The 115,343-nt window shown below is 41.5% G+C and carries 105 protein-coding genes and 1 riboswitch (2 of these 106 only partly in view); of the genes, 40 read left to right on the top strand and 65 right to left on the bottom strand.

The window, feature by feature from the left end:
• Nucleotides 1–335 carry the 3' end of a hypothetical protein gene (locus IEY40_RS08540; RefSeq protein WP_188955161.1) on the top strand. It extends 1,009 nt beyond the left edge of the window, so only the last 335 of its 1,344 coding nucleotides appear in the window; its start codon lies beyond the left edge, outside the window; it ends in the stop codon at nucleotides 333–335.
• Between the two features lie 112 nt (nucleotides 336–447).
• On the opposite strand, the gene IEY40_RS08535 is transcribed toward IEY40_RS08540, so the two are convergent.
• On the bottom strand, nucleotides 448–1,317 hold the full coding sequence (locus IEY40_RS08535; protein WP_188955159.1) for a diguanylate cyclase domain-containing protein: 870 nt from the start codon (nucleotides 1,315–1,317) through the stop codon (nucleotides 448–450).
• A gap of 659 nt (nucleotides 1,318–1,976) precedes the next feature.
• Here IEY40_RS08535 and hisG point away from each other — a divergent pair.
• From hisG to hisIE, 8 genes are all read left to right on the top strand, one after another.
• Nucleotides 1,977–2,876, top strand: coding sequence for an ATP phosphoribosyltransferase (gene hisG / locus IEY40_RS08530; RefSeq protein WP_188955157.1), 900 nt, complete (start codon nucleotides 1,977–1,979; stop codon nucleotides 2,874–2,876).
• Between the two features lie 5 nt (nucleotides 2,877–2,881).
• The gene (gene hisD / locus IEY40_RS08525; protein WP_188955156.1) at nucleotides 2,882–4,174 is read left to right on the top strand and encodes a histidinol dehydrogenase; all 1,293 of its coding nucleotides are present in this window, start codon (nucleotides 2,882–2,884) and stop codon (nucleotides 4,172–4,174) included.
• Between the two features lie 27 nt (nucleotides 4,175–4,201).
• Entirely contained in the window at nucleotides 4,202–5,263 is a 1,062-nt protein-coding gene (gene hisC / locus IEY40_RS08520; protein WP_188955155.1) for a histidinol-phosphate transaminase, read from the top strand.
• A 61-nt stretch (nucleotides 5,264–5,324) separates the two neighbouring features.
• Entirely contained in the window at nucleotides 5,325–6,392 is a 1,068-nt protein-coding gene (hisB, locus tag IEY40_RS08515) for a bifunctional histidinol-phosphatase/imidazoleglycerol-phosphate dehydratase HisB (RefSeq protein ID WP_188955154.1), read from the top strand.
• A gap of 9 nt (nucleotides 6,393–6,401) precedes the next feature.
• Nucleotides 6,402–7,046 carry an imidazole glycerol phosphate synthase subunit HisH gene (gene hisH, locus IEY40_RS08510; RefSeq protein ID WP_188955151.1) on the top strand — a complete coding sequence of 215 codons (645 nt, stop codon included), beginning with the start codon at nucleotides 6,402–6,404 and terminating at the stop codon, nucleotides 7,044–7,046.
• On the top strand, nucleotides 7,043–7,780 hold the full coding sequence (hisA, locus tag IEY40_RS08505) for a 1-(5-phosphoribosyl)-5-[(5-phosphoribosylamino)methylideneamino]imidazole-4-carboxamide isomerase (protein WP_188955149.1): 738 nt from the start codon (nucleotides 7,043–7,045) through the stop codon (nucleotides 7,778–7,780). Before hisH ends, hisA begins: the two co-directional genes overlap by 4 nt.
• On the top strand, nucleotides 7,762–8,535 hold the full coding sequence (gene hisF, locus IEY40_RS08500) for an imidazole glycerol phosphate synthase subunit HisF (protein ID WP_188955147.1): 774 nt from the start codon (nucleotides 7,762–7,764) through the stop codon (nucleotides 8,533–8,535). The genes hisA and hisF overlap by 19 nt, the downstream gene beginning before the upstream one ends.
• Nucleotides 8,536–8,559: 24 nt before the next feature.
• Nucleotides 8,560–9,183 carry a bifunctional phosphoribosyl-AMP cyclohydrolase/phosphoribosyl-ATP diphosphatase HisIE gene (gene hisIE, locus IEY40_RS08495; protein WP_188955145.1) on the top strand — a complete coding sequence of 208 codons (624 nt, stop codon included), beginning with the start codon at nucleotides 8,560–8,562 and terminating at the stop codon, nucleotides 9,181–9,183.
• A 76-nt stretch (nucleotides 9,184–9,259) separates the two neighbouring features.
• On the opposite strand, the gene IEY40_RS08490 is transcribed toward hisIE, so the two are convergent.
• From IEY40_RS08490 to IEY40_RS08430, 13 genes are all read right to left on the bottom strand, one after another.
• Entirely contained in the window at nucleotides 9,260–10,132 is an 873-nt protein-coding gene (locus tag IEY40_RS08490) for a mechanosensitive ion channel family protein (RefSeq protein ID WP_188955143.1), read from the bottom strand.
• A 77-nt stretch (nucleotides 10,133–10,209) separates the two neighbouring features.
• Nucleotides 10,210–11,145, bottom strand: a complete 936-nt coding sequence (lpxM, locus tag IEY40_RS08485; protein ID WP_188955141.1) for a lauroyl-Kdo(2)-lipid IV(A) myristoyltransferase — start codon at nucleotides 11,143–11,145, stop codon at nucleotides 10,210–10,212.
• A gap of 170 nt (nucleotides 11,146–11,315) precedes the next feature.
• The gene (gene ihfA, locus IEY40_RS08480) at nucleotides 11,316–11,615 is read right to left on the bottom strand and encodes an integration host factor subunit alpha (RefSeq protein ID WP_011637176.1); all 300 of its coding nucleotides are present in this window, start codon (nucleotides 11,613–11,615) and stop codon (nucleotides 11,316–11,318) included.
• 3 nt (nucleotides 11,616–11,618) lie between these two features.
• Nucleotides 11,619–14,006 carry a phenylalanine--tRNA ligase subunit beta gene (gene pheT, locus IEY40_RS08475; RefSeq protein WP_188955139.1) on the bottom strand — a complete coding sequence of 796 codons (2,388 nt, stop codon included), beginning with the start codon at nucleotides 14,004–14,006 and terminating at the stop codon, nucleotides 11,619–11,621.
• Nucleotides 14,007–14,020: 14 nt separating this feature from the next.
• Nucleotides 14,021–15,004, bottom strand: coding sequence for a phenylalanine--tRNA ligase subunit alpha (gene pheS / locus IEY40_RS08470; protein WP_188955137.1), 984 nt, complete (start codon nucleotides 15,002–15,004; stop codon nucleotides 14,021–14,023).
• Nucleotides 15,005–15,629: 625 nt separating this feature from the next.
• On the bottom strand, nucleotides 15,630–16,523 hold the full coding sequence (locus IEY40_RS08465; RefSeq protein ID WP_188955135.1) for a putative ATP-dependent zinc protease: 894 nt from the start codon (nucleotides 16,521–16,523) through the stop codon (nucleotides 15,630–15,632).
• Nucleotides 16,524–16,572: 49 nt separating this feature from the next.
• Entirely contained in the window at nucleotides 16,573–16,923 is a 351-nt protein-coding gene (locus IEY40_RS08460) for a DUF3802 family protein (protein ID WP_188955133.1), read from the bottom strand.
• 81 nt (nucleotides 16,924–17,004) lie between these two features.
• Entirely contained in the window at nucleotides 17,005–17,580 is a 576-nt protein-coding gene (locus IEY40_RS08455; protein ID WP_188955131.1) for a YceI family protein, read from the bottom strand.
• Between the two features lie 87 nt (nucleotides 17,581–17,667).
• On the bottom strand, nucleotides 17,668–18,123 hold the full coding sequence (locus tag IEY40_RS08450) for a YaiI/YqxD family protein (protein ID WP_188955129.1): 456 nt from the start codon (nucleotides 18,121–18,123) through the stop codon (nucleotides 17,668–17,670).
• A 29-nt stretch (nucleotides 18,124–18,152) separates the two neighbouring features.
• A complete protein-coding gene (pdxH, locus tag IEY40_RS08445; RefSeq protein WP_188955127.1) occupies nucleotides 18,153–18,791 on the bottom strand; it encodes a pyridoxamine 5'-phosphate oxidase in 639 nt (212 codons plus the stop codon).
• Nucleotides 18,792–18,966: 175 nt separating this feature from the next.
• Nucleotides 18,967–19,896: an adenosylmethionine decarboxylase gene (locus IEY40_RS08440; RefSeq protein WP_188955125.1), complete on the bottom strand. Its 930-nt coding sequence runs from the start codon at nucleotides 19,894–19,896 to the stop codon at nucleotides 18,967–18,969.
• A gap of 104 nt (nucleotides 19,897–20,000) precedes the next feature.
• Nucleotides 20,001–21,911, bottom strand: a complete 1,911-nt coding sequence (gene speA / locus IEY40_RS08435) for a biosynthetic arginine decarboxylase (protein WP_188955123.1) — start codon at nucleotides 21,909–21,911, stop codon at nucleotides 20,001–20,003.
• Nucleotides 21,912–22,101: 190 nt separating this feature from the next.
• Nucleotides 22,102–22,338 carry a hypothetical protein gene (locus tag IEY40_RS08430; RefSeq protein WP_188955121.1) on the bottom strand — a complete coding sequence of 79 codons (237 nt, stop codon included), beginning with the start codon at nucleotides 22,336–22,338 and terminating at the stop codon, nucleotides 22,102–22,104.
• Nucleotides 22,339–22,509: 171 nt separating this feature from the next.
• Between IEY40_RS08430 and IEY40_RS08425 the strand changes: the two genes are divergently transcribed.
• From IEY40_RS08425 to IEY40_RS08410, 4 genes are all read left to right on the top strand, one after another.
• Complete coding sequence (locus IEY40_RS08425; RefSeq protein WP_188955119.1) at nucleotides 22,510–23,343, top strand: CvfB family protein; 834 nt, start codon at nucleotides 22,510–22,512, stop codon at nucleotides 23,341–23,343.
• 259 nt (nucleotides 23,344–23,602) lie between these two features.
• The gene (locus tag IEY40_RS08420; protein WP_188955118.1) at nucleotides 23,603–24,256 is read left to right on the top strand and encodes a YceH family protein; all 654 of its coding nucleotides are present in this window, start codon (nucleotides 23,603–23,605) and stop codon (nucleotides 24,254–24,256) included.
• 52 nt (nucleotides 24,257–24,308) lie between these two features.
• Nucleotides 24,309–25,142 (top strand): ABC transporter permease, encoded by an 834-nt coding sequence (locus tag IEY40_RS08415; protein WP_188955116.1) that lies wholly within the window; start codon nucleotides 24,309–24,311, stop codon nucleotides 25,140–25,142.
• Nucleotides 25,139–26,038 carry an ABC transporter ATP-binding protein gene (locus IEY40_RS08410; RefSeq protein ID WP_188955114.1) on the top strand — a complete coding sequence of 300 codons (900 nt, stop codon included), beginning with the start codon at nucleotides 25,139–25,141 and terminating at the stop codon, nucleotides 26,036–26,038. The genes IEY40_RS08415 and IEY40_RS08410 overlap by 4 nt, the downstream gene beginning before the upstream one ends.
• A 787-nt stretch (nucleotides 26,039–26,825) precedes the next feature.
• Here the strand turns inward: IEY40_RS08410 and IEY40_RS08405 are convergent.
• From IEY40_RS08405 to IEY40_RS08395, 3 genes are all read right to left on the bottom strand, one after another.
• Nucleotides 26,826–27,032, bottom strand: coding sequence for a cold-shock protein (locus IEY40_RS08405; RefSeq protein ID WP_011637160.1), 207 nt, complete (start codon nucleotides 27,030–27,032; stop codon nucleotides 26,826–26,828).
• Nucleotides 27,033–27,274: 242 nt separating this feature from the next.
• Complete coding sequence (rlmA, locus tag IEY40_RS08400) at nucleotides 27,275–28,108, bottom strand: 23S rRNA (guanine(745)-N(1))-methyltransferase (protein ID WP_188955112.1); 834 nt, start codon at nucleotides 28,106–28,108, stop codon at nucleotides 27,275–27,277.
• A gap of 23 nt (nucleotides 28,109–28,131) precedes the next feature.
• Complete coding sequence (locus IEY40_RS08395; RefSeq protein WP_188955110.1) at nucleotides 28,132–28,938, bottom strand: hypothetical protein; 807 nt, start codon at nucleotides 28,936–28,938, stop codon at nucleotides 28,132–28,134.
• Between the two features lie 172 nt (nucleotides 28,939–29,110).
• On the opposite strand from IEY40_RS08395, the gene sbcB reads away from it, so the two are divergent.
• From sbcB to IEY40_RS08370, 5 genes are all read left to right on the top strand, one after another.
• A complete protein-coding gene (gene sbcB, locus IEY40_RS08390; protein WP_188955109.1) occupies nucleotides 29,111–30,526 on the top strand; it encodes an exodeoxyribonuclease I in 1,416 nt (471 codons plus the stop codon).
• A 46-nt stretch (nucleotides 30,527–30,572) separates the two neighbouring features.
• A complete protein-coding gene (gene cdd, locus IEY40_RS08385) occupies nucleotides 30,573–31,469 on the top strand; it encodes a cytidine deaminase (protein ID WP_188955107.1) in 897 nt (298 codons plus the stop codon).
• A 207-nt stretch (nucleotides 31,470–31,676) separates the two neighbouring features.
• The gene (locus IEY40_RS08380; RefSeq protein WP_438811086.1) at nucleotides 31,677–34,760 is read left to right on the top strand and encodes an intermembrane phospholipid transport YdbH family protein; all 3,084 of its coding nucleotides are present in this window, start codon (nucleotides 31,677–31,679) and stop codon (nucleotides 34,758–34,760) included.
• Nucleotides 34,761–34,791: 31 nt separating this feature from the next.
• Nucleotides 34,792–34,992 (top strand): YnbE family lipoprotein, encoded by a 201-nt coding sequence (locus IEY40_RS08375; RefSeq protein WP_188955103.1) that lies wholly within the window; start codon nucleotides 34,792–34,794, stop codon nucleotides 34,990–34,992.
• Nucleotides 34,993–35,004: 12 nt separating this feature from the next.
• On the top strand, nucleotides 35,005–35,337 hold the full coding sequence (locus IEY40_RS08370) for a YdbL family probable chaperone protein (protein ID WP_188955102.1): 333 nt from the start codon (nucleotides 35,005–35,007) through the stop codon (nucleotides 35,335–35,337).
• 74 nt (nucleotides 35,338–35,411) lie between these two features.
• Here the strand turns inward: IEY40_RS08370 and IEY40_RS08365 are convergent, their stop codons facing one another.
• The 4 genes from IEY40_RS08365 to IEY40_RS08350 all read right to left on the bottom strand — a co-directional run bounded on the left by IEY40_RS08365 (nucleotide 35,412) and on the right by IEY40_RS08350 (nucleotide 40,867).
• Nucleotides 35,412–35,816, bottom strand: coding sequence for a hypothetical protein (locus IEY40_RS08365; RefSeq protein ID WP_188955101.1), 405 nt, complete (start codon nucleotides 35,814–35,816; stop codon nucleotides 35,412–35,414).
• Between the two features lie 360 nt (nucleotides 35,817–36,176).
• Entirely contained in the window at nucleotides 36,177–36,800 is a 624-nt protein-coding gene (locus IEY40_RS08360; RefSeq protein ID WP_188955100.1) for a 2OG-Fe(II) oxygenase, read from the bottom strand.
• A 205-nt stretch (nucleotides 36,801–37,005) separates the two neighbouring features.
• On the bottom strand, nucleotides 37,006–38,742 hold the full coding sequence (locus IEY40_RS08355; RefSeq protein ID WP_188955354.1) for a SulP family inorganic anion transporter: 1,737 nt from the start codon (nucleotides 38,740–38,742) through the stop codon (nucleotides 37,006–37,008).
• Nucleotides 38,743–38,929: 187 nt separating this feature from the next.
• Complete coding sequence (locus IEY40_RS08350) at nucleotides 38,930–40,867, bottom strand: choice-of-anchor I family protein (RefSeq protein ID WP_229777053.1); 1,938 nt, start codon at nucleotides 40,865–40,867, stop codon at nucleotides 38,930–38,932.
• 287 nt (nucleotides 40,868–41,154) lie between these two features.
• On the opposite strand from IEY40_RS08350, the gene IEY40_RS08345 reads away from it, so the two are divergent.
• The 4 genes from IEY40_RS08345 (at nucleotide 41,155) to IEY40_RS08330 (ending at nucleotide 45,354) form a co-directional block, all read left to right on the top strand.
• Nucleotides 41,155–42,318, top strand: a complete 1,164-nt coding sequence (locus IEY40_RS08345; protein ID WP_188955350.1) for a multidrug effflux MFS transporter — start codon at nucleotides 41,155–41,157, stop codon at nucleotides 42,316–42,318.
• A 408-nt stretch (nucleotides 42,319–42,726) separates the two neighbouring features.
• A complete protein-coding gene (locus IEY40_RS08340; RefSeq protein WP_188955098.1) occupies nucleotides 42,727–44,445 on the top strand; it encodes an acetolactate synthase 3 large subunit in 1,719 nt (572 codons plus the stop codon).
• The gene (gene ilvN / locus IEY40_RS08335) at nucleotides 44,445–44,939 is read left to right on the top strand and encodes an acetolactate synthase small subunit (RefSeq protein WP_188955095.1); all 495 of its coding nucleotides are present in this window, start codon (nucleotides 44,445–44,447) and stop codon (nucleotides 44,937–44,939) included. The genes IEY40_RS08340 and ilvN overlap by 1 nt, the downstream gene beginning before the upstream one ends.
• 142 nt (nucleotides 44,940–45,081) lie before the next feature.
• The gene (locus tag IEY40_RS08330; protein ID WP_188955093.1) at nucleotides 45,082–45,354 is read left to right on the top strand and encodes a LysR substrate-binding domain-containing protein; all 273 of its coding nucleotides are present in this window, start codon (nucleotides 45,082–45,084) and stop codon (nucleotides 45,352–45,354) included.
• Nucleotides 45,355–45,414: 60 nt separating this feature from the next.
• On the opposite strand, the gene IEY40_RS08325 is transcribed toward IEY40_RS08330, so the two are convergent.
• The 3 genes from IEY40_RS08325 to pdsO all read right to left on the bottom strand — a co-directional run bounded on the left by IEY40_RS08325 (nucleotide 45,415) and on the right by pdsO (nucleotide 49,038).
• On the bottom strand, nucleotides 45,415–46,023 hold the full coding sequence (locus tag IEY40_RS08325; RefSeq protein ID WP_229777052.1) for a class GN sortase: 609 nt from the start codon (nucleotides 46,021–46,023) through the stop codon (nucleotides 45,415–45,417).
• An 11-nt stretch (nucleotides 46,024–46,034) separates the two neighbouring features.
• Complete coding sequence (locus IEY40_RS08320) at nucleotides 46,035–48,194, bottom strand: marine proteobacterial sortase target protein (RefSeq protein ID WP_188955091.1); 2,160 nt, start codon at nucleotides 48,192–48,194, stop codon at nucleotides 46,035–46,037.
• Nucleotides 48,195–48,276: 82 nt separating this feature from the next.
• On the bottom strand, nucleotides 48,277–49,038 hold the full coding sequence (gene pdsO / locus IEY40_RS08315) for a sortase-associated OmpA-like protein PdsO (protein WP_188955089.1): 762 nt from the start codon (nucleotides 49,036–49,038) through the stop codon (nucleotides 48,277–48,279).
• A 238-nt stretch (nucleotides 49,039–49,276) separates the two neighbouring features.
• Between pdsO and pdsR the strand changes: the two genes are divergently transcribed.
• The 5 genes from pdsR (at nucleotide 49,277) to IEY40_RS08290 (ending at nucleotide 54,798) form a co-directional block, all read left to right on the top strand.
• Complete coding sequence (gene pdsR, locus IEY40_RS08310; RefSeq protein ID WP_188955087.1) at nucleotides 49,277–49,966, top strand: proteobacterial dedicated sortase system response regulator; 690 nt, start codon at nucleotides 49,277–49,279, stop codon at nucleotides 49,964–49,966.
• A gap of 3 nt (nucleotides 49,967–49,969) precedes the next feature.
• The gene (gene pdsS / locus IEY40_RS08305) at nucleotides 49,970–52,141 is read left to right on the top strand and encodes a proteobacterial dedicated sortase system histidine kinase (protein WP_188955085.1); all 2,172 of its coding nucleotides are present in this window, start codon (nucleotides 49,970–49,972) and stop codon (nucleotides 52,139–52,141) included.
• Nucleotides 52,142–52,292: 151 nt separating this feature from the next.
• Entirely contained in the window at nucleotides 52,293–53,489 is a 1,197-nt protein-coding gene (locus tag IEY40_RS08300) for a cystathionine beta-lyase (RefSeq protein WP_188955083.1), read from the top strand.
• 107 nt (nucleotides 53,490–53,596) lie between these two features.
• On the top strand, nucleotides 53,597–54,328 hold the full coding sequence (locus IEY40_RS08295) for an SIMPL domain-containing protein (protein WP_188955081.1): 732 nt from the start codon (nucleotides 53,597–53,599) through the stop codon (nucleotides 54,326–54,328).
• A gap of 44 nt (nucleotides 54,329–54,372) precedes the next feature.
• A complete protein-coding gene (locus IEY40_RS08290; protein WP_188955079.1) occupies nucleotides 54,373–54,798 on the top strand; it encodes a hypothetical protein in 426 nt (141 codons plus the stop codon).
• A 58-nt stretch (nucleotides 54,799–54,856) separates the two neighbouring features.
• On the opposite strand, the gene IEY40_RS08285 is transcribed toward IEY40_RS08290, so the two are convergent.
• Nucleotides 54,857–55,339, bottom strand: coding sequence for a CreA family protein (locus tag IEY40_RS08285; RefSeq protein ID WP_188955347.1), 483 nt, complete (start codon nucleotides 55,337–55,339; stop codon nucleotides 54,857–54,859).
• 44 nt (nucleotides 55,340–55,383) lie between these two features.
• Complete coding sequence (gene yegD / locus IEY40_RS08280; RefSeq protein ID WP_188955077.1) at nucleotides 55,384–56,790, bottom strand: molecular chaperone; 1,407 nt, start codon at nucleotides 56,788–56,790, stop codon at nucleotides 55,384–55,386.
• A gap of 228 nt (nucleotides 56,791–57,018) precedes the next feature.
• On the opposite strand from yegD, the gene ppk1 reads away from it, so the two are divergent.
• Nucleotides 57,019–59,169 (top strand): polyphosphate kinase 1, encoded by a 2,151-nt coding sequence (gene ppk1 / locus IEY40_RS08275; RefSeq protein WP_188955076.1) that lies wholly within the window; start codon nucleotides 57,019–57,021, stop codon nucleotides 59,167–59,169.
• A gap of 6 nt (nucleotides 59,170–59,175) precedes the next feature.
• On the top strand, nucleotides 59,176–60,663 hold the full coding sequence (locus IEY40_RS08270; protein ID WP_229777051.1) for a Ppx/GppA phosphatase family protein: 1,488 nt from the start codon (nucleotides 59,176–59,178) through the stop codon (nucleotides 60,661–60,663).
• A gap of 47 nt (nucleotides 60,664–60,710) precedes the next feature.
• On the opposite strand, the gene trhO is transcribed toward IEY40_RS08270, so the two are convergent.
• Nucleotides 60,711–61,727: an oxygen-dependent tRNA uridine(34) hydroxylase TrhO gene (trhO, locus tag IEY40_RS08265; protein WP_188955073.1), complete on the bottom strand. Its 1,017-nt coding sequence runs from the start codon at nucleotides 61,725–61,727 to the stop codon at nucleotides 60,711–60,713.
• 220 nt (nucleotides 61,728–61,947) lie between these two features.
• Here trhO and IEY40_RS08260 point away from each other — a divergent pair, with 220 nt between their 5' ends.
• Together IEY40_RS08260 and IEY40_RS08255 are read left to right on the top strand one after the other, a co-directional pair.
• A complete protein-coding gene (locus IEY40_RS08260; RefSeq protein ID WP_188955071.1) occupies nucleotides 61,948–62,637 on the top strand; it encodes a glutathione S-transferase in 690 nt (229 codons plus the stop codon).
• A gap of 215 nt (nucleotides 62,638–62,852) precedes the next feature.
• Entirely contained in the window at nucleotides 62,853–63,053 is a 201-nt protein-coding gene (locus IEY40_RS08255) for a hypothetical protein (protein ID WP_188955069.1), read from the top strand.
• Between the two features lie 230 nt (nucleotides 63,054–63,283).
• Here IEY40_RS08255 and IEY40_RS08250 read toward each other — a convergent pair whose 3' ends face one another.
• Entirely contained in the window at nucleotides 63,284–64,192 is a 909-nt protein-coding gene (locus IEY40_RS08250; RefSeq protein ID WP_188955067.1) for a LysR family transcriptional regulator, read from the bottom strand.
• Nucleotides 64,193–64,428: 236 nt separating this feature from the next.
• Between IEY40_RS08250 and IEY40_RS08245 the strand changes: the two genes are divergently transcribed.
• The 3 genes from IEY40_RS08245 (at nucleotide 64,429) to IEY40_RS20180 (ending at nucleotide 69,476) form a co-directional block, all read left to right on the top strand.
• A complete protein-coding gene (locus IEY40_RS08245; protein WP_188955065.1) occupies nucleotides 64,429–65,106 on the top strand; it encodes a glutathione S-transferase family protein in 678 nt (225 codons plus the stop codon).
• 139 nt (nucleotides 65,107–65,245) lie between these two features.
• A complete protein-coding gene (locus IEY40_RS08240) occupies nucleotides 65,246–66,373 on the top strand; it encodes a zinc-binding dehydrogenase (RefSeq protein ID WP_188955064.1) in 1,128 nt (375 codons plus the stop codon).
• Nucleotides 66,374–67,148: 775 nt separating this feature from the next.
• Nucleotides 67,149–69,476, top strand: coding sequence for an Lcl domain-containing protein (locus IEY40_RS20180; RefSeq protein WP_229777050.1), 2,328 nt, complete (start codon nucleotides 67,149–67,151; stop codon nucleotides 69,474–69,476).
• A 691-nt stretch (nucleotides 69,477–70,167) separates the two neighbouring features.
• Here IEY40_RS20180 and IEY40_RS08225 read toward each other — a convergent pair.
• The 11 genes from IEY40_RS08225 to hinT all read right to left on the bottom strand — a co-directional run bounded on the left by IEY40_RS08225 (nucleotide 70,168) and on the right by hinT (nucleotide 78,723).
• Nucleotides 70,168–70,716 carry an NAD(P)H nitroreductase gene (locus IEY40_RS08225; RefSeq protein ID WP_188955062.1) on the bottom strand — a complete coding sequence of 183 codons (549 nt, stop codon included), beginning with the start codon at nucleotides 70,714–70,716 and terminating at the stop codon, nucleotides 70,168–70,170.
• A 100-nt stretch (nucleotides 70,717–70,816) separates the two neighbouring features.
• Nucleotides 70,817–71,410 carry an HvfX family Cu-binding RiPP maturation protein gene (locus IEY40_RS08220; protein ID WP_188955060.1) on the bottom strand — a complete coding sequence of 198 codons (594 nt, stop codon included), beginning with the start codon at nucleotides 71,408–71,410 and terminating at the stop codon, nucleotides 70,817–70,819.
• Between the two features lie 92 nt (nucleotides 71,411–71,502).
• Nucleotides 71,503–72,348, bottom strand: a complete 846-nt coding sequence (locus IEY40_RS08215; protein WP_188955058.1) for a DUF6279 family lipoprotein — start codon at nucleotides 72,346–72,348, stop codon at nucleotides 71,503–71,505.
• A 41-nt stretch (nucleotides 72,349–72,389) separates the two neighbouring features.
• A complete protein-coding gene (locus IEY40_RS08210) occupies nucleotides 72,390–73,415 on the bottom strand; it encodes a phosphotransferase (protein ID WP_188955057.1) in 1,026 nt (341 codons plus the stop codon).
• Nucleotides 73,416–73,451: 36 nt separating this feature from the next.
• A complete protein-coding gene (gene pnuC, locus IEY40_RS08205; RefSeq protein WP_188955056.1) occupies nucleotides 73,452–74,129 on the bottom strand; it encodes a nicotinamide riboside transporter PnuC in 678 nt (225 codons plus the stop codon).
• A 5-nt stretch (nucleotides 74,130–74,134) separates the two neighbouring features.
• Complete coding sequence (locus IEY40_RS08200; protein WP_188955055.1) at nucleotides 74,135–74,395, bottom strand: YkoF family thiamine/hydroxymethylpyrimidine-binding protein; 261 nt, start codon at nucleotides 74,393–74,395, stop codon at nucleotides 74,135–74,137.
• A gap of 49 nt (nucleotides 74,396–74,444) precedes the next feature.
• Nucleotides 74,445–76,646, bottom strand: coding sequence for a TonB-dependent receptor (locus tag IEY40_RS08195; RefSeq protein WP_188955054.1), 2,202 nt, complete (start codon nucleotides 76,644–76,646; stop codon nucleotides 74,445–74,447).
• Between the two features lie 57 nt (nucleotides 76,647–76,703).
• A riboswitch (TPP riboswitch) is annotated at nucleotides 76,704–76,810 on the bottom strand.
• A 157-nt stretch (nucleotides 76,811–76,967) separates the two neighbouring features.
• Nucleotides 76,968–77,360 (bottom strand): YcfL family putative periplasmic lipoprotein, encoded by a 393-nt coding sequence (locus IEY40_RS08190; protein ID WP_188955052.1) that lies wholly within the window; start codon nucleotides 77,358–77,360, stop codon nucleotides 76,968–76,970.
• 37 nt (nucleotides 77,361–77,397) lie between these two features.
• A complete protein-coding gene (locus IEY40_RS08185) occupies nucleotides 77,398–77,865 on the bottom strand; it encodes a PaaI family thioesterase (RefSeq protein WP_188955050.1) in 468 nt (155 codons plus the stop codon).
• Nucleotides 77,858–78,370, bottom strand: a complete 513-nt coding sequence (locus tag IEY40_RS08180) for a PaaI family thioesterase (RefSeq protein ID WP_188955048.1) — start codon at nucleotides 78,368–78,370, stop codon at nucleotides 77,858–77,860. The genes IEY40_RS08185 and IEY40_RS08180 overlap by 8 nt, the downstream gene beginning before the upstream one ends.
• Nucleotides 78,370–78,723: a purine nucleoside phosphoramidase gene (hinT, locus tag IEY40_RS08175; RefSeq protein WP_160056248.1), complete on the bottom strand. Its 354-nt coding sequence runs from the start codon at nucleotides 78,721–78,723 to the stop codon at nucleotides 78,370–78,372. The genes IEY40_RS08180 and hinT overlap by 1 nt, the downstream gene beginning before the upstream one ends.
• 202 nt (nucleotides 78,724–78,925) lie before the next feature.
• On the opposite strand from hinT, the gene IEY40_RS08170 reads away from it, so the two are divergent.
• Entirely contained in the window at nucleotides 78,926–80,683 is a 1,758-nt protein-coding gene (locus tag IEY40_RS08170; RefSeq protein WP_188955046.1) for a M61 family metallopeptidase, read from the top strand.
• Nucleotides 80,684–80,804: 121 nt separating this feature from the next.
• On the opposite strand, the gene IEY40_RS08165 is transcribed toward IEY40_RS08170, so the two are convergent.
• The 20 genes from IEY40_RS08165 to yceD form a co-directional block, all read right to left on the bottom strand.
• Nucleotides 80,805–81,437 carry a LuxR C-terminal-related transcriptional regulator gene (locus tag IEY40_RS08165; RefSeq protein WP_188955044.1) on the bottom strand — a complete coding sequence of 211 codons (633 nt, stop codon included), beginning with the start codon at nucleotides 81,435–81,437 and terminating at the stop codon, nucleotides 80,805–80,807.
• Nucleotides 81,438–81,674: 237 nt separating this feature from the next.
• Nucleotides 81,675–83,462, bottom strand: coding sequence for a bifunctional protein-serine/threonine kinase/phosphatase (locus IEY40_RS08160; RefSeq protein ID WP_188955042.1), 1,788 nt, complete (start codon nucleotides 83,460–83,462; stop codon nucleotides 81,675–81,677).
• A 41-nt stretch (nucleotides 83,463–83,503) separates the two neighbouring features.
• Nucleotides 83,504–84,970: a NarK family nitrate/nitrite MFS transporter gene (locus tag IEY40_RS08155; protein WP_188955040.1), complete on the bottom strand. Its 1,467-nt coding sequence runs from the start codon at nucleotides 84,968–84,970 to the stop codon at nucleotides 83,504–83,506.
• An 11-nt stretch (nucleotides 84,971–84,981) separates the two neighbouring features.
• The gene (nirD, locus tag IEY40_RS08150) at nucleotides 84,982–85,308 is read right to left on the bottom strand and encodes a nitrite reductase small subunit NirD (RefSeq protein WP_188955038.1); all 327 of its coding nucleotides are present in this window, start codon (nucleotides 85,306–85,308) and stop codon (nucleotides 84,982–84,984) included.
• Entirely contained in the window at nucleotides 85,305–87,920 is a 2,616-nt protein-coding gene (gene nirB, locus IEY40_RS08145) for a nitrite reductase large subunit NirB (protein WP_188955036.1), read from the bottom strand. The genes nirD and nirB overlap by 4 nt, the downstream gene beginning before the upstream one ends.
• Nucleotides 87,921–88,229: 309 nt before the next feature.
• Nucleotides 88,230–88,835: an ANTAR domain-containing response regulator gene (locus IEY40_RS08140; protein ID WP_188955034.1), complete on the bottom strand. Its 606-nt coding sequence runs from the start codon at nucleotides 88,833–88,835 to the stop codon at nucleotides 88,230–88,232.
• On the bottom strand, nucleotides 88,823–89,998 hold the full coding sequence (locus IEY40_RS08135; protein WP_188955032.1) for a glycosyl transferase: 1,176 nt from the start codon (nucleotides 89,996–89,998) through the stop codon (nucleotides 88,823–88,825). The genes IEY40_RS08140 and IEY40_RS08135 overlap by 13 nt, the downstream gene beginning before the upstream one ends.
• The gene (gene cobA / locus IEY40_RS08130; RefSeq protein ID WP_188955030.1) at nucleotides 89,991–90,863 is read right to left on the bottom strand and encodes a uroporphyrinogen-III C-methyltransferase; all 873 of its coding nucleotides are present in this window, start codon (nucleotides 90,861–90,863) and stop codon (nucleotides 89,991–89,993) included. The genes IEY40_RS08135 and cobA overlap by 8 nt, the downstream gene beginning before the upstream one ends.
• Nucleotides 90,863–93,631, bottom strand: a complete 2,769-nt coding sequence (locus tag IEY40_RS08125; RefSeq protein ID WP_188955028.1) for a nitrate reductase — start codon at nucleotides 93,629–93,631, stop codon at nucleotides 90,863–90,865. Before IEY40_RS08125 ends, cobA begins: the two co-directional genes overlap by 1 nt.
• Nucleotides 93,632–93,921: 290 nt before the next feature.
• Nucleotides 93,922–94,257 carry a tetraheme c-type cytochrome CctA gene (gene cctA / locus IEY40_RS08120; RefSeq protein ID WP_188955026.1) on the bottom strand — a complete coding sequence of 112 codons (336 nt, stop codon included), beginning with the start codon at nucleotides 94,255–94,257 and terminating at the stop codon, nucleotides 93,922–93,924.
• A gap of 360 nt (nucleotides 94,258–94,617) precedes the next feature.
• Nucleotides 94,618–95,493 (bottom strand): NAD(P)-dependent oxidoreductase, encoded by an 876-nt coding sequence (locus IEY40_RS08115; protein WP_188955024.1) that lies wholly within the window; start codon nucleotides 95,491–95,493, stop codon nucleotides 94,618–94,620.
• 13 nt (nucleotides 95,494–95,506) lie between these two features.
• Nucleotides 95,507–95,995, bottom strand: coding sequence for an acyl-CoA thioesterase (locus IEY40_RS08110; protein WP_188955022.1), 489 nt, complete (start codon nucleotides 95,993–95,995; stop codon nucleotides 95,507–95,509).
• A 90-nt stretch (nucleotides 95,996–96,085) separates the two neighbouring features.
• The gene (gene fabF, locus IEY40_RS08105) at nucleotides 96,086–97,327 is read right to left on the bottom strand and encodes a beta-ketoacyl-ACP synthase II (RefSeq protein WP_160056274.1); all 1,242 of its coding nucleotides are present in this window, start codon (nucleotides 97,325–97,327) and stop codon (nucleotides 96,086–96,088) included.
• A 162-nt stretch (nucleotides 97,328–97,489) separates the two neighbouring features.
• Complete coding sequence (gene acpP / locus IEY40_RS08100) at nucleotides 97,490–97,723, bottom strand: acyl carrier protein (RefSeq protein WP_011496723.1); 234 nt, start codon at nucleotides 97,721–97,723, stop codon at nucleotides 97,490–97,492.
• Nucleotides 97,724–97,886: 163 nt separating this feature from the next.
• A complete protein-coding gene (gene fabG, locus IEY40_RS08095) occupies nucleotides 97,887–98,633 on the bottom strand; it encodes a 3-oxoacyl-ACP reductase FabG (RefSeq protein ID WP_188955019.1) in 747 nt (248 codons plus the stop codon).
• Between the two features lie 10 nt (nucleotides 98,634–98,643).
• Nucleotides 98,644–99,570 carry an ACP S-malonyltransferase gene (gene fabD / locus IEY40_RS08090; RefSeq protein WP_188955017.1) on the bottom strand — a complete coding sequence of 309 codons (927 nt, stop codon included), beginning with the start codon at nucleotides 99,568–99,570 and terminating at the stop codon, nucleotides 98,644–98,646.
• Between the two features lie 47 nt (nucleotides 99,571–99,617).
• Entirely contained in the window at nucleotides 99,618–100,577 is a 960-nt protein-coding gene (locus IEY40_RS08085; RefSeq protein ID WP_188955015.1) for a beta-ketoacyl-ACP synthase III, read from the bottom strand.
• A gap of 8 nt (nucleotides 100,578–100,585) precedes the next feature.
• The gene (gene plsX / locus IEY40_RS08080; RefSeq protein ID WP_188955013.1) at nucleotides 100,586–101,614 is read right to left on the bottom strand and encodes a phosphate acyltransferase PlsX; all 1,029 of its coding nucleotides are present in this window, start codon (nucleotides 101,612–101,614) and stop codon (nucleotides 100,586–100,588) included.
• Nucleotides 101,615–101,629: 15 nt separating this feature from the next.
• Nucleotides 101,630–101,800, bottom strand: coding sequence for a 50S ribosomal protein L32 (rpmF, locus tag IEY40_RS08075; RefSeq protein WP_011636967.1), 171 nt, complete (start codon nucleotides 101,798–101,800; stop codon nucleotides 101,630–101,632).
• Between the two features lie 17 nt (nucleotides 101,801–101,817).
• The gene (gene yceD / locus IEY40_RS08070; RefSeq protein ID WP_188955011.1) at nucleotides 101,818–102,342 is read right to left on the bottom strand and encodes a 23S rRNA accumulation protein YceD; all 525 of its coding nucleotides are present in this window, start codon (nucleotides 102,340–102,342) and stop codon (nucleotides 101,818–101,820) included.
• Nucleotides 102,343–102,591: 249 nt separating this feature from the next.
• Between yceD and IEY40_RS08065 the strand changes: the two genes are divergently transcribed.
• A complete protein-coding gene (locus IEY40_RS08065) occupies nucleotides 102,592–103,191 on the top strand; it encodes a Maf family protein (protein ID WP_188955009.1) in 600 nt (199 codons plus the stop codon).
• 63 nt (nucleotides 103,192–103,254) lie between these two features.
• Here the strand turns inward: IEY40_RS08065 and IEY40_RS08060 are convergent, their stop codons facing one another.
• Together IEY40_RS08060 and rluC are read right to left on the bottom strand one after the other, a co-directional pair.
• Nucleotides 103,255–103,902, bottom strand: coding sequence for an HAD-IA family hydrolase (locus tag IEY40_RS08060; protein WP_268244197.1), 648 nt, complete (start codon nucleotides 103,900–103,902; stop codon nucleotides 103,255–103,257).
• A 43-nt stretch (nucleotides 103,903–103,945) separates the two neighbouring features.
• Nucleotides 103,946–104,902 (bottom strand): 23S rRNA pseudouridine(955/2504/2580) synthase RluC, encoded by a 957-nt coding sequence (gene rluC, locus IEY40_RS08055; RefSeq protein ID WP_188955007.1) that lies wholly within the window; start codon nucleotides 104,900–104,902, stop codon nucleotides 103,946–103,948.
• A gap of 890 nt (nucleotides 104,903–105,792) precedes the next feature.
• Here rluC and rne point away from each other — a divergent pair.
• Nucleotides 105,793–109,176: a ribonuclease E gene (gene rne, locus IEY40_RS08050; RefSeq protein WP_188955005.1), complete on the top strand. Its 3,384-nt coding sequence runs from the start codon at nucleotides 105,793–105,795 to the stop codon at nucleotides 109,174–109,176.
• A gap of 377 nt (nucleotides 109,177–109,553) precedes the next feature.
• Here the strand turns inward: rne and IEY40_RS08045 are convergent, their stop codons facing one another.
• Entirely contained in the window at nucleotides 109,554–110,471 is a 918-nt protein-coding gene (locus IEY40_RS08045; protein WP_188955003.1) for a bifunctional methionine sulfoxide reductase B/A protein, read from the bottom strand.
• 157 nt (nucleotides 110,472–110,628) lie between these two features.
• On the opposite strand from IEY40_RS08045, the gene IEY40_RS08040 reads away from it, so the two are divergent.
• Entirely contained in the window at nucleotides 110,629–111,468 is an 840-nt protein-coding gene (locus IEY40_RS08040; protein ID WP_188955001.1) for an isopenicillin N synthase family dioxygenase, read from the top strand.
• A gap of 178 nt (nucleotides 111,469–111,646) precedes the next feature.
• The gene (gene ylqF, locus IEY40_RS08035; protein WP_188954999.1) at nucleotides 111,647–112,588 is read left to right on the top strand and encodes a ribosome biogenesis GTPase YlqF; all 942 of its coding nucleotides are present in this window, start codon (nucleotides 111,647–111,649) and stop codon (nucleotides 112,586–112,588) included.
• 60 nt (nucleotides 112,589–112,648) lie between these two features.
• Here the strand turns inward: ylqF and IEY40_RS08030 are convergent, their stop codons facing one another.
• A complete protein-coding gene (locus IEY40_RS08030; protein ID WP_229777049.1) occupies nucleotides 112,649–113,143 on the bottom strand; it encodes a low molecular weight protein-tyrosine-phosphatase in 495 nt (164 codons plus the stop codon).
• 142 nt (nucleotides 113,144–113,285) lie between these two features.
• Nucleotides 113,286–114,134: a DNA ligase gene (locus tag IEY40_RS08025; RefSeq protein WP_188954997.1), complete on the bottom strand. Its 849-nt coding sequence runs from the start codon at nucleotides 114,132–114,134 to the stop codon at nucleotides 113,286–113,288.
• Nucleotides 114,135–114,316: 182 nt separating this feature from the next.
• Between IEY40_RS08025 and IEY40_RS08020 the strand changes: the two genes are divergently transcribed.
• Nucleotides 114,317–114,685 carry a diacylglycerol kinase gene (locus tag IEY40_RS08020; RefSeq protein WP_188954995.1) on the top strand — a complete coding sequence of 123 codons (369 nt, stop codon included), beginning with the start codon at nucleotides 114,317–114,319 and terminating at the stop codon, nucleotides 114,683–114,685.
• 79 nt (nucleotides 114,686–114,764) lie between these two features.
• On the opposite strand, the gene hdfR is transcribed toward IEY40_RS08020, so the two are convergent.
• A protein-coding gene (gene hdfR, locus IEY40_RS08015) for an HTH-type transcriptional regulator HdfR (protein WP_188954993.1) crosses the window boundary here: on the bottom strand, nucleotides 114,765–115,343 show its 3' portion. Its footprint extends 294 nt past the window's final position; only the last 579 of its 873 coding nucleotides appear in the window; the start codon falls outside the window, past its right edge; the stop codon is at nucleotides 114,765–114,767.

The following is a 115,343-nucleotide window of genomic DNA, read 5'->3' as shown; positions in this document are numbered from 1 at the left end:
ATGCCAGTTATGCCCTTGCCGAACATTCTGAATCGAACTTTTTACAGGTGGTAGAGTTGCTGTCAGATGACAATAAAGACATTGCCTACCGTCAACGGGCAAATCAACTCAGCCAAACCGATCCTCAACAAGCATTTAATATTGCAGAAAGAATTAGTAACGCATCTGCACGTGAAGAGTCAATTGTCAGCACTGTGAATGTTTGGAGTGGTTTTGATAAGCGCGCAGCGTTGAGTGCCATTGATAACTCAACACAATTAACAGCCAGTCAAAAAGTCGATATTAGCAATCAGATACAGTTGCAACTCACCTCATCGAATATCATTTATCCCTAACCTGATGGGTATGTTTGCGTCCTTGAACTTGACTTCTAGTTACAGTAAGTCAAGTTCAGACGACAGACCTTAAGAAACGGCAAAGCACTCTTTTGCGGTCGTTCATGATGGGTTAATGGATTTCAACGCGATTACCACCAGCGTTTTTGGCTTTATACATAGCTTGGTCGGCATGTTTCAATAATTGTTGCTCATCATCGCCATCATCGGGATAACGCGCCACACCAATACTAGGGGATAACTGCAGGTTATGATGATCGAGTTGATAAGGACGTTCAAGTTCCGCACGAATCGTTTCTGCAATCAACAGCACATCAGCAAACATATCTATACCATTAAGAACAACAACAAACTCATCACCACCAAACCTGCCAACGGTATCAGACCTGCGCACACAGGCACCTAAGCGTTGTGCAATACTCTCAAGCAGTTTATCGCCAATAAGATGCCCATAATTGTCATTCACATGTTTAAAACCATCAATATCAATGAACAACACAGAAAGGTGACTGCCCTCGCGCTGCGCTAGAGCGAGAGACGTTTGTAAACGTCCAAAAAATAACGCTCTATTAGGAAGCCCGGTCAATGGATCATGCCCAGCAATATAATGAAGTTGCTGCTCCATCAGCTTACGCTCAGTAATATCATGAGCAATGGCAATTCGAAATTGATGATCTTCAGACCAACGCGCAGACCACAATACATGGATAATACTGCCGTCTTTGCGGATCCAACGATTTTCAAATCTAGGCAGAAGATTACCATTGAGTAACCCAGCCACAACATTAAGAGTCACCTCGCCGTCGTCTGGGTAAACATGATCAATCATAGGTTTACCTATGACTTCTTCAGGGGCATAACCAAAAATATCTTCGAACGCAGCACTCACAAATACAAAGTCACCGTTTTTGTCGACGACACAAACGGCATCCATCATAAGATCCATAACATCTTTAAGTGCGACTAAATCAAAGGTCTTCATACACATACACCCCGAGTAACACATTATATTATGAAAGATTAATACACTAAGCTTACAAGTAGTACGAGCTAAGCTCAATCTCTGACTTAAAATCATTTCCCACATACTGCTTGAATAAAAATAAAACAGTTTAGGCTTATCAGTTAACAGTGTAGTTGCTCTACTTTATTAATCTAGAAGCAAGATGGGCTTAATATTTAAACACCATTAATATAAGTGAATTGGATATTTTTTATGCTTCAATAACATCTCAATTCGCGACAACAGGTAACAACGCATAACATATGCAAAAAATGTCGTCATAAAATGACATTAATGTTTTATCCGCTATTGCAAACAAACATAAATACGGTTAAGTTAACTGCAAGTCGATTTACACGACATTTTATGAGTGAATAAATCCTCATTTAAACTGACTAGATAAAACAGAATTAAGAGAATAACTATGAACATCCAAGTGACTACAATCCATCATCATCACCATATGCGGTAGCCTTCGGATGCTTACTGCCGAAGGACGTTATCCTTCTGGTGGTGAACATATTTTCACATAAACCCCTGGAAGGAATTTCAGGGGTTTTTTGTTTTCTACAGTATTATTTTTATTTAAGTTTTTTAATTTACAATATTTTATATTTAACACATTAAGGAAGTATCACATGGGCCAATCTAAACGTTTACGCATCGCCATTCAGAAATCAGGCCGTTTATCAAAAGAGTCTCAGCAGCTACTTAAAAGCTGTGGTGTGAAGTTCAACGTCAACGAACAACGTCTTATTGCTCACGCAGACAACATGCCAATTGATCTATTACGCGTTCGTGATGATGATATTCCAGGCTTAGTAATGGACGGCGTTGTTGACCTAGGCATTATTGGCGAAAACGTACTGGAAGAAGAACAAATTGAACGCCAGCTAGCAGGCAAACCTGCTGAGTGTACTAAATTACGTGAATTAGATTTTGGTTCATGTCGCTTATCACTTGCTGTGCCTAATGAATTCAAATATAAAGATGCAAACTCGCTTGAAGGCCTTCGTATTGCGACGTCTTATCCAAATCTTTTGCGTCGTTTTATGCAAGAAAAAGGCATTACTTATAGCGACTGTATGTTAAAAGGTTCTGTAGAAGTTGCTCCTCGTGCAGGTTTATCTGATGGCATTTGTGATTTAGTCTCAACAGGCGCCACTCTTGAGGCAAACGGCTTATATGAAACTGAAGTCATTTACCGTTCAATGGCGTGCATTATCCAGTCTAACGAAACTCAGCCAACTGAAAAGCAAGCACTCATCAACAAAATCTTATCGCGTATTAATGGGGTTATTCGTGCCCGCGAAAGTAAGTACATTTTATTACACGCGCCACTTGAAACATTAGACCAAATAGTCGCTCTTCTTCCTGGCGCAGAAAACCCAACGGTATTGCCATTAAATGACGATACAAATCGTGTGGCTATTCACGTAGTGAGCACCGAAGATTTATTCTGGGACACCATGGAAGAGTTAACCGCACTAGGTGCAAGTTCAATTCTTGTTATGCCAATTGAAAAAATGATGGGGTAACACAAATGCAAATCCTCGATTGGGCGTCTTTATCTTCTACTGAGCAACAACAAACATTAGCGCGTTCACCATTAATTGGTGATGCCAGTGTTGAGCAAGGTGTGCGCGATATTATTGAACAAGTTAGCAACCAAGGTGACGCTGCGTTAATTAACTTTAACAAGCGTTTTGATGGTGTTGAACTAACTGAGCTTGCGTTAAGCACTGAGCAAATTAATGCCGCATGTGCTCGTGTCAGTGACAATGTTAAACAAGCGGTTGCGCAAGCTGTTAATAATATTGAGACTTTTCATAACGCACAGGTGTTCAATGGTGTCGATATTGAAACCCAACCGGGAGTGCGTTGCGAGTTAAGAAGTGAACCTATTGAACGTGTTGGCTTATATATTCCTGGAGGCACCGCGCCGCTTATCTCCACCGTGATGATGCTGGCTTTACCTGCAAAAATAGCCGGTTGTGAAAAACGCGTTTTAGTGAGCCCGCCACCCATTAATGATGCGATTATTTATGCTGCCAATGTGTGTGGGATTACCGATATTTTCCAAGTAGGTGGTGCCCAGGCTATTGCAGCATTGGCATTTGGTACCGAATCGGTACCAAACGTCGACAAAATATTTGGTCCGGGGAATCGATATGTCACGGAAGCCAAACGTTTAGTGTCGCAAGACAACCGCGTAAGCGTATCGATTGATATGCCAGCTGGCCCATCTGAAGTACTTGTTATTGCAGATAAAGATGCAAACCCAGCATTCATTGCATCGGATTTATTATCGCAAGCAGAGCATGGCGTAGATTCACAGGTTATGCTGGTTACCGACTCAGTCAACCTAGCAGAAGAAGTCAATCAAGCATTAACTGAACAACTTGCTCAACTTAGCCGTAAAGACATTGCTGCAACTGCACTTGAATGTAGCCGCAGTATTATTGTCAGCGACATGAGCGAAGCAGCCAAAGTGTCCAACTTGTATGGTCCTGAACATTTAATTATTCAAACCAATGCACCTCGTGATGTGCTTAAGCAAATACGCGGTGCTGGCTCGGTATTTTTAGGTGCTTACACACCTGAGTCTGTAGGTGATTACGCTAGTGGTACCAACCACGTGTTACCAACTTATGGTTATAGTCGTTCCGTATCGAGTTTATCTTTAGCAGACTTTAGCCGTCGCTTTACCGTGCAAGAGTTGAGTGTACAAGGGTTACAAACCTTAGGTCAAAGCGTCATGGTACTAGCTGAGAATGAATTGTTAGATGCGCATAAAAATGCTATTGCCGTTCGTTTAGCCAGCCTACAACAATGATAGTTTAGTGAATTAGAGAACATAGCCATGAGCCCAAAAACAGCAGCGCCTTTTGACCCAAAACAGTTGGCCAGACCAGAATTGCTTCAGTTAACACCTTATCAAAGTGCCAGACGCATTGGCGGGCGTGGAGATATTTGGATCAATGCCAACGAATCACCGTTTAATAATAGTGATTTAGACAAGGTGAACCGTTACCCAGAGTGCCAACCCCCTGAACTCATTAATGCGTACAGTCACTATTCAGGCGTAAAAGCCAGTAACATTGTTGCTAGTCGTGGCGCAGATGAAGCCATTGAGTTACTCATCCGCACTTTTTGCATACCGGGTATCGACAGCATCGCTTGTTTTGGACCCACTTATGGTATGTACGCCATTAGTGCAGCCACGTTTAACGTTGGGGTCACCGCGTTAAGTTTAACCGATGATTATCAACTGCCCGAGTCATGGCCTACTCAAATTGGCAAAGCCAAAATCGTGTTTATTTGTAACCCCAACAACCCCACTGGCACTGTCATTGCGAAAGACTGCATTGAACAAGCAATCCAAGCTGCGCCAAATGCCATAGTGGTTATAGACGAAGCCTATATTGAGTTTTGCCCAGAGTATAGTGTGGCAGACTTACTAAGCACCTACCCTAATCTGGTCGTTCTGCGTACTTTATCTAAAGCATTTGCATTGGCCGGTGCACGTTGTGGTTTTATGTTAGCCAATGATGCCATTATCGATTTGGTCATGTTAGTGATTGCACCTTATCCAGTTCCATTACCGGTGTCTGAATTAGCCACTAAAGCACTCAGCGCGCAAGGTATCGACACCATGCTAACCCAAGTGGCGAGTTTAGTTGAACAAGGTCAACGTTTAAGTGCTGCATTAAGTTCATTTGGCGCTAACGTTCTGCCGGCAAACGGTAACTATGTATTAGCTAAATTTGATGATGTTGCCAGCGTCGCTGAGCTGTTACGTGATTCAGGTATTGTTGCCCGAGCATATAAAGACCCACGCTTAGTTGATGCTATCCGCTTTAGCTTTACCAACGAGCAACAAACCAATGCCATTGTTGCGTTGTTTGACGGCTCTGCAGCATAAACCAATTTGAAACTTGTAAAAGTTAACTATAAAAATTACACCCTATTGTTAAGGTAGTCACATGAAACAGAACATATTATTCATCGACCGAGATGGCACACTAGTAGAAGAGCCAGCAATCGACAAGCAATTAGACCGCTTAGAAAAATTGGTTTTTGAGCCGCAAGTTATTCCAGCATTACTTAAACTGCAAAAAGCTGGTTTTCGCTTAGTGATGGTGAGTAATCAAGACGGCTTAGGCACATCTTCATTTCCAAAAGAAGACTTTGATGCCCCGCACGATATGATGATGCAAATTTTTGCCAGTCAGGGAGTTAAGTTTGACGATGTGGTGATTTGCCCACACTTTAATGACGAAAACTGCAGCTGTCGTAAGCCAAAACTTGGTCTAGTGAAAGACTACTTAACTCAAGGTAAAATCGACTTTACCACCTCAGCAGTGATTGGCGATCGTGACACTGACGTAGAACTTGCTAATGCAATGGGCATTAAAAGCTTTAAATATGACCGTCAAAGCCTTAACTGGGACGACATTACTAATGCCCTATTGAGCAAAGGCCGAATTGCGACAGTAGTACGTACCACCAAAGAAACCGACATCACAGTCACCATCGACTTAGACAGTCAAACCAAAGGCTCAATAGAAACTGGCATCGGCTTTTTTGACCACATGCTTGACCAAATTCAAACACACGGCAATTTCAAAATGGACGTCCACGTCGACGGCGATTTAGAAATTGACGATCATCACAGTGTCGAAGACACCGCCCTTGCCATTGGTGATGCAATTCGCCAGGCACTAGGTGACAAACGTGGTATTGCTCGCTTTGGTTTTAGCTTGCCGATGGATGAAGCTAGCGGCGAATGTTTAATGGATATCTCAGGGCGTCCATTCATTAAATTTAATGCAGATTTTGACCGTGAAATGGTCGGCGAAATGGCCACTGAAATGGTGCCGCATTTCTTCCGCTCATTCGCTGATGGACTTCGTTGTACATTGCACATTGGTTCAACAGGCGATAACGACCACCACAAAGTAGAAGCACTATTTAAAGTATTAGGCCGCACACTTCGCCAAGCGGTGAAAGTCGAAGGCGACATATTGCCGTCAAGCAAAGGCGTACTGTAAGGAGTTAACGTGACACAACAATCTGTTTCTTCAAGCAATGACCTCACAGTGATAATCGACACTGGCTGCGCCAATTTAAGCTCTGTGCGCTTTGCTTTTGAACGCCTTAACGCCAATGTCGTTGTCAGTGCTGACTTTGATGTTATTCGCAGCGCAGCTCGAGTCGTACTACCAGGTGTAGGCACCGCTGGCGCCGCGATGGATGCGTTAAAGCAAAAAAACTTAATCGAATTGATTAAGAGTTTAACTCAACCAGTAATGGGTGTGTGTCTTGGTATGCAAATGCTCGCCAGTTTATCTAATGAACATGGCGGACGCAGTGAGCAAGATATTACCTGCTTAGGGCTTGTACCTACAGATATTGGCGACCTTGACAGCAAAGGCTTGCCTTTACCGCACATGGGTTGGAACCAAATCGACGTTGGTGACCATCCGCTATTTAGCGGGATTGAAAATGGCAGTTATGTGTATTTTGTTCACAGCTACCGTGCACCAATTAGTGAATACACCTTAGCCAGCAGTACTTATGGGGAATCATTTAGCGCGGCCATTGGCAAACACAACTTTTTTGGGGTGCAATTTCACCCAGAAAAAAGCGCTAAAATCGGTGCTCAAATTTTGCAAAACTTTTTAAATATGGGGACATCACAGTGATTATTCCTGCCATAGATTTAATTGACGGCCAAGTGGTGCGCTTATATCAGGGCGACTACGACAAACAAACCACTTTTGATTTAAGCCCGCTAGCACAATTGCAGTCTTATCAAAATCAAGGTGCCAAGTTACTGCACATTGTTGACTTAACTGGCGCGAAAGACCCCACTAAACGTCAAACCCAACTGATTAGCGATTTAGCTGCTGGGCTCGATGTTGATATTCAAGTTGGCGGTGGTATTCGCAGTGAAGAACAAGTCGCAGAGCTGCTTAATATTGGCGTAACCCGTGTAGTGATTGGATCGCTTGCAGTCAAAGAGCCTGAACTAGTAAAAAGCTGGTTTGTAAAATACGGTAGCGATGCCATTTGCTTAGCGCTTGATGTCAATATCAACGATAAAGGCGAAAAAATTGTCGCGGTTTCAGGCTGGCAATCAGGTGGCGGCAAGTCACTAGAATCGTTAGTAGCAGAATTTGAAACCGTCGGTCTCAAACACGCCTTAGTAACAGACATTAGCCGTGATGGCACCTTAACTGGCGCCAACACAGAACTATATACTGAATTAGCCGCAAGTTACCCTAATATACAGTGGCAAGCATCAGGCGGAATCGCCACTCTAGATAACGTTGCTGCAGTACGAGACAGTAAAGCGTCGGGTATTATTATCGGCAAAGCCTTGCTAATTAATCAATTTACCGTTGAGGAGGCGATACAATGCTGGCCAAACGCATAGTTCCTTGTCTTGACGTTCGTGACGGTAAAGTGGTTAAAGGCGTGCAATTTCGCAACCACGAAATTGTAGGAGACATTGTTCCCCTCGCCGCCCGTTACGCTGAAGAAGGCGCTGATGAGCTGGTGTTTTATGACATTACCGCCAGTGCCCATGATCGGGTAATTGATAAGTCCTGGGTTAGTCGCGTTGCAGAGCAAATTGATATCCCCTTTTGTGTCGCCGGTGGCATTAAAACTATTGAGCAAGCACGAGAAAAGCTGGCTTTTGGCGCCGATAAAATTTCGATTAATTCGCCAGCATTAACCGATCCTAGTTTAATCTCGCGCTTGCAAGATGAATTTGGTCGACAATGCATTGTGATTGGCATTGACTCGTACTATGACGAATCAACCGATAGCTATAAAGTTAAACAGTTTACTGGCGATGAAGCCGCCACCAAAGACACTCAATGGTATACTCAAGATTGGGTTGAAGAAGTGCAAAAGCGCGGTTGTGGTGAAATAGTGCTAAACGTCATGAATCAAGACGGCGTTCGTGGCGGTTACGACATTAAGCAGCTCAGCTTGATACGGGCTATTTGTGATGTACCGTTAATTGCATCTGGTGGCGCTGGCACCATGGAACACTTTAAAGATGTGTTTGAACTTGCCAAAGTCGACGCAGCATTAGCCGCAAGTGTATTTCATAAAGGCATTATTGATATTGGTGAGTTAAAGCAATACTTACACGCCAATAACATCGCAATTCGTTTATAACGTTGCCGAAAAAAGAGAACATCAATGACTGATTTAGTATTTAACAGCACAAGCGTAGATTGGGACAAACAACAGGGACTTATTCCAGCTGTTGTTCAACATCACCTAACTGGCAAAGTGTTAATGCTTGGTTACATGGATCAAGCTGCTTTAGAAAAAACCTTAGCCACAAAGCAAGTCACCTTTTTTAGCCGCTCTAAACAGCGTTTATGGACTAAAGGTGAAACCTCAGGTAATACGTTAGATTTAATCGCTATCGACAAAGACTGTGACAACGACAGCTTTTTAGTGCAAGTGATCCCAAATGGTCCTACATGCCATACGGGCTCAGAAAGCTGCTGGCCAGATGGCAACGCACACCCTTTTATTGACAATCTGACCAATTTGATTATTTCACGTAAAGGGCAAAGTGCAGATTCAAGCTACACCGCGTCATTATTTGAACGTGGTACTAAGCGTATTGCCCAAAAAGTCGGTGAAGAAGGCTTAGAAACCGCACTCGCTGCGGCCACTCACGATAAAGAAGAACTCGTCAATGAAGCTTCTGATTTGATGTACCACTTAATCGTGCTATTAGAAGATCAAGGGCTATCAATGGCTGATATCAATAAAAACTTATTGGACCGCCACACTAAAGCCAGCAAATAGAATTCACTCAGCTCTACTGAGTAGGATTTATAAAAAAGACGCCGAGGCGTCTTTTTTGTTGATCTAAAATGGTGAATTATGAGTTTTTATGACTTTGAGTAATCGTCAAATTACCATCCACATGTAAATCACGTTGCGGATATGCTATGACTACCTGATGCTCATTAAACAGCTCATACATTCTAAAGCGAATTTCACTGCGACGACGGCGAATATCGGTTTCAGATACCGCACTCACCCAAAATATTAAGTCGAAAATAAGTGCGTTATCACCAAAGTCTTCAAATAAGACTAACGGTTTTGGTTGGGGTAAAATATCATCGCGCTCGCCAATTACTTGGTAAATCAACTCGCGTACTTTTACCACATCAGAGCCATAAGCCACGCCAACCCGAATAAACGTTCGGGCATTTTTGTCAATTAAGGTCCAGTTTGTCACCGTATTTTCCAGTAACTGGCTATTGGGTACCAACATATGTACCCCATCGTTACGGCGAATTAAAGTAGAGCGAGTATTAATACATTCAACCACGCCACGCGCTTCGCCAACTTCTAAAAAGTCACCGATACGGATTGGACGCTCCCACATCAAAATCCAACCACTGATAAAGTTATTAATAATGTTTTGAGCACCAAAACCGACACCAATCGCTATCGCACCAGACACAAACGCAAATGCCGTTAATGGGATATTTAAAATCTCCATACTGGTAAACACCAGTACCGCAATACTGATGATAAAGTACATACGAGTAAATAAATGGATAGCATCTGCACCGACATTACGACGTTTTAACGCTTTTACAATCAATCGACCGGCACGAGTAATAATAAACCACGCTAAAAATATGTATAACGGCACTTGTAAGAGCTGCAACAAGGTGATCGGACGCGTGTCATAAGTGAACACCACAAACGACAAGGCTGATAGTAATTCATTAAAATCCATATAAACCTCTTTTTATTCTTATTAACAACTATTGTTAAGCTTGTTAAAGCCTCATTAACGCTATGACTGTGAGCCGTTTAGTAAAACCGCTTCTCTCCTGGTGGACGCGTTTTAAGTAGCTTTAAAAACCACATGTATTGTTCTGGATAGGCTTTAATCACCTGCTCAACCGCTTTGTTTAATGCCAACGCTTCATTTTCTTTGCCCACCATATCTTGTGGATCAATCGCCGGCATTACCGTCATAACAAATTGCTTAGCTTGTTCATTATAGCCAATGTTAACTGGCATCACCTGGGCATTGCCTGCTTGAGCAAGGCGACCAACTACTGGTAATGTCGCTTTTACTGTACCTAAAAACGGCGTAAATACACTTTTATCTGGCCCTAAGTCCTCATCAGGCAGATAAAAAAAACTATTATCTTTCTTGAGCTCTGCTAATAACGCACGTATGCCAGCTTCACGCATATACACGCGGCCATTTTGGCTCGTACGCATTCGATTACTAAACCAATTAAATAAGTCATTACGATGGGCTTTTGCCATTGTCACTATGGGAATTTCCATATTGACACGTAGCCCTGCAAACTCCATTGGCCAGACGTGAGGCATAATAAAAATAATAGGTTGACCAGCATCTCTAGCTGCTTGAACATGTTCATATCCATTCATTTGGATACGACGCTTTAAATGAGCCGTTGATCTAAACAATAATTCCGCTTGTGAAAGTAGCACCAACACAAACATTCTCACATTACGCTGAACTAAGTCTTCAACCTCTTTTTCCGACATTTCAGGAAAACAATGGCTTATATTAATTCGGGCAATGCTGATTGGTTTTTTAGCCACTTTCATCACTATAACCGCTAAAAACCTGGCAATAGGATCGCGGACACTGGCGGGTAAAATACCAAATATAGACAATACTGCTACGGCTAACCATGTCAGCCAAAAACGCGGATGCAATAACGCCATTTTAAAGCGGGTATCAAAATGTTTTGCTTCTCGAGACAAAAGAACACTCCAAATAAACGGGCACAAAAAATTAACGCTCAATGTTAACGTTCGGTAAAAAGTTATTATACCAATCCTTTGGCAAACTCAAAAACAAAAGAGCCACTCAATAAAGAGTGGCTCTTAGTAATACAGATCCAATTTATGGATTTGGCGTATTAACTAGTGATTTATTTTTTACCCGAATTTGCCGCTTCAACGCGTGATTTTAACTTCTGTCCAGGACGGAAAGTTACAACACGACGTGCAGAAATTGGAATATCTTCACCAGTTTTCGGGTTCCTTCCCGGTCTTTGATTCTTGTCCCTAAGGTCAAAGTTGCCAAAGCCAGATAGCTTGACCTGCTCACCACTTTCGAGTGCTTCACGAATTTCTTCAAAAAAAGACTCAACCATCTCTTTAGCGACACGTTTGTTAATGCCTAACGTTTCAAAAAGATGTTCTGCCATTTCGGCTTTGGTAAGTGCCATACTTTAATCCCTCAACGATGCGTTGAACTCGGTCTTAAGAGCGGATAATACTGAATCAATAGTTTCGGTAATATCTTTTTCTTCAAGCGTACGAGTAGTGTCTTGTAATGTAAGTGCGATAGCGAGGCTCTTTTTGCCAGGCTCAACACCTTTACCTTGGTATACATCGAACAAGTTTAAGCCAACCAACTGATTTTCGCCAACTTTTCTTATCAAATTCATAACATCAGTTGCAGAAACAGCTTCATCTACTACTAGCGCTATATCGCGACGGTTAGCAGGAAACTTAGATACAGCTTGGGCTAGCGGCAAACGGGCGTGCAATAATGCATCCAGTTCTAACTCAAAAACAATTGTTTTGCCATTGAGTCCAAACGGCTTTTCCAAACTAGGATGGATAGCGCCAATGTAACCAATGACTCGATTATTTCTTAATATTTCAGCACATTGACCTGGATGCAGCGCAGGATGTGTTGCCCCTTTAAAACTAAATTCAGAAGCAGCAACTGTCAAGCCGAGAATTGCTTCTAAATCACCTTTTAAATCAAAGAAGTCGACAGTTTTCGATTCCATTGACCAATGTTCTTCGTTTTGCACACCTGAAATAACCGCGCCCAGCATGGCTTGCTGGCGAACGCCAGAATCTGCTTGTGCATCAGGAACAAAGCGTAAACCGGTTTCAAATAATCGTACTCTGTTTTGCTGACGACTCTGGTTGTAACCCACAGCAGTCAATAAACCGGTAAACATTGATAAGCGCATGGCCGACATTTCAATTGAAATCGGATTTGGCAACACCATCGCTTCTTCACCAGGATGCACTAAATTTTGCATCTTAGGATCAACAAAGCTATACGTAACCGCTTCTTGGAAGCCTCTGGCGACAAAAATGCTACGAACACGCTTAAGCGAAATATCAGCTTCTTTGTGATCTGGCATTGTTAACGCAGCTTGTGGCGCGGTGTTCGGAATATTGTTGTAACCGTAAATACGCGCCACTTCTTCGATTAAATCTTCTTCAATAGCCATATCAAAGCGATACGTAGCGGTAGTCACGAGCCATGAGCTATTGGTTGTCTCAACGTTAAAGCCTAAACGCTCTAAAATTTCCACAACGTCAGTATCAGGAATAAAATGACCTAAAGTTTTGTCTAACTTACTGCGGCGTAACGTAATAGTTGCCGCTTTTGGTAAATGCTCAGCAGATACCGCTTCAATCACTTGACCAGCGTCTCCACCGCAAATATCCAATACAAGGCGTGTAGCACGATCCATCACCTTATGTTGAAGTTCTGGGTCAACACCACGCTCAAAACGATGTGACGCGTCTGTGTGTAAGCCTAAACGACGCGATTTACCCATTATGGCTAGTGGTGCAAAGAATGCGCATTCTAACAATATGTCTTGAGTGTTTTCATTTACACCAGTACTTTCGCCACCAAATACTCCAGCAAGTGCAACGGCTTGTTTATCGTCGGCAATCACTAAAGTGTCGTTTGGTATGGTTATTTCGTTACCGTCAAGCAAGGTTAACTTTTCTACGCCGTCAGCTAAACGAACGGTAATACCGCCGCTTAAAGCGTTTAAATCAAACGCGTGCATTGGTTGACCAAATTCAATCAACACATAATTAGTAATATCGACAATCGGGTCGATTGAGCGAATACCGCTACGACGTAGTTTTTCTTGCATCCACAATGGTGTTGCAGCTTTAACATTGATATTTTTAACCACACGACCTAAATAACGTGGACACAAATCTGGCGCAACGACATTGATAGTATATGGTGCATCAATAGTTGCGTTCACAGCTTCCCATTTAGGTTCTGTCACGGCTTGGCGATTTAATACACCGACTTCGCGTGCAAGACCGGCCATACCTAAACAATCAGCACGATTGGCGGTTAAATCAACATCAATAATGGCGTCGTCTAATTGCAAGTATTCACGCACATTTACACCTAAAGGCGCTTCTTGTGGTAACTCGATAATGCCATCGCTTTCGATGTCGATACCAAGTTCACCGTATGAGCACAACATGCCCATTGATGGCTGACCGCGTAATTTAGCTTTTTTAATTTTAAAATCGCCTGGCAATACAGCACCGACCATCGCCACAGCGACTTTTAAGCCTAAACGGCAATTAGGTGCGCCACATACGATATCAATAAGCTCGTCGCCACCCACATTGATTTTAGTAACACGGAGTTTGTCAGCATCTGGATGCTGACCACATTCAACTACTTCACCAACAATCACGCCGCTAAAATCTGCCGCGACAGGATCAACGCCGTCAACTTCAAGACCGGCCATAGTAATTTGGTGTGATAATGCGTCACGACTTACCGATGGGTTAACCCACTCACGAAGCCAAGATTCACTGAATTTCATCTAATATTGCTCCGTTATTTGAATTGCTTAAGAAAACGTAAATCGTTTTCAAAGAAGGCACGTAAATCATTTACGCCGTAGCGCAACATGGTTAAACGTTCAACGCCCATACCAAAAGCAAAACCAGAGTATTTTTCAGGGTCAATGCCCACACTACGAAGTACATTTGGGTGCACCATACCGCAGCCTAAAACCTCTAACCATTTACCGTTTTTACCCATAACGTCAACCTCAGCAGAAGGCTCAGTGAATGGGAAATAAGATGGACGGAAACGCACTTCTAAATCTTCTTCAAAGAAGTTACGTAAAAAATCATGCAAAATGCCTTTTAGTTCCGCAAAGTTGACATTTTCTGCAACCATTAACCCTTCGACCTGATGAAACATCGGTGTATGAGTTTGGTCATAATCGTTTCGATAAACACGGCCCGGAGAAATAATACGCAACGGTGGTTGTTCGTGTTCCATGGTGCGAATTTGCACACCCGATGTTTGGGTACGTAACATGACTTTTGGATTAAAATAAAACGTATCATGATCGGCACGAGCGGGATGATGTTCAGAAATATTTAACGCATCAAAGTTATGGAAATCATCTTCGATTTCAGGACCTTGTTTAACAACAAAGCCTAATTCACCAAAAAAGGTTTCAATGCGTTCAATAGTACGAGTAACCGGATGTAAGCCACCGATTTCTAAGGTACGGCCAGGTAGAGTGACATCGATTTTTTCAGCAATTAACTTTGCTTCTAATTCCGAGGCCTTCAATCCATCGATACGCTCAGTCAGCTTTTGCTGTACGGCTTGTTTAGCTTGGTTGACGGCTTGACCAAAGGCAGGCTTTTCTTCTGCACTTAATGATCCCATCATTTTCATCATGTCTGTGATTTTACCTTTTTTACCAAGGTAATCGACACGGATATCATCCAATGTCTTTAGATCACTGGCCTTGTCAATGACCTCTAAGGCTTGTTCTACGATCTCGGTTAACTGCTGCATGTTATCATCCACTGCATTTGTGCATATCAATGCGATTGGGCGCCTGAATCGACTATCAAATAAATCAAATAAATAGTGCCGACGCGATAGTTTAACTCTTGTTATTTACCACAAAGAGCCAAAGCTAGGGTTAAAATAAAAGAGTGAAATTTTACGTTAGCGACCGTGATTTTACTAGTCATTATTGGACTTTTTAGTGGCAAATAGCTGTATTTAACTACAATTTCTAATTGTTAGCTTATCTGTCATGTTAAACACGGCAGATTATCAATCTAGAAAACGCCTTTTCACCTTTTCAACATCAGCTTCTTCGCACTACCAAGCTCAAATAAGCTAACAAAAAGCGTCGTAAAGTTAGTTGTAAATCCGCGCTCTCACGACGACTGGTTATCAATGCAAAAACAAAAATTGGATTATAAAACTACAGCATGGTTTGCAGATAACTGAGGGTTAAGCAAAGCCGTTTTATCATTGGCTCTAGCCTAAAGTGATCCAACATAAGTCGGCTTGTTTCATTGTGTCCAAAATCTTTCATGCTTTTGCTTCATGCGTGTTGGCTATCGCATTAGTCATATATAAAAAGATACCGCTTAATATGAGCGGTATTTTTTTATAGCACGGGTCATTAAATCGGTTTTTGCGGTAGCGACATATCAACTACATAATGACCTTGTAACCAATTTCGACCTATAAGTAATTTATAACCCATTTGACTTCGGTCTGTTAAGTTAACATCCACCTGATACTCGTTTGTTGGCTCGCCTATGCTTAACCTGACCGTATATCTAATTTCAGAACCTTGAGCATTTCGAATTAAGGTAGCCCCTCTAATTCGTGTGGTAAAACTAACAGTTTCACCATTTTCGTTTTCGGTATCAAAACGGACCATCTTACCGATGTTATTCTCCATCACATCCGTATCTTCATTTTCAACCTTGATGTTTACGGCATGTAAAGAGTTTTGTCCGGCCCCAGTATCAATACGAGTGGTATAAACTAAACCGATTTGCTTAATGTTGAGTTTAGCTACTGGACCAATTATTTTTTTAGATGCTACATCAACGAGATATTTTTGCTTTAAAAAATTACGGCCTATCAATAGCTTATAATTCATATGACTGCGATCGCGCAAATTAACATAAAGTGGCTGTAAACTATCGGGAAAGCCAACTTCTAACTTAACGGTATATCGACTTTCAGTTCCTAAGGCATTTTTGACCGTTGAAACTTTAACAATTTCAGCTTGAAGTCGCTGTTGATCACCTAGTTCATTTTCAGTTGTAAACTCAACCATTTTACCAATATTGCCTTTCATTGTTTCAGCAGAGCCGCCGATAATCTCGAGATCCACAGCATGCAATGAAGTATTCACAGCACCTGTGTCAATCCGAGCTTGATAAATTAAGTCAGATTGTGAGACGGTCATCTCTTCAACTTGACGGATTATCGTTTTACTATTGGCAAAAACGGGTAATGATAAAAAACTCAATGCTGCAACAATTACAATTTTTCTAAACATGTCTATTCCACACATCCACAAATTCTTTCACGCGATAAATGCAATGCGCTTAACGCAATAAATGATCAATCTCTTGATCAAATAAGTTTTTAATTAAACCAGAAAACTCAGTAATAAAAATACTTTGTTCTGCTGTAGCTTGTTGATTAGCGACCGAGGCTAAAATCTCTTCTAAATCATAAACTATCGCATCAATTTCACGGATCACCATATTACGCTGCGCGAATGATAATTGCGGATTTTGGCCACATACCATAATAATTTGCGCAGATAACTGTTCTTCAAACAGTTCCATAACGGTCTCCGTTGCGGCCGCATTATTTTCAGGCCCTTCAAACAAGCCTAAATGTTCAGTTAAATACTGAATTAAATGCATATATCCGTCTTTATCGGTAACCATGTTATTTCACCTTTATTCACTGCTATTAAATGAACATGGCTTAAATCCAAACGATAAAAGCCATTATCAAATTGATAAATGCTATTGGGCTAAGGTTAGCACAAATGACACCGGCACAGCTAAACTGATACTGGGTAAACCTGCGATTTCTCTCAGTTTTTCGACACCTGTAACAAAATTAAACTCATCGGCCTGGATAATCATTGGGGCAAAACTACTCACTAGCATTTTGTTGTCTGACAATTTCGCCACTAATACATCAATACTTTTCTTCTGTGTCTTGCCATGCATTTCAACTGTCGCATTTATTTGCGTAGTTAATGTGTCACCGACCTTCATCCCCATGAGTAATTTAGGGTTAATAACAGCATCCACTTTTAACTGAGGAAATTGTGCCACCTCAAATAAAATAGTTTGCATGCGTTCGTCACGAATTTGGATACCGGTATCAACCGAGTTCAAATCAATGCTTAGAGCAAAAGCCCCCGCATCAGTGAGTGAGCCGGCTACATGTTTAAAGTGATGAACTTCAGCAATATCGTTGTTCTTAACCGATATAAAACTGACGCGAGAATGATCTTGATTGACTTGCCAATCACCTGCCATGGCTTGAAAACTTAATAACCCAGCAGCGAACAAAGGTAATGCGATTTTCATTATGTCGTCCTTTTAGTTAACAATAACGCGTTATGCCATTATAAAAAATAAGTATAGATGACGGTTTAATCAATTCGACGTTAGCTATTATTTTACTTTAGCTAACCATTTGTCTAATGCCTGTGCAAAAGCGTGCTTATCAGCTTGAGAAAAACTGTTTGGCCCACCGGTGTGTATCCCGCTACTACGCATTTCTTCCATAAAATCACGCATGGTTAAGGTTTGCTTGATGTTCTCAGTGGTGTAAACAGTACCACGAGGATTTAACACCAACGCCCCCTTTTCTATCGCATCGGCAGCCAACGGAATGTCGGCAGTAATAACTAAATCACCCGTCTTAACTTGCTCAACAATATAATTATCAGCCTCATCATATCCAGAGCTCACTCTAATCATGCTAATGAGCGGTGAAATAGGCACTTTAATCAATTGGTTTGCCACTAACACCAACTGGATAGATTTACGCTCTGAGGCTCTAAATAACATGTCTTTTACGGGATTTGGACACGCATCAGCGTCAACCCAAATTTTATTGCTTATCAAGCGATAATGCTCCTATTTATTAACACAGATTAAGGTGCCAAACGATCTATTTGCCAATCGTTATCAGCCTTGCTGTATATAAATCGGTCGTGCAGGCGATGTTCGCCACCTTGCCAAAATTCGATACTACTAGGCCGGACTAAATATCCCCCCCAAAATTTAGGTAATGGCACTTCACCTTGAGCATATTTGGCTTTCATTTCAGCAAATTTGCCCTCTAAAGCTTGCCTGGCAGATATTTTACTCGACTGCTTTGAAACCCATGCAGCAATCTGACTATCTTTTGGCCGGCTCATAAAATACTTCGCCACATCTAACATTGATAATGGCTCGGCCTCACCAATAACGGCGACTTGGCGTTCTAATGGATGCCATGGAAATAACAAACTGATTTTACTATTTATTCCAATTTGTTTTGCTTTACGGCTTTCAAGATTAGTAAAAAACACAAAGCCATTATCATCAAAACGTTTTAGCAACACAATTCGTTGAAATGGTTGACCCGTTTCATCGACTGTGGCGACACACATTGCGGTGGGATCGGTTAATTGAGCATCTTTGGCTTGCTGCATCCACTTTTCGAATAAATCCATTGGATTAACAGGTAAATCACCACGTCTTAAGCCACCTTGGGTGTACTCTCGGCGAATATCACTTAAATCACTCATTGTGCTTCCTTGATTATGCTTGCTGGTTCTATTTTACGCTGAGCAGACACAAAAAAGCCAACGCCTAAACGTTGGCTTTTTCATTTAAATAGGCAATATCAACGACTTTTTAGTTAAGCCTTTGTCTGTTATCAAAAGATGTAACATGTAAAGGCATAACATCAATACTGTCTAGTTACATAAATTCAGGGCTAAGCACTTCAGAACCGAGTTGTTGAAAGTGGCCAAAATGTACTTGGTAATCTTGCTCAATGGGGTATGCGCAATGCGCTAAACATATATTTTTAGGCTTCGCAGACGCAATTATTGGTGTATTAAATCCGATGGCATCCCAACTGATGGGTTTGAGTAAAGCCAGTAATTGCGCAGCGATGGGATTGACGGCTGAATTAACATCGACGTTAGTTTCAACACTGACATAAGAGCTCTGCTCTTGCGGAGTAATATGAATCGTAAAGTAACGGTCGCCTTTGATGCCATTGACAGAAAAGCCAAGGGGTGAAAATAAATGACAGTCATAGTCAAAACCAACAAACAATGTATCAAGTTGTAGTAACTGACAAATCTTTTCTTCAGATTGATTATCGCTAATTAAATACTGCGCGAGTTGTCCACTAATGTGATACATCAACAGTTCGCTTGTGGTGTCAGTGGCGGCTAACTGAGCCACTTTGGCACTAGTAAAAATAAAATGGTGATGGCTGTCTAAATGACCAATTCGACACGCATTGCCAGGTATTTGTTGACGTAATAGGCTGATGTCATCAGTGAAGGTAGATGCTTGTAAATGGGCAAGATATTCATTTTTACGTTGATAACTAACAAACGCCACATTTACGATACCTATGTGATCCATTACAGCAATCAAGCTGTCTACCAAGGTTGACAGGCCGCAAGTGATAATTACGAGGCGCTTGTCCCATACAAATAGACTCGATTCACTCAATAAATAAGCATCACATTGTTCGTTGCTGATTACTGAAATAATTTCAGCTTTCGCTAACGCAACGATGTCAGTCCAAAAAGGTCGCCCAAGCGATCGCAACGAGCCTAGAGTAGGCTCGGTGATCAGTTCAACTTTTTTTTCTGACCCTTCAAAAAACATCAATACTTTTAACTCTCATAAAAATAACGTCAACCCAGCATAATAAACAAAGCCTTAGCTATTATTCATAACTAAGGCTCTTTAACAATCACAAACGATAAAGATTAGAAATCTTCTAGGTAAGTATAACCATCTAGACCAGCTTGTAACTCTTCTAAAATGCTCGCTCTTTCGTCTTCAACAATATGCTGAGTCACTAGTTCTTCAAAAGTGCGCATAAACTCTTCAGCATCTAAGTTAACATAACGCAATACGTCAGCAACAGTATCACCTTGCAATACTGATTCAATATTGGCAGCGCCATGTTCGTCAAGACGCACAACAGCAGAGTTAGTGTCACCAAATAAGTTATGCATGTCGCCCAAGATTTCCTGGTATGCACCCACCATAAAGAAACCAATTAGGTAAGGACTTTCTTCACTCCAAGCAGGTACCGGCAATGTGGTTTCAATACCTTGACCGTCAACATATTGGTCAACAATACCGTCTGAGTCACAGGTAATGTCCAACATCACAGCACGACGTTCTGGCGCTTTATCTAAACCAGATAATGGCAACACAGGGAATACCTGGTCGATACCCCATGCATCTGGTAACGATTGGAATAAAGAGAAGTTAACAAAGAACTTGTCGGCTAGCTTTTCATTTAATTCATCAATAACTGGACGGTGATAACGATTATTATTGCTTAATAAGCCTTTTACTTCATGGCATACGCGTAGGTGAGCTTGTTCAGCCCAAGCACGATGCGCTAAGCTAAATTGGCCAACTGCGAATAATGAATGCGCTTCTGCAATATCGCTTTGGGTATCGTGGTAGATCTCAATAATGGCACGTTGATCGTTGCCGCCACTAATGTCTTCCCAAGACTGCCACATGTTATGTAATAACTGTGGAGCGTCTTCTGCTGGCGCTTCAATCACTTCTGGCATATATGCTTCAGTACCAATAACATCGGTAATTAGGACAGCATGATGAGCAGTCAAGTGACGACCAGACTCAGAAATAATACGCGGCATTGGTTGCTCGTATTCATTACATAAATCAGTTAATACATTAACAATATTATTAGCATACTCACTTAAACCGTAGTTCATTGAGTTGTTGCTTTGGCTACGAGTACCATCGTAATCAACCGCTAAACCACCACCAACATCAAAACACTTAATGTTTGCACCTAGCTGACGTAATTCGCAATAAAAACGACCAGCTTCACCCACACCCTGGCGAATATCACGAATATTGGCAATTTGCGAACCTAAGTGGAAATGCAATAGTTGTAGCGAATCAAGCATGTTAGCATTTTTTAATTCGGCAACGACCTTCAATACTTGCGCAGCAGACAAACCAAATTTAGATTTTTCTCCGCCACTTGCTTGCCACTTGCCTTTGCCTTGGAACGCTAAACGAACGCGAAGGCCTAAGCGTGGTGTAACCCCTAGCATTTCGGCTTCTGCTAATACCATTTTAAGTTCTGACATCTTTTCAAGCACGATGTAAACTTTATGGCCCAGCTTTTCACCAATTAACGCTAAGCGAATATATTCTTTGTCTTTGTAGCCGTTACACACGATCACAGAACTGGCTTTTTGTGCCATAGCCAATACAGCCATTAACTCTGGTTTACTGCCAGCTTCAAGGCCTAGCTGTGGTACTTCTTTCGATTTTTGGCTAGCAAGAATTTCTTCAACGACAGTTTGTTGTTGGTTCACTTTAATTGGGTAAACTAACAAATAATCATTTTGATAGTCGTACTTAGTAATAGCATCATTAAATGCTTCACATAAGCTCTCTACTCTGTGGTGCAAAATCTGTGGGAAACGAACAAGTACCGGTAACGAAACGCCCGCTTTGACCATATCTTTGGCTAATTCATTTAAGCCAACTTTATGATCAGGATTTTGTGGATCAGGTGACACGGTCACTTCGCCATCTTCACGAATACCGTAAAAACCTTGGCTCCAGTGAGTCACATTATAACCCGCACGAGCATCTTCGATAGACCAATCAGACATAATTATTTTCCGTATTTGTATCAAAGTAAGCAACAAACATCGATCTGCTGCTTGTTAAAAATCCGACAACGACTTGACGTTGTCTCAAGTAAAGTTGTTATATTTCACGGTTTAGCTTATTGGCCAGCCGTTACAACACGCTTTTGTTGCAATCCACAGTTTAAGCGTCAAATGAGATGACCTTTAATGGTCAATTCAACTCGTCGTCTTGACTGCGCTTAAGCTTTTTGTAAATACATATTAGTCTTACATCAGCATGGCTTGCAAATATTGAAGGCGAACCTCTTGGTTTGTCCATTGCCAATGTTTTACTGAAATAATCAATGGATAGATCACTTTCATACACAGAAATAGTACCGACACTCGCCTTGATAAAATCGGCGCAATTAAAACCCGCAATGCAGTGTAATGCAAGTAAATTACCCATTAATTACTATAAAAAGGGACATTTTTTTCTATTGAAAGAGTTCAATAATCTTGCCAACTAAAAAAACGTTTCACTGATAAGTAATTGACACAACTTAGTGTTGATTTACGTGTATAATTAATCGATTTAGATTAAATCACCTTTTCATCTTTTATTTAAGTAGAGTCATTCATGATACAAATCGGTAAACGTTATTCATTAGAAGTCGTAAAGCAAGTGAACTTTGGGGTTTACTTAAATGCTCAAGAGCTAGGACAGGTCTTGCTTCCTAATAAATTTGTCCCTACCGGTTGTAATGTCGGTGATATGGTCGACGTATTTCTTTACCTAGACTCTGAAGACATTGTCATTGCCACTACCCAAAAAGCGCTAGCTCAGGTCGGTGATTTTGCTTACTTAAAAGTCGTCGCGACGGGTCCTTATGGTGCATTTTTAGACTGGGGCTTAGATAAAGATTTATTGCTGCCATTTGGTGAGCAACACAAACCTGCAGAAGAAGGCCGTTCATATTTAGTCTATGTTCATGCCAACCACGCCGATGAGCGCATCATGGCATCGTCTAAACTCGATAAGTTTGTCGATAAAACTGAAGCACATTACACCGATGGCGAACAAGTTAACTTAATTATCGGCGGCACAACTGATTTAGGTTACAAAGCCATCATCAATAATTTGCATTGGGGCGTAATTTACACCAACGAAGTATTCCAAAAACTTCGTTTTGGTCAAAAAGTGACTGGTTACATTAAATCAATGCGCAGCGATGGCAAAATTGATTTAGTACTGCAAAAAAGTGGTAAAGAAGACTTAGACAAAAATGCGCGTTTGATCATAAACAAGTTACGCAGTGCTAATGGTTTCTTACCGTTACACGACAAAACAGATGCAGATATCATTTATGATCAACTGGGAATGAGCAAAAAAGCCTTTAAAAAATCGATCGGAGGCTTATTCAAAGCAGGTGAAATCAGCATCGAAAGTGATGGTATTCGTCTCACCATGTAAATAGATGGCTTAAACGTTTGGATTATGGGTGAACAACATTATGTTAATCACTAATGATTCTGACGGATTCATTTCACATCTATTGACGATAATCTCGGATATACCAGTTTTTAAACCACGCCATTTTTCATTACCTTAATAAATAACTCTCCAACTTGAGTGGCACAAGTCAGTAATCTGATGGTTTCTAATTGGTATAAATCCCCTACTCTGATATAAACACTAACATTGCAAAGATTATTTATAATAAGGATAGTGTATGGAATTAACGCCCTTAGAAGCTCGGGTTATTGGATGTTTACTCGAGAAAGAACTCACCACACCAGATCAATATCCCTTATCTCTTAACTCATTAACTCTCGCATGCAACCAAAAAAGCAGTCGCGAACCAGTACTGTCTTTAAGTGAATCCGATGTGCAAGACATTATTGAAGATCTCAATAAAAAGCGCTTAATCAGCGAACAGTCTGGATTTGGTAGCCGTGTGATTAAATACAAACATCGATTTTGTAACACTGAATTTAGCGAGTTACAGCTTAATAGTGCAGAATTGGCGCTGATTTGTGTACTGCTATTACGTGGGCCACAAACACCTGGTGAACTTAAAACTCGTAGTGCTCGGTTACACGAATTTGCTGATGTGAGCCAAGTAGAAACAGCCCTAATTGGATTAAGCCAACGTGAAACGTCATTAGTTGTGCAGCTCGCACGTGAACCCAACAAGCGAGATTGTCGCTTTATGGAATGCTTTAGCGGCAATATAAACGATCACCAAGTTAACAGTAACGACAATCTACACGTCTCTGCACAAACGCACCAAAGTATTGCACAAGACAGCCGAATAGATGAACTAACACAACGAGTCAACGCACTTGAAGAAAAGTTAGCTCAACTTGAAAGCTTATTAAACTGATTCAATAAATCTGATATTTACGCGGGGACGCCGCTTAAGCAAGGAAACGTTTATGCCAGTTAAGACTCCCCCATCGGGGATCGCTCATATTTGGTTATTAGCTAAATATGAACTCACCAAACGCTTTACCAATAAAAGCGGAATGCTTGCTTTGATTGCCTTTATGCTCATTTGGGGAATTTTATTACTTTACCCAATAAAAAGTGCATCTGAATTTATCATGCAGCCTAATTTCAAAGAGTTCACGGAAGCATTATTTGGCCCCGGTAGTTTGCAACACTTATTTGAATGGCCAGTACCTGAGTTCGCTGTATTTTGGCTTGCGGCTCTGTATTTATTCCCTATGTTCAGTATTTTTATTGCTGCAGACCAATTTAGCTCTGACAAACAACGTGGTAGCTTACGGTTTTTAACCTTAAGAGTAAGCCGTAGCAGTTTGTTTTTTGGGCGTTTCATAGGGCAAATGCTAATCCAATTTGCGCTAATTATATTAACTCTTTTAGCTACAATAGTGATGGTTATCAGCCGTGATATAAGCTTATTATTACCTTCATTAACCACCAGCTTAATAGTCATGGTTAATCTCGTCATTGTGTTACTCCCTTACACAGCTGTAATGGCAGTTTTATCCCTGCATGCAAATTCGGCAAGACAAGCCAGTATTTTTGCGGTGATATTATGGGCAATAGTATCCATCATCATTGCGATCATTAATTTTCAGTTTCCACAATTGAATGGTTTAAGCATGATTTTACCTGGGTCACAAATCTCTAGCATGATTAACACTCAAGGGTTAGGCTCATTAGCATTTGCACCCATCCCATTAGTGCAAACCGTAATCATTTTAGGGTTGGGCAATGTATTAATGAAACGGAGTGCCTTATGATCCTTATTCAATGTGATAACTTATCAAAACAATACCCGAATAAGCTGGCGCTCGACAATGTTAGCTTAATTCTTCAACCGGGTGCGCCAATAGCATTAGTTGGGCCAAATGGTGCAGGTAAAACGACATTATTCAGCTTGTTATGTGGTTATATTCAACCGACTCGTGGCAGCATTCGTATACTTGGACACGCTCCTGGTAGCAAGGCATTACAAGGTGTGCTATCCGCGCTACCGCAAGATGCTGCATTAGACCCTAATTTTACGATTGCTTCACAATTACATTTTTTTGCTCAGCTGCAAGGGTTTAACAAAGCTGATGCAAAACAGGAAGTAATACGAGTGTTGCAACTAGTTGAACTTAGTGACTCAGCACAGGCAAAACCGAAAAGCTTAAGCCACGGTATGAGTAAACGAGTGTCAATTGCTCAAGCACTTATCGGCGCTCCTGAAATAGTATTACTTGACGAACCGACAGCTGGGCTGGATCCCGCGAATGCTAAAAAGATCCGCCAAATCGTGAAAAACTTAGCTGGTGAAACAACATTTATCATAAGTTCTCATAATCTTGATGAGCTTGAAAAACTTTGTGATCATGTTGTCTACCTTGAAAAAGGCCAATTACAACAATCAGTTTCAATTAAAGCTAGCCAGGCAACTGACTTTATTACACTCACTATGCATACTTGTGACATGGATAGCCTTCATCAACAGTTACTCAGTTTAATCAATGTCATTGAAGTTAAACGTAGCGGTGATGAGCAATATGTTATTGAGTACCAGAAACAAAGCAGCTTTGAATTAGAGTTGCAATTGTTGAATCTATTCGCCGAGAAACAATGGCAATACAAAGCCATACTAAAAGGCAGAACGTTAGAAGAAACCCTATTCTCTTAAGACATTGCAGCATATCAATATCAAAGGCCCGGTAAAGCGGGTCTTTTTTCATAAATGCAGCTAAAACGTAACCATTGTTATATTTTAGAAATTATCTATTAGCGATGACCTATTGATTTATCAGCATTTACCCGAGAAAACACCTCGACACATATTCTCTAATCACAATTTACGTAGATATATCCATTACCAATATTCATTATTGAAGTTCTACAGTAACCAGTCTGAGAAATTGATCTCTTCAGCATGCTTTGGGGTCAACATTCAAGGCAATCAGTGACGTATTAGCGCTTCAACTTTAGTTTTTTAACCTAGGAAGAATAGTCAATAAACGCTTATAGCGATTGATTCCTGAATTAAACCAGCCTGATATTCGAAATATTGAAGCGATAAGCGATAAGCGATAAGCGATAAGCGATAAGCGATAAGCGATAAGCGATAAGCGATAAGCGATAAGCGATAAGCGATAAGCGATAAGCGATAAGCGATAAGCGATAAGCGATAAGCGATAAGCGATAAGCGATCTAGTGTAAACAGATTACCTAAATAACCTGAAATCGGGATAATAAACGCCTTTCAAACAGTCCTTTTCCCTGTTAACTGCGTTGATTAGACTTACAATAGGCTAGCTTGAAAGTGACGAGAGGTAACATGTTGATTTTAAATAGCATAAGTTCATCACTTATACCGAGATCAGGTTAAAAAGCAAAATATGAAACAAGCAAAAAAAAACTGCAGCATAAATGCTACAGCTTTATTTATTTAATTTTTAGCCGAAGCTAAAAGATTAAACGATTGAAACGTTCTCAGCTTGAGGACCTTTCTGACCTTGGGTCACAGTGAAAGATACTTTCTGACCTTCGTCAAGAGTTTTGAAACCGTCTGAGTTGATAGCACGGAAGTGAACGAATACGTCTGGACCAGACTCTTGCTCAATAAATCCGAAACCTTTGTCAGAGTTGAACCACTTAACAACACCAGTAACTTGAGACATGATATAAATCCTGTAAATATATAAAATAAAGCCTTAACGGCGGTAAAGCTGGAAAATGCCGGTATTACTTATGTTTACAGGACGAATCTGATCGTATTGTTAAATATAAGCCCAACCTTCAAGCTGAGTAAACTATAAACCATTTTCAGAATAAGTCAACAAAGATAAAGCACCAGGCTAAATATATTTAATGATTAAACAAATCGGTTTATCTTTGAGCATCAATTAGTTATTTGTCTGATTTAATCAACAGCGGATTGTTCGCGTTGATGAATTTCTATTTTAAAATCGATCTCACATTCGAGCCCTTGCTCTATAATTTGTTGCTTTTGCATATCACTCAACTTCCATGCGTACGGTGTCATATTGAGGAAGTGTTGAATATCATCTACTTGTGTTAGCGTAAGCGAGTAAGTTAATGATTCATGCAAAAGATAGTTAAACCCTTCAAGTAATAACGATTCTTGCGGATGCAATCTTGGTTGACTGTATATCTTTTGTTTCAACGCAAAATGATGCATTGGCCCGGGCGAGACAGTAATCAATGTGCTGCCAGGTTTCATCACTCGTTGTAACTCTTCAACTTTTGACGGGGCATAAATTCGTATGGCAAGATCAACGCTGTCATCAGCAAATGGCATTTCAAACACGCTGGCCACACAAAAATGTAAATCAGAATATCGCTTGGCGGCAGAACGTATCGCCGATTTAGAGATATCGAGACCGTAAAGCTGACAATGATTTATAGATGCCTGTTGCATGGCTTCAAATAAGCGATGGCTGTAATACCCTTCTCCACAACCTATATCTAAAAGCGTTTCAGCATCTGGATGATATTGAGCAGCTAATTGATTTACTTTGTCGCTCAACGGTTGATAAAAACCTTTATTAAGAAACTCTCGTCTGGCGATCATCATTTCTTTGTTATCACCAGGGTCTTTGGTTTTTTTCTTTTGAACTGGCAATAAATTTACATAACCTTCTTTAGCGCAATCAAATTGATGACGCAGGGAACATGCCCAACTTTTATCGCCTAGGATTAATGGCGCAGAACAAATAGGACAAATATACGGCATGAGTAGGCTCTAAATGGTCAAAATTACATTTCGTCGTCAGACAGTTTACTAACCATATCTGACACGTCTTTAGGGGCTAACAGCTCAAAGCAGTCTAACTTTCGCTGTAATTGTTCAATATTACATAATTGCTCATTCGACGAACGACCTAAATTTGGGCGCTCTAAAGATTGGTGATACGTTCTAAGCAACCACTGATGTTTATTTTGCAATAAATGATCGAGTTTTAATAGCTCAGTTGATACACCTGGATGAATTTTACCCGACTCACCTTTAAGGTATTCTCGTAAATCGCGTCTGACTTGTTCCAGTTCACTGATATGCACAGCAAGCATTGAGGACGGTTCGTCGTAATCGAACTTACGCCCTAAAATCGCTTTGGCCATTACTAAGGCGTGAGGCTCACTCAAAATACGTAAATCTTGTTCTAGGGCTATTAACTCAAAACGCGCAAGAGATTCTAAACTAAAATAGACATGTTCATCAGCTTGAATATCAACGGCAATCCCTTTTCTGAGTTGGTCAATACACACTCTAGGCGCTATTCCCATCATGGGATATAAACGAGTGCCTTGTCCGAGCGATCTAACCTGATCATATTTGCCTGCTACCTGCTGCGTATTTTGATAAATCAATTCGATAAAAGGCTGATGACGTACTATCAACGTTGCTTGCGTCGCGTTAACTTGGCTGACCACAAACTCAGCGATAGGATTTGTCATCGACGATAACACCAACAAATCACTCACCGACTCTAACAAACGAAGCCTCAACAACGTTGGTTGTTTAATTTCGCTGACAATGGGTTGAGTAAAAATATGTTGATGCATTCAATATCCTTTTAAAATCTATACTACTTGTATAATTTATATTACTTATTAAATTGAAACTAGCAAACCTATTGAGATCATAGTAAAAAGTTTCCAACATGAACGCTATTATCAATTTGAGGCTCATCAATGTTAATATGCCAGTAATCGCGAAAAGGATCTTAATTTTATTATGGCAAATGCAATTCAACCCACCCTATTCTGGCACGATTATGAAACCTTTGGTGCAAACCCGGCTAAAGATCGCCCCTCACAATTTGCAGGGATAAGAACGGATCTAGAGTTAAACATTATTGGTGAGCCAGAGAGCTTTTATTGTAAACAATCACCCGATTATTTACCGGCACCAGAAGCCATTCTCATTACCGGCATCACCCCACAACTGGCAAATATGAAAGGCATGCCAGAAGCTGAATTTATGCGCCGTATCAATGGTTTATTTAGCCAACCAAATACCTGTGTGGTGGGATATAACTCGTTACGTTTTGACGACGAAGTTAGCCGTTACGGTTTTTATCGTAACTTTATTGACCCGTACGGACGTGAATGGCAAAACGGCAATTCGCGTTGGGATATTATCGATTTGGTTCGAGCTTGTTATGCTTTTCGTCCGCAAGGTATTAACTGGCCGATGAAAGAAGATGGCTCGCCAAGTTTTAAATTAGAGTTATTAACTCAAGCAAACGGGTTAAGTCATGAAAAAGCACATGACGCGATGTCAGATGTTTACGCAACCATCGCCATGGCGAAGTTAATTAAACAACAACAGCCAAAATTGTATGAATACTATTTTAATTTACGTCGTAAGCAAGCCGTTGCTGAGCATATTGACGTATTAAAAATGCAACCTCTAGTGCATGTTAGCTCAAAAATCAGTGCGTTAAATGGTTGTACAACTTTAATAGCACCGGTGGCTTATCACCCAACGAATAAAAATGCTGTCATTTGCATTAACTTGGCCATGGATATTTCACCATTGCTCGAGTTATCCGCTCAAGAAATCAGCGACAGAATGTATACCCCACGTCATGAATTAGCAGAAACAGAATTGGCGATACCCATAAAACAAATTCACCTCAACAAGTGTCCTTTCATTGGTTCACCAAAATTACTTGACGACGAGGTAGCTGCAAAATTACAGTTTGATAAAGACTTTGCTCGTGAACAATATAAACGCTTAAAAAATCATCCAGAAATACGAGAAAAGCTTAACCAAGTATTTGAATTAGAATCGGACCGCAAGCCAATTACCGATCCTGACTTGATGCTATATAGTGGTGGTTTTTTCAGTCATGCTGATAAAACCAAAATAGATATTATTTGCCATACTGAACCGCGAAATCTCGCGGCGTTAGAATTGCAGTTTGATGATCCACGCATCAATGAAATGTTATTTCGTTTCCGGGCTCGTAACTACCCAGAAACATTGTCTGATAATGAGACTCGTCGATGGCGCGAATTTTGCGTACAAAGGCTCTCGGATGCCGATTATGTGATTAATCTCGAAAACTTGGTCGAAGAAACCAGCGAGAATGAGCATAAACAAAAGTTACTTAAAGCCCTATATCAATACTTACAGTCATTATAGTGAATCATCACTTTTACCCGATTTATTTCATTTAAGGATTAAGGGAATGCAAAATCGTTTTTTAGACAGCATTACTCAACTAGACAAACCACTAGCGACTGCACTTGCACCGTTATTACATGACCAATTCTGTGGCCACATAGATGCCAGCCAATTTGCCATGTTAGTTAAGGCAAGTGGTAAACCTGAAGAGCAAGTGTTAATGGATTTATTGCCTATTGCAGCTGCTCTGGCTAACCCACCTATCAGTGAGTTTTATGTAGGGGCTATTGCTAAAGGTGCCAGTGGCGACCTATACATGGGCGGTAACCTTGAACTACCAGGTGAAGCGCTTTTTCACAGTGTACATGCAGAGCAAAGTGCTATTAGTCATGCATGGTTAAGCGGCGAAACTGAAATTGTAGACATTATTGTAAATTACAGTCCATGTGGCCATTGCCGTCAGTTTATGAATGAATTGTTCAATGGCAGTAACATCAAGATCCATTTGCCACAACAAGAAACTCAAGCCTTATCTTATTATTTACCTTATGGTTTTAGTCCTGCGGACTTAGATGTCACTATGCCATTATTATGTAAGCGTGAAAAAGAATTTAGCCTCAACTCTGACGATCCAATGATCATTGAAGCATTAGATCAAACAGGCCTCAGCTACGCACCTTACACTAATAGTAATGCCGCTGTAGTGCTTGAAACGATGGATGGAGCGACATTCTGTGGCCGTTATGCCGAAAATGCAGCATTTAACCCATCAATGCAACCTATGCAAATGGCCTTGTCCAATTTGATTAGACACAACCGTCAATACAGTGAAATTAAACGTGCAGTATTGGTTGAGTCATCTGAAGGAAAAATTAGTTTAGTTGGTGCCACAATGGATGCTTTACATGCGATTGCAGCCATTGAGTTAGAGCACATTGTTGTTGAACCAATGCCATCTTAATCAATTCAACAGTTATCCATAAGGCGCTTAATTGCGCCTTTTTTATTGCCATATTGGCGCACTAAAGGGATTAATTATCTTTTATAGGGTAATTCAATCAAACTGTTAACATGCTAACCTTAAGTTAAATCGAAATCGATCTAACTACATTGTTGAGCTGTAACAACGCTAAAACACAGCAAAACAGAAGCAACGAGTGAGTCACTATTGCGCATATTTACCATAAAAAGGATTTTAGTTTTTATACTGTTATGCGCAGTAGGTTTAGTGTGGGCAATTATCGAACATGCCAAGCCATTGACGGTAAAACTGCTTAATAATTTACTCGCAGACAATCATATTGAAATCCTTAATTTCGATGCTGAATATGTCTCATTGAATCATATTTATATTCCAAGGCTTATCCTCAAAATAGAAGACAGCCATATTGCTGTACAAGAGTTTAATCTTGAACTGCGCGACAGTATACAAATGCTTAAAAATCAACAATTCAATGCCAACGATATTGTCAGCATTGAAACACAAAGCGTATATGTCGACTTAGGTGAAAGTTTTTTTATAAGGCAATCGCAACAAACAGAAGACTCACCTGCTACGTTACAATTGAACCTTGCCAAACTCCCAACCATTAATTTAGGTAATATCACAATAAGATTACCTTTGTTAGATACCGCACAAGCAAAACAACACAGTTTAACCATGGACAATCTAACATTATCAAAAACAGGTAAACTCAATACAGTATGGCGTTTTGATGAGTTCCCATTATTCAGTGTCGATGCAACGCTTGGTAAACGTGCTTGGGAATTTGACAGTTTGGTTGACTTAGGTTCAAGTTATCAGGGACTTGAGTCACTACAGCAATATTTAAACTTATTGCATGATAAACAATTTAAGGCCAATCCAAATAGTAACAACCTACTAAACGGCTTACATCAACAACTGACAAAAATACTCAAACCTATCACTGAGCAGCAATTATCGGTTCAAGGTCAATGGACCACTCACACCACGCTGAACTTAATCACTGGCGAACTTAATAGTCAGCAATCGATACGCGATTTATCATTACACTCATCGCGTTGGCCAAGTGTCTTTTTCACTCCAAAACAAGCGCTTAATTTCACGCTAGATATAGGTCAATATCCTATTCAAGATCCGTTCAAAGCGAAGCTTGAAACGCAAAACATGCTTGAAACATTAGCATTAAAATTATCGATTGCACCTATCAAGTATCAACTGAGTCCTAGTGATGACGACATCAAGCAATTAGTGGATTCACTGATTACCAATCCTGACAGCAAACTACATATCCATCACATCATTGAGCAACTGCAGCCTTCAACAGAGCAGCCTAACCTCGCCGTTAATATGACACAGCCAGTTGAAGTGTTCATCCCACTTCAACATGACACTGCAACAACACAAGTGTCCATGCCTAATCTAACGCTAAACCTTAAGGGCTTGCGCTTAAACACCCTACTGTCATTAAGCCACATCAAGGCAAATAGCCAACAACAATGGCGCAGTGATTTTGATTGGAGTATTGAGTTAGCCTCACCAAATACAGCGTCCAATGTTGAGCCAATTAACCTCAAAACATTATTGCCAGATATTGATATCGAACAGATTAGCGTTGAGAAAGCCTCAGTAATATTGAAAGGTACGATAGGGAGTCAACAGAAAAGTGATATTGATGTCGCCCTATTCCCAAGTTCGACTATTACAATTGATAAACTATACATTACCCATCAAGATGGTGAGAAAGCCACTCATAAAATTCAAAAAGATACCGCAGCGCAACTTGCCTCGTTGACACTTAGTTTTGCTCACACCTCAAGCATTAAGAAAAGTAACAACCTCGATATTCAATTGGCACCATTTACCGTTACCGCAAAACAATTTATCGGCCAGCAAATCATCAGCCAAAAAAGTATAAAAACAATCACCACCAATGCCACGGCCAACATTGCTAGCATTGACGTACAACAAGAGGTTTTATTTAGCCTAAATGGCGATGAAGGCATTAAGCAAGGTTTTACCCGTTGGTTACAAACCCCGACCGCCAACCATATTAGTTGGAACATTAAGCAACTTGATGCCGTAAAACAAGTTGGTAAAAGTCGTCGTCAACCCTTGCTTGCTCTTGATAGTGTCAATTTGCAGCAACAACTTAATTTGTCAAAAGGCTTATTGGTAGGCACCGAGCAATGGCAATTAGATACCCTTACATTAAGTAGTTACCATTTATTAAAATTTGCCGATGAAAAAAGTCCTCTTTCACTAGCAGGCCAATGGACATTTGACACCGACATTGAAGCGGCTCTTAATACCCTGAAAAAAGTACAACCATTACCCAATAACTTTGACCTTCAAGGTCACAGCCGATTAGTGGCAGGTTTTGCGTTAAGCGAGATCAATAACAGCAGCCAATTTGAAATGAAGATTCAGCAACAACTTTCATCGTTATCAGGCCGCTTAGCTGACAAATCATTTATTGGTGGGGATATATTTGCACAGTGCCAATTTAACTGGCAACAGCAACATGACAAACCGAACACTCCGCAAGCAGAACAACACTTTGCGCAAAGCGTATTAGTATGCCCTCAAACAGCCATTAGTTTAAAAAAAGCTAATGTGGGTTTATTAATGACTAACCTCAACATCAATGCCAACATTGAATTAAACAAAGACGGCAATAAAGTTCCTGAAAACTGGCTTCAACAAATCACCGGATTAAGCGAAACCAACGTCAGTTTAACCGCAAGTGGTGACATGCTAGACGGACAGTTTTTACTGCCAGAGTTTGTGCTTAAATTGCATGAGAAATCTCATGGATATCTTTTATTGCAGGGGTTAAGTTTAGCTACATTTTTAGAGGAACAGCCTCAAGTAGGTGTAAAAGCCAGCGGTATTTTTGATGGTGTACTCCCTGCCGAGTTAGTCGATGGTAAAGTAACCATTGCTGGCGGAAAACTAGCCGCTCGTAAGCCTGGAGGGTTAATCGAAGTAGCAGGTAATCCAGCAATGGAGCAACTGGCCATATCTCAACCTTATTTAGAGTTGGTATTTACAGCACTCGAGCATCTTAACTACACTGAGTTATCGAGCACTTTTGATATGACCCCTAACGGCGATGCTTTTATTTATGTAGGCGTTAAAGGAAAAAGTCGCGACATTGAGCGCCCTGTTCATCTTAACTATGACCACCAAGAAAACCTTATTCAATTATACAAAAGCACTCAGATAGGCAACCAATTGCAAAACAAGATTGAAACCAAAGTCCAGTAACATTAGTCAGTAGTATTATAAGGAAATCCACGTGAAATATTCGTCGATATATATTGTTAGCATTAGTATCTTGCTTGGCTCTTTGTCGCTGTCAGGTTGCACACCCACAGTTAAAATTGAGCCACCTGATAAACCCATAGTGATTAATCTTAATGTCAAAATTGAACATGAGATTAGGATCAAAGTCGATAAAGAGTTAGATACTTTGATTGAAAATGATGAGTTATTTTAAGCGGAGAGCACGATGAAACCTTCATTAGCAATCGTGACACTATTGTGTGCCATCAGCCTATTATGGTGCTCGAGTGTCTGGGCTGTAACCTTACAACAAGCCAAAACATCGGGCTGGGTTGGAGAACAAACAAATGGCTATTTAGGCGTGGTGGTAGATAGTCAAGAAACTCAAGCGTTGGTCCGAGTGGTAAACGAAAAACGTAAAAAGTATTATCTTGTTATTGCTGAACGTAACCACATAAAACTGGATACGGTTGCAAAGCTTGCTGCACAAAAAGCCATACAAGCGGCAGAGTCTGGTCATATAATACAAACGCCGCAAGGAAAATGGTTAACTAAATAACGCTTAAATAACTACTCTCACTTACGACGAGCTCTATTACTGGTTTTTTCCACCATGACTTGACTGCGACAGCATTACATTGTTGCCATTGTCCAGTAATCTAAACGCTTTTGCGGGTCATCAACTAACGTCTTGCAAGAGTCTTTATACTGCGCCATTAAACCGCCCAGATTGTTTGACCCAGCTAACTTTTCAACTTGTGCCTGTTTAGCAGCAGCAACATCTTTTTCAATTTGTTCAGCACCGCGATATTTACTGGCAAGCGTTACCGCATCTGTTGCAGAAGTCTTTAATCGTTCGCCTACAGCCTTCATTTGCGGTGCATTCATTGCAGCAATTGCTTCAGAGCTAATTTGATAATATGCAGCACATTCAATTAATTCATTGGTAAAAGCTTTTTCAGCTGCATCTTCTGCAAACGAAGACGAGCTGAAGCATACAAATGATGAAGCCAAAATCCACATTGCTGGTTTGAACATTCTATTGTCTTCCTTATGTAAATTAGTTTGTTATTTTATCGTCTCGCTCGCCAATACCTACACTATCGAAATAAAAACGGTCAAAGTAGTAAGATTATTTTGTTGATGTTAATAAAATTTGAGTTCCAACAACATAAGCAAATGATGAACACGATTAATATCACATTATCGTATATCAATAGTGACTAAATTGAAAAGTATCAGTGCAGGCAAGCAGTTACATTATTGTAAGAAAACATGGCAACAACTGCTGCTTACAAAAATACTGAGGAATTATATCAATAAAAATAGCGTGTTATAAAAACACAGATAATCATTATCGACATAATTATCTGTGTCTCAATCATCAAAAATTAACGACTAAAAGCCGTGATTAGCGTTACTTACTCTAAACCAACCCGCAATACTCTTGCGAGTTTTAAACGTTGGACGTACTTCATGTGGAAAGCGCTCACTTAAAAATAAAACGAGCGTACCAATTTGCGGATTAACCACATCGAGTTGTTGATCAAGTTCGTCATAAATAACCAACTCACCACCATCGCTTTCTTGCCATTCTGGATTCAAGAAAAACACTGTCGACAAAATACGATTCTGGCTGCCGTGTAATGCATCGACATGTTTTTTATAAAACGCACCAGGTTCGTATACGGCATAATGACTTTCAAAATCAAACAACCCCATGAATAAGCGTCGATTTAAGCCCTCTTTTAATTGGTCCATAATCGAAAGGTATTCACGATCTGTATGATCTTGATTGTCTAACCAACTAATTTTATCCGAGCGAATTTCAGTATTGATTTGTTGCTCAATACCTCGGCCAATGGCCGCCTCTTTAAAATTAATATCTTGCTCAGCTTGCATTTTTTCAAGCAAGGCTAAGCTTACATAATCAGGAATGATGTCAGATAGAAGGATGTATCCTTTATCGACCAACGCATCTGCGATCACATCCAGCATTGCTTCACTTACTTGCGAAACCATACATGCCACATCCAAACAGAAAGACTACGCTTTTTACTTTACTTAAGGACTCAGAAAGGAAGTTAAGAGTCTGATTTTCGAGGGGGCGTCATTACAAGGTATGATTGCCATACCTCAATTATTTAGGGCGATTTTATAGAATAAAACCGCCCCAGACAACATATATTAAAACCCTTAATAATCAGATACTTATTTAGGATATCGATTAAATTTGACTGTGAATTAAAACCGACTGATTGTCTGCAGTATTATCTTCATTAGTCGTTGGTTGTAAAGTGGCAGCCAAATGGCTTTGATGTAACCTTAATGCCAAATATAAATCCGAGCGTATTGTGATACCCTCATCACCTGACACCATATCCGTTTGTTCGAACCAACTTATTAACTGTCGCTTTCTGCCGGCTAGCACTAAACTAACGCCACGTTTACGCAGTAACACTTCAATATCAGTCAGCATGGCCATCACGCTTAAATCTAAATGCGTAAAACACGGTACAGCATCAATAATCACACAATCAACAGGCTCGAGTTGATTCTGGCGCGCAAAACGCTCAAGTAATCTGCGCTTAAAATAGGTTGAATTAAAATAGGTTAGCGGAGAGTTAAACCGATAAATAAATACTCCAGGTACCGCCGTCGCTTTGTCGCTGCCGTCTATACTGCGAATAATACCTTTTGCATCAAGGCCCAACACTTGGTCTGTTGGGCGCATTACCGTGCGTAAAAATTGAAATAAACCAAGCAATACCGCTAGCGTAATCCCAGGAATAACACCAATAAACAACACCGCAAATAACGTGGTCAGCGCCAAGTAAAATGCTTGACGGTCGCGCAATCGTAATACCCAAATAGCTTTAAAATCGATAAGGTGTATTGACGCAATGACCAGTACCACACCTAATGCAGCGCTTGGTATATATTCAAGTGGTGCCGTTAAAAAGATCGCCACTATCGCAATTAATACTGCAGCAATGACCGACACTAACTGGGTTTTGCCGCCATTAGCATCATTTACCGCAGTGCGAGAGTCGGCACCACTGACCGCAAAACCTTGCGATAATGCCGACGCAATATTAGCTAAACCCAAGGCTTTAAACTCTTTATCTGCGTCTATGTCATAACCATTTTTAGCGGCAAAACTTCGAGCGGTAAGCATCATGCTGACAAAGCTAACCATGGCTAAGTTAAGGGCAGGCATCACGAGTTCACGCGCAATACCGATATTAAATGCAGGTGTTTGAAATGAAGGTAGCCCCCCCGTCACGGAACCAATTACCGCGATATCGTACTGGGTAAGCTTAAACACCCACACCAACAAAGCACCTACGGCAATGGCAAACATTGACGCTGGCCAAGTGGGTTTAATTCGTTTCATCACAAAATAAACAATCACTGTTAATACTGCCATTAATAACGTTGGAACATGGGTTTGAGACAAGTAGCTCGGCGCCCCGCCTAAACGTTCTAACAGGTATTTTTCATCAAAAGTAAAACCAAATATTTTTGAGAACTGACCAACAATAATGGTAATTGCGACCCCGTTGAGCAACCCCATTAAAATGGGTTTTGATAAAAAGTCAGCCAATACCCCTAACTTAAATCGACTGGCAATTAAACACCAAAAACCCGTCATTACCGTCATGGTCATGACAAGCTGCCAATGCATTAAATTATCACCAGCAGCAAGGGGCGTGACCACCGCAGCAATCACGGCACAAGTGGCAGCATCGGGGCCAACAATGAGCTGTCTAGATGTACCAAACAAGGCGTAAACTAGCATGGGGAGCACGCAAGAGTACAAGCCAACAGCAGCGTTCACGCCAGTGAGTTGCGCATACGCAATGGCAACGGGTAATGCCACGGCCGCAACAGATAAGGCTGCGGTCACATCGTCTTTAAGCCAACTTCTCTCATATCGAGCAAAGGTCTCTAAACCAGGCATAAACGCATACAATCGACTTAAAATCACAACAACTCCACCGCAATCACTTTGGTGGTTATCATAGTTTTATTTCAAGTTAATTACGACATATTCAATCGTTGTCATCATAAAATTTTTTGTCGGTTAACAGAAAAACGCCAAGGATATTAGCCTTGGCGTTTTGTTCACAACATTCAATTAGTATCAATTAGTTAATTGATAATTGGTATATGGTTGTGGTGCCGCTAACTTCATTGCCAATCATCAATAAAGGCAATCCAGTTGGGCTATTGGTTGCAGTAATAAATTTCATTCCCTCTGGCCCTAAGTCACCCGCTTGGGCTGCCTGTCCTTCAATGTCACCGCCATCAATAGTAAAGTCGGCATTAAAGTCGCGGTTATGCACGTAATCTACAAACGACACCGCGAATGGATTGCTAATATCATAAATCATAAAGCCTGAAGTACGCTCTAAGCCAATAAATGCATAAGTACGTTCACCAAGTTGCCCTATTGCTAACGCCTCTGGTTCAGGGCCTTTGTCATCGCTGCGGCTATCGCCGTTATTTTCATCGTTATTGTTATTAAAATTTATACCTAACAAAGCACTGGTGATTTCTTCAAAATCACTACCGCTGTCAAACACTTGTTGGCCTTGTGCGGTCCAAATTGAAAATGAACGTCCACCATACGCCATAATGCGATCAACTAGGCCATCGTTGTTGTCGTCACCTATGCTTGTGGTCACTTTTAAACGAGCGAGTTGAGTGTCATCTTGAATAGATGCAAATTGCGGATGGTTAGTGTCAAGGGCTAAGTCTTCGGCGCGTGCTTCTTCTGAAAAACCATCATAATCACGGGCATCACCTTCATTAGCACTAACAATAAAGTCAGTGTCATTCCAACGATAACTAACAATAGTATCGGGTTGATACATACCGTAAACACCTGCGTACGATTGCAGATTAACCATATCGTCTTTATCACTGGCATCGATTTTGTTGTCCAATAAACCAAAATCTTTAACACCCAAAGCATTAATGCGCGTGACAGTTTTAGCTTGAATATCAATCACTGCCATGGCGTTATTTTCTTGTAAACTAACATAAGCAAATTGACTGTCTGCCGATACTGCAATATATTCTGGCTCTAAATCTTGAGCAACTGTTGCCCCTGGTCCGTTAATTTTAATGTCGGCACTTAGCTCTGCCGCTCGCGTCCCTCCCACATTAAAATCGCTAAAACCAACAATAGTTGCCGAGCTTGCTGGCGTATTATTAGTGATATCAATAATGGCAACAGATCCTTCTGGGTCTACATCATAATCGCTATTAGGCTCTCCCTCATTGGCGACTAAAAGTACGCTGCCATCAGGGCTAAATGTCACATTATCGGGCAGTGCTCCAACGTCAACAGACGATAAATACTGAGGTAATGCGCTGGCAGACAATCGATAAAATGCCACAATGCCATTACCTTGCGTAGCATTACCATTCGCATCTGCACGCTCAACCGCTGCCGCGAGCAAATCACCCGACACACTGACACTATTCACGGCACCTAGCAACGCTAAACCAGTATCCGAATTAAGATCTAATTCAGAGATTTTAGGGATATTATTTAGCGTGTAACCCGCTTCTCCCGTCACAACAGCTTGAGTCAATGACGATAAGTTCAATAAATCGACTTTGCCACTTTGTGCATTTACTACAAATGCTGTTTGGCTACCTGCATGATAATCAACAATTTCAGCAGCACTTAAGCCATATACACCGGATTGATAACGGCCAACTAGATCAATACTCAACTGGCCATGTGTTGCACTGCAAATCACTTGTGTTTGTGAAGCGTCAACTTCTGCAACATCAAGCACGTTATTATTGTTAGTATCTAAACCGGTCTCAATTTGCTGACCACCAAATGGACACTGCACATTGCCAGCTTCCAGCTGAGTAATATTGACTAATGCAGACAGTCCATTAGTACCATCTGTGCCATCTGTGCCATCTGTGCCATTTACACCGTTAGTACCATCTAATCCATTAACACCATCTTGGCCATTATCGCCGTCGCACCCAGAAAGCAACATAGTAGAAAGGAGTGCTGAAACTAACAGCGTGCTTTTATCTTTTGCAAATCGCATCATTTTGAATAGTCCAGTTTATTAGTATTTAAAGCTGAATAACCTAATGAACTACTGTTAAAGTTTGATGATATAAATGTTGCATAAAAACACATACTCAATCATAGATAAACGTTAAGCCAAACTCGCTTACAAATATCACGGATCACCGTGCATCATTACATGCTAAACTCTTGCGTCTTTTACATAAAATATGTTTTTTTAGTTTCATCTTCTCTTAGAGGTTTTTTGTGGTATCGCCAGTAAAATCAACGTCATCCCCAATAACCACAGGCATTCCTAATCTGGCAATGTTGATCCCTATGTTGGCCGCTATTGTGGCGATTACCCCTTTAGCCATCGACATGTATTTACCAGCTATGTCGGTATTGGCACTGGGCTTTGACACTAGCATTACCACGGTACAACAATCTTTAAGTATTTATTTGGCAGGTTATGCCTTAGGAATGCTCACTTTTGGCCCGTTGGCAGATAAAATTGGACGCCGCCCCTTAGTGATCTTTGGTTTATCCGGATTTACTGTTATTAGTTTACTCATCTCCTTTAGTACCAGTATTGAGCAATTTTTAATTTTACGATTTGCCCAGGCATTTATTGGTGCCGCTGCCACGGTTGTGGTGCCGGGTTACATAAAAGAAGTCTATGGCGACAATACGGCTAAAGGCATGTCTTATGTCAGCTTAATTATGATGTTAGCACCGTTGCTTGCTCCAACATTAGGCAGCTTAATTATGGAGTTAGGTGACTGGCATTTAATCTTTTTAAGCCAAAGTTGTTATGCCTTCACCTTGTTAGCACTCGTGCTGTTTAAATTAAAAATGCCCAGTGATAAAGATGCCGATAGTCGCAGTCAAAAATCTTTTTTTCGGGCTTATTACACGGTATTTGCAAGGGATGGAGTCAAGCTCAATATCACCAGTGGCGTATTAACGGCATTTGCATTTTTTTGCTATCTAACTGCGTCGCCTTTTATCTATATGGAAGTATTTAATTTAGATAAATCACTCTTTGCGATTTTATTCGGTACTAATGTTGGCGCTCTGATGCTGGCGAACATTGTTAACTCGAGAATTGTCGGTCGCTATGGTTCAAAACGCATGTTGCATGTGTCTACATTTTTTGGCGTGATTGCAGCTTGCGGCTTATTAATGGTAAATTTGTTGGATTTTAGCTATCACTTTACCGTGCTCATGCTTATCCCATTAATGGGCTCACTAGGGGTTATGTCGGTGAATGCTGATGCCATTGTATTATTAAAATTTAAACAAGAAACCGGCACTGCAACCGCCGTTATTGGTACCCTACGCTTCGGTTTTGGGGCAACGGCGGGGCCTTTATTAGCTTATTTTTACGATGGTAGTGCTGTGCCCTTCTCCGCATTAATGCTATGCGCCATCTTACTTGTAGGTGTCTGCCAACTTATACAATCTCGCTTACCTAAGAGCCAAATATAGACGTTAATTTAATCAGCAGTTAACATCACGAGTAACTCACAAACATTATGCATACCTCAACATTAAGGCCATCACACCGATGGCCTTAATGTTTTCTGCTGGTTTGAAATATGATCAGCTACAAAGTAAATAATCTGTAGCACTTGACACCAGAGGCAACCCATAAACATGAAATGATTTCAACCTTGAAAAATATTTAACTAAAGAGCTTGCAGTAAAATTTAATTTACATAAGATGGGTGTCAGTGATTCATCTGGGTCACTGAATGAACAAGTCATTGAATTTAACAACTGCTAAATTCAATCGTCGAGTTTGGATTACCCTTCAAACTTATTTTTTAAAGCGATTACCGTCGTTGTATAACAAGATGCTGTTTACCATACGGTAACTTAAAAAGGACTCATTTCATGGAAAAGCTTTCTGGCGCGAGTATGATCGTGCGCTCTCTAATCGATGAAGGCGTAAGCCATATATTCGGTTATCCGGGTGGTTCTGTTTTAGACATCTATGATTCTCTTCATAAAATTTCTGGCATTGAGCACATTCTTGTTCGTCACGAACAGGCGGCAGTTCACATGGCTGATGGCTATGCGCGTGCAACAGGAAAAGTCGGTGTTGTGCTTGTAACATCTGGCCCTGGAGCAACAAATGCGATAACGGGTATTGCTACCGCTTATATGGACTCAATTCCATTGGTTGTATTATCTGGCCAAGTACCAAGCAACCTAATCGGTAATGACGCATTTCAAGAATGTGACATGATTGGTATCTCACGCCCTATCGTTAAGCACAGTTTTTTAGTAAAAGACGCTAAAGACATTCCTGAAATAGTCAAAAAAGCCTTTTTTATTGCATCAACAGGCCGCCCAGGCCCTGTGGTTATCGATATTCCAAAAGATTGTTTAAGCCCAGATATACTTCACGATTACATTTATCCTGATAGTGTAAAAATGCGTTCATATAACCCAACGACAACCGGTCATAAAGGCCAAATTCGTCGTGGGCTACACGCCCTACTCGCCGCAAAAAAACCTGTATTATATGTCGGTGGTGGTGCAGTAATATCTGGCTGTGATGCACAAATACTTAAACTTGCCGAACGTTTGAACATTCCCGTTATCAGCACCCTAATGGGTTTAGGCGCATTTCCTGGTACCCATAAACAAAGTTTAGGTATGTTGGGTATGCATGGGCTTTATGAAGCCAACATGGCAATGCACAACACCGACCTAATTTTTGGTATTGGGGTTCGTTTTGATGACAGAACGACCAACAATGTCGAAAAATACTGTCCAAATGCAACCATTTTACACATCGATATTGATCCATCATCGATCTCGAAAACCGTCCGCGTTGATATACCCATTGTAGGCTCTGCAGACAATATTTTAGACAGTATGCTAGAGCTGTTAGATGAGTCGAACGAAACCAACGATACTGATGCTCTTGCGATATGGTGGCGCGAAATTGACATTTGGCGCTCGCGTAAAAGTTTAGAGTTTGATCGCACAACTGACCGTATAAAACCACAACAAGTTATTGAAACACTTTATAAACTGACTAATGGTGATGCTTATGTTGCATCCGATGTTGGTCAGCATCAAATGTTTGCCGCCCTGTACTATCCATTTGATAAACCGCGGCGTTGGATTAACTCTGGTGGTCTAGGCACAATGGGCTTTGGCTTACCCGCTGCCATGGGCGTTAAAATGGCATTTCCAGACGCTACCGTAGTGTGCGTTACCGGCGATGGCTCAATCCAAATGAACATTCAGGAGTTATCAACTGCATTGCAGTATGATACTCCAGTTAAAATCATTAACTTAAACAACCGTTTCCTTGGCATGGTTAAGCAATGGCAAGACATGATTTATTCTGGTCGCCATTCACAATCTTATATGGATTCAGTACCTAATTTTGCAAAAATTGCTGAAGCATACGGCCATGTAGGTATGAACATCACCCACCCAGACGAACTAGAGTCTAAATTGGCAGAAGCATTAGCAATGAAAGACAAACTAGTGTTTGTGGACATCAGCGTAGATGAAACGGAACACGTTTATCCGATGTTGATCCGGGGCGGCGCGATGAACGAAATGTGGTTAAGCAAAACGGAGAAAAGCTAATGCGTCGTATTATTTCTGTATTACTTGAAAACCAACCAGGCGCATTGTCACGAGTTGTCGGTCTATTTTCTCAGCGCGGTTATAACATCGAAAGTTTAACTGTGGCCCCAACTGAAGACACTACGCTTTCAAGACTTAACATCACCGTTATCGCTGACGAGTCGGTCTTAGAGCAAATCGAAAAGCAATTGCATAAGCTTATCGATATTTTAAAAGTGGCTAACATCACTGAAGCGGCTCATATTGAGCGTGAAATCGCTTTAGTTAAAGTCAAAGCACAAGGTGAACAGCGTGAAGAAGTAAAACGCACCGCTGATATTTTTAGAGGGCAGATTGTCGACGTAACCGCGAATTTATATACGATTCAAATGGTCGGCACGAGTGAAAAAATCGACGCCTTTATTCATTCTATAGGCGATGTCACCAAAGTCATTGAGATATCACGCTCTGGCGTAGTTGGTTTAGCACGTGGTGAAAAATCAATGCGCGCTTAACCTCCTTCAGGTTAACTCAGACGGTTAGCCAATTACATCATAAAAAACCGCCAGTTAGGCGGTTTTTTTTATTAACTGTATTACTGTATTACAAGCAGGACTTGAAAACTGGATATTTAGTACGCCAGATGGCCCATTGAGCATGAAAATAAAAGGCTCTATTCGTATCGACCATGGAGAAGCGGTTCGCGATGCTTGTGCCAATGGAATGGGCATTGCAAAATGCGCCACTTGGATAGCTTATGAGCATTTAAAACGTGGTGAAATGGTGCAAGTGCTTGAAGAGTATCCTTTAATCGATGACGCAGCCATTTGGGCGGTTTACCCAAGCTCGCGCTTGTTAGCTCCTAAAGTCAGGGCTTTTATTGACTACTTTTCCAATTATTACGGCAGCCCGCCCTATTGGGATAAATAACCCGTAAAATAACACAGCCCAAACTTACCTAGTTTGGGCTGTTTCTTTTAGCAGCAAAGGCTACACCATAGGTTTGGCCTCAACGATATAGCGGTATTCTGCATTGCCCGCCAACTGATCAAATGGATAACAGGTAATTAAGGTTAATTTGCTGTTTTCTGTTTGCTCCAGTACTTCAGTTGCGCTCTCATGTACCACCTGTGTTGCCGTTATTCTGTAAACCTGTAATTGCCCTGTTGCGCTATACAGTTCAATCATGTCGCCGACATTCACATATTGTAAGCGCATAAAATGGCTATCACGGTGACCAGCGATGATCATATTGCCCTGCTCACCGATGCCCGCGCCAGCTAACATCAAGCTCGGCCCAAAGGCAAGATTACGACCAGAAGCTCCAGCAAGCACATATAAATCCTGGCCTAATGGTTGTACCCCTTGTGCATTGTGTTGCAGAACGCGCATTTTGGCGACCGGATGCGTGTCGGCCCAGGACCAAGGCTTATGAGGCTGGTTATCGACTAACGTTTGCTCAAACGCACGCTCAATTAAAAACTGGGCAAAATGGGCTTTAGCTTGCATATATCCTCCTTGAACAATGAGACCAAGGCCCACCAGCGTTAACAGCGTCATAATCCATAAATGTGTTTTTGCGTGTTGATTTGGCTTCACTATTCATCTCCTTAAACATTGGCGTCTATCACCAATACCTGGCCTGGTAACCGCTGTCTAAGCCACAAGAAGTGCAATATACCTAAGCCCAATAAGCTAAATCCAATCAATAACCATAAGCGGCTCGATGTAGCTGTTTGCGGTAAAACTTGTGCCTGATTGCCCACTTGTAAGCCGTGAGGTAAATGCGATTGCACATTGGCATCAATAGTAGAGTCACTCATTGGGTTTACAGGTGTTACATCTACTGCAACTAAGCTGGTTTGGCTAGTCACTAAGTGGTATTGCATGCCTAAAGCTTCTACTTGCTTATTCACTCGAGGGCCGCTGGCTGCATTTTTATACAACTCAAGCGCAGTTATTTGTGCATTCGCCCATAATAAATCGATACCTCTCGCGGGTTGATTATCGGTAAAATCGAGTTGTTGTTGCCAGTATTGACCATTGATATTTCCAGACACAATAATAGGCTGAAGTAACTGGCTTGGAGATTTAATACTGACCCACAACGGTTCGTTTTGATATAAGTCACTAATAGTAGATGGCCAATAATCAGGTACGCTACCGTCAAGGTAGTACAGCCCAATATTGGTTAATACCGGTTGTTCGATTTTAGTCAGTAGCTGCTCAATCTTTTGCTTCACTTCAGTTTCTTTACCAATATAAGTAAAGGTGCCTCGCCCCATGCTTGCTGCTCGGCGCATAAAGTCTGAATTAGGTGCAGAGCCTATACCCACAGTAAAAAAACGACTTTCACCCAGTTGATCACTAATTAATTGATACAATTGTTGTTCATTACTCACGGCACCATCGGTCATAAATATAACCTGGCGCAATAATGATTCACCTTGCACATTAACCGATTCGGTTTGTAAGGTGTCGACCAATGCAGCTTGGATCGCTGGCGCCATTTCTGTGCCACCGTCGGCCTCGAGCGTTGAAATAAAACGATTTGCTAAGCCTAAGTTATGGCTGTTGGCATTTAATGGAACGGGTGATAATAAACTAATATCTTGATTAAACTCGATAATATTAAAAGTATCGATATCACGCAGTCCAGCGATAGCAAATTGCAATGCTTGCTTGGCTTGAACAATCGATTGGCCTGACATAGAACCCGAAGTATCAATCACTAAAATCAATTCTCGACCGATTAAATGCTGCTCGCTGACTTCAACACTTGGCGGCATTAACATCACTAATGAGTACACGCTTTGGTCGAGCGCAGTAGTGGTTATATTGTCATTTGAATTAACCGCTACGGTATGGGTTTTACCGGTTTGATAAAACGTTGCCGCTTGCGGTAAAGCTCCAACATCTGCCTGCCATTGCAGTACAAAGTCGCGGTCGGCGATTTGCTTACCGTTAAAGCTTACGGTGTATCGTTGACCATTCACACTTTGTTTAATGGGGTGATATAAGCTGTCGAGTGAATTAAGTTCAAAACCGGCATCAATAGTGATCTGCATACTGACATTAATCCCTTGAGCCTGGCTTATTTCTGTTAATTGATTTGGCAGTACAGTGGGATCGATATAGGCAATCGACATATTTTGTTTATCTTTGTCGCTGCTTTGCTCAGGGTGATAACGCGGCGTAATGGCCATCGGAAAACGTAAACTGAAAAGTCCGTCATTAAAGTTCAATGTTTGTTGGTAACTTAACTCCACCACAAGTTGATCATGCGGGCCTAAGTTAGCCACTTCTGAGGTAAAAATATTTCGGCGTTGTTGTTGCAATAAGCTGGCTTGTTTTCCTTCTTTTTTTGCTTTTTCAAAGGTTTGCTGAGCTTGTTTTTTGGGTTGAATTTGCCCTGCAATCACCTTGTCTCCAATACGAAGTTGCATACTATCTACAGCGGAATTTTCAGGTAAAGGAAACACATAACGACCATTGAGCCACTGGTCTGAATCATTAATAAACACTTGTTTAACCGTAACGCGGTTAAGTAAGCCAGACACATCCATACTCACTTGCGTGTCCATAGCCAGTGCTTGTATCACTTGATCTTTGGCAAAATAAACCAAGGTCCCTTGGGTAATATCATCATCAGTCGCTCCCGACGGCGACGCTTGCACTGTGACAGTGAATATTACCAACAACACACTTATAAACCACTTTTGATAACCCAACTGAATAGGTAAACACGAAATACGAGATAACCAGCACATAGCAGCTCCTTACCCTGTTACGCACAGGCTCTCTGGGCATTGCGTAACAGAGTCAATATTAAGAATAAAATGAATAACACGATTAGTTTGCTGCTAGTTCTGCACCAGGAGACATCAACGTCAGGGTGACTCGGCGATCAAAAAAGTCATTCTCATGGTTTTGCTCAGTGTGTAGTGGTGAGGTGGCACCATAAGCTCTGCCTTGTAGGCGTTGACTATCTATGCCCTGCAAAACCAGATACTGGGTCACTTCAGCCAAACGCTGCTCAGATAACGCCTGGTTATATTGGTCTGCCCCGCGACGGTCAGCATAACCGGTCAGATCGATGGTTAGTTCTGGCGACAAGGTCATCATGTAAGCCACATTGTCTAACTGCTGCTTAAACAATGGTTCTATTTGGCTCGAGCCCGTTTTAAATTGCACATTCATACCTATGGTCAACTCATTAAGCGTTTGTTGCTGATTGGCATTAAGCTCTGCGAGGTTGGTTTGTAACTGGTAATATTTTTCCGACACTTGTACTAACTCTTGTTGTTGCAGATCCATTGCAATGAGTTGCTGCTGCGTTTCGACCAATTCGTGTTCTTGTTTTACGAGTTGTTGGTTTTTATCGGCAATCTCTGCCTCATCGCCCACGGTTTTACCAATCATGGTGCCGGTGAACGCTCCAATAATGGCGCCAACAGGGCCGGCGATTACCGCACCGAGTAATATACCTGAGCTTAAGCCAACTAATTCTTCTGTATGCTCGCGCTCTTCTTGAGGCTCTGCCACAACGGCCCATGAGGTGTGGGGGAATAAAATAGTGCTGATAATAGTGGCGGCGATAAGTTGCTTTTTCATAATGAGTCCCTTTTAGCAATGATGTTTAAAGTGAAAGTCATTGAGTTAACGTGCAACCTCATAACTTTATGCCGTTATTAAACAATATATAAATGGCTTTATTGGGGAGCAAAAGTGGCAATGTGGCGATCAAATGTGGCAACAATATGGCAATTGCCGTTAGCAGCTTTTTTGGTTAATAAAATCCTGTATAGTCAACACAGTATCTATTTATGTCCTTACTGATTGAAGTCACGCCATGAAACGAATTGCCATTGTTGAAGATGAAGCGGCTATCCGCGAAAATTACAAAGATGTGCTGCAACAACAAGGTTACAGCGTCCAAGCTTATGCCAATCGCCCAACAGCGATGGTAGCGTTTAATGCTCGCCTGCCCGATTTAGCCATTATTGATATTGGCCTTGAACATGAAATAGATGGCGGATTTACCCTGTGCCAAGCACTTCGGGCCATGTCGAGCAGTTTACCGATTATCTTTCTAACCGCACGAGACAGTGATTTCGACACAGTGTGCGGCTTGCGTTTAGGCGCCGATGATTACTTAACAAAAGATGTCAGCTTTCCGCATTTACTTGCGCGGATTGCCGCACTGTTTCGCCGCTCAGAGTTGATTGGATCAAGCCCAATTGAAGATAACCTACTCGAACGCGGTCATTTAACCATCGATGGCAACCGCATCCAGGTGTATTGGAAAACTCAACCAATTGAACTCACCGTCACTGAGTTTTGGATGGTCCATGCCATGGCCAAACACCCGGGGCATGTCCGCAGCCGCCAAGATTTGATGCAAGAAGCTAAAATTTATGTCGACGACAGTACGATTACCTCACACGTAAAACGTATACGTAAAAAGTTTATCGTTATCGATGCCGAATTTGATTGTATCGACACGGTTTATGGCATGGGCTATCGCTGGGACAATATTTAATTTATGTATTTACCTCTAGGGCTGCGGGCCAAAGTCATTATCTTGTCACTTTTTTTACTTTGCCTCCCTTGGCTTGGTTACGAATATGTATGGGAAATGGAAAAATACCTGCGCCATGGCCAAGAAAAAACCCTTGAGGGAACGACACAAGCACTCGCAACCGCGCTACACGAACGCCCAAAACTGTTTGATAACCAGGCCAGCTTTTTAAACCAAGTTGAAAAAGGCCGCGACTTATATGCCTATCCGATTGCAGGCCCTATTCAGCTAGACGGTAAATTAAGCGACTGGGACTTATACCAACATCGCACGTTAAACTATGCCGATGATCATCTTATTTATCAGCGAAATGAATCCGAACCCATCAATATCAGTTTTACCCACATGGTGGGAAAATACGGTGGTTATTTGTATGGTTTTTTTCAGGTAAATGACCCTGAAATGGTATTTCGGAGCCGTAAAAGCTTACGCGTAGACAGAAATGATCATTTAGTGATGGCAACCCAGTCGCCAGATGGCCAATTTAGACGCTATATTATTGCCAATACTAAAAGCGGTTGGCTCAGTGCGTTTGAACTGCCAGAAGACCCGACGCAATCAACCCCTGTAGAACCTGAGTCGCGGATTCAAGGGCAATGGCTGCAAACAGACCAAGGATACAATATCGAGTTTAGGCTTCCACTCACCATGGTAGGTAGTAAACTCGGCTTTGCTATTCATAACGTGAACGATGTCAATACTCGTCAGTTAGTCAATGTAATTGGCACTTCTGCAACCGACTCTGTTGCCAGTTTAGGCACGGTATTGGTGCCCTCGCCTGAAATAGAAAGTATTATTAAAGGCATGAGCCACAACAGCTCACGCATTTGGGTTGTCGATAATCATGGCCGTGTATTAGCTAAATCGGGCGATATTCGTACTTCATCCAACACCTGGGCAGATGATTTAGACGTAAGTCAGCCAAGTTCATTTTGGCAAGGCTTTAAGCAAAACTACATATTGCCCTTGTACTACAAAATACTCACCCGGCCACCGCAAGACTTTATCGATTCATTGCAAGACTCAACCGAGCTGACCGGTAGCCACATTGAAAAAGCGTTAAGCGGCAAGCAAGGTTCCACTTGGCGCTTAACCCCCGACAATAAAGCAGTAGTATTAGCCGCCGCCAGCCCTATTTGGATTGACGATAAAGTGATGGGGGTAGTCATTGCCGAAGAAACCACTCATGGCATTCGTAGTTTACGTAACCGCGCGCTTGAAAAACTGTTCAATGTTATTTTAACCATTATGAGCATGGGCACACTGGCGTTATTTATCTTTGCATCGAGTATCTCGAGCCGTATCCGCAGTTTGCGCGACCAAGCCGAACTGGCTATCGACAGTCAGGGACGAGTGCGCCAACAAATTGAGGCGTCTAAAAATCGTGATGAAATTGGCGACTTATCACGCAGTTTTTCAAGCATTGTTAGTCGCTTAGGCCAATACACTCATTACCTTGAAAACATGTCGTCGCGCTTGTCGCACGAGTTACGCACGCCTGTCGCTGTGGTGCGCAGCTCGCTTGAGCATTTAGGTTTACAACAACTTGACGAGCAATCGCAAAAATACGTTAATCGCGCTCAGGAAGGGGTTAATCGCCTCCACTTAATCTTAAATAATTTAAGTGAAGCCACTCGATTAGAAGCCAGTTTAACTCAAGCCGAAAGTTGTCGATTCTCACTTAAAAAAGTCATTAGTGGCTGTATGCAAGGTTATCAAATTACTTATCCTGAACAACTATTTACCGTGCACATAGAAGACAAAACCATGCAATGTCAGGGTGTACCAGAATACATTGCCCAATTAATGGATAAGCTGATTAATAATGCGATTGAGTTTAGTGATAAAGGCACCGCAATCACGGTTAGCCTAACCCAATACCACAAACAAGCTATGTTAAAAGTCAGTAATATCGGCCCTTTGTTACCCAAAGACATGAACACTCAAATTTTTGAGTCTATGGTGTCTATTCGCCCGCAGGGTGTTAATGGCAAACCCCATTTAGGCCTAGGTTTATACATTGCGAGGTTAGTGACCGATTTTCATCACGGCAGTATTAAAGCGACAAACATTACCGAGAACGACCTTAATGGCGTTGAAATGTGTTTAACCTTACCGCTAAGTGATGAAAAATAGTCAAGCTTGATCATTTGGCGGTTTTATTTAAATGACTTGGTGCTAGGATGAGCACAACAACGAACATTACTAATCATTGCAGCGCATTTCGTCATGTTATTAGTAACGCTTATATTAATAGTATGAACTCTGCCCCAACAGGAAGTAAAACATGAGCAAAAACGACAAATTAGCGACTCAAATCGTCAGCGTTGGCCGCGAGAAAAAGTTCACCAAAGGCATTATTAACCCGCCAGTATTTAGAGCCTCAACAGTGGTGTTCGACACCATGGATGAGATGCGTTTTGCGATTAAAAACAAAACCAACGGCGAAATGTTTTATGGCCGCCGCGGCACACCAACCCACTTCTCATTTCAACAAGCCATAAGCGAACTTGAAGGTGGCGTAGGTACAGCCTTATACCCATCAGGGGCTGGCGCAATCAGTAGTGCATTATTATCATTTTTAAAACGTGGTGACCATTTACTCATGGTCGACACAGCCTATGAACCCACGCGCGATTTATGCAATAAAATGCTCGCCGGATTTGGTATCGAAACCACCTATTATGATCCAATGATAGGTGCAGGCATTCGAGAACTTATTCGCCCCAATACCAAGGTGCTGTTTTTAGAATCTCCTGGTTCCATCACCATGGAAGTGCAAGATGTACCGACATTAAGCCGCATCGCACACGAGCACGACATGATTGTCATGCTCGATAATACCTGGGCATCACCGATTAACTCGCGTCCATTTGATATGGGAGTCGATATATCGATCCAAGCCGCGACCAAGTACATTGTCGGCCATTCTGATGTGATGATGGGCACAGCAACCGCCAATGAAAAATGTTGGGAGCAACTGCGCGAAAATAGTTATTTAATGGGGCAAACCACCTCACCAGACGATGTCTATCTTGCAGCCCGAGGTTTACGCACTTTAGGTGTGCGTATGGCGCAACATAATAAAAATGCCCTCAAAGTGGCTAACTGGTTAGCAAGTCGCCCAGAAGTCGACCATGTGCGTCATCCTGCATTTGAAACCTGCCCCGGCCATGAGTACTTTAAGCGTGACTTTAGCAGTGGCAACGGCCTGTTTTCATTTGTATTAAAGCAAGGTGACTTAGCATCTGTTACCGCATTTGTTGAAAACATGGCACACTTTAAAATGGGTTTTTCATGGGGCGGCTTTGAAAGCTTGATCTTAGGCGTATTTGGTATTAATAATATCCGCACTGCCACCCAATGGGATAGCAGTAAACCACTGATTAGATTGCACATCGGTTTAGAAGATACCGATGATTTAATTGCCGATCTTGACGCGGCTTTCGAACGCTACAATGCTGTACTAACGAGTAAATATTAAGTTAACTAACAACCTACAAACAGGATTGTTTGCCAAAAGTCTGGTTCGTTTGTAATTACAAATGAACCTTATACATATCCAATAAAAACACCAAACAAGGAAGTTCTATGAAAATATTCATGGGGATGTTTCTAATTGCATTTTCACTGTCCTGTTTAGCTAATTCGAGTTTACCTCCCAATCGACATGTCGCAGTTCAGGGTAAAGCTAAACTAACAGCAATACCAGATATTGCAACATTGAAATTTGAAGTCAGAAATATCGATAAAAATGCATTAAATGCAAAACAAAAAGTCGACGAAATTGTCAACGGCCTGCTAAATGGCCTGCATAAATTTAGTATCAAAGAGCAAGCTGTTACGGCTTCAAACTTGTTGACGGAGCCTCATATTCGTTATGGCGATAATGATGAAGAAGTCATTGATGGCTTTGTCGCGACAAGAACAATTAATCTAATCGTATCTGATTTAAATCTATTAAATGATGTCATTAATTTTGCATTGAGTGTTGGGATTAATGAAATAGAAGATATTCAAATGAGCTCTTCTCAAATAGAGCAATTAATGGAAAAAGCTAATCAACTAGCTGTTCAAAATGCAAAAGAAAAAGGTGCATCGTTAGCTAAAGCTTTTGGGGCCACGCTAGGTGACATTTATAGTATTAACTCTAATAATAACAGCGCTGGCTACAACTACGTTTCCCATTACGGTTTAGAGAGAATTACTGTTACAGGCTCAAGAGTTGATCCAGATGACTTAACTCCAGGACGTTATTTACAAGCCAGTATGAGTGTGGCTGCCAATATAGACGTTGTGTTTGATTTGATAGTAGAAAAGTAATATTTAAAACAAGCACTTATATAATATAAATATTAAGGACACAAATGAACTTCATCAAATTAATCATACTCAGTTTATGCGTAGGCATAGCTTATTTCGCGTTAAGCATCGCAGCAATAGGACAGTCTGCTGCGGGTAATGTATTTTGGTGGTTTAACCTAAGTGGCTATCCTACCATCACCCATTTAACTCAAAACTTTGTTGGGATAGGTTTAGTCGCGTTTATTCCAGCATTTGTGATTAAAAGCTATGAGCCTAGCAAACAATGGTTAGCGGTGACCGTCGTAGTATTAGCGACTATATTATTACACGGTAATATGCATTACATGCCGTGGGATCCTATGGGCATTGTCAGGTTTATTTTTAGCTCTTTGTTGTCAGGTGATATCGGCGCTACCGCCATGTTTTTCTATATCACTTTACTGCCAGTATTGTGGTTATTGATATTAAAAAGAGCGTCCCGTGTTTAACATGCTCGCTCATCAATAAAAAAGGCAATCTATTTTGATTGCCTTTTTTATTACGCGTTTATTTTGTGGTTAACGGCTTTTGCCAAGCCGCAGTGCCGTATAGCGGCACCGTAGACAACGCATGTTTATGGCTGCCGTTGGTTTCTTTGGTTGAGTAGGACAAATATAATAACGTTTGATTTTCAACATCATAAATACGACGCACTTTTAAGCTTTTAAATAAAATACTCAAAGACTCTTTAAACACCACCTCGCCATTTTTCGACTTATCAATATCAGCTAATTCTGCATGACTTATCGGGCCGGTTTGACGGCAACTGATGCTCATATCAGACGGGTCGGCCAAATCTAAATTGGCCTCAATACGGCTAATATGACAAGTCACCCCGGGGATTTTTGGATCGTGTTTAGCATCAATAATCACATCTTTAGTGGTAAACAAACCTAAGCTGACTTTTCCCACATCATCGCTACAACCACTTAATAATGCACTCCCCATCAATGTTGCTAATAATAGTGATGATGTTTTAGACGCATCCATTGCAAACTTAAACCTTAATTGACTCAGCATAGTATTGACTCTATTTAGTTAAATGCATATTGGGCACAACGAGTTAACCCAGCCGTTACCGAACCAAAGTGATCACCCACCACGACTTTAGCTGACGGATAAACACTGGCTATTTTTTGGTAAATCGCCGGACTACGAGCTGTACCACCAGTAACATAAACAATATCAGGACTGCTTGGCAAAGCGCAATCTTGTTGTTGTGCTTGAGCTGTTGCCGTTTGCATCGCTTGCTTCATTAAGGCTTCGACTTTGGCGAGTGGATCACTAATGGCTTGTTCAAACTGAGTAGCAGTTAAGGTAACAAACAAGTCTTTTTCAATAAAATCAAGTAAGCACTGAGTGCTATCAGCGTCAGACAAACTGATTTTGGCCGCTTCAGCCTGGCGCACCACTTGGTAGCTCATTTGATTTTTTTGAACCGTTTGTAAGCGTTTTAGTAGAAGCGGGTGTTCAGCGTCTTTTATCATCGACTCAACCAATTTACGCGACGCTAAGCTTACAAAATCGCGCTGGGCACTAATATCGTTAACCGACACCGCATTCCAAAAAGGTGCTCTTGGCATAGGTTTGCCATTAGTCATTAAGCTATCAGCGCCAAAACTCGGCATTAAGCCTGTCATGGCCAGCGCGATATCTAAATCATTACCTCCAATACGTTGGCCAGAATGGCCTAAACAATCTTGAGTGCGATCGGTATTGTTACTGTGCGAAGGCCCCATGGTCACCACAGAACAATCTGTTGTACCACCGCCCACATCAACAACCAATACGGTATTATCACTGTCTAGCGTTGACTCAAAATCCATTCCTGCAGCTAACGGTTCAAACAAGAATGTCACATCACTAAAACCAGCGCGCGATGCGGCAAGGCGCAAGATGGTTTCAGCTTGTTGGTTACTGTCTTCACCGCCTATGCCTTGAAAGTTCACCGGCCGGCCAATTACAGCATGAGTTGATGGAGACAATGATTTTTGTTGAAGCGCTTTATCCGCCAACGTTTTCACGTGTTGCATCATTAAAGTGACGATGTCTTCAAACAAGCCTATCTGATCTGGACGCAGGCCGTTGGCGCCTAAAAATGATTTTGGCGAACGAACATAAAACCCTTCTTCGGGCATTTCTAGGTATGCATCAATGGCGGCTTGACCGACAAATACGGCTTGCTCATTGGGTAATAAATCTAATTCATGGCGCATTTGCTTAGCGCGCATTAATTGTGAACTGCGAATATGAGAATATTCCGCTTTTAAGCTTTCAGGTAATCCTTGGTATACCGCTTCAGCAATTAACTCTCGGTCCATGGCATATAAGGTTGAAGGCATAAAATCCGAGTGCGTCGATAAAGGCAGTAAGGTTACCGCATCGTCAATCATTACCCCTATTGCACAGTTGGCACTGCCATAATCAAATCCAACAAACATTGGCTTACCTTCAGTCGTCTAATCGAAAAAAGCGCTCAAAATAACACACTTGTGGCGCTTGCTAAACCATTTATACGGCTTTTATCACTGTTTTGCTCAAGCCGAATAAATAAATCTGTCACAACAATCACATAATATGTTCGGCAACTTAAATTATCTCTAACGAGATAAAGCATAAACTAGGTTGTCTCGGATCTGTAACAGCCTATTTCGTTGATAGGACAAGCAATGTCATCTGTTAATAATGCGCTATTTATCGATAAAGAATTATCATGGTTATCTTTTAATGAACGAGTGCTACAAGAAGCCTATGACAAACACGTACCATTAATTGAACGAGTCCGGTTTTTAGGCATTTTTTCGAGCAATATGGATGAGTTTTTTAAAGTCCGAGTTGCCTCAGTCCGAAGAGCAACCTTACTGTCGAGTTTATCTGATGCACCATGTACAAGCCGTGTTTTACTGAGACAAATTCAACAAAAAGTCATTGATTTACAAGAACGATTTGATGCCATTTACCTTGAACTGATGAAAGAACTCGTTCGTTGTAATATATTTTTAGTCAATGAGTTACAACTGCATGAGTTTCATAGTCACTGGTTACGTAAATACTTTAATGACAACTTAATGCGCCACATTGCCCCTTTTGTGCTAACAAAACACAGTGAGTTGATTAAAAACATCAATGACGATGCCACTTATTTATGTGTTTGTTTACATCAGGGGGAGAATAAGCAATACGCCTTTGTCGAAGTACCAACAGCTAATATACCCCGCTTTATTGAACTACCATCACAACGCAAAACCAAGATTAAACATCTGATATTATTAGACAATATTATTAGACATTGTATCGATCAATTGTTTAAACCATTTTTTGAATATGATCACATAGAAGTCTTTTCAATGAAAATGACTCGAGATGCTGAGTTTGATATTTCAGTTGAGTTAGAAAAAACACAGTTAGAACAGATGTCTAACGGCTTAAAAAAACGTTTGCGAGCTCAACCTGTTAGGCTGGTGTTCGACCGTGAAATGCCAGAGCATATGCTTAACACATTGAAAAAACAGTTAAACATTAGCTCCACAGAATGCCTTATTCCTGGAGGGCGATACCATAGTTTTAAAGACTTTATAAACTTCCCGAATCTTGGGCGAAAGAAGTTGCTAAACGATAAATTGCCAGCATTGAGCAGTGTTAAATTTAACGCTTGCGCCAACAACTTTGCAGCCATTCGCCAACACGATATTCTGTTAAATTATCCGTACCATAAGTTTTCTCATTTTACCGAGTTAGTAAGACAAGCGGCCTACGATCCCGAGGTGACAGCGATAAAAATCAATTTATACCGCGTGGCTAAAAATAGTCACATTATGCAATCATTAATTGATGCAGTTAAAAACGGTAAACGAGTTACCGCCGTTATTGAACTGCTGGCACGCTTTGACGAACAATCAAATATCGACTGGACCGTTCGCTTAACCGAGGCTGGCGTAAAAGTGCATCATGGGATACCTAGCTTAAAAGTCCACTCAAAGCTTTGTCTCATCAGCCGTAAAGAAGGCAGTGAAACTGTGCTTTATGCTCATATCGGTTCGGGTAACTTTAACGAAGGTACTGCACGTTTTTACACTGACTTTTCATTATTTACTGCCGACCAAAACATCACCCAAGAAGTTAAACAAGTATTCGACCTACTAAAGCGTCCTTACCATAAAGACAACTTTGAGCACCTCATTGTATCGCCTTTTAATTCTCGCCAACGTTGGTTAGCGCTGATCGATGATGAAATAAGTGCGGCCAAGCAAAAAAAGCCTGCTGTAATTACGCTTAAAATTAATAACTTGGTTGATGAGATCATGGTCAATAAGCTTTATGAAGCCTCTCAAGCTGGCGTAAAGATTAAACTGCTTATTCGAGGCATGTGCAGTTTACTACCGCAAGTTAAAGGCATGAGCGACAATATTGAAGTGATGAGTATTGTCGACCGTTTTTTAGAGCACTCTCGAGTGATGCAGTTTTATGCTAACGGTGAAGAAAAAATCTATATAGGCTCATCCGATTGGATGACGCGAAATCTTGATGAACGTATTGAGGTCTGTACACCAATTTATGATGTTGAACTGAAACAAATGATCACTGATATTTTGCAGATCCAATTCAGTGACAATACTAAGTCGCGCATTATTGACCCTTTACAACAAAACCATTACAAATCCAGAGGCAATAAACGAAAAGTACGCAGCCAGATTGCTATTCATCATTATTTATCCCAATATGAAACCAAACAAGCTCAAAGAATTAACGAAATTAGTGCCGATAAAATAACGGAAATAAAATCCGAATGGCTTGAGCAACCACAACAGAAAAAGGCTTAATATCACGTGTCATCTTCTGAACAATCATTACATTTTGTTGCGATTGATATGGGCTCAAATAGCTTTCATTTGGTTATTGCTCGCGAGCAACATGGCAGCATTCAAATACTGCATAAAGAAAAACGTCAAGTGCAACTAGCCAAAGGATTACGAGCTAACGGCTCATTAGACGATGATGCTATTGAGCGTGGCTTGGCATGCTTAACCGAGTTTAATCAACGGTTTTCAGATTTAGAACAAACCCGGGTAAGATTGGTTGCCACTCATACTTTGCGCGTAGCAACTAATTGCCATCAATTTATCAAAGCTGCGCTTGATATCATTCCCTATCCTATAGAAATAGTTTCAGGTCACGAAGAAGCGCGCCTAATCTACAATGGCATAATGCACAGCCAAACCTTAACCGAGCAAAACCTGGTGATTGATATTGGTGGTGGGTCAACCGAAGTCATCGTAGGTAAAGCTACCTCAACCTCACATTTAGCCAGTTTAAAATGTGGTTGTGTTAGTTATCAGCAGCGCTTTTTTTATGATGGGGCACTGACTAAAGATAACTTCAAAGCTGCGCAAAGTGCCGCAGACAAACAGTTTTCTCAACTCAGCAATGCTTATTTTAAATCGTCGTGGCAACTTGTATTAGGTAGCTCAGGTACCGTTAAAGCCATAGCTGAAGCATTACAATGCTTAACCGGTTCTCAACAGAGTTTAACCTTAAATAATTTAAAAACCTTAAAGCACTATCTTATGGGTGTTGGCCACATCGATAATATTAAACTTGATAATCTCGACCCCAAACGAATCTCCCTATTGGCTCCCGGCCTGAGTATTTTGATTAGTTTTTTTAAACGCTTATCCATCAATGAAATGCAGGTGGCGCAAGGGGCTTTACGCGAGGGAGTGTTATATGAACTGTCGCAAATTGAACAGTTTAAAGGGGTAAAACAACGCACAGTGAGTAGCTTGGCACAGCTTTACCATATCGATCCAATACAAGCGGCCAATGTTACAGCATCTATCGACCATTTATTTTCGCAAGTCGCTACACAATGGCACATTAGTGAATATCAATGGCTACTCAACGATGCTGCAATGCTACATGAAATAGGAATTCAGATTAATTCGCGCGCCCATCAGAAGCACGGCGGCTACATTATTCAAAACAGTGATTTACCAGGGTTTAATCAATTACAACAGCAGTTACTCGCATTACTCGTCGCGAATCAGCGTAAACGGATTAATATTGCGGCAATAAGTGAACTTAATGATGACGAACAAACATTATTGATTCGATTATTAGTCATTTTTAGGTTGGCAATGGTGATGAATTTGGGGCGGATAAGTAACAGCATCGAACCGATTAACCTTACAGTCGATGAACAAACCGTTACATTATCCTTAGCTGGTGACCAACGCCTGCAAAATGATTTGCTGTGTCGAGATTTAGCTCAAGAGCAGAAAAAACTGGCAATACTAGGAATTAGTTTACGATTTTAATACAGCCCAATCAATCTTGACTGGGCTAACAATAGTACTGGCTAAGCTTATTTACTATTCACTTTCTCTTGGGCTTTGCGCTGCGCTTCTTTTTGCTGGCGGCGAGCTTCAATCACTTGATTAACATCGCTGCCAATGTGCGCTTCGCCACGCTGTAATGCTAATTGCACTTGGCGTTCACGTTCAATAAAGCGTTGACGCTGCTCATCTGGGATTTTATCGATACAATGCGGGCAACTCACACCTTGCACATAAGCTTCGGTTTGTTTTTCGGCTTCGGTAATCGGCATACGACATGCATTGCATTGATCATATTGGCCTTTTTCTAAGCTATGATTAACCGCAACGCGATTATCAAACACAAAACACTCACCTTCCCACATGCTTTGCTCTTGTTCAACTTCTTCAAGATACTTTAAAATGCCGCCCTCAAGGTGATACACCTCATCAAAGCCCTGCTCTTTTAAGTAAGCCGTTGATTTTTCGCAGCGAATACCACCAGTACAAAACATCGCCACTTTTTTATGCTTGGCAGGATCAAGGTTCTGCTTTACGTATTCAGGAAACTCACGAAAGGTTTCAGTGACTGGGTTAACCGCATTTTTAAAGGTACCAATTTTCACTTCGTAATCATTACGAGTATCAACCAAAATGACATCAGGATCTGAAATCAGCGCGTTCCAATCCTTAGGCTTAACATAAGTACCTACCACTTTACGCGGATCAATACCTTCAACGCCCATGGTGACGATTTCTTTTTTAAGCTTCACTTTGGTGCGATAAAATGGCATTTCAGTGTCAAACGACACTTTAGTCACGATATGATCTAACCCAGGTTGTGTGCCTAACCAAGCGAGTAAGTTATCGATACCTTGTTGTGTACTCGCAACCGTACCGTTAATACCTTCTTGGGCCAGTAATAATGTACCTTTAACTTCGTTTTGCTCCATTACAGACAATAAAGGCTGACGGATAGACTCAAAATGAGGTAAAGAAACAAACTTATAAAGGGCGCAAACAACCACTTTAATTGAAGATGTTTGGTCTTGATTAGTGTCGTGCATACTATATAACTCCGCTGGCTGGAACTTAATTTCCAGTGCATATAAGGCTAACGCAACGTGCGCTTACTCAAAAAAACGGCGGAAAGTATACCCAAATCACAATTGAAACACACTCATAAATTCGATCTGTCATCAAATTAGCTTTAAACTGTCTGCGCAATGGGCCGCAGTATGACCTCATTCCTTACTCAATGTTTTTGTTACTTATAGAAGTTGCTTTATGAATTCAGCTATTTTGTATACATTTCGTCGTTGTCCTTATGCCATGCGTGCTCGCATCGGCTTGCATTTAAGCCAGTTAAACCCTACCGTGCGTGAAATTGAACTTAAAAATAAACCTGATGAGATGCTGGCGGTGTCAGCAAAAGGAACTGTACCGGTTTTAATCACAGCAGATGGAAGTGTAATAGCTGAGAGCATTGAAATTATGCAGTTTGCGCTAACACAACATCCAGATCTAACCTCCCCCTGGTTAAGTCCAAATGCCTACCAAACATTACTTGATTGGGTGTCGAGCCCCCAAACTACTGCGCTCATAAATGCAAACGATCATGACTTTAAACCGTGGTTAGACAAGTATAAATATGCAGATAGATTTCCCGAGCAAAGCCAGACATGGTACAGACAACAGGCTGAGCAGTTTATTCAACTATTGGAACAAGAGCTACAGAAACAACCTTATGATTACAGATACTTATGTACTCATACTCCAACGTTAGCGGACTTTGCGATTTTTCCGTTTATTCGTCAGTTTGCCAATGTTGAACCTCAATGGTTTAACGCATTACCCTACCCAAATGTGAGCCAATGGTTGAACAACTTGATCAATAGCCCGCTCTTTTTAGCTGTCATGCAAAAGTATTCTTTGTGGTTACCAGAGAGAAACATGATGAAGCTCAAATATTCATAATAACAAAATGTAAAAGTCATACCTTTGTGTAAAAATGAAAAAATTATGAATATTTAGTAGTTTACTGACTATTATTCTGTTTAGTTTTACAGTAAATTATGGGTGTAAGAATGAATAGCAGTATTGAAAGCGGATTTTCGATAATTTTTCTGCAACTTTTAAATTTAAGCTTACACTTAAATTAACGTCATTGCTGTAATGCAAAGGAACATGACATGAACAATATGGATATTACATTAGTCTTTATGCTTATCGCATTATTGATACTACATATTCACTTTTGCTATCGGGCATTTACCTCGAAAGCACATATCAAAAATGCCCAACGCATCTTATGGTCAATGCTCAGTTTATTAATGGGCCCACTAGGGTATTACGTCTACCAAAACCTTATACCACTTGAGTTTTACGAATAGCACTATTTAAAACATGATTCTTTAGCGCTATGCTCAACGGCCTCAACCTTTGTATCTTTATGAGACTAAATCAAGATGCAAACGCTTTATATGGCTGTCTTATCAATGAACTCATCGATACCGTGCCAACTTGATAAATGGAAAACGGTATACAAGACATCATAACGACAATGATTAACTCATTTATTTACATACTTGGCTAATATCTCCCCTGCAAATCGCACGTTTCTTTAACGCCCATTTATTTTTATTTTTTCAACTAAAAAGTCGACTGCAACTTTTACTTTTGGTACTAAATAACGTTGTTTTTGATACAACAAATACACTGCCATATCAGAATGTTGAGTGATGGCTAACTCATGCTCAAACTTAAGTTCTACCAACTTACCAGACTGTAGGTAAGACGCCAATGCCCACCGAGTAGACATTAAAATACCTTCGCCATCACAAGCCTTTTTTGCTAACCAGGGGCCGTTATTTGAAATTGCTACCGCTGGCCCTGAGACATCATGCCATTGACCATGCATATGACATAACCAAGGTGTTGGCCCTGTTGGCGCTTTAAAATACAGGCCGTTATGTTGCGTTAACTCCATGACATTGTTTGGTATGCCGTGTTTGTCTATATAACCAGGAGACGCGACAGGAATAAAACCATTGTCCATTAACCTTATCGCTAACACACGTTCATTGGGCGCATAACCACCGCGAATGGCAATATCGACATCGTCACGTCCAAGTGTCGATAATTCATCACTTAAACTGACATCCAATACAATTTGAGGGTATAACTCACTGAGTTCATCTAACAAAGGAAGCAATATTTTTTCACCAAAGCCCACCATCGAACTAATCCGCAAACGTCCCATAGGCGTTGTTTGGTAACTACGAACCGTTTCATGGCTTTGCGTTAACTGATTCAATATTTGTTGAACATCATTGTAATAAATCTGCCCTACTTCGGTCAGTTTAACCATTCGGGTCGAGCGCTTTAATAATGTGGCCCCCAAGCTCTTTTCTAAATCAGCAACCCGTCTCGACAACGATGATGGCGGCACATTAAACGCACTCGCCGCTTTGGTAAAACTGCCTGTTTCGACCACTTTGCTAAAATACCGCATCGCTCGTAGTTGATCCAACTCACTTCTCCCTAAATGAATAGTTAGTATTGTGGTTTTATTCTCCCCTTATTGTTGTCTTAAAAGCAATAGTGATTAGCATTTCCTCGTATATATAACCCAATTAAAACCCGTAATAATGGTGTTAACTTAAACATTGCAACCTTAACCCTGTTGCAGCATGTTAAATACAAGGACCTTAATTGCCTCATGGGGAATTAATAACAACCTTCACGTTAATGATGGACGACTAACTTATGATTACTTTGCACGGTTTTGCCGCTAGCAACTATTACAACCTAGTGAAACATGTATTGTTGTTTAAACAACTACCATTTAAAGAAAACCTTATCTACGGTGGTAGTGAAGAATTGCTGGCCATTAGCCCCGCTGGCAAAGTACCTGTTATCACAACGCCTCAAGGTCAGTATCTATCTGAGTCTAGTGTTATCTGTGATTTTATCGAAGAGACCAACCCTACCATTCCGCTGTATCCTGAAAATGCAGAGGAACGTGCTGTTGTACGTCAAATCATGAAAATGGCAGAGTTGTATTTTGAACTGCCTAGCAGACGGCTAATACCTTATGTATTTTCAGGTACCGAAATACCTGAGTCAGTTAAAACAGAAGTGCGCCAAGTATTAACCCGTGGGGTTACAGGCTTAAGTCGCTTGTGTCAGTTTTCACCCTGGATTGCTGGTGAACAATTCACCATGGCTGATATATATGTTTATTACGTCAACACCATAGTTAACGCTTTTGGTTCTAGCCAACTTAACTGGGATGTACTTGCAGAGGTACCGGGCATGAAACAGTGGAACGATGCTATGAGCAAAACCGTTATTGCCCAACAGGTTGAAGCAGATCGACTCGCAAACATGCCCGAATTTATGCAAAAAGTAAAAGCACAAATCCAAGCAGCGAACGCTGGGTAACATTTGTATAAACCAATTTACCATTACGATAAACCATCAATACTAATACGTTGTCTTACATTCAACGACGAAAAGAACATGACCAATAAAAAAACGATATTAGTTTAAAGTACTCATTAATTTGCCGGAGAAAATCTAAATGACAAATACCAATATTCAACTAACTTCATTAATCAGCGAAGATAATAAATTAACACTTGCTTTAAAAAACATCGATATACCACAACCTAGTGCCGATGAGGTGGTTATTCGTATTGAAGCCGCGCCATTAAACCCGTCAGATTTAGCCGTTTTGTTTAGCGTTGCAGATATGTCTAGTGCGATACAAGCAGGCACAGAACAAAGCCCAGTGATTACTGCGGATGTGCCTGCTAAGTTTATGCCTGCAGTTAAAGCTCGTGTAGGCAAAGCCATTCCGGTTGGCAATGAAGGGGCAGGAACTGTTGTCGCAGCGGGTTCATCGCCTGCAGCGCAAGCATTAATGGGTAAAACGGTTGCTGTTATTGGCGGCGGCACCTATCGTCAGTATCTTTGTGCCAATGTGCAAAGTTGCTTAGCATTAAAACAAGGCACTACGGCTAAAGAAGGCGCATCTTCTTTTGTTAATCCGCTCACAGCATTAGCAATGGTTGAAACTATGCGCGCTGAGGGCCATAAAGCCATCATCCATGCAGCAGCAGCGTCTAACCTTGGCCAAATGTTAAACCGCATTTGTATTGCCGATGGCGTCGATTTAATTAACATCGTTCGTAAAGCGGAGCAAGAAACGCTACTACGAGATATGGGCGCCAAATATGTTGTTAACTCAAGCAGTGATAGTTTCCTTGCCGACTTAACCGCTGCCATAATTGAAACCGGTGCAACGATTGCGTTTGACCCCATTGGCGGCGGTAAATTAACCAGTGATATTCTTAACTGTATGGAAGTCGCTGCATCGCGTGATATGAAAGAGCACAGTGTTTATGGCTCAGACACTTTTAAACAAGTATACATTTATGGCGCATTAGATCGTGGCCCGATTACACTCAATCGTAACTTCGGCTTTGCTTGGGGTGTTAATGGATTTTTATTATTCAATGCGCTAGGTAAATTAGGTACTAAAACGGTTATGGCAATGCGTCAACGTGTTGCAGATGAAATTACCACCACATTTGCAAGTCACTACACCCATGAAGTGTCACTGGCAGAAGTATTACAATTACAATCAATGGCGGGTTATTCTAAACAAGCTACCGGTGAGAAATACTTAATTACACCGCAAAAGTAGCTAACTATCAAAGCTATAACCAATTAACAAGTTGATTGCAAAATTAAAAAAAAGCAGATGCTGATTACGGTATCTGCTTTTTATTTACCTGTTTAGAGATGTGGCCTGCAGCCACAAAAGATTCAATCGCAAGGTTCCCCCCTGCACGGACGCAAAAGGGCCTATTGACTGGTGGTGTTTCGAATCTCATCGCCATACAGTTAAAAATTAACGGTATGTCCACCTCTAGACAGTAAAGATGCACTCAGACCATATTTAGTGTTTCATACCGATTACACAGTTCATATCGTCTTGAATAATCCGACATATATCTTCAACAAGAACAACTTATTATTAGTCGTTTTAAAAAGAACTAAAACAATTAAAACTACAAGCCATTGTTTAAAAAATCTAGCAAGTAGCTCATCCAAAAAGCTGACTCTACGAATAATAATCATGCTGCAATTTTTATCATTGGTACAAGCCTTAATTTCCATATCAGTTAGTATCCTCTTACAGCCCCCTTCCTATATCCGTGTATATGTAGCACGCATAATTACCTCACAACCCAATGATTACGAAAAATTATTACTTAAATGCAAATCACATCGTGATGCAGCTAAGTGGTTAGATTCGATAATCGAAATCATTTATGTAACATTGTTAAAGTTAAGTAAATTATATTTTAATTGGTTTTGTAGTCAGTATATTAACTCCCTACGAAGCAATGATGATGAATCTATTTACCTTAATACGTCGTCATGACTCCCTTCCAATAGACATAAAAAGGGTTTTTATGAAAAAGATGATACTTGGGCTTTTTATGTTCATTTCATTAATAGCTGTTTCTGCTCATGCAGCCGATCAACTGACGGCCACGATTATTGGCTCTGGTTCTCCTATTTATAATGAAAACCGTGCGAGTGCTAGTACCTTAGTTTCAGCCGGAAACTCTCATATACTGGTTGATATGGGTAATGGAACCCAAGCCAATTTGTCTAAGCTCGGCTTCGACATTCGTGATATTTCAAGCCTATTTATTACTCATCATCATCTTGATCATAACGAAGAGTTTGTTCCCATATTAATTCGACTGTTATTGGGGCGAAATGACTTCACCATTGTTGGCCCTCCCAATACCGAAAAGCTGACAGAAACAAACTTGGAATTGTATGACGCAGATATTGCATATCGATTAGGAAAAACTCAAAGAACCCTTGCCGATCGCATCAAGGCTTATGATGTAACCGATATACAAGGTGGAGAATCGTTTAAGATCGGTGATATACAAGTCACTACACTTCAGGTTCCACATACCATACATACTGTTGCCTATCGCTTTGACTACAATGGTCAATCGATTGTCATTACTGGGGATCTTACTTATTCAGAAGCACTCCCTACTCTAGCGAGAAATGCAGATTATATGATCATCGATTCTGGCGGCATGGTAATGATTGGTGGACGTAAGAAAAACACCAATAAAGGCGCTAAAAGCGATAACAAAAATGGTGGTAATAAGAAAACCCGCGCTCATCTTAATTTGAACGATTCAAGTACACTCGCCCAAAAAGCCAATGTCAAAAATCTTGTTTATACCCACTTTACTGCTGGAGAAATAGATACCGCAGCGAGCTTAAAAGAAATCCGTAAAAATTACAGTGGTAATGTTATTTTCGGTAAAGATTTGATGGTCGCTAATACTGAGGCGAAGCCAAGCCTAACCACTACATCACAAAAGGTAGCAAGCTACCCAATAGTAGACACCGGACAGAGAATATCCTACAACAATAATGCAGTGATATCATTACCTGACAATGCCAATACATTTTTTGGTCAGGATGCTAATTATAGTACTAATCCCCCCTCTTATACCGACAATAACAATGACACTATTACCGATAATGTTACCGGGTTAATCTGGCAAAAGCAGATGGGTGAGAAACTTAGCTATGAACAAGCATTACTCAAAATAAACAGCTTTAAATTAGCAGGTCATGGTGACTGGCGTATTCCTACCATTAAAGAGCTCTATTCTTTGATCCAATTTTCAGGCAGCGTTAAAGGACAAAAAGCGCTCACCCCGTTTATCGACACCCGTTTCTTCAATCAACCCCTTGGTAATACCAAAGCTGGTGAGCGAGAGATTGATGCTCAAACATGGTCTAGTACAGAGTACGTCGGCAAAACAATGAAAAATGACGATACCGTTTTTGGAGTAAATTTTGTTGATGGTCGTATTAAAGGTTACCCTAAATTTAACCCTCGTACTCAAGAGCCTAATAAAATGTACTTTAGGTTTGTTAGGGGCAACGAAGCCTATGGCAAAAACAACCTCATTGATAATAATGATGGCACCATCACTGATTTAGCGACCGGTTTAACCTGGCAACAAACAGACAGCAACAAAGGTTTGAATTGGCAAGAAGCACTACATTACTCAGAAAACCTAACGTTAGCAGGCCACAGCGATTGGCGTTTACCGAATGCAAAGGAGTTACAAAGTATTGTGGATTACACTCGCTCACCTGACACCTCTAATTCAGCAGCTATCGACCCTATTTTCTATACATCATCAATAACGAATGAAGCAGGCGAAAAAGATTACCCTTATTATTGGAGTTCAACCACTCATCTTGACGGGCAAGTGCCCGAATCGGGAGCGGTTTACGTGGCTTTTGGTAAAGCTCTAGGCGAAATGCGTGGTAACACAATGGATGTCCATGGTGCGGGATCTCAGCGCAGCGACCCTAAAACCGGTAAAGCGATGTCGCGTGGGCCACAAGGCGATTATATTCGTGTCGAAAACTATGTGCGCAGTGTAAGAGGTGGACATGTTGAATTGGTCGCTCAAATAAATACACCACCAAAGACTAAACAGGTAAACGAATATACGACGAGTACCGACAGCCAGACTCGTTTAACAACACAAACTCAACACAATAATATAAACAGTACTCAAGGCAATAAATTCATTCATCGCTTTGATAAAGATGGCGATGGTAAAGTATCGACTTCTGAATTTCAGGCCGGCATAAAGCGTTTCAATCATTTAGATAAAAATAAAGACGGTTACATCTCGGCAAATGAAGCGCCAACAGGACCACCGAATAAGCCTCAATAACAGATTTTTGAGACACTAACTTGTTTGATAAACAAAGGACTTGAAAGCATATGGTAAAACTGGGGCCTGTTAAACTCATTATGTAATACTCATCATGTTTCAGATCCGGCTTGTAATGGGTTTGGTTTAGGCTGAACTTAAAGAAATTGAAGCCAATGACGTAACGCCAGTATCAAACAAGGCAAGCTTTTGTGCTCCAGAAAAGGGGGGGAACGAGTCTTTACATTTTACGCATTCCCCCTTTCGGCTAGCCACGATAGGACTTAAGAAGTGTCATTCTTTGCCTTGTGGGGAATGCGAACGTGTTGAGTTAGGTGTTATAAGTATCTAACTAGTATTTTGGTGCGAATTTAAGTGAATGACTTACAGTACTTGCATTAAAGTAAGTTTATTGCTTTACCAAGCGCATAACTTTCAACATTGGAATCCAAATGCAAAGTAAAAGTACTATTACTGGTAAATATAAATTCATGATTGTATCGGCATTAATATCATAATTATTATTGCCTATTCCAGCGTTGAGCAAAAGCATGACCATCGCAGTTGAAGTAAGAGCATAGGGATAAAACACCCCTCCATTTTGCTTCGTTATTGCCTCGACTTTTATCCATTTCGCCTCCCCTTTATGTCGATAATGCATGACAGAGGCAAACGCTATTGCCTCTAATCTAAGATTATTGCCTTATGGCACTTATAAATAACGCGCAAATTGCTGACCACTTTTTAATGGTTTTGTGGGTGCCACCACGGCTGGGGTGCCAACATATAAAAAACCGACAATTTGGTCTTCTGCCGCTAATCCCAGTGCGTTATTTACATCAGCATTAAATGCAAAATCACCACTGCGCCACACAGCACCAATGCCTAATGCAAATGCCGCTTGTTGCATTGCCATAGTGGCGCAACCTGCTGCGATGTGCTGCTCAATAGCCGGCACTTTGTCATGCTGTTGCGTTTTGGCTACAACGGTGATTACCATCGGAGCACGATATGGCATATTACCAGCTTTAGTTATCATGGCCTCATCTGCACCCTGTGCTTTGGCGGCGGCAACAAAAATATCGGCCAGTTTTGCTAAACCCTCATCGACCGCAATGATAAATTCCCAGGGAGTTAGCGCGCCGTGATCGGGCACTCTTGCGCCAGCATCAAGTAAAAATGCCAGTTGTTCTGCATTTGGCGCTGGGGCCACAAGACGTGGGGTCGATTGGCGGGTCAATAACAATTCTTTTGCGTCCAAGATCACAATCCTTTAAAAAAATGATGTGGTCGATATTAACAAAAATCCCACCAGTTTGGTGGGATTAATTGATGCGATTTAATCAACCGAGTTAATAAAATTACTTGAGTAAGCGACGGCTAATAAAATAATCCACACTGGTGTAACGCCCACCACCTATTACGAATAATGCTAACAACATAAATAAGTAAGTAATGGCAAACTCAATCCCATTATTTAAAATGACAAAATTACCTGAACTAGTAAGCCATTCGTAATTACCGTGTTGTTGTAAAATAGACTTTGCCGCGGCTAATTTTTCTGCTGAGGCAATCACGTTCTCGTTCGCTAACCATGAACTAGCATCGGCAATCGCTAACCAGCCATTAGGTAAATGCACCGCAAACGCAGCAACCAGCATAGTGACCATCATAGGTAATGCTACTAATCTAGTGGCTAAACCGATTAATAATAAAAAACCGCCAATAAGCTCTGTTCCGGCCGCTAATGCTGTCATCACCTCAGGCATAGGTAAACCTAAACCCCAATCAGGATTGCCAAACCAAGCAGCAGTGTCTTCGAAATGCGACAATTTATTGTATCCTGCTTGCATTAATACAGGTGCGAGATAAAGCCTTAACGCCAAAGCGGCTAAGCCTTCTGAATGTTTAATAGCTTGTAGAATTTTTTGATATAATCCGATTAACGCCTGCATAAATACTGAGTCCTAAATGTGTAGTGAATTAAGAGACCTGCTCTAACACCGAAATATTTCAGCTTGCGCTTATTAATCTAGATGACGTTCAGTTATTTATCTAGGTGCAGCTCGGTTAAATCGTTGACAAGTTCATTTAATTTACTGTTAAAATGCTTTCGTTGTTTGTCAGTAAATGTTTGGTTTAATGCTATCAACATCACTCCAAACTTATGGGTATTGACGTCAACATTGTCTCGATACACTGACGATTTAAGCTCATCAGGTGCAGTGAGTAAACGGGTCATTTGTGCCGCAAAGTAGTCTGTCTCATTTCGGCGTAATAAGGCTTGTTCAAATTGTCGCAACCATTCATGACGATATTCCAACCACATATCTAAGGTGGTTAGTCGCTCAGTGTTAGCTTGGTGAATAATCTGTTTTTGTGCTTCACTAATACTGCCAGTCCATTCCTTTAACCGTTTTTCGATACGTTTATCAGAATCTTTTACTAACTCTGCTTGCTCTTTACCTGCATATTCCTCGATGAGTTCTTTTTGTTCTTTTTTTAACTGAGTTAACACTTGTTGAACTTGTTTGTCATCAAAGCTGCCAATAATGGGCAGTAGTTCTGGCATCACAACGTTAAAAATACGATACCAGTGTGCTTTTGCCATAGTGACTTGCTGTTGCCACAGCTCTGGTGTTAATGAATAGTCATTGGCTTGTGTTGATAATAGCGTTAATTGATCGCGGTAACGTGGTAACTCTTCTTGTCGATGCCATACTAAAAACTGTTCCACAACGTGATCAAACTTATTTTGCTGATCACGGTTTAAGTCAACATATTCTTCGACTTCCCACTCAATAGCCCAATCGAGGAAAAAATAACTCACCTTGGTTGAGCAGCCAACAAAGAAAATCGTACAGCACAATAACAACAACAGTTTTTTGGTCACAATTGATCCCTCAAAATTAAGTGAACTTCTATATACGTCGATTAATGGATCAGAGCCAAGTATTGATTATAAAATTTAATGTACTTAGACATCGCTAATGTATCTTCTTGCGGTGCATTAGCCGCCATGAGCAGTGCCCACATGGCTGAAAATAACCAAAAACAGTTAATCGCAGCAGGCATTGCAGCTTTAGCTGCCGCCACGTCGGTCAAACTTGACGATTGGCAATATTGTACAATAACCTTGTGAATTAATTGCGCGGTTTGCTCTTTTGTTAAATTATGCGTTGCTACAGTGCTGGCTAAATCAAACAATGGATGGCTGGCAATAGCGTACTCATAATCAATACAAAATAGTTTACTTTGAGGCAATGCGCTATTAACTGACGAAGTACTTAACAGTAGGTTATATGGCGTTAAGTCACGGTGACAAAAAATGGGCAACAGTACACAAGACTCTAACTGCGATAACCAATGTCTTATGCGCACATTCATGCACTGTAAAGTTTGCCATGCGTGATGCCACTGTGCATGGGTTTGCTGTTGACTCATTGCATCTAATTGCAGGGCATATTGTTGCCATTGAGCACTAACACTCATACTTTTAGATGGCACGGGTAATTGACTCAGCGAAGCAAACAATTGCGCCAATAAAGTAACCGTATCCACATTAGGATGAGGCATCACTGCCAATGGCCGAGTTGATGAGTGGCCAAACATTGATGAAAATTGGCTCCAATCACCTTGCGGTTGAGCGATAAAATCACTTAAGTAAAATTGCTTGTCTTCACTCACCCACTCGAGTTGCGGCGCGAGATTTGCCGCGATAGCTGAGCGCCAGCATTCAACTTCAAGCACCCTATCACACCAATTACTGTCACATCGATTTACACGCAACACCTTGTCAGCCGATGGGCAAGACAACAAATAGTTTTGGTTACTTAAGCCTGTATTTAATAAGGTGACGGCAGTACATTGCGTTAATAGTGAGTGATACATTGCAGCGGGCATAGCCTGCTGCAATGTATTAATTAACTCACTGGGTAACGTGAGTAAAGGTGATGACATAAATTTTACCGCAATAACAATCTGATAATGCTGTGATTATACACTAATTGTTTGTTGAGAAAGCTTATCTTGTTTAACAATGGCGTGTTGATATTTTTTACGCCACATCATGTAACCGGCAACAGCCATTGCGACATATAAAATAAACAAACCTGAGGTCAACATCAGTCCTTTTTGGAAGTATAGGTAGATAGAAACCACATCAATGACGACCCAATATAGCCAGTTCTCGAGCACCTTTTTTGCCACTAAATACGTAGTAACAACGGCAAAGCAGGTGGTTGCTGCGTCGATATAAGGAAACGCTGCACTGGTATAATTCGCCATACCATAACCCACTATAATCGACACCAAAGCAGTCACAGCGATTACGATACCATGGGTAGTCAAAGACCAACTGGTAATATTCAGTTGCGTATTGACTTCATGGCGTGGAGATTCCTGCATAGAAGGTACATGCAACCACAGCCAATAACCATAAACAGCCATGCCCATGTAATAGATATTCAACACCGACTCCATTAATAGCGACACATTCCAAAACAATACGGTATAAATTGCTGTGCTCAGGAAAGCGGCTGACCAACACCAGATATTAGTTCGCATTGCTAGGATCAGATAGACGAGCGCAAGCATGACAGCAATGGCTTCCCAAAATGTCATCACCGACGCTTCGCTAAAAGCTTGTTGAATGGCTAAGATAACATCATTCATGGCAGCTATTCGCTATGGCTAAGATCAAGTTGACCGCCAATAAATTTACATACAAATACGGCTTTACCCCACTTTTTATGGGCGGCTTGCATTTCAATGGCTAACATTGACATAACATCACTATACTCACCGCACACTTGCGTGGCCATGGCATTGGTTACGCGCTCAATATTGTCATAACTGTCAACACGATCAATAAACCACTTTATTGGATCAAGATAGTTTTCGTTGAATGGATACATACTGATTTCAGCGGTTAATTTCATTGCTCATATCCTAAAAGGTATGCGGCACCGGGTGGTGCCGCTGTTGAACTTACATAAATTTATAGTCGAACGTGACACCCACTTGACGAGGATCACCATAACGAATGTATTGTTTGTCAGCCCAATCTAAATCAGGTTCATTGCCAAAATAGAACCCGCGCACACCGTATTCTTTATCAAATAAATTACGGCCCCATAAGTAAGCCGACCATGTTGCAGTTTCGTAACCTAGGCGGGCATTATAAATGGTGTAGGCATCTGATGTTGACTCATTACTGTCTGAGTAATAAAAATCACTTTTTCCACTCGCGTTGATATTAGCAAACCAGCCCGAATCAGCGACATAAGTCATACCCGCACTGTAAGTAAAATTAGGTGAATGGGCGAGTTCACGACCCGACAAATCGATAATCGAACCGTATTTATCACTGTATTCATACTGGCCATATTCGGTTTCTAACCAACCAACGCTACCGTAAAACTCAATATTCTCAGTGACGTACCATCTGGCATCAACCTCGGCACCATAGTTTTGCGAGCTACCTGCATTTTCTGTAAATAATACAAATCGTTGTGGATTATCAGGATCTTGTAAAGATGCTGATACTTGTTGATCTTCACGATCCATAAAGAATATCGCTAACGTAGAATCAACTTGGCCGTTTAACCAAGTCGACTTCATGCCGACTTCATAGTTATATAAAATCTCGGTATCAAACTCTTTTTTGTTGGCTAATTCAGTGGGCAGCGTCATATTAAAGCCACCCGCTTTATAGCCTCTAGCAATGCGTGCATAGGCATTGTGGTTGCTATTAATGGCTTTAGATAATGCGATATGACCACCCCACATGTTTTCTGACGGGTCAAAGTTATCATTATTACTGTCGCGATATTCACTGTCTCTGCGCTCAAAACGCAAACCGGTAGACAACAAATAATCATTGCCTAATTGAGTATCTAATTGACCAAATACAGCATAATTTGTAGCTTCGTAGCTCGACTGCAACACTTCGTCTGGCCAAGTGTTGTACTCAGAATACAAGTCATTATCTTCATTGAGGTTCATGGTATAAACACCCACTAACCAATCGGTAGTGCCAGCAAGAATACGCCCTGCATCTTTAGACGATAATCGAAACTCTTGAGTTAATGTACGACGGTCACCCTCTTTATCCCAAGTGTAATCGTACACACATGGCTCACTCCCTGTAACGTTGTAATCGTCATCGTACAATGTACATTGCTTACTGGCCCAATAGTCAGGGTTTGCCCAGTCACCGTCATACGCGTGGTGGTGGTCTGTTTGCGCAATAGAGGTTAGCGAGGTAAAGTCAAATGCGGTTGCACCAGTATAAATAAACTTAAGTCCTGCGCCGGTGGTTTCTTGGGTGTCAATACCAGGTTGGTCGGTTAAGGTATTACTGCTGTTGTTATCGAGTGTCCAGGCATCGTAGCCATTGTCGAAATTAGCATGTAATAAAGTTAAATCGATTTGTAAATCATCGGTGGCATACCAACGTAATTTGGCGCGAGCGCTTAATTCGTCACGTTGATTGGTGTCGTCGCTGTTTAAGTATAAATTATCACGGTAACCATTTTGATTATGTTGCTCAACAGACACGCGATACAGTAACTTACCAGAGTCGTTTAGTGGCCCTGAGCTAAAACCAGAAAACGTACGCAAATCATCATCGCCTACACTGACTTTAGCGCCATGCTCAAATGAATCGGTAGGATCATTACTTTTTAAGTAGATTAAGCCAGCTAACGCATTGGCACCGTATTGAGTTCCTTGCGGTCCGCGCAGCACTTCAACTTGTTGCATGTCGTACATGCTAGACACCATTCCCAGCCCTGATAAATCAATATCATCGACCACGAAACCAACTGAAGAATTTGGTGCCCCTTGGTATTGCTCTTGTTCACCTACACCGCGAATTTGAAAATACTTAGGTCGTGAACTGCCGCCAGACCAGTTAAAATTAGCAATTGAATTGAGCACATCTTCAAAATGCTGCGCGCCTTCGTCTTCTAATTGTTGCGCATCAATAACCGTGACGCTTGATGGCATTTTATCAAGACTGATATTACTAAAATCAGCATTAACAACGATGACTTCCATTTTTTCATATTCTGGCGTGACCTGCTCAACATCTGCAGTTTTAGCCATAACAATAGGCGAGCTCAATGCAGCAATAACCGCTAAAGCAATTGGCGTGTGGGATAACCCGATAGATTTTTTCGTGAACATAGGACCTCAAATAGTTATTTTGAGATCCGGCAAGAGTAGCGAATAAGAGGTGCACTTAAAGATAGTGTGGCCCATTCCTACGCCGGTATAAGCCGGATCAGGTTCTAAGGGTTCGTCTTATAGACATCTCAGTTCAGTGTTACTGAACACCCCTTGGCGGCCACGAGTATAAACTATCTAAAATATGATTACACGATCCGTTATACAATTTGATAACACAAAAAACACTTTACCAATGTAGGCGTTTTGTCAGTGTCCTTTAGACATGAAACAAGCTGCATAACAAGTATACAAAATACACATTGATACGGCTGTGAAGCACTAATAAGAATAGGTTTCGCGCACGTATATTTCAAAATGAGTTGCCTGGGTATTAGGGGCAACAGCGCTCACCTGCAGCTGTTGCATTCCATGCAATTTTACGGACTTCCAACTACTTGCTTCATCTTCAATGGTATAACCATTAGCATCAAACCAAGTAAATTTGTATTGCACACGAAAATCTGTGCTCGTTTTACTTTGAATGAGTGCCGACGCTTTAATTAAATCTGCCACCATGATTGATGATATGTCAGTGACATTTATATCACTGGCAAACGATGAACTGTCAACTCTGACTTGCCCAGTAGAATCAACAGCAATACCTGCGGTATTGTGGGCGCAAGCGCCAAGTAACAATGTTGATGCGAATAGGATAATTGATGTGAGTTTCATAGTCTTTTCCTTTATTGTTACTAGGTATATAACACAACTAATCTAACAAAAAGTGGGCCCTAGCTGTAGCAATCAATTGCTTACGGTTAGTTTGCCAACAATTAATGCTGACATTGGCCACTCGACGACCTTGTCGAGTGATTTTACATTCTGCAAAAGTATCTTGATGCAAACCTGCACGCAAATAGTCAATTGAAAAGTCGACAATTTTAGGCACTTTTTTCGCTTGCATAAACACCATTAATTGCACAATAGCCGACATTTCCATAAAACCCGCAATCACGCCACCGTGGATAGCAGGTAAAATTGGATTACCGATATTGTCATCTTTTGCGGGTAATCTAAATACCATTTCATCGCCGAAACGAGCTACTGACATACCTATAAATTGTGAGTACGGTACTTTTTCAAGCAAATAACTGTAATCATTTAATTCAATCGCGCGCTTTACTACATCTTGAACATCCAACTCACTTGATGCCTCTGGGGTTGTTTGTTCAGTCATGCTGACTCTCCGGCAAATTACCCATTAATGCTTGACGAAACTCTTCACCAACCATTTCTGGGCTAATACGCATAAACGAACCTACCGCATGGGCAATGGGTTCATCAATACTTTCTTGATAAGCAATCGCACGGGTAAACGCAACACTTGACGATAAACGGTAACACTCTGCAAAGGCATAGACCGGTTTGAGCGGTTCGGCAGGCTTCATGTAATCAACCCGTAAATCTAATGTTGGCGATAACTCAAGCGATTGATATTTTTTTAAAATGGCGCACACCACAGCGGTGCCACAGGCGGTATCGATTAGAGTGGTAATGACCCCGCCATGGATAACACCCGTGTCTGGATAACCAATAATATCTTGGCTATATGGCAACTCAATTAACACGTGATGCTCACTGGCTTCTTTAACACTTAATCCTAAGCGGCGGCACTGAGCTAATTGGTTTACAAAACGTGTGGCCACTTCAGTTAACGGGAAAAAATCACTGTTAATTTTCATTAGTCGCGGCTCAGCATTGGGCCTAATGGCTTTCCGCCTAAAAGATGCATATGAATATGATATACCTCTTGGCCACCATGTTTATTGCAATTCATAATTAACCGATAACCATCTTCTGCAATACCAGCCTCATCTGCTAATTTTGCTGCAACGGTCATCATACGCCCTAGCGCTTTTTCATCTGATGCTTTGACATCATTTGCAGTCGCAATTAAATGATTAGGAATAATAAGTATGTGCGTTGGCGCTTGAGGAGCAATATCACGAAATGCAGTGACGAGTTCATCTTGATATAAAATATCGGCTGGAATTTCACGACGAATAATTTTACTGAATATGGTTTCTTCGGCCATTTAACGGTCCTCAATGAATGACAGCATTTTGCTACTGATAATAGTAACAAGTCTTTGATCTCTGACTCCAGAAAAAACTCATTTAATCATCAATCTTTTACAGAAAATGGGATTCGTTTGCTTAAGTGAGTCAATTTTGGCAGCATTGTCGATTATAGCTCAATCCTTTTGATTGCAACGCTTCTACTATTTGGAAATCTTTATGCATTATCATATCCATGCGATCGATCCTAAAGCGCATTTATTTGAAGTCACTCTCACCATCACCCAAGCTTCACCATCGCAAATTTTTTGCTTACCGGCTTGGTTACCTGGCAGCTACATGATCCGTGATTTTGCTAAAAACATTATCGAAATTGACGCCACAGAAAATCTACAAGCTTTAACCGTCACCCAGTTAGATAAACAAACCTGGCAAGTAAACAACCAGGGTAGCGACATCGTATTGTGCTATCAAATTTACGCCTGGGATTTATCTGTACGTACCGCCCACCTTGATACAAACCACGGCTTCTTTAACGGCAGTAGCGTCTTTATAGCTGCCAAAGGGCTTGAGGATCAACCGCACCAGGTCACCATAGCCAAACCCGCTTTAACCGAGTTAAGCCATTGGACTTTAGCCACCAGCATGAATAGAACTGCTGGCGAGCAATTTGGTTTTGGCGACTTTAACGCCCCGAACTATGATGACTTAATCGATCACCCCGTTGAAATGGGCGAGCTCAGTATAGAAACCTTTTACGCCGCAGGCGTGCCACACGACATTGTACTCAGTGGTAAGCATCGCGCCAATATGGCTCGCCTGGCTAAGGATTTAACAGCCATTTGCGAGTATCAAATCAATTTATTTAGTACGCCAGCACCGTTTGAGCGTTATGTGTTTATGACCACAGTATTAGATAACGGCTTTGGCGGCTTAGAACATAAAGCCTCAACCGCCTTAATGTGCTCACGTAACGACTTACCTTTGTCGCTCGATGCGCCTGTTGATAAAGGCTACCGCACCTATTTGTCACTTTGCAGCCACGAATACTTCCATTCATGGAACGTCAAACGTATTAAACCCGCTGAGTTTACCCCATTTGATTTATCGCAAGAGTCGTACACTGAGCAGTTATGGGCTTATGAAGGGATTACCTCATACTACGATGATTTAATTACCTTTAAATCAAAATGTATCGATGAAAAAAGTTATTTAACCCTGCTGAGTCAAATTATGACTCGAGTGTATCGCGGCCAAGGACGATTTAAACAAACCCTAAAACAATCGAGCTTTAATGCTTGGACTAAGTTTTACAAGCAAGATGAAAATGCCGCTAATGCCATTGTCAGTTATTACACCAAAGGTGCACTATTTGCGTTGTATTTAGACTTAACCATCCGCATAGAAACCCAAGGCAAGCACAGTTTAGATGATGTGATGCGCGCATTATGGCAACAATATGGATTGCCGCAAATTGGCACTAATAATATGAGTCACCAGCATATAGTTGAAAAACTGCTTAACCGCCCATGTGATGACATTTTTGCTTATTTAGACAACAAACAAGATCTTCCGTTAAGTCACTTACTCGAACAGGTCGGAGTGAACATGACCGTACGAGCCAGTGAAGGAACAGCAGATTTAGGTGGCGGAGAGGCTAAAGGCTATAAAATTGCCTTCGGCGCCAAAACAAAATCAGAATCACTTGGCCTTAAAGTGTTAATGGTTAGCCAAAACAGCCCTGCGCATCAAGCGGGATTAAGCGCTGGTGATTTGCTGATTGCCGCTGATAATTTACAAGTTAATGCCCAGTTTGAGCTACAGTTACAAAGCTACACTGTAGGCCAAAAACTTAATTTACATTGGTTTAGACGCGATGAATTAATGCAAGGTCAAATGCCAGTTTGTGAGGCTGTAGCAGATACCATTTCATTAACGATTAACGATGCTTCTAAAACTGCACTGTGGTTACACTAATTCATGGTTAAGCTCATCGCTGATACATTAGCCACGGTAAAACTCATCACAAAAAACTGACACAAAAATGGGTATCAACTGATACCCATTTTATTTTGTTTATAATCAAGCCTTAGCCCATTTAAACTCTGACCTCGTGCATGTGAGTCTGTGCCCATGCGATCGCTTGACCTCTGCAGGAAACGCCAATTTTTCTAAATGCTCGATATAAATGAGTTTTAATTGTTGATTCACTCACAAATAATTGATTGGCGATATCTAAATTAGTACTTCCTGATAATAAGGCGTGCAATACTTCACGTTCGCGAATAGTCAATTGATCGCCTTCTGGTTCATTATCATCATTCATCATAGAATGTAATAAGTCTTGGGGCATCACACTGCGCCCTTTCATGATGTCATTCAACCCCAAACTGATTTCCGTTAAGCTGGTGTCGGCATAAAACACCCCTAGAGTCGTCGAGGGGTGGATAAGAAAACGTGTATCGAGTTGTTTAGGGAAATTAATAAACACGGTATGAATAGAGCAATATTCTCGCTCAATAAGACGCTGTAATTGATAAGCTTGTTGGATATCGATGGTTGATAGGTCGAAAAAAACCACTGAAATAGCTTCATCAGCCAGCTTGTTTGACATATTACTTGGTTGAGCCTGGGTTAATTTAACTAAAAACTCTTGAGGCCAGCGGCATTCAAGTAAATCAATTAGCAACTGAGATCGTGACACTAACATCCAATTTACGACTTTAAACATCCCAAACACTCCATGTGAACTAACTAACCGACTTCAATGCCAAGTAACATTCCAACATGTGAATATTACCAATCATCATCATTACTGAAAATAAGCCAAAAGAGCCATCACCATAAAAAAATAACACTTTAGTATTAATACAAATTCATTAGCTAAGTTAAGCATAGTGTAGTTAACAGAATTAAGTCATAGCTAATTTTATCCAGAAAATGACGATATTATTTTAATCACCATATGTTAAACCAATAAACTGGTAATTAAAGCCAGAAGCAGGACAATTGAAGTGGCTTGCCAAAATCTGACGGGATTGCGGTTGATAAGAGGCACAAAATGTTTTGGGCGCTGTTGAGCGCTAGCGGTGGTTAATTGGTGGATAAACTCGCAGGTGTCTGCCTGGCGCAAATTTGGCTCAATACTTAATGCTTTTTTTAATGCTTGGTCTATCCAGATGGGCACCATAGGATTGAGTTGGTGCACATTGACGTATTCTAATCTTGAAAAAGCTTGTCTGGTATTACACTTGCTGAGTTTGCCTTTAAAGGGGGATTCACCGGCTAACATTTCATAGGCAATCACAGCAAGAGAAAACAGATCTGCTCGTCCATCAGCCTGAAAACCCAATATAACCTCTGGTGCAGTGTAATCTGCTGTCCCCAAAATATGATCGCGTGTTAGCGGGGTGCTAATTTCGGCAACGCCTTTGATATAACATGAGCCAAAATCGATAATTTTTACCACGCCATCACGGGTAATAAAAATATTATCCGGCTTCAAATCTTGATGCAGCGTTTCTCTGCGATGAAATGCCCTTACCCCTAACTCGATTTGTTTAAGCAGTAATAGCACATCTTCTACCGGGGCTTTTTTATGCTGAACCAGCCATTGTGCTAAACTTACTCCAGTAAGGTATTCGGTCAAATAATACAAAGCCGATTTAGGTTTATGCTGCTCAACAACTTTAACCACATGGGTACTGTTGATGCGCTGGCCAATCCAGCTTTCTAGCATAAAGCGTTCAATATAAGCTGCATCATCAATGTAATTGACTGAAGGCGTTTTCATGCAAAAAGCTTGCTGCTGGTTATTCTCAACACGATACACCTGGCTACGTTGAGATTGATGAATAATGTGAGTGACTTGATAGCCGTCAAGTTTCATTCCTACACTCAGCGGAGGCGGAAATGGACGTTGCGATAAATGATGATACACATCATCAATGGCTTGTTTAGGCAATTGTTGAACACACAATAATTGCGCGCTCAGGTTATCTTTACTGCCAAGCTCAAATGCTTTTTTAATGAGTTTATGGCAAAACTGCTCACATAAATCATCACTTAATTGAGGATGCAATTGATAAAAACTACTTATTTTTTGCAGTAACTCAAACTCTGTAAATTGGTCGTGTATACCATCGGTAGTGAGTAGATAAAGATCGTCTTGCTCGACGGTTAACGCTTTGTAATCAACATCTAGTTTGACATCCATCCCTAATGCACGGGTTAAATATTGATGTGATGAATTTATTTTTGTGCTGTGATCATGACTTAATTGGCTTAGCTCACCACGGCGAAACCGATAGACACGTGAATCGCCCACATGCAACATGTGCACAGTGCACGACTTAAACACTAATGCACTAAAGGTACACACAAAACCTCGTCTGGCATCGCGATAATCTTGCCCTAACCCATACAACCAACGATTTAATGCGGTCAACACTTTAGCGCTAGAGGTTTGTACACTCCAGCTATCTGGTGTGGAGTAATAATCGGCTAAAAAGTTACTCACACTAATAGCCGATGCTTGTGCGCCTCCCTCTGCCGTACTGACTCCATCACTAATCACACTAACTATGCCTTTGGTCATGAGCGATACACCGCTAGGGATACGTATGCCTATCGCATCTTCGTTTTGCGATTTATGACCTTTTTCAGAGGCTTGCCCTACTACCAATTGCAAACTTGTTGCAAAAGGTAGTGTGTCATCTATCACAGGGCTTGCATTGGTTTCTAACTTTGGAGGCATAGGGTTCCTGCTGTAATAACAATCTCACTCATAGAGATTGCCTAGCTGACACTGATCAAGGTGACTTCACCGTCTTCATTCACTTCAGCGATATGACCTTTAGGTTCATTCATAAAGAATAAGGTAATAAAGCCAAATACAGCACTTACAGCAATGACATAGAAGAACGTTTGCGTCGACACCATAGAATATACAGTTAAGAAAAAGACAGCACCAACATTTCCGTAAGCTCCTGTCATACCTGCAATTTGGCCAGTTAAGCGGCGCTTAATTAGTGGTACTGCAGCAAATACAGCCCCTTCACCACCTTGAACAAAGAAAGAGCAAGCCATCACAACCACAACAGCAAGAGGTAATGACCAACTTGAGTCTATTTGTGCTACCGATAAATACCCAATCGCCAAACCTGCGGTTAAAATCAGCAATGTGGTTTTACGGCCAAATTTATCACTTAACCAGCCACCACCAGGTCGAGACATCAGGTTCATAAAGGCATAACTGGACGCAACCATACCCGCTTGCGCCATGCCTAAAGCAAAGGTTTCTGCAAAAAATAATGGCAGCATTGACACGACCGCCAATTCAGAACCAAACGTAGTAAAGTACAGTACATTTAATACCGCCACCTGTTTAAACTCGTAGCGCTCAAACTCTGGCACGTCAACAGAAAAAAGATGTTTATTGACCTGATAGGTTTGGTAAAAATCGATCAAAAAAACAAAAACTAGACCTGCATAAATCAAGTTTGTCACATCTTGAGTAAACATGCTGACACCCGCTGGAGACAGCTTCCACCCCAGTAGTGCTAGCGTGGCATACATAGGCACTTTCATAATGATGAGTAACACTAAATCATTTTTACTGGTGACTTCCAATCCACCGCCTTTTTTAGGTTTAAAATAGGTTGAGCCTTTTGGTGTATCTGTCACATTAAAATAATATACAAACGCAAATAACAAACTCATTAAACCGGTAATACCAATGGCGTATCTCCAACCGTCCGGGCCACCAAATGCAAGTGCTACGGCTGGTAAAGTAAAGGCCGCCGCGGCTGAACCAAAGTTACCCCAACCACCATAAATACCCTCAGCGGTTCCTAACTCTTTGGCCGGGAACCATTCGCTGACCATACGAATACCAATCACAAAACCAGCACCAATAAAGCCAATCAAAAAACGCGCGAGTGCTAACTGCTCAAAACTGTCGGCAACAGCAAACATAAAACATGGAATAGAACAAATAGCGAGTAACGCTGAATAGGTTATCCGCGGTCCATACTTGTCTGTAACCATCCCAATAATAATCCTTGCTGGAATGGTTAAGGCAACATTGAGGATCAGCAAGGTTTTAATTTGTGCGGTTGTCAGCCCTAAACTGTCAGCAATCACACTCACTAAGGGGGCGGCGTTGAACCACACCACAAAAGTGATAAAAAATGCCATCCAGCTTAAATGCATAATTTTCATTTTGCCGTTGAAAGAAAATAGCTTAAATTTTTCAGCACTCATAACAATACTCCTTATGCTTTAGCTAATACAAGGACATGTCCCTGCTCAGTTTTGATATCAAATGGACTGGCTACTAATGATGTATCTTCAATGCACACGCCTGTCGTTAATCGATAATGTTGTTTGTATAACGGCGATGCGACGCACAGCTCACCATCCATTTCGCAAATTAATCCGCGGGCCAACAAGCCAACACCTGTAGCTGGGTCGACATTATCTATGGCATACAAGCCATCTTTACCTAGGTTAAAAATAGCCACGGCTTTTCCGGATACCCAAGCTGCAACACCAGTGCCTATGGGTAAGCTTGTTTCTTCACACACATTAATCCAACTCATGCTAATACCCCATTTGCTGTTGTTTGTTGCTCAGTAGTTTGTTGCTCGGTAATATCTTTAATGGCAATGGTGCCTGCACCGACATCTTTAATATTAGGGAAACGCTGTTCGCGAACGCGTTGATATGCATTAACATCAGGCTCTGGCGCTTGGCTAGGGTTAACAAACTCATTGAAGCGCGCTAAAAAAGCAGGTTGTTCAAGGCTGGTTTTCCATTCACATTGATATGTTGCAGCAATCAAATCCATTTGTTGTTCTAAGGTTGAATTGATCCCTAGGGCATCGTCAATGACCACTGATTTTAAATACGCTAACCCACCCTCTAATGAGTCCATCCAAGTAGAAGTACGTTGTAGTTTGTCTGCTGTTTTGACATAAAACATCAAAATACGATCTATGTATTTATAAAGCGTTTCGGTCGATAAATCGGTAGCAAACAAATCACCATGGCGTGGACGCATGCCACCATTGCCTGCAACATAGAGGTTCCAACCTTTGTCGGTTGCGATAATGCCAATATCCTTACTTTGTGCTTCTGCACATTCGCGGGTACATCCCGATACGGCAAATTTTAATTTGTGAGGGCTACGTAAACCTTTGTAACGGTTCTCTAAGTCAATAGCGAAACCAACCGCATCTTGCACTCCGTAGCGACACCAAGTACTACCTACACACGATTTTACCGTTCGCAATGACTTACCATAGGCATGGCCTGTTTCAAAACCCGCATCAATGAGCTTTTGCCAAATCTCAGGTAATTGCGACAAGGTAGCACCAAACATATCAATACGTTGTCCACCCGTTATTTTGGTATACAAGTCATACTCTTGAGCAATTTGGCCCATGGCTATCAACTTAGTTGGGGTAATTTCACCACCCGCTACTCGCGGCACAATTGAGTAAGTACCGTCTTTTTGAATGTTGCCTAAATAAGCATCATTGGTATCTTGCAACTGCACATGACCACTGTCTTGATTTAATACATATTGGTTTTGTAAACTGGCAAAAATCGAGGCGGCTGCGGGTTTACAAATATCGCAACCATAAGTGTGTCCACTTGCAGAAGGCTTGCCGTGTTGACGCATTAATGAATCAAAGTCATTAATGCCTTCCACTTGGCATAGGTGATACAAGGCTTGTCTGTCATGATCAAAATGCGCACAAATACCAGCATTAAAATCAAGCCCTGCAGCTTGTAATGTTTGATCTATAATTTTTTGTACCAACGGAGCACAACCACCACAACCTGACGCTGCGCGGGTACAAGATTTAATTTCAGCCATTTTATGGTTGCCTGCAGCAACGGCTTCGACAATGTCTCCTTTAGTCACTTGATGACAAGAACACACAATAGAAGTATCTTTTAAATCAGCTTCGTTTTCAGCACCTGCAAGTAATAAATCAACAGCTGAGCCTTCTATTTCATCTTGTGATAAATAGATATCGAGCAAACGGCTATAATCGCTATTGTCACCAATGAGCACCGCTCCTTTTAAAAACTTGCCGCTGTCATCAAGCCACAGTTTTTTATAAATACCCGCCTGGTTATCAGATAATTCCACAAATTGAGCATTATCAAAGCCCCGACTGGCACCAATAGCAGCCACATCGACACCTAAGAGTTTAAGCTTGGTACTCATATCAGCACCGGTAAATGATTGGCTCGGGACATTCGATGATAATGAAGCGATATGAGATGCTACAACCCGAGCCATTTGATAACCTGGTGCAACTAAACCAAATATTTTTTGTTGCCACAAAGCACATTCGCCAATGGCATATACATCGGGTGCAGAGGTTAAACAGTAATCGTTAATCTCAATGCCGCCGCGTTCGCCAATATTAATATTCGACACACGAGCTAACGCATCTTGTGGACGAATCCCAGCCGAAAATACAATCATGTCAGTTTCAAGATACGATTCATCATTAAAGGTCATGCGATGCAACGCCGTTTCACCATCAATGATAGCGCTGGTCGCTTTTGAGGTGTGCACGCTCACACCGAGTTGCTCGATTTTACTGCACAATAGTTCACCGGCTTTATCATTTAGCTGAACGGGCATCAATTGTGGTGCAAATTCCACAACATGGGTTTTCACCCCGAGTTGCATCATGGCATTGGCCGCTTCTAAGCCTAATAAACCGCCGCCGACAACAACTCCGACTTGGCTGTTTTGCGCAGCTGCTTGAATGGCCTCGAGATCTTCAATGGTTCGATACACCAGACATTGAGCACGATCATTGCCTTGTATAGGCGGCACAAAAGGAAACGATCCTGTAGCCAAAACCAACCGGGTATATGAGTAAGACTCACCCTGGGCACTTGTTACCGTTTTTGCCACGATATCAATCGCCGTGATGGGGGTATTTAAGTGCAGCTTAATGCCCCAGTCTTCATAATCTTGTGCAGTGGTTAGCATTAACGGTTCGGCACTGCCCGTCTCAAAGTATTTTGACAATTGAACTCGGTCATAAGCTGGACGAGGCTCTTCGCCAAACACATGCACTTCAAAGATTTTATTCAGCCCTAAGCTGCATAATTGCTCAATAAAGTGATGCCCAACCATGCCATTACCAACGACCACTAACTTGGGTTTTGAGACTGTCATTTCCTGCTCCTTCATGCCTAGGACGGTAAAAAACAAAATGGCGCCAACTCCAATTAAAGAGTTGGCGCCATTGCCAATTACAATCCCGATTTTTTAATTTTTACTGTTACACCATTTTTGGGTTATGCCCCATTAATGTGTTGCAGTGTCATATTTTGATGTTGCAGACTCTATGCCAACAAACAAAACCTTGTAATGAATTGATTATTAAATACTTTTAACTTATAAACTTTAAAATCTCACTAGTGATGCGTACACTTTAGGCTCAATCGCACCAACATGGGGCGCACCATCACTGCTCAATGCCATTTACTCCGCCAAACGAGCACGGTCAGATTGGCTGACAACCGCTATAATTTGTGCGGACATTTGTGCCATTGACACACCTTTTTGCATCGCTTGCTGCTGTATAATCTGATGTGCTTTGGTTTCATCAAATCCTTGTTGCATCACAATCAATTTGGCTCGACTCAGCAATTTAATGCTGCGGATTTCTTCATCTAGCTTTTTAAATTCTTCGAGAGTTTTGCTCGCAGCATTAAAGCGAATTTGTGCCAAACTAATCACACTGGTTAACCTATTCACCGTTAACATATCGGGAATAAAAGTGATTCGGCCACAATCAAGAATTTGTGACAGCACATCCTGTTGCCATGATTTTGCATTGACAACAATCACCATAGGTTTATGAGCCAAAGTACGTTGTATTAATCCCTGTATTTGACTGTGCAATCCGTCAGTTAAAATTAACAAGGTATCAAAGTGTTGTTGATGTAAACGTTGCTCAATTTGGCTAATTGTCGTCAATACACTGACATGTCCAAATGCGGCCAAACAAGCTTGATATTGCACCACATCACAATCAACCACTGGCACTAATGAGAAACCAGCATCACAAAAAATTAAACTGCGCATAACCGCTCCTTTTTGTGCCATTGAGCCAGTGGATTATTTGTATGACTGAAGCGATGTTGCCAACACTGCTGGCTTAAATTAATGGCTTGTTCAACCGTCAATGGTTGCTGCAAGCCAACTGAATTATTGGATTGTTGATTAAGTAACAACAAAACAGCGGTTAACGTAGCAATAATACTGCTCGATGCTTGCTCAATCATGGTGCGCGACATGACGCGACTCAGTTCAGTTGACTCCAATGGCTGACTTTCGCGCCATAACAGCGCAAGAATATCGCTAGACAAGTCAGCTTGGCCCACTTTCGCACCAAAAAAGCCTGCTAATAATGTCGGGACAGTTAAGCTCGACACTGTCACATTTGCTGCTTGACCACTCACGACTTTCATTAACGTAGACACCCTAGGGTTAAATTCTGTCTCGCCCTGTAGGCCTTTAAAAATCGCAATATGACCAGCTGAATATTCATTTTTAGCAAATAAAGTTTCGCTTACCTGTTGATGTAAATCATCCAAGCCTGGATGGAAATAACTGCGCAAACTGATTGGAGCGTTACTTGGATTAATACAGCGAGCAGCGGTTTGAATGACACTGCGTAATCCTAATTCTTGATGTAATTGACGACAATCATCTAACACAGGGACTAAATCTCCTGCGCGGACATAGACAATATTGTCTGACGCTAATACCTGTGCTGCACTTTGAGGATTAGTGCCGCAACGAATATTTAATGCATCTAAGCATGATTCAACATGACGACGATGCGGTAACGCTTGACTGTCACCATGCAACATGACTCGGAACCCTTGCTTAGCCAGTAATGATGCCACTAGCAATAACCAAGGTAATTGTTCACGTTTACCAGCATAAACCGGCCAGTCAATATCGACTGCTAAAGATGGCCAGTCCCGATGTAAACTATGACGCAATCCCGCAACTATGCCGGCAACTTCATCCACTGTTTCACCACGGACTCGCATTAACATCATTGCGCTCGCCATTTGCACCCGCGTGGCATGTCCTAACGCAAAACCTTCTAATAACAGGCTTGCCTCCGCAAACGTTAGCGAACGAGAGCCCTTTTCGCCTTTGCCCAACGCTTTTATCAATAACCGAAAATCAAATGTTTCGGCAGATGTCAGGGTTAATGCTCCAATTTTAGGCATATCTCGCCTCATACTGTGTATTGAATTGTGATGACGAACATTCAATATCATCTAGTAAACTGCCAAGCTGCTGACCGATACTGACGACTTCACCAATAATAATTAGCGTAGGCCCAGAATCTTTAATGGTTAAAGCTGCGTTAGCCATTGTTGCCACTGTAGCAAATGTCACAATTTGATTAGGTCTGCCACCGTTAGTAATAAAAGCGACTGGTAAACTCGCATTGCATTGTGCGGTAAGTAAGCCTGCAGAAATGCGCGATGCTTGTTCCTTCCCCATATAAAAAACTAAAGTCGACTGAGCGGCTAACAAGGCTTGCCATTGGCTAGGCGCCACTGTGTTATCAGCATCGGTCATTTTAGTGCCGGTGATCAGCGTGACACTTCGAGCCATGCCGCGAAACGTGAGTGGGATCCCAGTGCTTGATGCGCAGCCTAATGCGGCAGTTACGCCGGCAATAAATTGTGAACGAATACCATGCTGAGCGAGATAAAGCGCTTCTTCAGAGCCGCGGCCAAAAATATGCGGGTCGCCACCTTTTAAGCGCACAACTTTCAAACCTTGTTGGGCAAGTTTGAGCAATAACGCATTGATGTCATCTTGCTTAATACTTGGCTGACCGCAGCGCTTACCGACAAAATGGCGCTGACAGTGCGTATCGACTAAAGTCAAAATATCGCTGCTCACTAGGCTGTCGTAAACTAATGCATCTGCTTGAGCCACAATTCGCGCAGCTTTTATGGTCATTAAATCTAGCTGGCCACACCCTGCGCCAACAATGGCGACATCACCGGCTTGGAGCGTACCTGAACAATCGTCACCACCAGGGTTAACACATTTGATTAATCCATCTACAATATTCATTAGGCGACATCCTCTTCTGTAGCATTAGGGTATTCAAGTTCAATATACGACAAAGCGTTTTGCCAATGTGTTTGAGCGCATTGCTTGACTTCACTATTGCAACTGCCACATTGTCGACCACATCCTAAACTTGATTGCGTAGCGTCTAATGCCTTATTAAATTGCAGATGCTGCTTACCGTCATTAAATACTTGTTGGTCAAACTGCGCATTTATCTCATCAGCAATTTGCGCATCAGTCACACCGGTACAGGCACAAATCAGCGGACTATTGCCGGCATTAATTTGTTGGTGTAGCTGTTTTATAAAAACATTATCGATTGGTTTTCCGATAAAGGCATTCATCGGTTCAACCGCTAGGTTAACTCGAGAGTGAGACAAGACTTTAATCGCGCTTACCATGCCCTTTTCCATATTGCATTGAACATGTAGACGCTGACCATGAACGTTAGCAGACCAGGTAAGCGAGTGGGCTGTTGCTTGATAAGCAAAACCATCCTCATTGTTAGTAAAGCCGATGTGATGACATACTCCATTAGCCAATGTTTGAGCGACTTGCCAGCATAAACCTTGAGCCGCAGGATCGTGCAAACCAAACACCACACCTTGTAATGCCATCAGAACAGGTTTAAGCACGACATATTGGCACTTATATCCCGGTTGTTGCGACACTGGGTCGACTCGGCTATCGAGGTATTGATTAACCCCTTTACCCAATGAAAATTGCTTAGACCAATGCATTGACATCAGCGCCATATCCAACGGTATACCTTGATCAGCCACGACTCTAGCCAGTGCAAATGGCGTAGCTCCTTCATCTGTAGCGGAACAGATAGTAACAAGGTCACCATCAGCAATAGAAAAGTTTGTGAGCTTATCAGGATGAAGTTGTATCACAGGCTCTGGAATACTTGCTCGCAAACTCGCAATATGCCCAGTGCGAGTCATGGTGTGCCATTGATCGCGGCTGCGGCCACTGTTAAGTAACACGCTAACGTGTTTGGCTACATTCGGAGTCTCTTGCGTTACTGGCTTTGCGGGTAAAATAAATTGCGCTTTACCTGTTGGTGTCGCAAACCCCCCATCACTAAATATACGCAGTCCTTGTTGGCCAATGTGCTCAGCTGACGCAATAGGCCACTGGGTCGGTATTAAGTCGTCATATTGCTGCTGGGTTAAGTGGGTTAATCCGCTTAAATCAAAAATTTTATTGGGGAATGCCAGCTTAACGCTTGCAGATAAAGCAGCAAACTCACGAAACACACTAGCACTGCTATCAAACTCAAATCCTTGAAAGCCCATTTTCTGTGCCACTTGGCTTATGGCCCACCAATCAGCTTTGCTTTGCCCTTTTGGAGTAATAAAGCCGCGCTGACGACTTATTGTGCGTTCACTGTTAGTCACCGTTCCGCATTTTTCTGACCAGCCTTGAGCCGGTAATAATATATCCGCAAATTTTGCAGTATCTGAATCCGGGGTTATTTCAGACACAACCACAAAAGGGCAATCGGCCAAGGCTTTAGCAACCTTATTACTGTTTGGCAGTGACACAACAGGATTAGTACCCATTATCCAAATAGCTTTTATTTTACCGTCGGCCAACGCATCAAACATGTCGACAGCAGCTAAGCCTTTTTTATCAGCAACAGTATCTACCAGCCAAAAATCAGCAAGTAGTTCACGTTCCGGTTCAGAAAATCCCATATGACAAGCCAGCTGAGTCGCTAATCCACCTACCTCGCGACCGCCCATCGCATTAGGTTGACCCGTTAATGAAAAAAAGCCACAACCAGCTTGTCCAATATGCCCTAAGGCTAAATGGCAATTGATAATTGCATTAGTTGTATCGGTACCAATAACAGACTGATTAACCCCTTGGCATGATGCTGTTAGTACTGTTTTATGCTGAACAAACAATTGATAAAATTGTCTCAATACTTGCTCAGTTAATCCCACTTGCTTAGCCAAACCAATCAAATCTGTACTCAGTTGTTTGGCGTGACTCACAACAGCATCAAAACCGTCTGTATGAGTGGTAATGTATTCATGATTAACTCGTTCGTTATCTGCTAAATAGCCTAATAAACCATAAAACAATGCTAAATCTGCACCAGGCGCAATGGCTAAATGAAGATCGGCTTGTTTTGCTGTCGCGGTCGCAACTGGGTCGATAACCACTAACTTAGTGTTATTCGCATTTCTTGATGCCAATATACGTTTAAATAATACCGGATGAGTCCAAGCTGTATTGGCGCCAATGAGTACAATGACTTCGGCATGTTCAATATCGTCATAGCAACCCGGCACGACATCTTCACCAAATGCCCGCTGCATTGAACTCACTGCCGATGACATGCATAAACGTGAATTAGTGTCGACATTTGCCGTTTTCAAATACCCTTTAGCAAATTTGTTTGCCACATAATAATCTTCAGTGAGCAACTGCCCAGAGAGATAAAGTGCAACAGAATTGGCACCATACTGGGCGATAGTTTGCGCAAACTTCTCTGCAATTAGTGAGCTCGCCTGGTCCCACTGAATCGGTTTCCCTGAGCGTAAAACCGGATAACGCAGCACATTGGGTTGAGCTAAGCTGTCAAGTAATCGTTCACCTTTCGCACACAAGTGACCATGATTAGCGGGGTGATGTTTATCACCCGTTAAGGTTAATGAAGACACATCAACGTCAACCCAATCGGCTTGAGTCGAGGACACGCTAACGCCGCACCCGACACCACAATAAGCACAGCTTGATTGGATTGTTGACATACATTGACCCTTTCATATTAACCATTTCATGTAATTAATACTGCGAAAGCTGTGCCAAAAAATTAACTTGCTGATTTAACTTAGAAATAGAAAAAACTGACTGTCATTGAGCGCTACAATTGCGCAACATAAGTGCAAAAGCATGCACTTAAAGCGCGCATCTAATTGAAAACAAAAGAAATTAAATACCTATAAAGAGGTAGTTAAATTTATAATTCTTGTTTTGGGGAGAGGCTAAAAACAAAAATACCGACATAAATGTCGGTATTTTTTATCAGCGGAATAACGACTTATTTAGCAGTACGTCCATCATCATGACAGGTGTCACACGTTGGTTTTTCGCCAACTTTCGCTTCATGCGGAGCATGACAATCCGCACACATTAACGCACCATCATGCGCTTTATGGGTATCATCCATTTCTGCCAGTGAACCATGGCAACTTTGACACTGTTCAAATTCATATGCGCCATCAGCTGATGGTTCTTCATTTGCGTGGCAGTTTTCACAGCCACCCATTTCAACGTGAAACTCTGCGAGGGTTTCATCAGCAGCAAATGATGCAGAAGACATCATCATTACCGCGAAACCTGCCGCAAACAATGCGCTGAGTAGTTTGTTGCTCATTATTCATTCCTCCAATTTAGTGCATGCCCGCATTCTTTTTATCTGACGCGGGTCTTACACTGAAGCACGACACTTTACTTAAGAATTAACTCACCCCTTTATATCGACCGGAATCAAAATTGACCGACAACATAAAAGTAGTTAACTAATTCAATTTAAGCAAAATTAATTTATATTAAGCAATAATAGCAGTGTTACTTGTTTGAATATGTGCGCTACATCATGTAACTCGATGGTTTTTAGCCACTAAGTTGAACTTTAAGGGCAAACAAATCTAATGTAGCTACGACTAATGTTGAGGGCTATAAAAAAGCCCCAATGAGTATTGGGGCTCACAATAGTAAACTAGTATGGTCTAAGTTAACTTCTAGACTTTTCTAACCTTGCTAATAAACTCGAGGTATCCCAACGGTTACCTTTCATCCCTTGAACTTCTGAATAAAACTGATCTACCAATGCGGTAACCGGTAAATGGCTACCATTTCGGCGAGCTTCTTCTAATGCAATCCCTAAATCTTTGCGCATCCAATCAATCGCAAAACCAAAGTCGTATTTACCTTGCCACATGGTTTGATAACGATTTTCCATTTGCCAGCTTTGCGCAGCGCCTTTACTGATGACCTCAATCACTTTAAGGCCATCTAAACCGGCACTTTTAGCAAAATGAAGTCCTTCAGCTAAACCTTGAACCACACCTGCGATACAAATTTGATTAACCATTTTGGTCAGTTGCCCTGAGCCCACTGGCCCTAACAGCTCTGCGCAGCGGCTGTAAGCTGCAATAACAGGTTTAACTGCGTCAAAATGTGCTTGTTCGCCTCCCATCATTACCGTTAACACACCATTTTCTGCGCCAGCTTGCCCACCAGATACCGGCGCATCTAAAAAGGCAATATCAAGCGCTTGAACATGCGCAGCAATCTCACGAGCAACATCAGCAGAAGCAGTCGTATGGTCAACCAATACCGCACCTGCGTGCATGTTATGTATTACGCCCTGCTCGCCCAATACTACTTGACGCAAATCATCGTCATTACCTACACAGGTAAACACGATATCTTGGCCTTTAGCAGCCTCTTTTGGCGTTGCCGCTGATTGACCACCAAATTGCTCAACCCACTGAGCAGCTTTTGAACTTGTGCGGTTATATACGGTGACCTCATGGCCATTTTTGACTAAGTGCCCCGCCATCGGGTACCCCATTACGCCTAAACCAATAAATGCGATCTTGGCCATAATTTTTCCTTATTTATTCAACAGAAGGTTTAACATGTGCTTCCATTTCAGCACCGATACGCTTACGCATATCCATTAAACGCAAAGCACTATCACGTAAACGAATATCATCTGCTGTTGCCGGTAACCACTCAGGAACCGATGTAGGGTGACCTTCATCATCTACGGCTACCATGATAACAATACAATGTGTGGTTAAATGACGTTCAGATTCTTTTGGATCGCCCGCTTTTACATCTATCGCTACATGCATTGATGTTGTACCGGTATAAATGACTTTACCCGTAACTTCAACAATATTACCTACATGAATGGGTTTAACAAAACGGATCCCGCCAGCATAAACCGTAATGCAATATTTACCGCTCCAACCAGCAGCAGTTGCGTATGCGGCCAAATCGATCCATTTCATTACGGCACCACCATGCACCTTACCGCCAAAATTGACATCTGCAGGTTCGGCCAAAAAACGTAATGTTAGCTGTCTATCTTTACCGGCCATAAAGCCTCCAAGTCATTCGATGGTGTATTTACGATACACTTTGTACTGATACAAAAAAAGCGCACTAGGCGCTTTTTATATTGAACAATATTAATCTATTTTTTTGAATAACAGCGAACCGTTAGTTCCACCAAAACCAAATGAATTACATAACGCATAATCAAATTGATGGCGGCGTGAAGTATGCGCAACAAAATCTAAATCGCAACCTTCATCTGGATTATCTAGGTTAATCGTTGGCGGTACGTGTTGATCGCGCAGAGCAAGCAAAGTAATGATAGCTTCTATAGCACCTGCTGCGCCCAATAGATGCCCTGTCATTGATTTTGTTGAACTGACCAACAAATCATAAGCATGCGGACCAAATACCGCTTTAACCGCTGCAGCTTCAGCTTTATCACCTGCATTGGTTGAAGTGCCATGGGCATTGATGTAACCCACTTGTTCTTTTTGAATTTGAGCATCGTTAATGGCATTAACCATGGCCGCAGCGGCACCGGCACCATCACTTGGCGGCGAGGTCATGTGAAATGCGTCACCACTCATACCAAAACCAACTAATTCACCGTAAATTTTGGCACCACGTGCTTTAGCTCGTTCATATTCTTCCATCACAATGACACCAGCCCCATCGCCAATAACAAAACCATCACGATCTTTGTCCCATGGGCGGCTAGCTGCTGTAGGATCGTCATTGCGGGTTGATAAAGCTTTCGCTGCGCTAAAACCTGCTACACCCAATGGGCTAGTGACATCTTCTGCACCGCCAGCAACCATAACGTCTGCATCGCCATACGCAATAGTACGTGCAGCAAAACCAATATTATGCACACCTGTAGTACAGGCGGTTGTTACTGCGAAATTAGGTCCTGTCATGCCATACATAATCGATAAATGGCCTGCAATCATATTGATAATAGTGCTTGGCACAAAGAATGGCGACACTTTACGTGGGCCACCATTTAATAATGCAGAATGGCCTTGTTCAATTAACCACATACCGCCCATGCCTGCACCGATTGCAGTGCCTACACGAGCAGGATTTTCTTGGCTCATATCTAAGCCTGAATCGGTAACGGCTTGAATGCCTGCAGCCATGCCGTATTGGATAAATAAATCCATTTTACGTGCATCTTTTTTTGTTAAGTATTTTTCGACATCAAAATCTTTAACCGAACCACTAAAACGAGTACCGAATTCGCTGGCATCAAATTTAGTGATTGGAGCAATACCACTTTGACCTGCCAATAAGGCATTCCAAGAAGACTCGACATCATTACCTACTGGAGTCACAAGTCCAAGACCTGTGATGACGACACGACGTTTAGACATGATATTCACCTTTAAATAAAATCTGCCACGATGCCATTATTGCGATAACGCTAAGGATGTATAAGAAGGGATATATTAGTGCAATTAAATGGAACGAGCGTTTACAAATGCTTTAAACAAAAACAGGCGGCATAAATGCCGCCTGTTTTTGTGAATTCTTGATTACTGATTCTTAGAAACGTAATCGATCGCTGCTTGAACAGTAGTGATCTTTTCGGCTTCTTCGTCAGGGATCTCGGTATCAAACTCTTCTTCTAGAGCCATAACCAATTCTACCGTGTCTAGAGAATCAGCGCCTAAATCGTCTACAAAAGAAGCAGCTGATTTAACGTCTTCTTCTTTAACGCCAAGTTGTTCGATGATGATTTTCTTTACACGTTCTTCGATGTTGCTCATTAGTTTTCTTTCCTATTCAAATTACGCACTTGCGTAAGATTGCGAGTAGTTTATTCGAATTAGATAACAATGCAAGCTTAGATTTTGTGGTCTAACCACAAAAATTAACATTGAATTGTCACTAACACTGACTCAAATGAAGGTAGTTTCCTACCTATCGCCCTTAAACCATGTACATACCGCCATTCACATGCAATGTCTCGCCTGTGATGTAAGCAGCTGAATCCGAGGCCAAAAACAATACTGCGTTGGCAATTTCTTGTGCTTGCCCTAAACGTTCCATCGGAACTTGCGACATAATAGCTTGTTGCTGCTCAGGTGTCAGCTCATCTGTCATATCTGTCTGAATAAATCCAGGTGCAATAGCATTCACTGTTATTTGACGAGATGCAACCTCTCTCGCAAGAGATTTTGTAAACCCTATCAAACCAGCTTTTGCTGCCGAGTAATTTACTTGACCAGCATTACCCATTGTACCTACTACTGAACCGATACTGATAATACGTCCGAAACGTTTTTTCATCATAGATCGCATTACAGGTTTAGACAATTTAAATAATGACGTCAAATTAGTGTCAATAATGTCTTGCCATTCATCATCTTTCATACGCATCAATAAATTGTCGCGAGTGATACCAGCGTTATTAATAAGAATATCAACATCACCAGCTTTTTCTTTGATCTGGCTATACAAATCGGCAACAGATTGAGTGTCAGTGACATTTAACACCATCCCAAAGCCTTTGTCACCTAGGTATTGTTGAATAGCTGCAGCACCCTTTTCGCTCGTTGCAGTACCAATGACCATCGCCCCTGCTTGCACTAACGATTCAGCAATTGCACGCCCAATGCCACGGCTCGCTCCGGTAACTAACGCGACTTTGCCGTCTAGACTGATGTTAAAGCTCATAAAAACTCCTTTATTCGGTTAATGTCACAAATGAAGCAACATCATTTACCGCTTGAGCGGATATTGATTTATTAATTCTTTTTGTTAGCCCGGTTAATACTTTACCAGGGCCACACTCAACTAAATTTGTAACACCTTGTGTCGCCATAAACTCAACAGTCTCACTCCAGCGTACTGGACAATACAATTGGCGCACTAAAGCATCTTTTATTGATTCAGCGTCAGTTGGCATTGCCACATCAACGTTATTAACCACATTAATGTTTGGCGCAGAAAACGTCACATGAACTAATGCTTTGGCTAATTCATCTGCAGCAGGCTTCATAAGCGCGCAGTGAGATGGCACACTCACAGGTAATGCAACCGCCATTTTAGCACCAGCGGCTTTACACGCAGCCGCAGCGCGTTCAACTGCAGCTTTTTCACCTGCTATGACCACTTGACCGGGGCTATTATAGTTAACAGGGCTTACGACATCACCTTGGGCAGATTCTGTACACGCCACGGCAATGGCATTGTCATCAAGGCCTATAATGGCAAACATCGCACCTGACCCAGCAGGTACAGCTTGTTGCATTAATTTACCGCGAAGTTCTACTAATTTAATTGCATCGGTAAATTCAATCACTCCAGCACACACTAAAGCAGAATACTCACCTAAGCTGTGACCCGCTAATAAGGTTGGCATTGGCTTATTAGAAGCTTGATATGCACGCCAAATAGCCACACTTGCAGTCAGTAATGCTGGCTGAGTTTTATCTGTTTCATTTAACGTTTCAGCAGGGCCATTGGCGACTAAATCCCATAAATCATAACCTAACGCGTCACTCGCTTCGGCAAAAGTTTGCCCAATAATGTTATGAGATAAAGCGAGTTCAGCTAACATTCCAACAGCCTGAGAACCTTGACCTGGGAATACAAAAGCAACATTTTCCATAAACACTTACCTGTATAAAAGTGGATTTAAATAAGAGTAGATTTAAATTAGTAACGAATAAGGGCACTGCCCCATGCAAAACCGCCACCAAAAGCTTCAAGTAATAATAATTGGCCACGTTGAATACGGCCATCACGTACAGCTTCATCAAGTGCAATAGGCACTGAGGCTGCCGATGTATTACCGTGCCTTGCCAACGTAAGTACCACTTTATCTAAACTCATATCTAGTTTTTTCGCGGTTGCATTGATGATGCGAAAATTAGCTTGATGCGGAACTAACCAGTCGATCTCAGACTTATCTACATTGTTTAAACGTAGTGTTTCCGTGACCACATTCGATAGCTGAGTTACGGCAACTTTAAATACGTCATTGCCTTTCATTGTCATAAAACTGACGGCTTCAGAGCCTTCACCTGAACGAGGAGGAAAAGCGCATTTTAGCAATTCACCTTGACTACCATCTGCATAAATATGAGTGGCAATAATACCGGGGGTATCACTTGCGCCAATAATAGCTGCGCCGGCACCATCACCAAACAAAATAACAGTTGTTCGATCAGCTGGGTCGCACATTCGCGACAATACATCAGAACCAATGACTAATACTTTTTTAGCGGCGCCAGTTTTTACAAACTGGTCGGCGACAGACAGCGCATACACAAAGCCTGAACATGCAGCGGCAATATCAAAGGCTGGAAAATTTTTAACGCCAAGTAAGGCTTGAATTTCGCAGGCAGCTGCAGGGAATGCATTGGTTGCACTAGTGGTACCACAAACAATCATGTCTAACTCACTGGCATCAATGCCGGCCATCTCAAGTGCTTTTAATGCAGCTTGATGGCCCATGGTTGCCACCGACTCATCTGTAGCAGCGATGCGCCGCTCAGAGATACCGGTTCGGTCAACAATCCATTGGTCATTGGTTTCAACCATTTTTTCGAGATCTTGATTGCTACGTACTTGCACAGGCAGATAACTGCCTGTTCCGAGAATTTTTGTGTGCATATATGAGATCAGCTATTGATGTCTAAAAGAATCGACTCCAAACGATCTTTAATCATTTCAGGAAGACGACGTTTTGCTTCTGTTGCTGCTAAATTTAATGCTTGTAAAAATGCAGCTTCATCCGCGTTACCATGACTCTTTACTACTATTCCGCGCAATCCTATCAGACTTGCACCATTATAGTGGTCGGGGTTCATCTTACTGAGTACAGCTTGTATGTGTGGAGCGATGAGTTTGGAGAGTAAACGTACAAAAAAGCCATCATTTAAACCGCGCTTTAGTTGGTGTACTAATAGCTTGGCAATACCTTCGGAAGTTTTAAGAGTAATGTTGCCGACAAAACCATCACAGACAATGACATCGACATTACCAGTATAAATTTCGTCACCTTCAACAAAGCCAATGTAATTAACTTGGTCGGTATGCTGTAATAACTGCCCGGCTTGTTGAACTTGATCGTTACCTTTTACCTCTTCGATGCCCACATTCAATAATGCCACTTTCGGGCGCGCTTTTTTATGGACGGCTTCACATAAAACCGAACCCATAATCGCGAATTGAAATAATGCTTCTGAGTCACAAGAGACGTTAGCACCTAAATCAAGTAAATAAACCGGCTTGCCTGTAACCGCTGGTAAGCAAGACACCAATGCAGGCCTATCTATACCGGGTAAGGTTTTAAGCAATACTTTTGCCATTGCCATTAATGCACCCGTGTTACCTGCGCTAACGCAAGCAGCGGCTTTACCGTCTCGTACTAATTCCAGCGCAATTCTCATTGAACTGTTTTTACGTGAACGCAACGCATGAACGGGCCTATCACACATAGTGACAACTTCGGTAGTATGAATTATTTCAATTCGGTTTAAATCACTAGAGGGTGTTTGAGGTAAATATTTTTGAATTTCGGTTTGATTGCCAACCAAAATAATTTTGAGGGTGCTATGAAATTTCAGTGCCTGCATTGCTGCAGGCACTGTCACGTGGGGACCGTGATCGCCCCCCATCGCATCTAACGCAAGCGTCAGATTTGTCATCAGATAATCAACAAATTACTTGTTGATTACCTTTTTACCGCGGTAAAAACCATCAGCAGTCACGTTGTGACGTAGATGTAATTCACCACTAGTAGCGTCTACTGATAATTGAGCAGTGCTCAATGAATCATGTGAACGACGCATGCCGCGCTTTGAACGTGATTTTTTATTCTGTTGTACAGCCATTTGACCTGTCTCCTAGATTACTTGCTCTTCAGTTTTTCTAACACTGCAAACGGATTTGGACGCTCCTCATGAGCGGGTTCGATCTCGCCTACAACTATATCTTTCGACCCTAGGTTGCAATCAGAATCTTCATGCATAGGGATGATCGGCATAGCGACTATCAATTCATCTTCAATCAATTGATGCAGACGTACTTCACCAATCTCATTACACTCAATTGGGTCATACGCATCCGGGAGCTCATCGATTTCTGCCTCAGTCTTACAAGGACTAAAACAAAACTCGACCGTAACCTCAGTAGTATATTGTGTCATGCAACGTTGACATAGCAGAGTGAGCTCCGTCACAGCCTTCCCGCGAAGGTAGACTATCCCCTGTAAGTCGACGCCACATTCCAACGACACAACTACGTTGGAACAGTCGCCGGCACATAACTCGCTTAATCGCTTTAGTTGCTGGCCTGGCACGTAACCTTCGTAACGAAGGCCGCTTGAGGCAGCGCGTATAGGATCAATTGAAACCGGTATCTTTACTGTTTGCATAAGGCGCGCATATTATAGTTTGAAAACGCTGGAGTCAAAGAAAATTTCCGTAAAAATACGGTCATCTCACCTAACACTGACTAATTAGGTATTCTTTAATCCGGCATTGAATTTGAAAGTTGGCAAATTTTACCGAACCAAACCCCATCACACAAGCATTACTCGGCGAAAAATACTCCATTTGGCCTAATGAATGCAGTAAACTGAACGATAATTGATTATTGATAAATAAATAGTTGAATAAACCCTATGAATTTCAATCTTGTACTCGCATCAACCTCGCCTTTTCGTCAACAACTATTGCAAAAATTAATGCAGCCATTTGACTGCGTTAATCCCGATATAGACGAAACACCACAACAAAATGAAACAGCAACAGCATTAGTAAAACGTCTAGCTGAACAAAAAGCGCTCGCCGGTGCCAAACTAGCGCAAAAAACAGACTCAACTCAATTAATTATTGGTTCAGATCAAGTCGCTGTGATAAACGGGCTGATTATCGGTAAACCCCATACCGTCGACAATGCGATTGCCCAACTGAGTGCAGCTTCTGGCCAAGCCATTACCTTTTATACTGGCCTTGCGGTATATAACCAAAGCACACAGCAGATATTGTCATGTATCGAACCTTTTACAGTACATTTTAAAAGCTTAACGCAAAAACAGATCCGCTATTATGTCGAAAAAGAGCAACCTTTATATTGTGCAGGGAGTTTTAAAAGTGAAGGTTTAGGTATTGCGCTGTTTAGCCGCTTAGAAGGTGATGATCCCAATACATTGATTGGTTTGCCATTAATTAAGCTAATTGAGTTACTGCAACAACAAGGGATGGATGTGTTAAGCCGGTAAGCATACTAATATCAAACTTTACATGAGGGCTTTCAATCAATATCGTGAAAGCCCAACATCGAATTACAAATAATGACGTATTGCAGAGGGAGCACTAACAATAGCCAAAGGCTGAAGCACTTTTAGTCGAGCTTCATCATGCGCGCCATAACTTACGCCAATACTGGCCATATTAGCGTTATTGGCCATAGTTAAGTCATGAATTGAATCACCAATCATAATCGCTTTATCAGCGCTTATCTCAAAATAGCTTAGCAACCCTTGCAGCATTTCAGGATGTGGTTTACTTTGCGAATCACTGGCACAGCGAGATGCATGAAAATACTGACCGAGTCCAGTCAACTCTAGTACTCTGTCTAATCCCTCCCGTGCTTTGCCTGTCGCAATGGCTAATTGATAACCCGCCTCATGCAACTGCTTAATCAGTACTTCTACGCCGTCAAATAACGGCGTCGGGTAGTCACTCGCTAAATGATGGCGTCGATAGCAATCAATAATTTGTTGATGGTTTTCATGTTCAGCAAACAAAATAGGCATAATCGTTGGCAAAGACAACCCAATCACATCTCTCACTTGTTGTTCAGTCGGCACAGTTAACGCTAACTCATGCGCCACACTTTGCATGCAAGACACAATTTTACCGACAGTGTCCATTAACGTGCCATCCCAGTCAAAAATGACTAAATCAAATGCTTTGTCTTTACTCTTCACGTTATACCCTACTCTATTGATTCAACACCCTATAAAATCTGGTTTATGTTCGTTTGAGCTTATCCAATGTATTGAGCAATATTTCATCTAATGGTGCTTTGACTTGCATGACTTCATTATTTTCAGGATGAGTAAACTTAAGCTCTGCTGCATGTAAAAACAAACGGTCTAATCCTAATGCTCTCATGCTGTCATCAAATTGTTGCTCACTGTATTTGTCATCACATGCAATCGCATGACCAGCATACTGGCAATGCACACGAATTTGATGCGTACGCCCAGTTACAGGACTCGCTTTTACTAATGTACAACCTTGGTAACGTTGCATTATTTTGTAGCGAGTTTCAGACTCTTTACCTTCTTTATTAACGCGAACAATCCGTTCACCAGACTTTAAGGTAATTTTTAATAACGGCGCTTTTACGACTTTATCAGTTGCTTGCCATTCACCACGCACTAAAGCCAAATAATCTTTTTGCATGGTTTTACTGCGCAGCTGCTCGTGTAAATGTTTTAACGCACTACGCTTTTTAGCCACAAGCAACACACCTGAAGTGTCTTTATCTAGACGATGTACGAGCTCTAAAAATTTCTGTTGGGGGCGAAGTGAACGTAAACCTTCAATCACACCATAATCAACGCCACTGCCACCATGTACGGCAATTCCAGCAGGTTTATTTAACACAATCAGATGATTATCTTCGTGGATAATACGCTCTTCAAGTTGTGACACCCTTGATAAATTAGGTGATGGCGCTTTACGATTATCTTTTTCTGCCATTCTCACAGGCGGGACACGAACGATGTCACCGATTTGCAATTTGTATTCAGGCTTAATGCGCTTTTTATTTACGCGCACCTCTCCTTTACGCACAATCCGATAGATCATGCTCTTAGGAACACCTTTTAATTTGGTGAGTAAAAAATTATCGATGCGTTGTTCAAAATGATCTTCGTCGATAGTCACGTATTCAACTTGGGGGGTAGTTTCAGTATTCATGATGCGCCATATAGTAGTAACTGCAATAGTGTACCTTATCTTGCAAATGATTGGCTATGACCCAGGGCCAGTTGATCTTTCAAGGTTGTTTTTGCAGCGAATTGTTGGTCATTTGTACAAGGCAGAGACTTTGAGGTGTAGTTATTCTACACAAAAAGTCGATAACGCAGTAAAAATGGTCAACAAACGCTGCCGTAGGGTTCGGCTAAAAACGTTTTACTCTTCGTTGACTGAACTTTGCTTAGATGACTAGGCATCAATCCATTAGCCTCGATTAAAACGTTTTTAACTCGAACGAAATTCATCAAGCAAAGATCAGCAGACCCTAGGTGACTTGAAATAAATACATGAAAGATTATGGGCTTTTGATTGATGAAAATAGCGTTTGTTGCTATATTTGCGCTCAGGTTGAGAGTAAACAGTGGATAAAGTGTTCACAACTTTCACCAAATGCGAAAAAACTGCAATTAAGAAAATGAGCTTTATCGGTAGCAAGTCATTGATTTGCAAATTGTATATAAATAAAAAACGACAAGAAACGTTTCGACAATTAAACCGTAAGTCTTCAATAAAGATTTCAATTTAACTGCAGTAAATCGCCCCAAATTCGAACAATATTTTAGCTTGTTATCAAACAAACCGATTCGACTTGGGCATTAACGGATTAAATTACCATAATTTATGGGGTTGGTTGTAAGTCAACGAATTCCTTGTTTTTGTAAATATTAGAAAATAAGCCATAAATAGGATGCGACACGCAGCGACTGCGTTTTACAGTGATGAGCACCTAATTGCCTGGAGCTAACCGTGAGGTTACACCGATTAATTCAGGCCCGTAATGCAGAAAGATCGTGTTGTTTGATGACCTCATTTAGAAGAATCACGTCATCATGAAACGTATGTTAATTAATGCAACTCAATCAGAAGAGTTGCGTGTTGCCCTTGTAGACGGGCAACAGCTGTATGATCTAGATATCGAAAGTCCAGGTCACGAACAGAAAAAATCAAATATCTATAAAGGTAAAATCACTCGCGTAGAGCCATCACTTGAAGCGGCATTTGTTGATTATGGCGCAGACCGTCATGGTTTTTTACCCCTTAAAGAAATTGCTCGCGAATACTTCCCTAAAGGTTATTCATTCCAAGGTCGTCCTAACATCAAAGAAGTGGTGCAGGAAGGTCAAGAAGTCATCGTTCAGATTGACAAAGAAGAGCGCGGTAATAAAGGTGCTGCACTGACAACCTTTATCAGTCTTGCTGGTTCATACCTTGTACTCATGCCAAACAATCCTCGTGCTGGCGGTATTTCACGTCGTATCGAAGGTGATGAACGTACAGAGTTAAAAGAAGCCATCTCTGAACTTGAAGTACCAAATGGCATGGGCTTAATCGTTCGTACTGCTGGTGTCGGTAAAGAATCAACAGAACTGAAGTGGGACTTAAAAGTACTACAGCACCACTGGGACGCCATTCAAGAAGCCGCTCAAAGTAAAGCAGCGCCATTCTTAATTCACCAAGAAAGCAACGTGATTGTGCGTGCTATTCGTGACTATTTACGTCGTGATGTTGGTGAAATCCTCATCGATCACCCACGTATTTTTGAAGAAGCTAAACTACATATCGGTTTAGTTCGTCCTGACTTCGTTGAACGAGTCAAACAATATGATTCAGAAGTACCATTATTTACTCACTTCCAAATCGAGTCTCAAATAGAGTCAGCATTCCAGCGTGAAGTGCGCTTACCGTCAGGTGGTTCAATTGTAATCGACCCAACAGAAGCATTAACGTCTATCGATATCAACTCTGCTCGCGCTACTAAAGGTGGTGATATTGAAGAGACTGCACTAAATACAAACCTTGAAGCGGCTGACGAAATTGCTCGCCAACTACGCCTGCGTGACTTAGGTGGTTTAGTTGTTATCGACTTTATCGACATGACCCCCGTGCGTCATCAACGTGAAGTTGAAAATCGTATGCGTGATGCTGTGCATCATGACCGTGCTCGTGTTCAATTAGGTCGTATTTCACGCTTTGGTTTAATGGAGATGTCACGTCAACGCCTACGCCCTTCACTTGAAGAGTCAGCAGCACATTTATGCCCACGTTGTCATGGTCAAGGCACTATTCGTAGTACCGAATCTTTAGCATTATCGATTTTACGTTTAATGGAAGAAGAAGCCATTAAAGAAAACACCACTCAAATCGAAGCTATCGTGCCGGTTGATGTGGCGGCATTCTTACTAAACGAAAAACGCAAAGCGATCCGCATTACTGAAGAGCGTCATGAAGTTGAAGTGTACATCATTCCAGATGCACATATGCAAACGCCAGAATATCGTGTCGTTCGTCGTAAAAGTGATGATGAGGTTAGCGAATCAAGCTACAAGCGCGTTGAAAAACCATCATCAAAATTATATGAACCTCGTAAACTGGAGCGTGCCGCATCACCAGAACCTGCTTTAAAAGGTTTTGCTGCACCACAAAAAACGGCACCAGCTGAAACGGCTCCAACGCCGGTCCCAGCAGCTAAAGCCCCTGTTGCTACAGCGCCATCTCAGCCAGGATTCTTTGCTCGTATCGTCTCAGCAATTAGTGCACTGTTTGCAACTAGCGACAGTGAAACCAATGAAACTAAACCTGCTACGCCAGCAAAAGATACATCACAGACTAATAATCGTCGTCCACGTCGCAATGACAGCCGTAACGATAGTGCTAATCGCAACACCAGCCGTAACGACAGCCGTCGTCAACGTAATGACAGCGATAAGCCAAAAGATGGCACAGAGCCACGTACACGTAACAAGCGCAATGATCGTAATAGCAAAAATAATACTCCGGACGATAACGCTAAGAACAAACCACGTAATGAAAAAGCAGAAACACCATTAGCGCAAACTAATGAACCTAAAGCTGCCGATACCAATACAGAAAAGTCTCCTAAACAAGAAGCTGCACGTGAGCGTCGTCAACGTCGCAATATGCGCCGTAAGGTTCGTATTGAAAACGAACAAACTGATGATACTGCCGTAAAAGCAACTGATACTAACGACAAAGCAGTTGTTGTTAATACAGCAGAAACCAAAGCTGTAGAGCCTAAGGTAGCTGAAGAAAAATCAGAAACTAGAGCACAACGCAGTCGTCGCCAGCCACGTAAAGACAGAAGCGAACAATCGCAATCGAATGAAGCGCAAGCTAAAAACGATACTGCACCATCAGACAGTGCTGATAAAGCAGTAGAATCAGCACCACAAACAAAGATAGATTCGGTTAAAGCTGATGCCACTGAAGTGCTAGTTGAAGCTAATGTAGCTAAAACAGAGCAAACAACGGCGACAAGTGAAACGGTCAAAGAAAGCAATAATAGTGACGCACCAGTTGCCGTTGAAAACACCGAAACTGTTGAAGCTACTGATGACAACGATGCGGATGCATCTGACGACGCAAAAGCCGACGGCCGTGAAGGCCAACGTCGTAGCCGTCGAAGCCCTCGTCACCTTAGAGCTGCGGGTCAACGTCGTCGTCGTGATGATAGCGACACAACTCAACAAGCTGTATTTACCTCTGTTGATGAGTTAGAAAAACAGTTAGATGCTGAACAATCACAAGATAAGGTATCAGTAAAGCAAGCAAACGATGACACTGCGGAAGCAAATGCTGAAACAACTGTTAAGCCGGTAACTGAAACACAAGCTGAAGCTCCAGTAGTAGATACGAAAACTGAAGCACCAGCACCTGTTGATAAGCAAAAGTTTGAGACCGTGGTTGAAGCTCCGGTGGTTGAACCGATTGCAGAGAAAACGGCTGAAGCTCCTAAAGCTGTAGAGCCTAAAACAGAACCCGTCGCGATAGCAGCGCCTGAAGTAGTTGACGTGCTTAAGGCTGATGTTGCACCTGAAGTAGCTAAAGTTGAAGTGGTTCAGGAAACCGTTAACTCTGAGCCACAAGCAAATGTTGCCCGTGAAAAAGCAGTAGCATCAAATGCATCGGCACCAATGGCCAAACCTGCGGCTATGGTACGTCAAGTTAAAGCTGAAACAGTAACTGACGTGAAACCAGATGTTAGCGCACCGGTTGAAGCAACGCCAAAAGCACCAGCTAAAGCCAGTCGTTTTGGTTCAATGGTATCTTCAGATATGACTAAACCTACGGTTGATGTTCGCGAACAACAGGCTGTACCACAAGGTCGCGCTTATGAAGCGCAAGCTGAAACCAACGCACCTAAAGTTGCAATGGGTAACAGTGCATCATCTGATATGGCTCGCCCTGGTAAGTAATATCATAAGGAGTGATTACACTTCTTAACTATAAAGCCATGCTTAGCATGGCTTTTTTATTGGGTTATTTTTAGTTAAGCGGCGCTGTTTGCTCGTATTGATATGCACATAGTTGCAATCATATTCGCAATAGATAAAAAACTAAGCTGCTGTTGAAGGGAGTCGTCTTGGGACTATAATTGATTGTCATCGGATAAGTAAGTTGACTAACAACACTATAATTCTAGCCAATTAAGTATCATTGCGTGCGCAAACTTAAACGTATCAAACACAAAGTTATAGTGTTAATAAAGTCCTGTATAAAGCGGCAGTATAAAAATCAAAAAGGGGAAGATTGATGATTCAACCTCCCCCCCTTTTGCATGTTATCTGCGACGTTACTTTTTACGTTTATCAGCAAATTTGCTCATTACTTTATCAAATTTCGGTTTTACCACTAGCTGACAATACGGTTGTTCGCCATGTTTAGCAAAGTAATCATCATGATAATTCTCTGCCGGATAAAATGTGTCAAACGCACTAATTTGAGTCACGATAGGATTAGGCCAGATCCCTTGCGCAGTTAATTGCTTGATATACGCATTAGCTAAGTCAACTTGTTCGCTATTATGCGCAAAAATAACCGAACGATATTGTGGTCCTTTATCATTACCTTGTTGGTTTAATGTCGTCGGATTATGACTTTCAAATAACACGCTTAGTAGTGTTTCAAAATGAATAACCGCAGGATCAAACTCAATGTGAACCACTTCAGCGTGCCCTGTGCGCCCTGAACATACCGCGTGGTAATTTGCCTCTTTTGCATCTCCGCCACAGTACCCTGATTTAACACTTATCACGCCCTCAAGCTGAGCAAAAATGGCTTCAACACACCAAAAGCAGCCCGCACCAAAAGTCGCTTTTTGAATTTGGTTAGGAGCCGAATCAGACATGTTTAATTCATCTATTGATTTGAACACCATCGACACCGAATTTACGCAATGACGTACATTTTTATCCGTCAATAATTCACCTTCAAATACATGGCCTAAATGTCCACCACATTGATCACAGGTAATTTCGACTCGACGCCCATCGGCATCAGGAGTACGCTTAACAGCACCCGCTATCTCATCGTCAAATGCTGGCCAGCCACAATGAGCGTTAAACTTATGTTCGCTTTTGTACAAAGGTGCAAAACATTTTTTACAGCAATAAACGCCATGAGCATCATGATCGACGTACTCACCACTAAAAGGACGCTCTGTGCCTTTTTGCTCAATAACGTATTTTTCAAATTCGGTTAGATTATTCATTGTTCGTTCTCACTGATTTTTTGCCGCATTGGTAAATAATACGCGTGATCAATAGCATCAGTTCAACCAATACTCTTTGAATACGTGCAAATAATTGCGACAAAGTGTGACTAAGGTTACCATTAGCGTGGGTCAACACACTAATAAGAAATATATAATGAAACTTAATACAATTGATTATTTAGCACCAGATAGTGCAGAGCGCTTTGTCGAGTCACTTCGCGAAACAGGTTTTGGGGTATTATCAAATCACCCAATTCAAAAACAACTTGTCGAAGATATCTACAAAGAATGGTACGAATTCTTTCAATCAGAACAAAAACACGATTTTTTGTTCAATGCTGAAACTCATGATGGTTTCTTCCCTGCTTCAATATCAGAAACAGCCAAAGGCAACACAGTAAAAGATATCAAAGAATATTATCATGTGTATCCTTGGGGCCGCATTCCTGATTCACTGAAAGAAAATATCCTTGCATATTATGAACACGCAAATACGTTAGCATCAGAACTGCTTGGTTGGATAGAGAAGCATACCCCAGCAGATGTTGCCGCCAAGTTTTCAATACCCTTGCCAGACATGATTGCCGAAAGCCAAAAAACCTTACTGCGTATTTTACATTATCCGCCTATGAAGGGTGATGAAGAAATGGGAGCAATCCGCGCGGCAGCACATGAAGACATTAATTTAATTACTTTATTACCTGCAGCAAATGAGCCTGGTTTACAAGTTAAAACTAAAACCGGTGAATGGATAGATGTGCCAAGTGACTTTGGTAGCATCATTATTAATATTGGTGACATGCTACAAGAAGCCTCTGGCGGTTACTTCCCCTCTACTTCACATCGCGTAATTAACCCTGAAGGTACTGACAAAACCAAGTCACGTATTTCATTACCTTTGTTTTTACATCCTAATCCCGATGTAGTGCTGTCAGAGCGTTATACTGCTGACAGTTACTTAATGGAAAGATTACGTGAGTTAGGAGTCATTTAACTTTATACGGTTAAATAACATTAAGACTAAGCGCCATTAGGCGCTTTTTTTATGTTTTTACTAAGCTAGTAAAGGTACAATACGGCCTTTATATTATTTGATTAAATATTCAATTATTTACTCAAATAAGTTACTCAAATAAGTTACTCGAACAAGCATTCGGTTATAAGGCAACATCATGGCAATTCAGTGGTATCCAGGACACATGCACAAAGCACGTAAAGAGATTGAAGAGGCTATGCCTCAGGTCGATCTTGTTATTGAAGTGCTTGATGCACGCATTCCCTACAGCAGTGAAAACCCAATGGTGTCACAACTTCGTGGCGATAAACCGTGCATTAAATTACTCAATAAATCAGATTTAGCCGATCCAGCGGTGACAGAACGTTGGATTGAATACCTCGAGCGTGAACAAGGGGTGAAAGCCTCAGCTATTACAACCTTGCAGCCCGGTATGGTGAGAAGTATTCCAGATATTTGCCGTAAATTAGTGCCTCATCGCGATGTGATGGAAAAAGACATTCGCACTATGATTATGGGTATTCCAAACGTAGGTAAATCAACCATCATCAATACCTTAGCAGGTCGCACTATCGCCAAAACAGGTAATGAACCTGCAGTGACCAAAACCCAACAACGCATTAATTTACGTAATGGTATTGTGCTTTCTGACACTCCAGGGATTTTATGGCCAAAAGTCGATAACGAAGCCAGCAGTTATCGTCTTGCCGTAACTGGCGCCATTAAAGATACGGCCATGGAGTATGAAGATGTGGCAATGTTTGCCGCAGAGTACTTCTTAAAAGCTTATCCAGAAGCTATTTGTGAACGTTATAAGCTCAGCTCTTTACCTGATACAGACATAGGCTTACTAGAGGCCATTGCCAACTCACGCGGTGCGTTGCGTCCAGGTGGGCGTATTGATTACCATAAAGTGTCTGAATTGTTATTACACGATTATCGCTCTGGACGTATTGGTCTATTAAGCTTAGAAACACCTGAGATGGCAGAAGCTGAAAAAATCGAAGTCGCACGAGTGTTAGCAGAAAAAGAAGCAATAAAGCAGCAAAAAATTGAGCAAGAAAAACTAAAGCGCTCAGGTAAACGCCACAACGACTAATCTTTACCTTTATCGCAAAAATCTAGAATATAGCTAATCACGATTAAACGGGGTAACTGCTTACCCCGCTTTAGCGAGTACCAATTGTTTAGCTAATTCAGCAAGACTAATCTCGAGTAAATCGATAACCAACTCAAATCCCCTGTCACCACCATAATATGGGTCTGGCACCTCCCTTACGCCACCACCCACAAAAGACAAAATCAAGCGGATTTTATATTGTAAATGCGCAGGACATCGTGAGTATAAATCGATTAAATTGGCTTCATCTGCGACTAAAATCAAATCAAATACCTCAAAATCATTGTCGACCACTTGCCTGGCTTTCATACCTGAAAAATCTAAACCACGTTTTCGACCCGCTAACATACTGCGTGTATCAGGTGCGTTTCCTTGATGAAACGCTATTGTTCCTGCCGAGTCTATCTTCAGCGATAAACCGTGTAGTGTAGCTTGCTGCTTAAATACAGCCTCTGCTGTAGGGGAGCGACAAATATTCCCCATACACACAAATAGTACTGACGAGACGTTGGCTAAATTAGTTATATCGTTCATGACCCTTACCTGCTGGTTTATCTTCGAGGTTGATGTATTTTCGAGATTGATATAGCTCAGGTGGATGTTTATCGATTCACGTTTAGAAATGATATTTTTTGCAAATAACGTGATGGTCCTTCACCTTCAATAATACCCAGCACTATTGAGCGGGTCGCTCGCGCAAAAAAGTCGCAAAACGTGGTGTCCCTTTTTGGGTAAAGCCTAAATATTGATAAGTAATAGTTGCACCGATAGCGGGTGGAGATAGTCTTTGTTTGTCACTGAGCCCACTGCCAATATTAAACACCTTTCCTTGAGGCGTTTTAACCGTTAAAGCACCTAGTTGACCTGTGTATTTTCCTTTGCCTGCGGTGTGACCAATCACCAAGGCTTCTGCATCATATTTAGGTTTTAACTTTACAATATACTGACTTCGCCCAACGGTATAAAAAGCATGCCGATAATGTAACATTAACCCTTCCCCTCCAGCATTTACTACACGATCAAGCTCAGAAAATAACGCATTATTATCTGCAAATGTTAGTTGAGCTATGACCTTTAAGTGTGTTGAGTCCGCCTCTTGTACCAGTTGTTGCATCTCCTTATACCGTTGTTCAAAGGTGCCATTATATTGCGGTAAATCAAACATCATAAATGAGACAGATTGCCACTCTTGTACTTGAGTATGTTGCCGACGAACTAATGCAGAGATTTGCTCAAATTGCTCACGACCTAACCATAACTCGCCATCAATAGGGTACTCAGGAAACCCTTGGGTAAAATTAGTTGGCAAGTTAACGATGCGGCCACTTTTAGTTAGCATCTGTTTACCCGTCCAATATCCCCGAACCCCATCTAATTTTTCGCTCACAAGGTAATCGGTTACAGCTAAGTCTGGAGCATAGTGACTAGCAAGTTGAATTTCAGGCTTAAAAAGCACCTCACTTTGGCACAGCATACTGGTTATCAATAACAGGGCTGAAAATACAGAAAAATAAACACGTAACATAAGCAATCCTTGCATAATAGCTTGAGCCTCATGGCAAGCTAAAGCCTAGTACAACTCGTATAAAAGTGCACATATACCCAACCAAGCAAAAGATGCTCGATTGGGTATATACCTAAAAATACTGGCAACGGTAGGCGTGAATGTTACAATCAAAACAAAGTGCATAAAAAGAAATAAAAATAATGAAACCAGTAAATAATCATGGCCTTAAACGCGTATTTAGAGCAACAGGATTCTCATTAAAAGGCTTAAAAGCCGCATGGGAAAATGAAGCGGCATTTAGGCAAGAAGCTGTGTTGGCCATAGTCATGTTGCCGATCGCCCTACTCGTAAATATCAGCACATCAGAACGAATATTATTGATCATGACCCTCATGATTGTCTTGATTGTTGAATTACTTAATTCAGCCATTGAAGCAGTAGTGGATCGTGTCGGTGATGAAATTCATCCACTAAGTGGTCAAGCCAAAGACATTGCGTCTGCGGCTGTATTTCTCAGTTTAGCCATGTGCGCTATTACTTGGGCAATGGTCCTAATACCATTAGTTTAAAAAATCTAAAACACTCTAAATTTAATAAGAATATAAGCTTAGGTGTCTCCATATATTCTCTAAGCTTTTATTCACTTTGTTAATCAACAAGTGGTTTATTTTTAATGGTTAATTCATTAGACAGTATATCAATGGCTTGTTCAATATAAGACTGCCTTTCATTTTCCGCCCAGTACGCCGCATACACATTACGGGTAATGCTGCTTGCCCCTTCAACAACAAATAACGCTTTGTTGGTTAAATAAGGCTGAACAAGCACTTCTGGTAAAAACGCGCAACCGCCATTATTCAGTATAAAATCCAATGCCATTCTGGCAGAACTGGTGTGCAATACCGGCATTGGAAGCATAGTGTATTCTTGAGCATGAGTGATATTAAACGCAGTGCCCCAATCAACTTTGATGTAAGGAATACTTGAGGTTTGCGCCAAACTAAGATTGTGTTGTTTTGCAACTAACACTAATTTGATTTGTGTCAGCTTCACCAACTCTAACTCATCGAGTTTTGGAGGATCAAAGCTAATGGCTATGTCCAAACTGCGTTCAATAAGCTGGCGCGTCATAACAGAACCCGACAATACGTCTGTACGCAAAGACACACCGTCTAAACCAAGGTGAAGTGGTTGTAAATAGGGTTGTAAATACGCATCCCAAATATT

The organism is Shewanella ulleungensis (assembly GCF_014648315.1).
Classification (GTDB): domain Bacteria; phylum Pseudomonadota; class Gammaproteobacteria; order Enterobacterales; family Shewanellaceae; genus Shewanella; species Shewanella ulleungensis.
This window is presented reverse-complemented; position numbering and strand designations above follow the sequence as displayed.

Bases quoted from the DNA above. Each gene is read 5' to 3' on its own strand.
- IEY40_RS08535 (WP_188955159.1), bottom strand. From the start codon at position 1,317: ATGAAGACCTTTGATTTAGTCGCACTTAAAGATGTTATGGATCTTATG.
- hisG (WP_188955157.1), top strand. From the start codon at position 1,977: ATGGGCCAATCTAAACGTTTACGCATCGCCATTCAGAAATCAGGCCGT.
- hisD (WP_188955156.1), top strand. From the start codon at position 2,882: ATGCAAATCCTCGATTGGGCGTCTTTATCTTCTACTGAGCAACAACAA.
- hisC (WP_188955155.1), top strand. From the start codon at position 4,202: ATGAGCCCAAAAACAGCAGCGCCTTTTGACCCAAAACAGTTGGCCAGA.
- hisB (WP_188955154.1), top strand. From the start codon at position 5,325: ATGAAACAGAACATATTATTCATCGACCGAGATGGCACACTAGTAGAA.
- hisF (WP_188955147.1), top strand. From the start codon at position 7,762: ATGCTGGCCAAACGCATAGTTCCTTGTCTTGACGTTCGTGACGGTAAA.
- hisIE (WP_188955145.1), top strand. From the start codon at position 8,560: ATGACTGATTTAGTATTTAACAGCACAAGCGTAGATTGGGACAAACAA.
- IEY40_RS08490 (WP_188955143.1), bottom strand. From the start codon at position 10,132: ATGGATTTTAATGAATTACTATCAGCCTTGTCGTTTGTGGTGTTCACT.
- ihfA (WP_011637176.1), bottom strand. From the start codon at position 11,615: ATGGCACTTACCAAAGCCGAAATGGCAGAACATCTTTTTGAAACGTTA.
- pheT (WP_188955139.1), bottom strand. From the start codon at position 14,006: ATGAAATTCAGTGAATCTTGGCTTCGTGAGTGGGTTAACCCATCGGTA.
- pheS (WP_188955137.1), bottom strand. From the start codon at position 15,004: ATGCAGCAGTTAACCGAGATCGTAGAACAAGCCTTAGAGGTCATTGAC.
- IEY40_RS08465 (WP_188955135.1), bottom strand. From the start codon at position 16,523: ATGTTTAGAAAAATTGTAATTGTTGCAGCATTGAGTTTTTTATCATTA.
- IEY40_RS08460 (WP_188955133.1), bottom strand. From the start codon at position 16,923: ATGGTTACCGATAAAGACGGATATATGCATTTAATTCAGTATTTAACT.
- IEY40_RS08455 (WP_188955131.1), bottom strand. From the start codon at position 17,580: ATGAAAATCGCATTACCTTTGTTCGCTGCTGGGTTATTAAGTTTTCAA.
- pdxH (WP_188955127.1), bottom strand. From the start codon at position 18,791: ATGAGTGATTTAAGTGATATTCGCCGAGAGTACACCCAAGGTGGCTTA.
- IEY40_RS08440 (WP_188955125.1), bottom strand. From the start codon at position 19,896: ATGTTTTTTGAAGGGTCAGAAAAAAAAGTTGAACTGATCACCGAGCCT.
- speA (WP_188955123.1), bottom strand. From the start codon at position 21,911: ATGTCTGATTGGTCTATCGAAGATGCTCGTGCGGGTTATAATGTGACT.
- IEY40_RS08430 (WP_188955121.1), bottom strand. From the start codon at position 22,338: ATGGGTAATTTACTTGCATTACACTGCATTGCGGGTTTTAATTGCGCC.
- IEY40_RS08425 (WP_188955119.1), top strand. From the start codon at position 22,510: ATGATACAAATCGGTAAACGTTATTCATTAGAAGTCGTAAAGCAAGTG.
- IEY40_RS08420 (WP_188955118.1), top strand. From the start codon at position 23,603: ATGGAATTAACGCCCTTAGAAGCTCGGGTTATTGGATGTTTACTCGAG.
- IEY40_RS08415 (WP_188955116.1), top strand. From the start codon at position 24,309: ATGCCAGTTAAGACTCCCCCATCGGGGATCGCTCATATTTGGTTATTA.
- IEY40_RS08410 (WP_188955114.1), top strand. From the start codon at position 25,139: ATGATCCTTATTCAATGTGATAACTTATCAAAACAATACCCGAATAAG.
- IEY40_RS08405 (WP_011637160.1), bottom strand. From the start codon at position 27,032: ATGTCTCAAGTTACTGGTGTTGTTAAGTGGTTCAACTCTGACAAAGGT.
- rlmA (WP_188955112.1), bottom strand. From the start codon at position 28,108: ATGCCGTATATTTGTCCTATTTGTTCTGCGCCATTAATCCTAGGCGAT.
- IEY40_RS08395 (WP_188955110.1), bottom strand. From the start codon at position 28,938: ATGCATCAACATATTTTTACTCAACCCATTGTCAGCGAAATTAAACAA.
- sbcB (WP_188955109.1), top strand. From the start codon at position 29,111: ATGGCAAATGCAATTCAACCCACCCTATTCTGGCACGATTATGAAACC.
- cdd (WP_188955107.1), top strand. From the start codon at position 30,573: ATGCAAAATCGTTTTTTAGACAGCATTACTCAACTAGACAAACCACTA.
- IEY40_RS08370 (WP_188955102.1), top strand. From the start codon at position 35,005: ATGAAACCTTCATTAGCAATCGTGACACTATTGTGTGCCATCAGCCTA.
- IEY40_RS08365 (WP_188955101.1), bottom strand. From the start codon at position 35,816: ATGTTCAAACCAGCAATGTGGATTTTGGCTTCATCATTTGTATGCTTC.
- IEY40_RS08360 (WP_188955100.1), bottom strand. From the start codon at position 36,800: ATGGTTTCGCAAGTAAGTGAAGCAATGCTGGATGTGATCGCAGATGCG.
- IEY40_RS08355 (WP_188955354.1), bottom strand. From the start codon at position 38,742: ATGCCTGGTTTAGAGACCTTTGCTCGATATGAGAGAAGTTGGCTTAAA.
- IEY40_RS08350 (WP_229777053.1), bottom strand. From the start codon at position 40,867: ATGATGCGATTTGCAAAAGATAAAAGCACGCTGTTAGTTTCAGCACTC.
- IEY40_RS08345 (WP_188955350.1), top strand. From the start codon at position 41,155: ATGTTGATCCCTATGTTGGCCGCTATTGTGGCGATTACCCCTTTAGCC.
- IEY40_RS08340 (WP_188955098.1), top strand. From the start codon at position 42,727: ATGGAAAAGCTTTCTGGCGCGAGTATGATCGTGCGCTCTCTAATCGAT.
- ilvN (WP_188955095.1), top strand. From the start codon at position 44,445: ATGCGTCGTATTATTTCTGTATTACTTGAAAACCAACCAGGCGCATTG.
- IEY40_RS08330 (WP_188955093.1), top strand. From the start codon at position 45,082: ATGAAAATAAAAGGCTCTATTCGTATCGACCATGGAGAAGCGGTTCGC.
- IEY40_RS08320 (WP_188955091.1), bottom strand. From the start codon at position 48,194: ATGTGCTGGTTATCTCGTATTTCGTGTTTACCTATTCAGTTGGGTTAT.
- pdsO (WP_188955089.1), bottom strand. From the start codon at position 49,038: ATGAAAAAGCAACTTATCGCCGCCACTATTATCAGCACTATTTTATTC.
- pdsR (WP_188955087.1), top strand. From the start codon at position 49,277: ATGAAACGAATTGCCATTGTTGAAGATGAAGCGGCTATCCGCGAAAAT.
- pdsS (WP_188955085.1), top strand. From the start codon at position 49,970: ATGTATTTACCTCTAGGGCTGCGGGCCAAAGTCATTATCTTGTCACTT.
- IEY40_RS08300 (WP_188955083.1), top strand. From the start codon at position 52,293: ATGAGCAAAAACGACAAATTAGCGACTCAAATCGTCAGCGTTGGCCGC.
- IEY40_RS08295 (WP_188955081.1), top strand. From the start codon at position 53,597: ATGAAAATATTCATGGGGATGTTTCTAATTGCATTTTCACTGTCCTGT.
- IEY40_RS08290 (WP_188955079.1), top strand. From the start codon at position 54,373: ATGAACTTCATCAAATTAATCATACTCAGTTTATGCGTAGGCATAGCT.
- IEY40_RS08285 (WP_188955347.1), bottom strand. From the start codon at position 55,339: ATGGATGCGTCTAAAACATCATCACTATTATTAGCAACATTGATGGGG.
- yegD (WP_188955077.1), bottom strand. From the start codon at position 56,790: ATGTTTGTTGGATTTGATTATGGCAGTGCCAACTGTGCAATAGGGGTA.
- ppk1 (WP_188955076.1), top strand. From the start codon at position 57,019: ATGTCATCTGTTAATAATGCGCTATTTATCGATAAAGAATTATCATGG.
- trhO (WP_188955073.1), bottom strand. From the start codon at position 61,727: ATGCACGACACTAATCAAGACCAAACATCTTCAATTAAAGTGGTTGTT.
- IEY40_RS08260 (WP_188955071.1), top strand. From the start codon at position 61,948: ATGAATTCAGCTATTTTGTATACATTTCGTCGTTGTCCTTATGCCATG.
- IEY40_RS08255 (WP_188955069.1), top strand. From the start codon at position 62,853: ATGAACAATATGGATATTACATTAGTCTTTATGCTTATCGCATTATTG.
- IEY40_RS08245 (WP_188955065.1), top strand. From the start codon at position 64,429: ATGATTACTTTGCACGGTTTTGCCGCTAGCAACTATTACAACCTAGTG.
- IEY40_RS08240 (WP_188955064.1), top strand. From the start codon at position 65,246: ATGACAAATACCAATATTCAACTAACTTCATTAATCAGCGAAGATAAT.
- IEY40_RS20180 (WP_229777050.1), top strand. From the start codon at position 67,149: ATGAAAAAGATGATACTTGGGCTTTTTATGTTCATTTCATTAATAGCT.
- IEY40_RS08220 (WP_188955060.1), bottom strand. From the start codon at position 71,410: ATGCAGGCGTTAATCGGATTATATCAAAAAATTCTACAAGCTATTAAA.
- IEY40_RS08210 (WP_188955057.1), bottom strand. From the start codon at position 73,415: ATGTCATCACCTTTACTCACGTTACCCAGTGAGTTAATTAATACATTG.
- pnuC (WP_188955056.1), bottom strand. From the start codon at position 74,129: ATGAATGATGTTATCTTAGCCATTCAACAAGCTTTTAGCGAAGCGTCG.
- IEY40_RS08200 (WP_188955055.1), bottom strand. From the start codon at position 74,395: ATGAAATTAACCGCTGAAATCAGTATGTATCCATTCAACGAAAACTAT.
- IEY40_RS08195 (WP_188955054.1), bottom strand. From the start codon at position 76,646: ATGTTCACGAAAAAATCTATCGGGTTATCCCACACGCCAATTGCTTTA.
- IEY40_RS08190 (WP_188955052.1), bottom strand. From the start codon at position 77,360: ATGAAACTCACATCAATTATCCTATTCGCATCAACATTGTTACTTGGC.
- IEY40_RS08185 (WP_188955050.1), bottom strand. From the start codon at position 77,865: ATGACTGAACAAACAACCCCAGAGGCATCAAGTGAGTTGGATGTTCAA.
- IEY40_RS08180 (WP_188955048.1), bottom strand. From the start codon at position 78,370: ATGAAAATTAACAGTGATTTTTTCCCGTTAACTGAAGTGGCCACACGT.
- hinT (WP_160056248.1), bottom strand. From the start codon at position 78,723: ATGGCCGAAGAAACCATATTCAGTAAAATTATTCGTCGTGAAATTCCA.
- IEY40_RS08170 (WP_188955046.1), top strand. From the start codon at position 78,926: ATGCATTATCATATCCATGCGATCGATCCTAAAGCGCATTTATTTGAA.
- IEY40_RS08165 (WP_188955044.1), bottom strand. From the start codon at position 81,437: ATGTTTAAAGTCGTAAATTGGATGTTAGTGTCACGATCTCAGTTGCTA.
- IEY40_RS08160 (WP_188955042.1), bottom strand. From the start codon at position 83,462: ATGCCTCCAAAGTTAGAAACCAATGCAAGCCCTGTGATAGATGACACA.
- IEY40_RS08155 (WP_188955040.1), bottom strand. From the start codon at position 84,970: ATGAGTGCTGAAAAATTTAAGCTATTTTCTTTCAACGGCAAAATGAAA.
- nirD (WP_188955038.1), bottom strand. From the start codon at position 85,308: ATGAGTTGGATTAATGTGTGTGAAGAAACAAGCTTACCCATAGGCACT.
- nirB (WP_188955036.1), bottom strand. From the start codon at position 87,920: ATGACAGTCTCAAAACCCAAGTTAGTGGTCGTTGGTAATGGCATGGTT.
- IEY40_RS08140 (WP_188955034.1), bottom strand. From the start codon at position 88,835: ATGCGCAGTTTAATTTTTTGTGATGCTGGTTTCTCATTAGTGCCAGTG.
- IEY40_RS08135 (WP_188955032.1), bottom strand. From the start codon at position 89,998: ATGCCTAAAATTGGAGCATTAACCCTGACATCTGCCGAAACATTTGAT.
- cobA (WP_188955030.1), bottom strand. From the start codon at position 90,863: ATGAATATTGTAGATGGATTAATCAAATGTGTTAACCCTGGTGGTGAC.
- IEY40_RS08125 (WP_188955028.1), bottom strand. From the start codon at position 93,631: ATGTCAACAATCCAATCAAGCTGTGCTTATTGTGGTGTCGGGTGCGGC.
- cctA (WP_188955026.1), bottom strand. From the start codon at position 94,257: ATGAGCAACAAACTACTCAGCGCATTGTTTGCGGCAGGTTTCGCGGTA.
- IEY40_RS08115 (WP_188955024.1), bottom strand. From the start codon at position 95,493: ATGGCCAAGATCGCATTTATTGGTTTAGGCGTAATGGGGTACCCGATG.
- IEY40_RS08110 (WP_188955022.1), bottom strand. From the start codon at position 95,995: ATGGCCGGTAAAGATAGACAGCTAACATTACGTTTTTTGGCCGAACCT.
- fabF (WP_160056274.1), bottom strand. From the start codon at position 97,327: ATGTCTAAACGTCGTGTCGTCATCACAGGTCTTGGACTTGTGACTCCA.
- acpP (WP_011496723.1), bottom strand. From the start codon at position 97,723: ATGAGCAACATCGAAGAACGTGTAAAGAAAATCATCATCGAACAACTT.
- fabG (WP_188955019.1), bottom strand. From the start codon at position 98,633: ATGAGCTTTAACATCAGTCTAGACGGCAAAGTCGCGTTAGTTACCGGA.
- fabD (WP_188955017.1), bottom strand. From the start codon at position 99,570: ATGGAAAATGTTGCTTTTGTATTCCCAGGTCAAGGTTCTCAGGCTGTT.
- IEY40_RS08085 (WP_188955015.1), bottom strand. From the start codon at position 100,577: ATGCACACAAAAATTCTCGGAACAGGCAGTTATCTGCCTGTGCAAGTA.
- plsX (WP_188955013.1), bottom strand. From the start codon at position 101,614: ATGACAAATCTGACGCTTGCGTTAGATGCGATGGGGGGCGATCACGGT.
- rpmF (WP_011636967.1), bottom strand. From the start codon at position 101,800: ATGGCTGTACAACAGAATAAAAAATCACGTTCAAAGCGCGGCATGCGT.
- yceD (WP_188955011.1), bottom strand. From the start codon at position 102,342: ATGCAAACAGTAAAGATACCGGTTTCAATTGATCCTATACGCGCTGCC.
- IEY40_RS08065 (WP_188955009.1), top strand. From the start codon at position 102,592: ATGAATTTCAATCTTGTACTCGCATCAACCTCGCCTTTTCGTCAACAA.
- rluC (WP_188955007.1), bottom strand. From the start codon at position 104,902: ATGAATACTGAAACTACCCCCCAAGTTGAATACGTGACTATCGACGAA.
- rne (WP_188955005.1), top strand. From the start codon at position 105,793: ATGAAACGTATGTTAATTAATGCAACTCAATCAGAAGAGTTGCGTGTT.
- IEY40_RS08045 (WP_188955003.1), bottom strand. From the start codon at position 110,471: ATGAATAATCTAACCGAATTTGAAAAATACGTTATTGAGCAAAAAGGC.
- IEY40_RS08040 (WP_188955001.1), top strand. From the start codon at position 110,629: ATGAAACTTAATACAATTGATTATTTAGCACCAGATAGTGCAGAGCGC.
- ylqF (WP_188954999.1), top strand. From the start codon at position 111,647: ATGGCAATTCAGTGGTATCCAGGACACATGCACAAAGCACGTAAAGAG.
- IEY40_RS08030 (WP_229777049.1), bottom strand. From the start codon at position 113,143: ATGAACGATATAACTAATTTAGCCAACGTCTCGTCAGTACTATTTGTG.
- IEY40_RS08025 (WP_188954997.1), bottom strand. From the start codon at position 114,134: ATGTTACGTGTTTATTTTTCTGTATTTTCAGCCCTGTTATTGATAACC.
- IEY40_RS08020 (WP_188954995.1), top strand. From the start codon at position 114,317: ATGAAACCAGTAAATAATCATGGCCTTAAACGCGTATTTAGAGCAACA.